The 110,077-nt window shown below is 64.3% G+C and carries 116 protein-coding genes (1 of these 116 cut by a window edge); 61 read left to right on the top strand and 55 right to left on the bottom strand.

Going from position 1 to position 110,077, the window contains the following annotated elements; translation table 11 throughout:
* The 7 genes from ACFVSJ_RS14285 to ACFVSJ_RS14255 form a co-directional block, all read right to left on the bottom strand.
* A protein-coding gene (locus ACFVSJ_RS14285; protein WP_387437491.1) for an ABC transporter permease crosses the window boundary here: on the bottom strand, positions 1–341 show its 5' end (the start). Its footprint begins 514 nt before the window's first position; the window shows 341 of its 855 coding nt (coding positions 1–341); it begins with the start codon at positions 339–341; its stop codon lies off the left edge, out of view.
* On the bottom strand, positions 338–1,291 hold the full coding sequence (locus tag ACFVSJ_RS14280; protein WP_387437490.1) for an ABC transporter permease: 954 nt from the start codon (positions 1,289–1,291) through the stop codon (positions 338–340). Before ACFVSJ_RS14280 ends, ACFVSJ_RS14285 begins: the two co-directional genes overlap by 4 nt.
* A complete protein-coding gene (locus ACFVSJ_RS14275; protein WP_387437489.1) occupies positions 1,288–2,940 on the bottom strand; it encodes an ABC transporter substrate-binding protein in 1,653 nt (550 codons plus the stop codon). Before ACFVSJ_RS14275 ends, ACFVSJ_RS14280 begins: the two co-directional genes overlap by 4 nt.
* Positions 2,941–2,991: 51 nt before the next feature.
* Entirely contained in the window at positions 2,992–4,389 is a 1,398-nt protein-coding gene (locus tag ACFVSJ_RS14270; RefSeq protein ID WP_387437488.1) for an FAD-binding oxidoreductase, read from the bottom strand.
* Positions 4,390–4,751: 362 nt separating this feature from the next.
* Positions 4,752–5,450, bottom strand: a complete 699-nt coding sequence (locus ACFVSJ_RS14265; protein WP_387437487.1) for a FadR/GntR family transcriptional regulator — start codon at positions 5,448–5,450, stop codon at positions 4,752–4,754.
* Between the two features lie 71 nt (positions 5,451–5,521).
* Positions 5,522–6,787 (bottom strand): choice-of-anchor P family protein, encoded by a 1,266-nt coding sequence (locus tag ACFVSJ_RS14260; RefSeq protein ID WP_387437486.1) that lies wholly within the window; start codon positions 6,785–6,787, stop codon positions 5,522–5,524.
* A 150-nt stretch (positions 6,788–6,937) separates the two neighbouring features.
* Positions 6,938–8,065, bottom strand: a complete 1,128-nt coding sequence (locus ACFVSJ_RS14255; protein ID WP_387437485.1) for a mandelate racemase/muconate lactonizing enzyme family protein — start codon at positions 8,063–8,065, stop codon at positions 6,938–6,940.
* 173 nt (positions 8,066–8,238) lie between these two features.
* Here ACFVSJ_RS14255 and ACFVSJ_RS14250 point away from each other — a divergent pair, with 173 nt between their 5' ends.
* The gene (locus ACFVSJ_RS14250; protein ID WP_387437484.1) at positions 8,239–8,691 is read left to right on the top strand and encodes a DUF1801 domain-containing protein; all 453 of its coding nucleotides are present in this window, start codon (positions 8,239–8,241) and stop codon (positions 8,689–8,691) included.
* Here ACFVSJ_RS14250 and ACFVSJ_RS14245 read toward each other — a convergent pair.
* From ACFVSJ_RS14245 to ACFVSJ_RS14230, 4 genes are all read right to left on the bottom strand, one after another.
* On the bottom strand, positions 8,688–9,590 hold the full coding sequence (locus ACFVSJ_RS14245; protein WP_387437482.1) for a DMT family transporter: 903 nt from the start codon (positions 9,588–9,590) through the stop codon (positions 8,688–8,690). The genes ACFVSJ_RS14250 and ACFVSJ_RS14245 overlap by 4 nt on opposite strands.
* Positions 9,583–10,188: a helix-turn-helix domain-containing protein gene (locus tag ACFVSJ_RS14240; protein WP_387437481.1), complete on the bottom strand. Its 606-nt coding sequence runs from the start codon at positions 10,186–10,188 to the stop codon at positions 9,583–9,585. The genes ACFVSJ_RS14245 and ACFVSJ_RS14240 overlap by 8 nt, the downstream gene beginning before the upstream one ends.
* A gap of 61 nt (positions 10,189–10,249) precedes the next feature.
* Positions 10,250–10,672, bottom strand: coding sequence for an NAD(+)--rifampin ADP-ribosyltransferase (arr, locus tag ACFVSJ_RS14235; RefSeq protein WP_387437480.1), 423 nt, complete (start codon positions 10,670–10,672; stop codon positions 10,250–10,252).
* Positions 10,673–10,690: 18 nt separating this feature from the next.
* Positions 10,691–11,419 carry a TetR/AcrR family transcriptional regulator gene (locus ACFVSJ_RS14230; protein WP_387437479.1) on the bottom strand — a complete coding sequence of 243 codons (729 nt, stop codon included), beginning with the start codon at positions 11,417–11,419 and terminating at the stop codon, positions 10,691–10,693.
* 107 nt (positions 11,420–11,526) lie between these two features.
* On the opposite strand from ACFVSJ_RS14230, the gene ACFVSJ_RS14225 reads away from it, so the two are divergent.
* From ACFVSJ_RS14225 to ACFVSJ_RS14215, 3 genes are all read left to right on the top strand, one after another.
* Positions 11,527–12,900, top strand: a complete 1,374-nt coding sequence (locus tag ACFVSJ_RS14225; RefSeq protein ID WP_387437478.1) for a flavin monoamine oxidase family protein — start codon at positions 11,527–11,529, stop codon at positions 12,898–12,900.
* A gap of 84 nt (positions 12,901–12,984) precedes the next feature.
* Positions 12,985–13,866, top strand: coding sequence for a universal stress protein (locus ACFVSJ_RS14220; RefSeq protein WP_387437477.1), 882 nt, complete (start codon positions 12,985–12,987; stop codon positions 13,864–13,866).
* A 25-nt stretch (positions 13,867–13,891) separates the two neighbouring features.
* A complete protein-coding gene (locus ACFVSJ_RS14215; protein ID WP_387437476.1) occupies positions 13,892–15,412 on the top strand; it encodes an APC family permease in 1,521 nt (506 codons plus the stop codon).
* A gap of 58 nt (positions 15,413–15,470) precedes the next feature.
* Here the strand turns inward: ACFVSJ_RS14215 and ACFVSJ_RS14210 are convergent, their stop codons facing one another.
* Positions 15,471–16,022 carry a hypothetical protein gene (locus tag ACFVSJ_RS14210; RefSeq protein WP_387437475.1) on the bottom strand — a complete coding sequence of 184 codons (552 nt, stop codon included), beginning with the start codon at positions 16,020–16,022 and terminating at the stop codon, positions 15,471–15,473.
* A gap of 321 nt (positions 16,023–16,343) precedes the next feature.
* On the opposite strand from ACFVSJ_RS14210, the gene ACFVSJ_RS14205 reads away from it, so the two are divergent.
* On the top strand, positions 16,344–16,724 hold the full coding sequence (locus tag ACFVSJ_RS14205; protein ID WP_387437474.1) for a VOC family protein: 381 nt from the start codon (positions 16,344–16,346) through the stop codon (positions 16,722–16,724).
* Between the two features lie 50 nt (positions 16,725–16,774).
* Here the strand turns inward: ACFVSJ_RS14205 and ACFVSJ_RS14200 are convergent, their stop codons facing one another.
* On the bottom strand, positions 16,775–17,221 hold the full coding sequence (locus tag ACFVSJ_RS14200; RefSeq protein WP_387437473.1) for a DUF5997 family protein: 447 nt from the start codon (positions 17,219–17,221) through the stop codon (positions 16,775–16,777).
* Between the two features lie 34 nt (positions 17,222–17,255).
* Here ACFVSJ_RS14200 and ACFVSJ_RS14195 point away from each other — a divergent pair, with 34 nt between their 5' ends.
* On the top strand, positions 17,256–17,972 hold the full coding sequence (locus ACFVSJ_RS14195; RefSeq protein WP_387437472.1) for a LysR substrate-binding domain-containing protein: 717 nt from the start codon (positions 17,256–17,258) through the stop codon (positions 17,970–17,972).
* A gap of 3 nt (positions 17,973–17,975) precedes the next feature.
* On the opposite strand, the gene ACFVSJ_RS14190 is transcribed toward ACFVSJ_RS14195, so the two are convergent.
* A complete protein-coding gene (locus tag ACFVSJ_RS14190; protein WP_387437470.1) occupies positions 17,976–18,674 on the bottom strand; it encodes a GntR family transcriptional regulator in 699 nt (232 codons plus the stop codon).
* Positions 18,675–18,783: 109 nt separating this feature from the next.
* Between ACFVSJ_RS14190 and ACFVSJ_RS14185 the strand changes: the two genes are divergently transcribed.
* Genes ACFVSJ_RS14185 through ACFVSJ_RS14170 form a run of 4 tightly spaced genes read left to right on the top strand, consistent with a single transcriptional unit; the run spans position 18,784 to position 24,360 of the window.
* Positions 18,784–19,542, top strand: coding sequence for a LamB/YcsF family protein (locus ACFVSJ_RS14185; protein WP_387437469.1), 759 nt, complete (start codon positions 18,784–18,786; stop codon positions 19,540–19,542).
* A 43-nt stretch (positions 19,543–19,585) separates the two neighbouring features.
* Positions 19,586–20,923 carry an MFS transporter gene (locus ACFVSJ_RS14180; protein WP_387437467.1) on the top strand — a complete coding sequence of 446 codons (1,338 nt, stop codon included), beginning with the start codon at positions 19,586–19,588 and terminating at the stop codon, positions 20,921–20,923.
* 19 nt (positions 20,924–20,942) lie between these two features.
* Positions 20,943–22,595 carry a 5-oxoprolinase/urea amidolyase family protein gene (locus ACFVSJ_RS14175; protein WP_387437465.1) on the top strand — a complete coding sequence of 551 codons (1,653 nt, stop codon included), beginning with the start codon at positions 20,943–20,945 and terminating at the stop codon, positions 22,593–22,595.
* Positions 22,596–22,602: 7 nt separating this feature from the next.
* Positions 22,603–24,360 carry an acetyl/propionyl/methylcrotonyl-CoA carboxylase subunit alpha gene (locus ACFVSJ_RS14170; RefSeq protein ID WP_387437463.1) on the top strand — a complete coding sequence of 586 codons (1,758 nt, stop codon included), beginning with the start codon at positions 22,603–22,605 and terminating at the stop codon, positions 24,358–24,360.
* Between the two features lie 52 nt (positions 24,361–24,412).
* On the opposite strand, the gene ACFVSJ_RS14165 is transcribed toward ACFVSJ_RS14170, so the two are convergent.
* Positions 24,413–25,669 (bottom strand): D-arabinono-1,4-lactone oxidase, encoded by a 1,257-nt coding sequence (locus ACFVSJ_RS14165; protein WP_387437462.1) that lies wholly within the window; start codon positions 25,667–25,669, stop codon positions 24,413–24,415.
* A 130-nt stretch (positions 25,670–25,799) separates the two neighbouring features.
* Here ACFVSJ_RS14165 and ACFVSJ_RS14160 point away from each other — a divergent pair, with 130 nt between their 5' ends.
* A complete protein-coding gene (locus tag ACFVSJ_RS14160) occupies positions 25,800–26,804 on the top strand; it encodes a LacI family DNA-binding transcriptional regulator (protein ID WP_387437461.1) in 1,005 nt (334 codons plus the stop codon).
* On the opposite strand, the gene ACFVSJ_RS14155 is transcribed toward ACFVSJ_RS14160, so the two are convergent.
* The 3 genes from ACFVSJ_RS14155 to ACFVSJ_RS14145 all read right to left on the bottom strand — a co-directional run bounded on the left by ACFVSJ_RS14155 (position 26,801) and on the right by ACFVSJ_RS14145 (position 30,539).
* Positions 26,801–27,787, bottom strand: coding sequence for a bile acid:sodium symporter family protein (locus ACFVSJ_RS14155; protein WP_387437460.1), 987 nt, complete (start codon positions 27,785–27,787; stop codon positions 26,801–26,803). The genes ACFVSJ_RS14160 and ACFVSJ_RS14155 overlap by 4 nt on opposite strands.
* Before the next feature lie 142 nt (positions 27,788–27,929).
* Positions 27,930–29,426: a SulP family inorganic anion transporter gene (locus tag ACFVSJ_RS14150; protein WP_387437459.1), complete on the bottom strand. Its 1,497-nt coding sequence runs from the start codon at positions 29,424–29,426 to the stop codon at positions 27,930–27,932.
* A gap of 6 nt (positions 29,427–29,432) precedes the next feature.
* A complete protein-coding gene (locus ACFVSJ_RS14145; protein ID WP_387437458.1) occupies positions 29,433–30,539 on the bottom strand; it encodes a GTP pyrophosphokinase family protein in 1,107 nt (368 codons plus the stop codon).
* A gap of 110 nt (positions 30,540–30,649) precedes the next feature.
* Between ACFVSJ_RS14145 and ACFVSJ_RS14140 the strand changes: the two genes are divergently transcribed.
* Positions 30,650–31,471, top strand: coding sequence for an alpha/beta hydrolase (locus ACFVSJ_RS14140; RefSeq protein ID WP_387437457.1), 822 nt, complete (start codon positions 30,650–30,652; stop codon positions 31,469–31,471).
* 39 nt (positions 31,472–31,510) lie between these two features.
* Positions 31,511–32,440, top strand: coding sequence for a carbohydrate kinase (locus tag ACFVSJ_RS14135; RefSeq protein WP_387437456.1), 930 nt, complete (start codon positions 31,511–31,513; stop codon positions 32,438–32,440).
* 4 nt (positions 32,441–32,444) lie between these two features.
* On the opposite strand, the gene ACFVSJ_RS14130 is transcribed toward ACFVSJ_RS14135, so the two are convergent.
* The gene (locus tag ACFVSJ_RS14130; protein ID WP_387437455.1) at positions 32,445–33,497 is read right to left on the bottom strand and encodes a glutathione S-transferase family protein; all 1,053 of its coding nucleotides are present in this window, start codon (positions 33,495–33,497) and stop codon (positions 32,445–32,447) included.
* An 84-nt stretch (positions 33,498–33,581) separates the two neighbouring features.
* On the opposite strand from ACFVSJ_RS14130, the gene ACFVSJ_RS14125 reads away from it, so the two are divergent.
* Complete coding sequence (locus ACFVSJ_RS14125; protein ID WP_387437454.1) at positions 33,582–34,391, top strand: HAD family hydrolase; 810 nt, start codon at positions 33,582–33,584, stop codon at positions 34,389–34,391.
* On the opposite strand, the gene ACFVSJ_RS14120 is transcribed toward ACFVSJ_RS14125, so the two are convergent.
* Positions 34,388–35,245, bottom strand: a complete 858-nt coding sequence (locus tag ACFVSJ_RS14120; RefSeq protein WP_387437642.1) for a methyltransferase family protein — start codon at positions 35,243–35,245, stop codon at positions 34,388–34,390. The two genes, ACFVSJ_RS14125 and ACFVSJ_RS14120, sit on opposite strands and share 4 nt — an antisense overlap.
* Positions 35,246–35,286: 41 nt before the next feature.
* Positions 35,287–36,138: an SDR family oxidoreductase gene (locus ACFVSJ_RS14115; RefSeq protein ID WP_387437453.1), complete on the bottom strand. Its 852-nt coding sequence runs from the start codon at positions 36,136–36,138 to the stop codon at positions 35,287–35,289.
* A 136-nt stretch (positions 36,139–36,274) separates the two neighbouring features.
* On the opposite strand from ACFVSJ_RS14115, the gene ACFVSJ_RS14110 reads away from it, so the two are divergent.
* Together ACFVSJ_RS14110 and ACFVSJ_RS14105 are read left to right on the top strand one after the other, a co-directional pair.
* Complete coding sequence (locus tag ACFVSJ_RS14110; protein WP_387437452.1) at positions 36,275–36,523, top strand: hypothetical protein; 249 nt, start codon at positions 36,275–36,277, stop codon at positions 36,521–36,523.
* A 35-nt stretch (positions 36,524–36,558) separates the two neighbouring features.
* On the top strand, positions 36,559–37,338 hold the full coding sequence (locus ACFVSJ_RS14105) for a glycerophosphodiester phosphodiesterase (RefSeq protein WP_387437451.1): 780 nt from the start codon (positions 36,559–36,561) through the stop codon (positions 37,336–37,338).
* Between the two features lie 67 nt (positions 37,339–37,405).
* Here the strand turns inward: ACFVSJ_RS14105 and ACFVSJ_RS14100 are convergent, their stop codons facing one another.
* The gene (locus ACFVSJ_RS14100) at positions 37,406–39,232 is read right to left on the bottom strand and encodes a glycoside hydrolase family 2 protein (RefSeq protein ID WP_387437449.1); all 1,827 of its coding nucleotides are present in this window, start codon (positions 39,230–39,232) and stop codon (positions 37,406–37,408) included.
* A gap of 138 nt (positions 39,233–39,370) precedes the next feature.
* On the opposite strand from ACFVSJ_RS14100, the gene ACFVSJ_RS14095 reads away from it, so the two are divergent.
* The 5 genes from ACFVSJ_RS14095 (at position 39,371) to ACFVSJ_RS14075 (ending at position 43,375) form a co-directional block, all read left to right on the top strand.
* Entirely contained in the window at positions 39,371–39,697 is a 327-nt protein-coding gene (locus tag ACFVSJ_RS14095; RefSeq protein ID WP_387437448.1) for an ArsR/SmtB family transcription factor, read from the top strand.
* Positions 39,694–40,488, top strand: a complete 795-nt coding sequence (locus tag ACFVSJ_RS14090; protein WP_387437447.1) for a cation transporter — start codon at positions 39,694–39,696, stop codon at positions 40,486–40,488. The genes ACFVSJ_RS14095 and ACFVSJ_RS14090 overlap by 4 nt, the downstream gene beginning before the upstream one ends.
* The gene (locus ACFVSJ_RS14085) at positions 40,485–41,147 is read left to right on the top strand and encodes a DsbA family protein (RefSeq protein WP_387437446.1); all 663 of its coding nucleotides are present in this window, start codon (positions 40,485–40,487) and stop codon (positions 41,145–41,147) included. The genes ACFVSJ_RS14090 and ACFVSJ_RS14085 overlap by 4 nt, the downstream gene beginning before the upstream one ends.
* A 51-nt stretch (positions 41,148–41,198) precedes the next feature.
* A complete protein-coding gene (locus tag ACFVSJ_RS14080; RefSeq protein ID WP_387437445.1) occupies positions 41,199–42,161 on the top strand; it encodes a D-2-hydroxyacid dehydrogenase family protein in 963 nt (320 codons plus the stop codon).
* Between the two features lie 71 nt (positions 42,162–42,232).
* The gene (locus ACFVSJ_RS14075) at positions 42,233–43,375 is read left to right on the top strand and encodes a glycerate kinase (RefSeq protein WP_387437444.1); all 1,143 of its coding nucleotides are present in this window, start codon (positions 42,233–42,235) and stop codon (positions 43,373–43,375) included.
* A 3-nt stretch (positions 43,376–43,378) separates the two neighbouring features.
* On the opposite strand, the gene ACFVSJ_RS14070 is transcribed toward ACFVSJ_RS14075, so the two are convergent.
* A complete protein-coding gene (locus ACFVSJ_RS14070; protein WP_387437443.1) occupies positions 43,379–43,609 on the bottom strand; it encodes a DUF2630 family protein in 231 nt (76 codons plus the stop codon).
* A gap of 82 nt (positions 43,610–43,691) precedes the next feature.
* Between ACFVSJ_RS14070 and ACFVSJ_RS14065 the strand changes: the two genes are divergently transcribed.
* Positions 43,692–44,135: a YdeI/OmpD-associated family protein gene (locus ACFVSJ_RS14065; protein ID WP_387437442.1), complete on the top strand. Its 444-nt coding sequence runs from the start codon at positions 43,692–43,694 to the stop codon at positions 44,133–44,135.
* 13 nt (positions 44,136–44,148) lie between these two features.
* Here ACFVSJ_RS14065 and ACFVSJ_RS14060 read toward each other — a convergent pair whose 3' ends face one another.
* From ACFVSJ_RS14060 to ACFVSJ_RS14000, 13 genes are all read right to left on the bottom strand, one after another.
* Positions 44,149–44,700 (bottom strand): dihydrofolate reductase family protein, encoded by a 552-nt coding sequence (locus ACFVSJ_RS14060; protein WP_387437440.1) that lies wholly within the window; start codon positions 44,698–44,700, stop codon positions 44,149–44,151.
* A gap of 11 nt (positions 44,701–44,711) precedes the next feature.
* A complete protein-coding gene (locus ACFVSJ_RS14055) occupies positions 44,712–45,029 on the bottom strand; it encodes a hypothetical protein (RefSeq protein ID WP_387437439.1) in 318 nt (105 codons plus the stop codon).
* A 187-nt stretch (positions 45,030–45,216) separates the two neighbouring features.
* Positions 45,217–45,783, bottom strand: coding sequence for a type 1 glutamine amidotransferase domain-containing protein (locus ACFVSJ_RS14050; protein WP_387437438.1), 567 nt, complete (start codon positions 45,781–45,783; stop codon positions 45,217–45,219).
* Positions 45,784–45,878: 95 nt separating this feature from the next.
* Complete coding sequence (locus ACFVSJ_RS14045; RefSeq protein WP_387437437.1) at positions 45,879–46,496, bottom strand: AAA family ATPase; 618 nt, start codon at positions 46,494–46,496, stop codon at positions 45,879–45,881.
* Between the two features lie 8 nt (positions 46,497–46,504).
* Positions 46,505–47,161 carry an HAD-IB family hydrolase gene (locus ACFVSJ_RS14040; protein WP_387437641.1) on the bottom strand — a complete coding sequence of 219 codons (657 nt, stop codon included), beginning with the start codon at positions 47,159–47,161 and terminating at the stop codon, positions 46,505–46,507.
* Positions 47,158–47,421, bottom strand: a complete 264-nt coding sequence (locus ACFVSJ_RS14035; RefSeq protein WP_387437436.1) for an acyl carrier protein — start codon at positions 47,419–47,421, stop codon at positions 47,158–47,160. The genes ACFVSJ_RS14040 and ACFVSJ_RS14035 overlap by 4 nt, the downstream gene beginning before the upstream one ends.
* On the bottom strand, positions 47,418–48,479 hold the full coding sequence (locus ACFVSJ_RS14030; RefSeq protein ID WP_387437435.1) for a beta-ketoacyl-ACP synthase III: 1,062 nt from the start codon (positions 48,477–48,479) through the stop codon (positions 47,418–47,420). Before ACFVSJ_RS14030 ends, ACFVSJ_RS14035 begins: the two co-directional genes overlap by 4 nt.
* A complete protein-coding gene (locus ACFVSJ_RS14025; RefSeq protein WP_387437434.1) occupies positions 48,463–49,167 on the bottom strand; it encodes an AAA family ATPase in 705 nt (234 codons plus the stop codon). The genes ACFVSJ_RS14030 and ACFVSJ_RS14025 overlap by 17 nt, the downstream gene beginning before the upstream one ends.
* Before the next feature lie 26 nt (positions 49,168–49,193).
* Entirely contained in the window at positions 49,194–50,186 is a 993-nt protein-coding gene (locus ACFVSJ_RS14020; RefSeq protein ID WP_387437432.1) for an AvrD family protein, read from the bottom strand.
* Between the two features lie 25 nt (positions 50,187–50,211).
* The gene (locus ACFVSJ_RS14015) at positions 50,212–51,672 is read right to left on the bottom strand and encodes an MFS transporter (RefSeq protein WP_387437431.1); all 1,461 of its coding nucleotides are present in this window, start codon (positions 51,670–51,672) and stop codon (positions 50,212–50,214) included.
* A 113-nt stretch (positions 51,673–51,785) separates the two neighbouring features.
* Positions 51,786–52,634, bottom strand: coding sequence for an MBL fold metallo-hydrolase (locus ACFVSJ_RS14010; protein ID WP_387437429.1), 849 nt, complete (start codon positions 52,632–52,634; stop codon positions 51,786–51,788).
* 35 nt (positions 52,635–52,669) lie between these two features.
* The gene (locus ACFVSJ_RS14005; protein ID WP_387437427.1) at positions 52,670–53,539 is read right to left on the bottom strand and encodes a helix-turn-helix transcriptional regulator; all 870 of its coding nucleotides are present in this window, start codon (positions 53,537–53,539) and stop codon (positions 52,670–52,672) included.
* Positions 53,540–53,574: 35 nt separating this feature from the next.
* Positions 53,575–54,246, bottom strand: coding sequence for a thioesterase II family protein (locus tag ACFVSJ_RS14000; protein WP_387437426.1), 672 nt, complete (start codon positions 54,244–54,246; stop codon positions 53,575–53,577).
* A 120-nt stretch (positions 54,247–54,366) separates the two neighbouring features.
* On the opposite strand from ACFVSJ_RS14000, the gene ACFVSJ_RS13995 reads away from it, so the two are divergent.
* Complete coding sequence (locus ACFVSJ_RS13995) at positions 54,367–55,314, top strand: NADP-dependent oxidoreductase (protein ID WP_387437425.1); 948 nt, start codon at positions 54,367–54,369, stop codon at positions 55,312–55,314.
* Between the two features lie 79 nt (positions 55,315–55,393).
* Here ACFVSJ_RS13995 and ACFVSJ_RS13990 read toward each other — a convergent pair whose 3' ends face one another.
* Positions 55,394–56,746, bottom strand: a complete 1,353-nt coding sequence (locus tag ACFVSJ_RS13990; protein ID WP_387437423.1) for a uracil-xanthine permease family protein — start codon at positions 56,744–56,746, stop codon at positions 55,394–55,396.
* 256 nt (positions 56,747–57,002) lie between these two features.
* Between ACFVSJ_RS13990 and ACFVSJ_RS13985 the strand changes: the two genes are divergently transcribed.
* Together ACFVSJ_RS13985 and ACFVSJ_RS13980 are read left to right on the top strand one after the other, a co-directional pair.
* On the top strand, positions 57,003–57,608 hold the full coding sequence (locus ACFVSJ_RS13985; RefSeq protein WP_387437422.1) for a malonic semialdehyde reductase: 606 nt from the start codon (positions 57,003–57,005) through the stop codon (positions 57,606–57,608).
* 195 nt (positions 57,609–57,803) lie between these two features.
* Positions 57,804–58,322 carry a hypothetical protein gene (locus tag ACFVSJ_RS13980; protein WP_387437421.1) on the top strand — a complete coding sequence of 173 codons (519 nt, stop codon included), beginning with the start codon at positions 57,804–57,806 and terminating at the stop codon, positions 58,320–58,322.
* On the opposite strand, the gene pgm is transcribed toward ACFVSJ_RS13980, so the two are convergent.
* Both pgm and ACFVSJ_RS13970 read right to left on the bottom strand, forming a co-directional pair.
* Positions 58,319–59,980 carry a phosphoglucomutase (alpha-D-glucose-1,6-bisphosphate-dependent) gene (gene pgm / locus ACFVSJ_RS13975; protein WP_387437419.1) on the bottom strand — a complete coding sequence of 554 codons (1,662 nt, stop codon included), beginning with the start codon at positions 59,978–59,980 and terminating at the stop codon, positions 58,319–58,321. The two genes, ACFVSJ_RS13980 and pgm, sit on opposite strands and share 4 nt — an antisense overlap.
* Positions 59,981–60,186: 206 nt before the next feature.
* Positions 60,187–60,942 carry an SDR family NAD(P)-dependent oxidoreductase gene (locus tag ACFVSJ_RS13970; protein ID WP_387437417.1) on the bottom strand — a complete coding sequence of 252 codons (756 nt, stop codon included), beginning with the start codon at positions 60,940–60,942 and terminating at the stop codon, positions 60,187–60,189.
* Positions 60,943–61,160: 218 nt separating this feature from the next.
* Here ACFVSJ_RS13970 and ACFVSJ_RS13965 point away from each other — a divergent pair, with 218 nt between their 5' ends.
* Positions 61,161–61,781 (top strand): DUF4190 domain-containing protein, encoded by a 621-nt coding sequence (locus tag ACFVSJ_RS13965; RefSeq protein ID WP_387437416.1) that lies wholly within the window; start codon positions 61,161–61,163, stop codon positions 61,779–61,781.
* 77 nt (positions 61,782–61,858) lie between these two features.
* On the opposite strand, the gene ACFVSJ_RS13960 is transcribed toward ACFVSJ_RS13965, so the two are convergent.
* From ACFVSJ_RS13960 to ACFVSJ_RS13950, 3 genes are read right to left on the bottom strand one after another with little or no spacing between them, the layout of a single operon-like run.
* Positions 61,859–63,358, bottom strand: a complete 1,500-nt coding sequence (locus ACFVSJ_RS13960; protein WP_387437640.1) for a peptide MFS transporter — start codon at positions 63,356–63,358, stop codon at positions 61,859–61,861.
* A 55-nt stretch (positions 63,359–63,413) separates the two neighbouring features.
* A complete protein-coding gene (locus ACFVSJ_RS13955; protein ID WP_387437414.1) occupies positions 63,414–64,862 on the bottom strand; it encodes an amidase in 1,449 nt (482 codons plus the stop codon).
* Positions 64,855–65,598: a Type 1 glutamine amidotransferase-like domain-containing protein gene (locus ACFVSJ_RS13950; protein ID WP_387437413.1), complete on the bottom strand. Its 744-nt coding sequence runs from the start codon at positions 65,596–65,598 to the stop codon at positions 64,855–64,857. Before ACFVSJ_RS13950 ends, ACFVSJ_RS13955 begins: the two co-directional genes overlap by 8 nt.
* Positions 65,599–65,749: 151 nt before the next feature.
* Between ACFVSJ_RS13950 and ACFVSJ_RS13945 the strand changes: the two genes are divergently transcribed.
* From ACFVSJ_RS13945 to ACFVSJ_RS13935, 3 genes are all read left to right on the top strand, one after another.
* Positions 65,750–66,076 (top strand): rhodanese-like domain-containing protein, encoded by a 327-nt coding sequence (locus tag ACFVSJ_RS13945; RefSeq protein ID WP_387437411.1) that lies wholly within the window; start codon positions 65,750–65,752, stop codon positions 66,074–66,076.
* Between the two features lie 21 nt (positions 66,077–66,097).
* Positions 66,098–67,030: a prephenate dehydratase gene (gene pheA, locus ACFVSJ_RS13940; RefSeq protein ID WP_387437410.1), complete on the top strand. Its 933-nt coding sequence runs from the start codon at positions 66,098–66,100 to the stop codon at positions 67,028–67,030.
* 131 nt (positions 67,031–67,161) lie between these two features.
* On the top strand, positions 67,162–67,392 hold the full coding sequence (locus tag ACFVSJ_RS13935) for a hypothetical protein (RefSeq protein WP_387437408.1): 231 nt from the start codon (positions 67,162–67,164) through the stop codon (positions 67,390–67,392).
* Here the strand turns inward: ACFVSJ_RS13935 and ACFVSJ_RS13930 are convergent.
* Positions 67,389–68,447 (bottom strand): diacylglycerol/lipid kinase family protein, encoded by a 1,059-nt coding sequence (locus ACFVSJ_RS13930; protein ID WP_387437407.1) that lies wholly within the window; start codon positions 68,445–68,447, stop codon positions 67,389–67,391. The two genes, ACFVSJ_RS13935 and ACFVSJ_RS13930, sit on opposite strands and share 4 nt — an antisense overlap.
* A gap of 100 nt (positions 68,448–68,547) precedes the next feature.
* Here ACFVSJ_RS13930 and serS point away from each other — a divergent pair, with 100 nt between their 5' ends.
* The 4 genes from serS (at position 68,548) to ACFVSJ_RS13910 (ending at position 72,135) form a co-directional block, all read left to right on the top strand.
* Complete coding sequence (gene serS, locus ACFVSJ_RS13925; protein WP_387437406.1) at positions 68,548–69,828, top strand: serine--tRNA ligase; 1,281 nt, start codon at positions 68,548–68,550, stop codon at positions 69,826–69,828.
* A 105-nt stretch (positions 69,829–69,933) separates the two neighbouring features.
* Entirely contained in the window at positions 69,934–70,779 is an 846-nt protein-coding gene (locus ACFVSJ_RS13920; protein WP_387437405.1) for an HAD family hydrolase, read from the top strand.
* A 45-nt stretch (positions 70,780–70,824) separates the two neighbouring features.
* Positions 70,825–71,658: a DUF6597 domain-containing transcriptional factor gene (locus ACFVSJ_RS13915; RefSeq protein WP_387437404.1), complete on the top strand. Its 834-nt coding sequence runs from the start codon at positions 70,825–70,827 to the stop codon at positions 71,656–71,658.
* A gap of 81 nt (positions 71,659–71,739) precedes the next feature.
* The gene (locus ACFVSJ_RS13910; RefSeq protein ID WP_387437403.1) at positions 71,740–72,135 is read left to right on the top strand and encodes a DUF1761 domain-containing protein; all 396 of its coding nucleotides are present in this window, start codon (positions 71,740–71,742) and stop codon (positions 72,133–72,135) included.
* A 3-nt stretch (positions 72,136–72,138) separates the two neighbouring features.
* On the opposite strand, the gene ACFVSJ_RS13905 is transcribed toward ACFVSJ_RS13910, so the two are convergent.
* On the bottom strand, positions 72,139–72,588 hold the full coding sequence (locus ACFVSJ_RS13905; RefSeq protein ID WP_387437402.1) for an SRPBCC family protein: 450 nt from the start codon (positions 72,586–72,588) through the stop codon (positions 72,139–72,141).
* A gap of 10 nt (positions 72,589–72,598) precedes the next feature.
* Positions 72,599–73,339 (bottom strand): ANTAR domain-containing protein, encoded by a 741-nt coding sequence (locus ACFVSJ_RS13900; protein ID WP_387437401.1) that lies wholly within the window; start codon positions 73,337–73,339, stop codon positions 72,599–72,601.
* Positions 73,340–73,591: 252 nt separating this feature from the next.
* Here ACFVSJ_RS13900 and ACFVSJ_RS13895 point away from each other — a divergent pair, with 252 nt between their 5' ends.
* A complete protein-coding gene (locus tag ACFVSJ_RS13895) occupies positions 73,592–74,278 on the top strand; it encodes a sigma-70 family RNA polymerase sigma factor (RefSeq protein ID WP_387437400.1) in 687 nt (228 codons plus the stop codon).
* Between the two features lie 6 nt (positions 74,279–74,284).
* On the opposite strand, the gene ACFVSJ_RS13890 is transcribed toward ACFVSJ_RS13895, so the two are convergent.
* On the bottom strand, positions 74,285–75,232 hold the full coding sequence (locus tag ACFVSJ_RS13890) for a glycosyltransferase family 9 protein (RefSeq protein WP_387437399.1): 948 nt from the start codon (positions 75,230–75,232) through the stop codon (positions 74,285–74,287).
* Positions 75,233–75,318: 86 nt separating this feature from the next.
* Here ACFVSJ_RS13890 and ACFVSJ_RS13885 point away from each other — a divergent pair, with 86 nt between their 5' ends.
* From ACFVSJ_RS13885 to ACFVSJ_RS13855, 7 genes are read left to right on the top strand one after another with little or no spacing between them, the layout of a single operon-like run.
* Positions 75,319–75,879, top strand: a complete 561-nt coding sequence (locus ACFVSJ_RS13885) for a D-glycero-alpha-D-manno-heptose-1,7-bisphosphate 7-phosphatase (protein ID WP_387437397.1) — start codon at positions 75,319–75,321, stop codon at positions 75,877–75,879.
* Entirely contained in the window at positions 75,876–76,958 is a 1,083-nt protein-coding gene (locus ACFVSJ_RS13880) for a glycosyltransferase family 9 protein (RefSeq protein ID WP_387437396.1), read from the top strand. Before ACFVSJ_RS13885 ends, ACFVSJ_RS13880 begins: the two co-directional genes overlap by 4 nt.
* Positions 76,955–78,010, top strand: a complete 1,056-nt coding sequence (locus tag ACFVSJ_RS13875) for a glycosyltransferase (RefSeq protein WP_387437395.1) — start codon at positions 76,955–76,957, stop codon at positions 78,008–78,010. The genes ACFVSJ_RS13880 and ACFVSJ_RS13875 overlap by 4 nt, the downstream gene beginning before the upstream one ends.
* Positions 78,007–79,275 carry a glycosyltransferase gene (locus ACFVSJ_RS13870; protein ID WP_387437393.1) on the top strand — a complete coding sequence of 423 codons (1,269 nt, stop codon included), beginning with the start codon at positions 78,007–78,009 and terminating at the stop codon, positions 79,273–79,275. Before ACFVSJ_RS13875 ends, ACFVSJ_RS13870 begins: the two co-directional genes overlap by 4 nt.
* A 23-nt stretch (positions 79,276–79,298) precedes the next feature.
* The gene (locus ACFVSJ_RS13865) at positions 79,299–79,937 is read left to right on the top strand and encodes an SIS domain-containing protein (protein WP_387437639.1); all 639 of its coding nucleotides are present in this window, start codon (positions 79,299–79,301) and stop codon (positions 79,935–79,937) included.
* Positions 79,934–81,337, top strand: coding sequence for a PfkB family carbohydrate kinase (locus ACFVSJ_RS13860; protein ID WP_387437392.1), 1,404 nt, complete (start codon positions 79,934–79,936; stop codon positions 81,335–81,337). The genes ACFVSJ_RS13865 and ACFVSJ_RS13860 overlap by 4 nt, the downstream gene beginning before the upstream one ends.
* 31 nt (positions 81,338–81,368) lie before the next feature.
* A complete protein-coding gene (locus ACFVSJ_RS13855; RefSeq protein WP_387437391.1) occupies positions 81,369–82,064 on the top strand; it encodes an SDR family oxidoreductase in 696 nt (231 codons plus the stop codon).
* Here the strand turns inward: ACFVSJ_RS13855 and ACFVSJ_RS13850 are convergent.
* Positions 82,030–83,172 (bottom strand): glycosyltransferase family 9 protein, encoded by a 1,143-nt coding sequence (locus tag ACFVSJ_RS13850; protein WP_387437389.1) that lies wholly within the window; start codon positions 83,170–83,172, stop codon positions 82,030–82,032. The two genes, ACFVSJ_RS13855 and ACFVSJ_RS13850, sit on opposite strands and share 35 nt — an antisense overlap.
* A 154-nt stretch (positions 83,173–83,326) precedes the next feature.
* Between ACFVSJ_RS13850 and rfaE2 the strand changes: the two genes are divergently transcribed.
* Both rfaE2 and ACFVSJ_RS13840 read left to right on the top strand, forming a co-directional pair.
* On the top strand, positions 83,327–84,865 hold the full coding sequence (gene rfaE2 / locus ACFVSJ_RS13845) for a D-glycero-beta-D-manno-heptose 1-phosphate adenylyltransferase (protein WP_387437388.1): 1,539 nt from the start codon (positions 83,327–83,329) through the stop codon (positions 84,863–84,865).
* A 14-nt stretch (positions 84,866–84,879) separates the two neighbouring features.
* A complete protein-coding gene (locus ACFVSJ_RS13840; RefSeq protein WP_387437386.1) occupies positions 84,880–85,914 on the top strand; it encodes an NAD-dependent epimerase/dehydratase family protein in 1,035 nt (344 codons plus the stop codon).
* Here ACFVSJ_RS13840 and ACFVSJ_RS13835 read toward each other — a convergent pair whose 3' ends face one another.
* Entirely contained in the window at positions 85,915–86,994 is a 1,080-nt protein-coding gene (locus tag ACFVSJ_RS13835) for an aromatic acid exporter family protein (RefSeq protein ID WP_387437385.1), read from the bottom strand.
* A 175-nt stretch (positions 86,995–87,169) separates the two neighbouring features.
* Between ACFVSJ_RS13835 and ACFVSJ_RS13830 the strand changes: the two genes are divergently transcribed.
* Genes ACFVSJ_RS13830 through ACFVSJ_RS13820 form a run of 3 tightly spaced genes read left to right on the top strand, consistent with a single transcriptional unit; the run spans position 87,170 to position 89,228 of the window.
* Entirely contained in the window at positions 87,170–88,228 is a 1,059-nt protein-coding gene (locus ACFVSJ_RS13830) for a hypothetical protein (RefSeq protein WP_387437384.1), read from the top strand.
* Complete coding sequence (locus tag ACFVSJ_RS13825; protein ID WP_387437383.1) at positions 88,225–88,656, top strand: phage holin family protein; 432 nt, start codon at positions 88,225–88,227, stop codon at positions 88,654–88,656. Before ACFVSJ_RS13830 ends, ACFVSJ_RS13825 begins: the two co-directional genes overlap by 4 nt.
* Positions 88,653–89,228, top strand: coding sequence for a DUF3618 domain-containing protein (locus ACFVSJ_RS13820; protein ID WP_387437382.1), 576 nt, complete (start codon positions 88,653–88,655; stop codon positions 89,226–89,228). The genes ACFVSJ_RS13825 and ACFVSJ_RS13820 overlap by 4 nt, the downstream gene beginning before the upstream one ends.
* Positions 89,229–89,297: 69 nt before the next feature.
* Here the strand turns inward: ACFVSJ_RS13820 and ACFVSJ_RS13815 are convergent, their stop codons facing one another.
* The 5 genes from ACFVSJ_RS13815 to ACFVSJ_RS13795 all read right to left on the bottom strand — a co-directional run bounded on the left by ACFVSJ_RS13815 (position 89,298) and on the right by ACFVSJ_RS13795 (position 93,055).
* The gene (locus tag ACFVSJ_RS13815; protein WP_387437381.1) at positions 89,298–89,897 is read right to left on the bottom strand and encodes a hypothetical protein; all 600 of its coding nucleotides are present in this window, start codon (positions 89,895–89,897) and stop codon (positions 89,298–89,300) included.
* A 73-nt stretch (positions 89,898–89,970) separates the two neighbouring features.
* Positions 89,971–90,528, bottom strand: a complete 558-nt coding sequence (locus ACFVSJ_RS13810) for a hypothetical protein (protein WP_387437380.1) — start codon at positions 90,526–90,528, stop codon at positions 89,971–89,973.
* Positions 90,529–90,570: 42 nt separating this feature from the next.
* Positions 90,571–91,347 (bottom strand): hypothetical protein, encoded by a 777-nt coding sequence (locus tag ACFVSJ_RS13805; RefSeq protein ID WP_387437379.1) that lies wholly within the window; start codon positions 91,345–91,347, stop codon positions 90,571–90,573.
* A complete protein-coding gene (locus ACFVSJ_RS13800; RefSeq protein ID WP_387437378.1) occupies positions 91,344–92,324 on the bottom strand; it encodes a hypothetical protein in 981 nt (326 codons plus the stop codon). The genes ACFVSJ_RS13805 and ACFVSJ_RS13800 overlap by 4 nt, the downstream gene beginning before the upstream one ends.
* Before the next feature lie 242 nt (positions 92,325–92,566).
* Positions 92,567–93,055, bottom strand: coding sequence for an inorganic diphosphatase (locus ACFVSJ_RS13795; RefSeq protein WP_144663396.1), 489 nt, complete (start codon positions 93,053–93,055; stop codon positions 92,567–92,569).
* Positions 93,056–93,269: 214 nt separating this feature from the next.
* Here ACFVSJ_RS13795 and dacB point away from each other — a divergent pair, with 214 nt between their 5' ends.
* The 4 genes from dacB (at position 93,270) to hpt (ending at position 97,670) form a co-directional block, all read left to right on the top strand.
* Positions 93,270–94,709, top strand: coding sequence for a D-alanyl-D-alanine carboxypeptidase/D-alanyl-D-alanine-endopeptidase (gene dacB, locus ACFVSJ_RS13790; RefSeq protein ID WP_387437377.1), 1,440 nt, complete (start codon positions 93,270–93,272; stop codon positions 94,707–94,709).
* Between the two features lie 60 nt (positions 94,710–94,769).
* On the top strand, positions 94,770–95,891 hold the full coding sequence (locus ACFVSJ_RS13785; RefSeq protein WP_387437375.1) for a zinc-dependent metalloprotease: 1,122 nt from the start codon (positions 94,770–94,772) through the stop codon (positions 95,889–95,891).
* A 149-nt stretch (positions 95,892–96,040) separates the two neighbouring features.
* Positions 96,041–97,087 carry a tRNA lysidine(34) synthetase TilS gene (tilS, locus tag ACFVSJ_RS13780; RefSeq protein ID WP_387437638.1) on the top strand — a complete coding sequence of 349 codons (1,047 nt, stop codon included), beginning with the start codon at positions 96,041–96,043 and terminating at the stop codon, positions 97,085–97,087.
* A 31-nt stretch (positions 97,088–97,118) separates the two neighbouring features.
* Positions 97,119–97,670: a hypoxanthine phosphoribosyltransferase gene (gene hpt, locus ACFVSJ_RS13775; RefSeq protein WP_216924216.1), complete on the top strand. Its 552-nt coding sequence runs from the start codon at positions 97,119–97,121 to the stop codon at positions 97,668–97,670.
* Between the two features lie 147 nt (positions 97,671–97,817).
* On the opposite strand, the gene ACFVSJ_RS13770 is transcribed toward hpt, so the two are convergent.
* Positions 97,818–98,798 (bottom strand): hypothetical protein, encoded by a 981-nt coding sequence (locus ACFVSJ_RS13770; protein WP_387437374.1) that lies wholly within the window; start codon positions 98,796–98,798, stop codon positions 97,818–97,820.
* A 388-nt stretch (positions 98,799–99,186) separates the two neighbouring features.
* On the opposite strand from ACFVSJ_RS13770, the gene ftsH reads away from it, so the two are divergent.
* From ftsH to ACFVSJ_RS13715, 11 genes are all read left to right on the top strand, one after another.
* Positions 99,187–101,256 (top strand): ATP-dependent zinc metalloprotease FtsH, encoded by a 2,070-nt coding sequence (ftsH, locus tag ACFVSJ_RS13765; RefSeq protein WP_387437373.1) that lies wholly within the window; start codon positions 99,187–99,189, stop codon positions 101,254–101,256.
* A 10-nt stretch (positions 101,257–101,266) separates the two neighbouring features.
* Positions 101,267–101,899 (top strand): GTP cyclohydrolase I FolE, encoded by a 633-nt coding sequence (gene folE / locus ACFVSJ_RS13760; protein ID WP_387437372.1) that lies wholly within the window; start codon positions 101,267–101,269, stop codon positions 101,897–101,899.
* Positions 101,900–101,906: 7 nt separating this feature from the next.
* Complete coding sequence (gene folP, locus ACFVSJ_RS13755; RefSeq protein ID WP_387437371.1) at positions 101,907–102,812, top strand: dihydropteroate synthase; 906 nt, start codon at positions 101,907–101,909, stop codon at positions 102,810–102,812.
* Positions 102,813–102,823: 11 nt separating this feature from the next.
* Positions 102,824–103,186, top strand: coding sequence for a dihydroneopterin aldolase (gene folB, locus ACFVSJ_RS13750; RefSeq protein ID WP_387437370.1), 363 nt, complete (start codon positions 102,824–102,826; stop codon positions 103,184–103,186).
* On the top strand, positions 103,183–103,722 hold the full coding sequence (gene folK, locus ACFVSJ_RS13745) for a 2-amino-4-hydroxy-6-hydroxymethyldihydropteridine diphosphokinase (RefSeq protein WP_387437369.1): 540 nt from the start codon (positions 103,183–103,185) through the stop codon (positions 103,720–103,722). Before folB ends, folK begins: the two co-directional genes overlap by 4 nt.
* Positions 103,723–103,725: 3 nt before the next feature.
* Positions 103,726–104,250 carry a DUF3180 domain-containing protein gene (locus ACFVSJ_RS13740; RefSeq protein WP_387437367.1) on the top strand — a complete coding sequence of 175 codons (525 nt, stop codon included), beginning with the start codon at positions 103,726–103,728 and terminating at the stop codon, positions 104,248–104,250.
* Positions 104,231–104,743 carry a PH domain-containing protein gene (locus ACFVSJ_RS13735; protein ID WP_387437366.1) on the top strand — a complete coding sequence of 171 codons (513 nt, stop codon included), beginning with the start codon at positions 104,231–104,233 and terminating at the stop codon, positions 104,741–104,743. The genes ACFVSJ_RS13740 and ACFVSJ_RS13735 overlap by 20 nt, the downstream gene beginning before the upstream one ends.
* The gene (locus tag ACFVSJ_RS13730) at positions 104,740–106,251 is read left to right on the top strand and encodes a PH domain-containing protein (protein ID WP_387437365.1); all 1,512 of its coding nucleotides are present in this window, start codon (positions 104,740–104,742) and stop codon (positions 106,249–106,251) included. Before ACFVSJ_RS13735 ends, ACFVSJ_RS13730 begins: the two co-directional genes overlap by 4 nt.
* Entirely contained in the window at positions 106,244–107,170 is a 927-nt protein-coding gene (locus ACFVSJ_RS13725) for a Rossmann-like and DUF2520 domain-containing protein (RefSeq protein ID WP_387437364.1), read from the top strand. Before ACFVSJ_RS13730 ends, ACFVSJ_RS13725 begins: the two co-directional genes overlap by 8 nt.
* A 5-nt stretch (positions 107,171–107,175) precedes the next feature.
* Complete coding sequence (gene panC / locus ACFVSJ_RS13720) at positions 107,176–108,078, top strand: pantoate--beta-alanine ligase (RefSeq protein ID WP_387437363.1); 903 nt, start codon at positions 107,176–107,178, stop codon at positions 108,076–108,078.
* A gap of 104 nt (positions 108,079–108,182) precedes the next feature.
* Entirely contained in the window at positions 108,183–109,676 is a 1,494-nt protein-coding gene (locus ACFVSJ_RS13715; RefSeq protein ID WP_387437362.1) for a DHA2 family efflux MFS transporter permease subunit, read from the top strand.
* Between the two features lie 169 nt (positions 109,677–109,845).
* Here ACFVSJ_RS13715 and ACFVSJ_RS13710 read toward each other — a convergent pair.
* The coding region (locus ACFVSJ_RS13710; RefSeq protein WP_387437361.1) for a hypothetical protein at positions 109,846–110,077 on the bottom strand (232 nt) is incomplete at its 5' end.

Raw genomic sequence — 110,077 nt, 5'->3', positions numbered from 1 at the left:
GCGGCGAGGCCGATGATGCTGCCCACCACCAAGCCGATGAGAACCGCTACCAGGGCACTTGTGACCGATGAAGCCGTGCCGTAAACCACGCGGGCGTACTGGTCGCGGCCGAGGTAGTCGGTGCCGAACCAGTGTGCGGCGCTGGGTGCGGCCAGCTTGCTCGCGGTGTCGCCGGTGACCGGGCTGTAGTGCGTGAACAGGCCCGGAGCCAGGGACCACAGGATGACAAGAAGTACGACGGCGAAAGACAGCAGTACCGTGACGGGCGGCAGTCCATCCGTCAGTTTTCGCTGGGTGGGCTCTGACCCTTTGAGCTGGGGATTGCTGAGCAGGGCGGTCATGCGCTTACCTTCTCCCGGAGTTTGACGCGCGGATCCAGCAGGGGTGAAGCAAGGTCAGCCAGGAGGTTGACGATGACGAACACCACGGCGGAGAGGGAGACCACGGCTTGGAGGACTGGCTGGTCCTCGCCCGTCACGGCCTTCTGGACCACAGTGCCGATGCCGTCGCGGCCAAAAATGGTCTCCGTGATGACAGAGCCGCCCAAGAGTTCGCCCACGATGAGTGCCACCATCGCCACGGATGGCAAGGCTGAGGGTTTGACCAGGTGCTTGGCGAAGAGCTTGGCCTCAGTCAGCCCGCGGGAGCGGGCCACGATTGCGTATTCCTGCCGGGATTCGTGATCCAGGCTGGCAATCAGCACTTCAGCAAGTGGCGCGGAGACGGGGATTGCCAAGGTGATGGCCGCGAAGAGAGTGGCCACGGCACTGTTCGGATCCGTGGTGGTGAACGAGTGGAGCCTGAAAGAGAACAACTCGATCAGGATGAGGCCGATGACGAAGTTCGGCACGGAAAGGAACAGTGACGGGATGGAGCGGACAACTGCCGCCCACTTCCCGGGAAGGTACTGGGCACCGTAAGCGATGGCAACTGCGAAAACCACGGCAATGACCAGCGCGCTTGATGCGAGTGTGAGCGTGGAAGGCAGGGCGTCTCCCACGATTTGGGTCACGGGCAGGTTGGACTGCAACGAGAACCCCAGCTCACCCGTCAGGAACCGGCCGAGTGAAAGCAGGAGTTGGACGATCACCGGCTGATCGAGTCCGTAGAAGGAAACGATCCGCTGGATGTCCTCCTCGCTGAGTCCGTGCTGCGGGTCGCGGAGCGTGTTGGTGATGGCGTCACCGGGGAGCACGCTGATCACCAGGAACGTCAGCACATAGGCCAGGAGGACCACGATGACCGCCTGGCCCACTCGGGTGAGGGCAAAGCGCCTGTATTCGCTGGTCACTGCGAAATCCATGCCGTGTAGAAGTTCGCGTAGGCCAGACCGTTGTACTGGACGTCCTTGATCTTCGGGTTGATGAGGTACAGGCGCTGGACCAGCTGGTTCAGCGGAACAAAGTAGCCCTGATCCAGCACGTACTTCTGCAGTTCGTCGGCAACCTTCTCGCGGGATGCCCGGTCCGAAGCCGTGGCGATCGCGGTGGAGAGATCGTTCAGCTTCTGGTCGCTGGTACCCAGGCTGAACCAGTCCTCGCCCTTGTTCTGGCTGGTCAGGACACCGGCCACCGTACCGACGTCGACGAAGCTGCGGGAGGTCTGGAACAGCGGCGGCTTGCTGGCCTGGATGGCCGCGTATCCGGCCACGTCCACAACCTTGAGGTTGACCTTGATGCCAACCTTCTTGAGCTGCTGGGCAATGAGCTCGTCCTCGGCCTTGGTGGACGGAACGTACGGGTTCGGGGTCAGGGTGAACTCGAGGGTCTTGCCGTCCTTGGTGCGGTAGCCATCCGAGCCCTTGGCCCAGCCGGCGTCGTCCAGGACCTTGTTGGCCTTGTCCGGATCGAACTTGAAGGAATCGCTGAACTCGCCCGCTTCGGGGACGTTGCCCTGGATGAAGGTGGTGGCGGCGTTCCAGTCGTCGGTGTAGACGGTTTTGCGGATCTCTTCGCGGTCGATGCCGTGCTGGATGGCCTGGCGGACCGCGAGTTCGTTGGTGGGGAACGCCGTGGTGTTGACCTGGAAGCCGTCCACGAAGCCGAGGTAGCGCGGGGTGCCCACCGTGAAGCCCTGGGCCTTGAGTGACTCGATTTCCTGCGGCTCCACGTTGAACGCCACGTCTGCTTGTCCGGAAACCACCGTGGAGGTCCGGACCGAGGTGTCCTTGATGACCTTGTACGTGATGGTGTCCAGGCGGGCCGGGCCGGTGTGGCCAAGCGCTGCCGGACCCCAGTTGTAATCCTTGCGCTTCTCCAGGACGTAGCTGTCGCCCTGCTTCCAGGACTTGACCACGAACGGGCCGCTGCCGATCTCCTGGCTCAGGTCGGCCTGGGCCTCAACGGGCAAGGCCAAGGTCTTCGGGGAGAGCAAAATGCAGCCGTGGTAGGCCAAGGTGGCGATGAAGCCGAGGGCCGGCGAAGAGAAGGAAACCTTGACGGTCTTGGGGTCGGCTGCCTCCGCCGAGACGAAGTTGGTGGACGGGAAAAGGCCTACCTTGCTGATACCCCGTGCGGAATCACCCTTTGCCCAAGCAGTAAGGTTGGCAACTACGGCCGCGGCGTCCAGCGGGGTTCCATCGGAGAAGGTCACGCCTTCCTTCAGGTGCAGGACAAAATCCTTGGCGCCGTTGAGCTCCTCCCACTTCTCGGCAACCCACGGGCTGAGCTCACCCTTCTCGTTGACGTACACCAGCTTGTCCGTGATCTGGCCCCAAAGGTTGCCCTCATAGCTGGAGATGGACGTCTTGCTGGAGACCCAGCCGGTGTCGTAGCCCTGGATCAGGAAGGTGATGTTGCCGCCTTCCACCGGGGTGCCTCCGTTTGTTCCGGTGCTGGCGGTAGGGCCGCCGCAGGCAGTAATCAATGCCGAGGTGGACAGGGCGCCGAGGCCGGCAAGGAAGGCGCGCCTGCGGAATTCAGGGGTGTTGAAAGTGGTCATGGGATTCTCCTGGATGCGTTGGGGGATTGCGTTGGGGGTTCCTGACAGGCCCTAGATGGCCTTGCCGGGATTAAGCAGCTGCCGGGGGTCGATCGCTGCCTTGATGGAGTGCTGCAGTTCGCGGCTCCGCTGGGACAGTTCAAGCGCCGCCCATTCCTTCTTGATGGTGCCCACGCCGTGCTCGCCGGTGACCGTCCCGCCGAGCGAGAGTGCTACCTTCACCAGCTCCGTGGCAGCTTCCTGAAGGGAGGCAGGCGGGTTGGGACCGTCGTCGGGCGTTTTGTCCAAGGTGATGAGTGGGTGGAGGTTCCCGTCGCCGGCGTGCGAAACGGCGGAAATATCGACGCCGAAGCGGGCCTCGAGCGCGGGGAAGGCGGCGTAGACCTTGGCCAGCTGCGACTTCGGCACGGCGATGTCCTCACCGATGTACCACTTGTCCTGCGGGAGGCCGCGACCACTGCGGCGCAGTTCCCAGAGCCGCACTCCGTCGTCGTCCGCCTCCACGGTGACCCGCCCGCCGACGGCGCTGAGCGCCGTGGCGAGGTCCGCGGCCTGGTCGCCGATGCCGTAGCCGTCCAGTTCGATCAGGATCAGTGCTGCACCGCGGTCCCTCAGGCTGGTGCCCGAGTGCGCATCGATGTTGGCAAGGCTCGGGGTGTCGAAGAACTCGACGGCGGCCGGGCGCACCGGTGAACGGGTGATGGCGGCGAGGCCGTCCGTGCCCTCTTCGGTGCTGTCGAAGAACGCGCTGACGGTCTTGCGCGCCACCGGGATGGGACGCAGACGGACGGTGGCCCGGGTGACGATGCCCAGGATGCCCTCCGAACCCACGAACAGGGATGTCAGGTCCAGCCCGGTAACGCCTTTGATGGAGCGGTGGCCCACCGTGATGAGGCTGCCATCGGCGAGAACGACGTCGAGCGACAGGATCGATTCGCGGGTCACCCCGTACTTGGCGCACCGCAGTCCGCCCGCATTGGTGGCGATGTTCCCGCCGATCGAGGAGATATCGAAGCTTGCGGGGTCCGGAGCATAGAAAAGGCCGTACGGCTCCAAATGCCTGTTCAGCTCCGCATTGATCACACCCGGTTCAACCACGGCGACCTCATCCAGATGGGAGACTTCGATAATCCGGTTGAGCTTTTCCGTGGAAATGACAATCTGGTTTTCGTTCGCCGTGGCGCCGCCGGAAAGGCCGCTGCCGGCGCCGCGGGGGACGATCGAGATGCCGAGTTCTGCTGCGAGCTTCACGGCATCCTGAACGTCGGCTGCTGTTGAGGGAAGTACGACGGCGGGGCCCGGCGGTGGGGTGGCGGCTGCGGTTTTCGCCGTGGCGGCGTCGTGGCCGTAGCGAGTGGTCCCAACGCCTGGCTCGAGTATCTCGATGTTGTTCGGCAGCCGGTGAAGGAAGGACTGGATGGCTGATGCTTCGGTTTGTTGGGTTGTCATGCGGGCGTTCTTTCTGTCCGGGTGCATGACAAGACAGGAATCCCTGCAACGAAGCACCCAAGGGTTTTTGATTGGACATCCCGGTCGGTGAAAAGACAGGGCGGTCCTCAAAAATTAGCGGGACTCGGAATTCGGATGCCAGTTTCGTGAAACGTCAATCAATAGTTCTCAACAGGGCGACGCGGCGATTCCTATTTCGTTAAATGGCGTCGCTGAATTGCGCAATGTTTCTTTGTGGGACCGGGTAAAACGTCATGTGACGCTCCCGCCCGCTCCGGACCCAACTGGGTCGCATTAGTGCGCGTTTTGAGGCCGCTAAACGTGCTTAACTGCGACCCAATTGGGTGAGGCGTGCGGGATCGTCAGCCGCGTGCGGAAGCCTTGAACCGGCGTCGGGAGTTGCTCAGGTGAAGGCGCATCGCTGCAGCGGCAGCGGCTGGGTCTGCCTCGGCGATGGCGGCGTAGATGGAGGCATGCTCGTGGACCACCTGGGCGAAGCGTTCCGGAGAGTCCGGCTCTTCGCTGGAGACGAGGCGCGGGCGCGGCATGGTGATCATGGTCTGGCCGAGGGCGGAGATGCAGTCCGTATAAAACGGGTTGCCGGAGGCGGCCGCTATTGCCCGATGGAAATCGAAATCGGCCTTCATTGCGTGTGCCGGGTGGCCGGAGCTTGCCGTGAACTGTTCAAGGGCTCCGTGGATTGCCTTAAGTTGGCGCTCTGTGTGGTTTCGCGCGGCCAACGCCGCCGCTTCAGTTTCCACACCGATACGGAATTCCAGCATTTGCAGGCGGTCTTCCAAGCTTGAGACTGGACGTGATCCCGGAGCAGCGGCCGGACCATCGGTGGGAGGGGTCAACGCGAAGCTGCCGCGGCCCCGTTCTGTTTCCACCAGCCCCTCGGCCTGCAACCGCGTGAGGGCGGAGCGCACAACGGTTCTGCTCACCCCGTATTCGCTGATGAGCGTATTTTCGCTGGGGAGCTTCTCACCTGGCTGGATGGCGCCGTCGACGATGCGGGTGCGGAGATCGGCGGCGAGGTCCGTGGTCAGGTTGCGGCTCATGCGCTTAAGGTTACGCGTCGCACGAAAAGTGCCCGCCGGCTGGTGGGCCGGCGGGCACTTGTCGGTGCTTGTTACGAATTGATGCTGGTGCTTGAATAGCCGATTTGGATTCTCGACCCCGTGGGCAAGGTACCCAGGGCCTGGTTCAGGACGACATCGACCATGACGACGATGATGGCCGTCGAGGACTTGCTGACCTTATGCAGTGTGACCGTTCCGAGCCCCGGTACTTGGACCACGGTGTTCGGTGCAACTGAGGCGTTGATGTTTGGCAGGCCAGTGATCTTGAGGTTTGTGAAGGTGGATGTGTCGGTGAGAGTGACCGCACCACCTGCCGCTGGCCTGCTGGCACTGGTTTCCGCCTTGATGGCGTCGGCCTGGATCAAACCGTTCAGGATCTTAAGTCCGGCGACGTTATTGGTCACCGTGCTCTTCGGGTTGGGAGTGAGGACGCCGGTAGCCGTGGTTGTGATGGCTCCCGTAGATGCCACGAGAGGAATATTGACCCCGGCCGCGTTCACTGTTGTGGTTCCGCCGCTGCACCCGACATAAGCCAGGGCCGTCGGGCTGGACCCGATAATGCCCGTAGCCAACGTGGCCCTGGTGCCAAATCCCGTGCCAGCCAAATAGCCGGATTGGGGTGCCGTGAGGTTGGCGGTGGTGACGCCAATCCGGATGTCGGTGCCCACGTTGAGGCCTGGCAGCCCGGCTTTGAGAATCTCCACACGCAGGGCGGTTGTCCACACTTGGTAGGTGCCGTTGACCAAACGCTTCACTTGGCCGTTCAGCGTCACCTTGCCCACGGAACCTACCAACGGTGCCTTGAGGTCAATCACCGTGTTGGGCCCCGGGTTGGCATTCACCGCGAGGCCCAGGACTTTCAGGTTTGCGATGTTTGTGGTGTTGGTGCCGGAGTAGGCTCCGGTGGTGCTTTTCTCGGCGATGCTTTCCGAGGTGATGGCCCCGGCGGTGACCAGGCCGCCGAGGAGGTTCGCACCGTTGATGGTCGAGCGCGACTCCAATCGTTTTCCGGTAGATGTGAGTACGGATTTCACGCTTGTGGACGCGTTGCCTACCGTACCGACAGCCGGGACGTTGATCCCATTGGCGGTGTTGGTGGACGTCTTGCCCGTGGCGTTGGTGCAGGCGACGCTGGCACTTGCCGTCGGCCCTGACGTGAGTGTTTTGTCGGTGTTGAAGATGTAGGAACCATAGGCGGTTCCCGAGAAGCCGGTGGAGACCTGGTCCGGCGTTATGGATGCTGCATGGGCCGTAGTGACAGATGCTGTCAGTGCGAGTGTCAGGGCCCCGGTTAATGCGAACAGAGAGCGTTTCATGTATTTCCCCCAGAAATAATTCCACGAACGGGCGTTCGGTGGACACACGGTAACCCAAGGGGACAGCGGCAAACAATAGTTCGATTACCAATTTGTACGTCTTCCATGGAAGTAGCCCCGGGTCACTTGGGATCCGGGGCCACCGAGGGGCTACGCTCCGAACTCCACGGACTCCGTGGTCCAGGCACGGGCCTGCTCGCTCAGGGTCACACCCAGGCCCGGCCGGTCCGGCACAATCATGCGACCGTTCTTGGTTTCCAGGCGCTCCTCGAAGAGGGGATCGAGCCAGTCGAAGTGCTCCACCCACGGCTCGGTGGGGTAGGCCGCGGCCAGGTGGAGGTGGATTTCCATGGCGAAGTGCGGGGCCAGGCCAAGGCCCCTTTCATCGGCCAAAGCGGCGAGCCGCAGGAACTGGGTGATGCCGCCTACGCGCGGGGCGTCCGGCTGAATGATGTCGCAGCCCCGGGCGTTGATGAGGCCCTTGTGTTCGGCGACCGACGCGAGCATCTCACCCGTGGCGATCGGGGTGTCCAAAGCCTGCGCCAGATGCGCGTGGCCCTCGAAGTCGTAAGCGTCCAAGGGTTCTTCGATCCAGATGAGATTGAATTCCTCGAGCTGGCGGCCCATGCGCAGGGCGGTGGCGCGGTCCCACTGCTGGTTCGCGTCGACCATGAGGGGCACGTCCGGGCCGATGTGCTCGCGGATCCCGGCCACGCGGCGGAGGTCTTCCTTGGAATCGGGCAGGCCAACCTTGATCTTGATGCCGCCGATGCCTTCCTCAATGGATTGCGTTGCCCGCGCTTTGACTTCGTCCAGGGTGGCGTTGAGGAAGCCGCCGGAGGTGTTGTACGTCTGGACGGAGTCACGGTAGGAGCCCAGGAGTTTGGCCACGGGGAGTCCGGCGCGCTTGGCCTTGAGGTCATAGAGCGCGATGTCGATGGCTGCCAACGCCTGCGTTGCAACACCCGATCGTCCAACCGAGGCACCCGCCCACAGGAGCTTGGTGTAGATCTTGCCGATGTCGTTGGGGTCCTCGCCGATGATGCCTGCTGCGACTTCCTTGGCGTGGGCGTACTGGGCCGGGCCACCGGCGCGCTTGGAGTAGCTGAACCCGATGCCGCTGTGGCCCTGTTCCGTGGTGATCTCCGCGAACAGGAACACCACCTCGGTCATCGGTTTCTGGCGGCCGGTGAAGACCTTGGCGTCGCTGATGGGTACGGTGAGGGGCAATCGGGCGGTGGACAATTTGACGTGCCGGATGAGGTCTACGGTGCTCAATGGGTCTCCTAAGTTGTTTTACTTAGGATACAAGTTAGCCACTTGTGCTACAAGAGAGTGGATGGGGTGACGCGAGGCGGCTGGAAGCCGGGTGCCGCCGTCGTACTTCGTGCTCGTCTCCCGACGCAAAAGGCTAGTGACCGGCGTCCCGGCTCAGGAGGATAATCCTCACCATGGCTCACAACGAAACCCCGAAAACCCAAACCTTCACCCTCCCAGAGTCCATGAACGGCAAGGCGAGCCCGGCGAAGGCGGCTGTCGGTGACAAGCCCGTTTTCGCCTACATCGCCAGCCTTCCCCAACCGCAGCGCGGAATTGCCGAGGCCATTGATGCCCTCGCGGCCCGGACCCTCCCCAATCTCGAACGCTCAGTGAAGTGGGGCATGGCGTACTACGGAGTGGGTGACGGCTGGTGCTTCAGCTCAGGTGGCTTCGTTGGCCACGTCAAGCTCATGTTCATCAATGGCGTGAATCTCCACCCGGTCCCTCCGGTGACGCCCGTCGGGATGGGCAAGGCAACCCGGGGTGTGGAGATCGGATCCCTGGACGACATCGACGAAGGCCAGTTGGTGGAGTGGATGAAGCAAGTGACGTCAGTGCCCGGCGTTGGCGGCAAGAGGCACTAGGAAGGCGTAGCGGGAACGTCGGTGGTAACTACCGGCTTCGCGGATCGGCGACCTCCTTGCTGCGCTGCGGTCCCGGCCACGACCACCAACGCGATCCCCACAATCTGAATGAGGGTGGGCGCTTGGGCCAGCACCAGCAAACCGATCAGCACACCGAACGCAGGCTCTATGGAAAGCAGCGTGCCAAAGGCGGTGTGGGTCATGCGCCGCAGGGCGAGCATCTCCAGTCCGAACGCGATCACGGGCGTTACCAAGGCAATTCCCGCCGTAACCGGCAGCACCCACCACTCGAGTGATCCGCCCAGGACCTGCGGCAAGCCAACGGGCAAGGTGGCCAGTGCCGCAACGGGAATGGTGAGCGACAGCCCGCTGATACCCGCGAAGCGGTCGCCCACATGCTGGGTGAGCACGTTGTAAAGGCCCCAGCAGGTGCCCGCGGCCAGGGCGAAGCCCACGCCAGCCAGGTCGATGGCGCCATGCCAAGGCTCTGTCAGCAGCACCACCCCGACGAGGGCGAGCAATGGCCAAACCAGCGCCTTTCGGCGCTTGCTCATCAGGCCAGCTACGGTGAGGGGGCCGAGGAATTCGATGGCGACGGCGGTGCCCAGCGGGATGCGCTCGACGGCGGCGAGGAAGAAAGCAGTCATGAAACCCGTGACAACGCCCAGGGCGAGCAGCGCCGGTACGTCACGGCGGCGTATGGAGCGGATGGCCGGGCGGCTGATCATCCACAGAAACACGACGCCAAAGCACATACGCAGCCAAGCGGTACCGGCCGGTCCCACCTGACCGATGACCGCAACAGACAGGGCATTCGAGAATTGGATAACCAACATCGCCGCCACAGCGATCGACCATGGTGGCATGCCGGCAAGTGTTCCGGACAGACGTTTACGCATTCGGCACGTCCGTCCGATGCGCGGCTCCGACGCCCGGTTCGAAGACCGTAAGGGTGAACCGGGCAGCCTCCTGGGCGGGGTTCGAGTAGGAATGGGCAACGTCGCTGAAGAACGTCAGGGCGTCGCCGGTGTTGAGCTCATAGGTGTCCGCCTCCACCTCAACGCGGATGGACCCCTCCTGAACTTGCAACAGTTCGCGCGTGCCGTCGGTGTGCGCTTCACTCTCGTGGCGCTCTCCCGGCGCCAGCGTCCAGTCCCAAAGTTCGACGACGTCAGGAGACTCAGTGCCTGCGACCAGCACGCCCCGGCCGCCGGAAGGTCCCGTCCACAGCACGGCACCCTCGCCTGCGCGGATGACCTTTGCTGCACGTGAAGCAGGCGGTTCAACCAGGGCCGGAAGCCCCACGCCCAAGGCATCGCTGAGCCGGAGCAAGGTTCCGATGCTCGGGTTTACCCCGCCCTGTTCGACGTTCACCAGCATTCGGCGGCTCACGCCGGCGAGTTCGGCCAGTTGGTCGAGCGTCCAGCCGCGGCCTTTGCGTTCCTGGTTCACCCGAATGCCGATGGCACGCGACAGCGATTCCGCACTCTGATCCATAAAGTGCAGCATAGTGCACTAACTTGGCATTAAGCATCCCGAGCGGAAGTGTGGGGGTGGGTTAGTTGATAATTTCCCCGCGCTCATCCGCCAAGAGTGCACCCAGCCGCTCACGCCACGTCTGCAGGGCCTCCGGCGTCAGCCGTGTCCAGTCGGTCACTTCTTCAACCACTTTGAGCGGAGAACTGCTGCGGTAAGAGCGCGTGGGGTTCCCGGGAAATTTCTTGTCCGTGACGTTGGGGTCGTTCTCGTACGGCCCGGTTGGCTCCACGAGGTAGACGTGCGGCGTCCCGTTGCCGGACGCGAGTTCGACGGCGAGCTCGGCCGCCAGCCCCGCTCCGTCGCGAAGCGCCGTGAAGTAGATGTGGTTCATGACGACGTCGGGCCGGTAGTTCGAGCGATAACCCGGTGAGAGGATCTCACCCGTCCGAACTTCGGCTTTCGTGCCGTGATAAAAGGGGCCTTCATCCAGCGGTTCAGTCATGGACCCAGCCTAGGCAACTTAGGCCCGCATCGCCCCGAATCCCGCGATCAGGGCCTCGAGCCCAAGGCTGAAGGCCGCATCCGTGGGACGTTCGTGTCCTGCCAAGGACAGGCGGTCCACGGCAGAGGTGAAGTTGGGGACGTCTTCGGCGAGGTTGCCGGCGTCGAAAATGTCCTCCGGGGCGGTGACGTCGTAAGCGGCGCCGAACACGAATGCTTCCAACGCGACGATCGCGGAGATGATGCGTTCCTCAGGGAAGCCCGCGTCGCGGAACCCGGCAGTTACGGCCTCGTACATGGCCAGGGTCTTGGGGGCGTTGGCAACGGGGAGCACGGCAATGATCGGAATCAGGGGAGTGTGCTCGGAGAAGACGTCCCTGTATGACCAGGCCCAACGCCGCACGGCGGCTTCCCACGGCTCCACGCCGAAGGCGGACACGTCCACCATGGCCGCGAGGTGGTCCTCCAGCAGCACCAGCACGTCGTCCTTGGACGAGACGTGGTTGTACAGCGCAGACGGTGCCACGCCGAGTGAGCGGGCAAGCGCCGCCATGGTGAGTCCGTCGTAACCCTTGCTGCTGATCAACTCGAGTGCCGCCGTCGTAATTCCGCCCTGGTCCAAGATCCGCGCAACCGGGCGACCGGCACGACGGCGCGACTTGCCGGGAACGGAGCCAACCGCCGCGGGGGCGGCGTCGGGTGTGGGTGCGGGCATCGGGAGCCTTTCTGCTGCCAGTGTCCCCTGCATTATTCCATCGGGTCTTCACAGCCGCCGACTCTCGGGCTACCATGGATATAAATGAATGGCATTCATTTATTGGTCAGCCACCAACGGACGGCCACGGAGAGGACATCATGCAGAATCTTGATCGCGACGTTGTGATCGTCGGTGCCGGACCGTCAGGGTTGACGGCGGCTCGCGAACTGAAGAAGGCCGGACTCAGCGTCGCAGTGCTCGAAGCACGCGACCGTGTGGGCGGCCGCACCTGGACCGACACCATCGACGGCGCCATGCTGGAAATCGGTGGCCAGTGGGTTTCCCCGGACCAGACGGCCCTCATGGAGCTCCTGGACGAACTCGGCCTGAAAATGTACTCGCGCTACCGCGAAGGTGAGTCCGTCTACATCGGCGCAGACGGCAAGGCCACCCGCTACACCGGTGAGACGTTCCCGGTCAACGAGACCACCAAGGCTGAGATGGACAAGCTCGTCGCCATCCTGGATGAGCTCGCTGCCGAATTCGGCCCCACCGAACCCTGGGCACACCCCAAGGCCCGCGAACTGGACACCATCTCCTTCCACCACTGGCTCCGCCAGAACTCCAACGACGAGGAAGCCTGCAACAACATCGGCCTCTTCATCGCTGGCGGCATGCTTACCAAGCCCGCCCACGCCTTCTCCGCCCTGCAGGCCATCCTCATGGCCGCCTCGGCCGGCTCCTTCACCCACCTGACGGATGAGGACTTCATCCTGGACAAGCGCGTGATCGGCGGCATGCAGCAGGTTTCGCTGCTGCAGGCAGCTGAGTTGGGTTCCGACGTCGTACTTAACAGCCCGGTGCGTAGCATCAACTGGGAAGACAACAACGTCACTGTAGTATCTGACGGTGCAACCGTGAACGCCCGTTACGTGATCATGGCCGTGCCGCCGAACCTGTACTCGCGCGTCTCCTTCAACCCACCGCTGCCGCGCCGCCAGCACCAGATGCACCAGCACCAGTCGCTTGGCCTCGTTATCAAGGTCCACGCTGTCTACGAGACGCCGTTCTGGCGTGAAGACGGACTGTCCGGCACGGGCTTCAGCGCAGGTGCACTGGTCCAGGAGGTCTACGACAACACCAACCACGGCGACACCCGCGGGACGCTGGTGGGCTTCGTCTCCGACGAAAAGGCCGACGCCGTGTTCGAGCTCAGCGCCGAAGACCGCAAGCAGGCCATCTTGGAATCCATCGCCGGCTTCCTCGGCGACAAGGCCCTGACTCCCGAGGTCTACTACGAGTCCGACTGGGGCTCCGAAGAGTGGACCCGCGGGGCTTACGCTTCCAGCTACGACCTCGGCGGCCTGCACCGCTACGGCAAGGACCAGCACGCGAACGTCGGACCGATCTACTGGTCCTCGTCCGACCTCGCAGCCGAGGGCTACCAGCACGTCGACGGCGCCGTCCGCATGGGCCAAGCGACCGCCGCACGGATTGTCGAAGCCAACAAGCTGGCTTCGGTAGCGGTCTAGCCGCAGAATCAAGCAACCGGCAGTCCGGGGGAAGTGCCGTCCCCGGACTGCCGGCAGCACTGTTTAAGAATCGAAAGGGCAACCATGCGCTACGTCGTCGGCTACACCGCCAACGCCAGGGGTCGCGACGCCGTCCACCTCGCCATTGCGCTGGCCCGCGGCCAGGAGGCGAGCCTGGATCTGGTCATGGTGGTCCCGGAGGATTCTCCGTATAACGCCGTGTACCCGCCCGAGCCTGGCTACGAGTCCATCCTCAATGAGCAGGCACTGCAGTGGTTGGACGAAGGCCTCGCTTTGGTTCCGGCCGACGTCACCGCCCGCGCGCACATCCGCCGCGGAGATTCGGAAGCGCAGGCGTTGATCGATGCGGCCGTTGAATTCGACGCCGTTGCCCTGGTCATCGGTGCCACGAACAGCGGCCTGTTCCGGCGCTTCACCATCGGTTCGGTGGCCAGTTCGCTGCTCCACTCATCGCCGGTCCCGGTGGCCTTGGCGCCCCATGGGTTTGATCGGATAGAGGGCATCACGCGGCTGAGTTGCGGTTTCGGCACGCGGCCCGGCGCGGACCAACTGCTCGACGTCGCGGTTGAGTCTGCGCGGGACAGGCACCTGCCGCTGCGGCTCGTCTCCCTGTTGGCGCTCGACGGCGGCAACTCGCCCGGGCTCGCCGACGCCGCCTGGGTGCATGCTGCGGACCGTCTCGCCGTCGTCGGGGGTTCCGGCTCCGGTTGCGGTTCCGAGGACGCTTCCGGGACCGAACCCGAAATCGTCGTCGCCCAAGGCCGCACCTTCGAGGAAGCCGTGGACCGGCTCGACTGGGAAGACGGCGAAATCCTCCTTATCGGCTCCAGCCGCCTGGCGCAGCACCGCGCCACCTTCCTGGGCACCACAGCGAACCGCATCCTGCGTGCCCTGCCAGTTCCCATGATCGTGGTTCCCCGCGACTACACGCGACAGCGTTCCTAGCACCGTCGCCTGAGAGGCAATACCCATGTCAACTGCACCAAAGACGGTCCAGTCGAAAGATTCGGCCCTGAGTGAGAAGGGCCTGAAAGCCGGATCGGTGGGCCTCATCGGCGCCGTCGTGATCGGCGTTTCCTGCATCGCCCCCGCGTACACACTCACCGCGGCCCTTGGCCCCACGGTGTCCGAAGTGGGCGTCCACCTTCCCGCGATCTTCCTGGTGGGCTTCGTTCCGATGCTGCTGGTGGCGCTCGGCTACCGCGAACTCAACAACGCCATGCCCGACGCCGGAACGTCCTTTACGTGGGCGACGCGCGCCTTTGGTCCGTGGATCGGTTGGATGGGTGGGTGGGGGCTCATCGCGGCGACGATCATCGTGCTGTCCAACCTGGCGGCTGTGGCTGTGGACTTCTTCTACCTCATGCTTGGGCAGGTCTTCAGCGACCCCTCTCTTGCCGATCTCAGCAAGATCCTGCCCTTGAACATCGCCACCACTCTCGTGTTCATTGCTGCGGCCTGCTGGATTTCGTACCGGGGAATGGAGACCACCAAGGGCGTGCAATATGTCTTGGTGGCCTTCCAGTTGCTGGTGCTGGGCTGGTTCGCCGTTTCCGCGTTTGCGCATGTTGCCAACGGCACGGCCTTCGATGCCACCGCCATCTCGCCCGACTGGTTCAACCCCTTCGCCGTGGACTCGTTCACCACATTCACCGCGGGCGTGTCACTTTCGATCTTCATTTACTGGGGCTGGGACGTCACCCTGACCATGAACGAGGAGACTCGCAACCCCGAAAAGACACCCGGCCGCGCCGCAACCGTGACCGTGCTGGTGATCGTGATCATCTACATGACCGTCGCGTTGGCAACGTTGTCCTTCGCCGGCGTGGGGGACACCGGGCTCGGCGTCGGAAATCCGGAGAACCAGTCCAGCATCTTCGCCGTGCTGGCCGGGCCGGTGATGGGTCCGTTCGCTATTCTGATGTCCCTGGCGATCCTGAGCAGTTCGGCGGCATCCCTGCAGTCCACGTTCGTTTCACCGGCACGGACCCTGCTGGCAATGGGACACTACCGCGCCATCTCGCCCCGTTTCGGGCGCATCAGCCCCACGTTCAAGTCGCCCAGCACCGCCACGATCGCGGCCGCGATTGCTGCCGCAGGCTTCTACGTGATCACCCGGACCGTTTCGGAGAATGCGCTCTGGGACACCATCACGGCCCTGGGCATGATGATCTGCTTCTACTACGGCATCACCGCGTTGGCCTGTGTTTGGTACTTCCGCGCGTCCGCTTTTGCCGGTGTCCGCTCGTTCTTCTTCAAGTTCCTGGCACCCTTGCTGGGCGGCGTGATCCTGCTGGTGATGTTCGTGAAGACCGCCGTCGATTCCCTGGACCCGGCCTACGGTTCGGGCTCCTCGGTGGGCGGTATTGGCTTGGTGTTCATCCTGGGAATGGGCGTGATCCTGCTCGGCGTCGTGGTGATGCTGGTGATGTACCGGGTGCGTCCGGAGTTCTTTAGGAACTTCTCCCGCACGGGTGCCTCCCAGTCCTAGCCTTCGCGCCGAGTTGGCATTTGATGACAATGCTGATCGCCGGGATTGGCATTAACTGTCATCTCGGCGCGGGCAGGGCAGGTGTTGGGACGCCCGCTGCCCGCTCGGCTGTTGCGAGGGCCTCAGCGAGATGCTCGACGGCGGCGCGGTAGTCGGTGCCGGCCGTCACCTTGCATCGTTCGGCCTCGCGAATGGCTCTGGTCAGGGCTGCGGTTTCCGTAGTCCTGACGTCCGTCATGGCCGGGTAGTCGATGGTCTGTGCAGGGTCCAATTCGTAGCGTCGCCACTCGATGAGGATCTCGTTGTGCCAGGCGGAGTCGTCGGCAAAACCTGCCCGCCGCCACGGGTCGGCAGCGTGCATGCGCTCAACTTTCCGGACGGCGGCCAAGGTTCCTGCCGCCGTCGTTCCTGTCAGTGCGACCATGGCGAGTCCCGCAGGGGGCCATTGCACGGACGGGACCACAATGGCAGGCGCAATGACGGTTAACCCCGCGAAAAGATCCCAAAAGATCGTGTCCGGCTCCGGACCTCTGCCGCGGGTGAGCTTGCGGTGCAGGACGAACGTCGTGGCCGCCGTCGCAAGGACCAGGGCCAACCCCCACATGAGCATCGGAGCACCTCCCGGACGCAAAAGGCTGTGTTTTCAGTATGCGTTCAGGCGCGCGGTTTGGGTACTGGTGCTTTTGTATCAACAGTTGGAAGCGGCGCACGGAACGGGTAGCAAACTATCGGTACACTCGTGTCAGCGGGCAAAAGCCTGCCGCTTTGTTAAGAACGAAGGACCCGACGGCAATCGGGTCCTGGTTCAGCGCGGAGCGCTCTTTGGTGCGATGTTCAGGGCATACTCCTGAAAACCCACACTTCAAGAGTATGCCCCTTGGCGCCCGCGGCGCACGTTCTTACTGTCAGACCCGCGGCGTAGCCTAGGGCCATGAGACTGAAAATGTGCAGCATCCATGTCAAGGATCCCGCCGCCGCCCACGCGTTCTACACGGAGACGCTCGGCTTCGACACCCTGATGGCCATGCCCGAGGCGAACCTCTTCATCATCAAGGACCCGGGTGCAGGAGAAAACTCGCCTGGGCTGCTCCTGGAGCCCAGCGACAACCCCATCGGGGCCAATTACATGAACGCCGTGTACGACGCCGGGATGCCGGCTGTTGTTCTCGGCGTCCCTGATGTCCGTGCCGAGTATGAGCGGTTGCTCGAAGCAGGCGTGACCTTCAAGGGTGAACCTGCAGAGGATCCGTCCGGTGTCACCGCAGTTTTCGACGACGGTTGCGGCAACTTCGTCATGCTGCACCAGGACTAGTTAAAGGCCGGTGGCCGGGACATTGAGGTCCCGGCCACCGGCTTCCTGAGCTATGAATTGCGCTTGGTCCCCTTGGGGGCTTCACGCTTTGCCGCGGCGTTCTCCCGGGCTTCCTTGGTGGCCGCCTTCTTGCGGGCCTCTTCCTTGACCCGCAGGGTCTCGGCCCGGACAGCAGCGTGCGTGGCGCGCTCAACTACCAGCCACTGCGGGGGAGCCTGCAGCAGTTCGGCGATTTCCGCCGTCGTGAGTGGTTCGGTGACTCCGCCGCGGGAGAGTCCGCCGATGGAGATGTTGAGCTTCTGCGCCACGACGGGGCGCGGGTGCGGGCCGTTACGGCGGAGTTCAGCCAGCCATTCCGGCGGGTTCGCCTGGAGTTCGGCGTATTCGTCGCGGGAGACGGGCGAGTCCTGGAACTCCTGCGGTGCAGCCGGCAAGTAGATGCCGAGTTTCTTGGCAGCTGTTGCCGGCTTCATGGTCTGGGAGTTCTTGGGAGTCATGCTTCAAGGGTATCCGGCCCGGTACTGTGAGTGTGTGCCGGCCGCTGAAGAAACCCCTGAAACAACCGAGCTTCGCTTCGCCTATGTGGCGGGAGTGACACCGGGCAAGTGGATCCGGCGGTGGGAAGAGCGGATGCCGGATGTGCCGTTGCAGTCGTTCATGTCCGACGACGACGCGCAGCTTTCCGTGCTGCGCGACGGTTCTGCTGACCTCAGTTTTGTTCGGTTGCCCGTGGACCCTGATGGCCTGCACGTCATCCCGTTGTACGAGGAACAGCAGGCGGTGGTAGCACCGAAAGGGCACGAAATATCCGTTTTCGAAGACGTGGCCTTCGAGGATTTGTCCGAAGAGAACTTCCTGGATGTCACCGAAATGGGCGGGCCCGATATGGCCCTTCAGGTGGTGGCTTCCGGCGCAGGCCTGGTGATCCTGCCGATGCCGGTAGCCCGGCACCTGAACAACAAGCAGACCGTGAGCCGGCGGCTGTCAGGTGTGCCCGGAACGCAGATCGGTCTCGCCTGGCTCGCAGGCAATGACAGTCCCGTGATCCAGGAATTCATTGGGATCGTGCGGGGCAGGACAGCGCAGAGTTCGCGGCAACCGTCGGCGCAGCAGGAGAAGCCGAAAAAGGCGCCGAAGCCCGATCGCCGCGGGTCTTCGGGTGCAAAAAAGCCTGCTGTTGCGCAGCGCTACGCTCCAAACCCGGACAAAGGCAGGGGCCGGGGTTCGCGCAAGAAAGGGAAGCGCTGACGGCTACTCGCCGTGGATCGCGGACTGTTGTTGCTCTGAACGGTTGAGGTAGGCCAGCAGGAGATCCCCGGCCTTCTCCAGTTCGCCGTTCTCCAGGGCAGAGCAGATCTGCTCGTTTTCGGAGAGCCAGTCGACGTAGAAGTGTGCGTTGACTGTGGCCTTGTGGAAGTAGAGGCGCATCTCAGCGAGCACCTGCCGCATGATCGTGTTGAGCCGGTTGCTTTCTGCGAGGGCCACAATCGCCCCGTGGAAATGCTGGTTTGCGCTGCCGAGGCCTTCGTTGTCGCTGGCGGCTGAGGCCCGTTTGCCCTCCTCGACGGCGGCCCTGACGGCGGCTATGCGTTCCGGCGTGCCTCCTGCCCGGATGGAACTGACCTCGATGGCGCGGCGGACCGTGTAGACATCGTGGATGTCCCCGGCTTCCAGTGTGGCCACGTAGACGCCGCGGTTCGGTTGGCGCACCAGCAGGCGTTCGCTTGCGAGCTCCGCGAAAGCTTCCCTAACGGTGTTGCGGGAGACGCCCAGGTCCTCGGCGATGGTGGCTTCGGTGAGCTTGGCGCCCGGGACCAGGAACCCCTCTGCCAGTTGGTACCGCAATTCTTCGGCCACGCGCTCCGCGACTGAAGGTACCCGCATCCGGACTCGTGCGCGGGCACTGTCGAAGCCAGCTTGCTCGCTTGTCTGCTGATCTGCACTGGCCATGAATCCAAAATTACACGATTGCCGAAAATTGGAATCGCTGGATTGTTGAACAATTCCACAACTTAGAGCATCCTTGATGTAACGCACATCACGAGGCAGGGATCACAGCATGGCAATCATCGACCTGAACAGCGACGTTGGAGAGTCTTTCGGACGCTGGACGCTTGGTGACGACGAGGCCATGTTCCAGTCCGTCTCCAGTGCCAACGTTGCGTGCGGATTCCACGCCGGCGACCCCAGCGTCATCCGCAGCACCTGCGAAAAGGCGGCGAAGGCCGGCGTCGTCATCGGCGCCCACGTCGGGTACCGCGATTTGGCAGGCTTCGGGCGCCGTTTCCTGGACATAGACCCCAAGGAACTCGCGGACGATGTGGTTTACCAGATTGGCGCTTTGCAGGCCCTGGCCGCGGTGTCCGGCGCACGCGTCCAGTACGTGAAACCGCACGGCGGCCTCTACAACGCAATCGTGAAGCACACGGCACAGGCCCGCGCCGTAGTGGAAGCCGTGAAGTCCGTTGACCCCAGCCTTCCGATCCTCGGCTTGCCGGGCTCGGAGGTCCTGCGCCTGGCCGATGAAGCAGGGCTTCGGGGCGTCTCCGAAGCTTTCGCGGACCGGGCTTACAACCCTGACGGCACCCTGGTTTCCCGTTCGCAGCCGGGTGCCGTCCTGCATGACCCCGCCGAAGTGGCGGAGCACGTTTTGCGGATGGCCACCGAACAGTCCGTGAGGACCATCGATGGTTCCATCCTGAAAATCCGCGCGGAAAGCATCTGCGTGCACGGAGATTCACCCGGTGCTGTCGCCATGGCCACCGAAGTGAAGTCCGCCCTCAGCGATGCCGGTGTCACCATCGGCTCGTTCCTCTAGCCAACAGGCCAAGCAGTACCCCTCATCCCCTCCGGAGGAAACCATGACCAGCACCAACAAGGCAGCCAAGGCCGTGACAAGGAAGCCACCGGCCGGCGCCCTCAAGGCGTACATCGCCAGCCTCACCGGCACCTCGCTTGAGTACTACGACTTCGCGATCTACTCCGTGGCGTCGGCAGCGATTTTCCCCAAGATCTTTTTCCCTGCGGGAGACGATTTTGTGGCGCTCATCCTCTCCTTTTCGACCTATGCAGTTGGGTACTTCGCTAGGCCGATCGGTGGTGTAATCTTTGGCCGCCTCGGCGACAAGATCGGTCGGAAGTACGTCCTGGTCTTCACCTTGGTCCTGATTGGTGTTGCTACCGTCCTGATCGGTGCTCTGCCCGACTATTCGGTCATCGGCGCCGCAGCACCGGCAATCTTGGTGCTCCTGCGTCTGGCCCAGGGCATTGGTGTAGGTGGCGAGTGGGGCGGAGCAGTGCTGCTGTCCAGCGAATTCGGCGATCCCAACAAGCGCGGCTTCTGGTCGTCCGCAGCCCAGATCGGCCCGCCCGCCGGTAACCTCATGGCCAACGGCGTTCTGGCCGTACTGGCAGCATCATTGAGTGAAGCAGCCCTCCTTTCGTGGGGCTGGCGGGTTGCCTTCCTGTCCTCTGCCCTCCTGGTGGTCTTCGGTCTCGTCATTCGTCTCAAATTGGAAGAGACTCCGGTGTTCAAGGCCATACGGGCCCACGGAGAACGTCCCAAGGCGCCCATCAAGGAAGTCTTCACTGAACAGCCCCGGGCACTGGTAGCCGCTGCGCTCTCCCGTGTCTGCCCGGACATCCTTTACGGGCTCTTCACTGTCTTCCTCTATGTATATGCAACCAAAGAACTCGGCATGTCCACGGGCAACGTCTTGGCCGCGATTCTCATTGGGTCCGCGTTCCAGCTGTTCCTTATTCCGCTGGCCGGCGCTCTGACCGACCGCGTCAACCGTCGCCTGGTTTACGGCGTGACTGCTGCGGCCACCGCTGTTTTCATTCCGGTCTTCTTCCTGATGATTCAAGGAAGGTCCGTGGCCGTCTTGACGATCGGCACAGTATTTGGCCTGGCCCTCCACGCGTTTATGTACGGTCCTCAGGCTGCCTTTATCACTGAGCAGTTCCCGGCACGTCTCCGCTACGCAGGCAGTTCCTTGGCCTACACCCTGGCAGGCGTGATCGGTGGCGGCTTCGCCCCCATTGTCTTCACCGCTCTTTACGGTGCAAATGGCGGAGGCTGGTACCTCATCGCCGGCTACCTCCTCCTGGCAGCGATTGTGACGATCGTGGGCATGCTCATGGGCCGCGACCCCAAGCCCGAAGAAGAAGCCCACCTCCTGGAGGGTTCGCACGCCTGAGCGGCCTGCGAAGTGAATGATGGAAACCGTGATGGAAACAGCAACCACCAAGAAGGTCCGTTCAGTACGGCCCGTGGGTACGCGCGCAGTATTGGCCGAGTTGGATGGACTTCCCGACGTCCTCTCGCTTCAGGCCATGCTGGACAAGTCGCCGTTGCCCGGACAGGTTGATGTGCTCGCAGCGGCGGAAACAGTCATGGTGGTGGGCGAATCAGCGTCCGCCACCCGGGCGATCGCTGCCCGCCTTCTTGAGCTGGAGCTCACCCCGCCGCAGGACACGGACTCCCGGCTGGTACTCATCGACACCGTTTACGACGGCGAAGATCTCGCCGACGTAGCCGGGCTCACCGGCCTCAGCGTGGAGGGCGTCATTGCCTCCCACACGGGACAAATCTGGACCGTGGCCTTTGCTGGCTTCGCCCCTGGCTTTGGCTACATGGTTGGTGAAAACCAGTCCCTGAACGTCCCCCGCCGTTCCTCGCCACGTACCGCCGTTCCTGCCGGATCCGTTGCGCTCGGCGGCCAGTATTCGGCTGTCTACCCGCGACGTTCCCCGGGCGGCTGGCAACTGATTGGCCGCACCGGTGCACGGATGTGGGACTTGGACCGGGCACAGCCTGCCTTGGTTCGTCCCGGGGACAGGGTCCAGTACCGGGCCGTCCGCGAAGTTGTGACCACATCCTCATCCCACCACTCTGACTCCGATGCCGAGCACCACACGGCTGCCGGCCTCAAGATCGTGAGCCCCGGGGCGCAGAGTTTGATCGAAGACCTCGGCCGCCGAGGATATGGCCCTCTTGGTGTCTCCGCCGCGGGTGCCCTGGACCGGGCGTCCCTCCGCCGTGCCAATCGGTTGGTGGGTAACGCTTCAACGTCAGCCGCCATCGAATCGGTCGGTGGCGGGTTGACGGTCGAGGCTGTGGGGGACCAGGTGATAGCCGTGACAGGTGCGCCGACCACGCTGACGGTCCAGTCGCCGTCGTGGGTTGGTGCGGAGGAGTACGACGGTGGCCCTGAAACGGGTGCCACGCGTTCCGTGCCGATGGCCGCGCCTTTCGCGCTGCTCGACGGCGAGGTACTCACGCTCGGCGCACCCGAGTCCGGATTCCGGAGCTACCTCGCAGTTCGAGGCGGTATCGATGCGCCGGCGGTTCTCGGCAGCCGATCGACGGACACTATGTCCGGGATCGGGCCTGCTCCGCTGGCACCTCAGCAGACGCTGGCCGTGGGCACCGAGACAGTGTCCACTGCTGTCGGCAGTCCCGAGCTGCAGCCAGGGTTTCCTGACCAAGGTGTGACCGTGTTGGACGTCGTTCCGGGTCCGCGCGCTGATTGGTTCGATCAGTCAGCCTTGGATTCGCTGGCCAGCCAGGACTGGGTGGTCACGCCGCAATCCAACCGCGTGGGAATGCGGCTTGATGGCACGCCCCTCGAGCGGAACCGCGAGGGCGAACTCCCCAGCGAGGGCACCATGGCCGGCGCCCTGCAGATTCCACCCGCCGGCCTTCCGGTCCTGTTCCTGGCCGACCACCCGATTACTGGAGGCTATCCCGTGATCGGCGTTGTGCGTGACGAGCATTTGGACCTCGCTGCACAGGTTCCCATTGGCGGACGGATCCGGTTCCGGTTCGTCCCCGAGTCCCCAGACTTCACCCCGACCCGAGAAAAGTGAGTATTTGATGCGCAAGGTCCTGATTGCGAACCGCGGCGAGATTGCCGTCCGCGTCGCCCGAGCCTGCGACGACGCCGGAATCTCCTCGGTGGCGGTTTACGCAGACGTCGACGCTGACGCCATGCATGTAGCAGTTGCCGACGAAGCCTACAGCTTGGACGGAAACAGCCCCGCCGACACCTACTTGAATATCGGCAAACTGCTCGACGCGGCCACCCGGTCCGGCGCGGACGCCGTCCACCCCGGGTACGGATTCCTTTCGGAGAATGCGGACTTCGCCCAGTCGGTGCTCGACGCCGGACTCGAGTGGATCGGTCCGTCGCCGGAGTCGATTCGCCAGTTGGGCAACAAGATCACGGCGCGTGAAATAGCTGTGCGGGCCGGTGCGCCGCTTGTGGCCGGGAGCGACGGGCCCGTTGAGTCCTCGGCGGAAGCCCGCGCGTTTGCCGAAGAACACGGGCTTCCCATCGCCATCAAAGCCGCATTCGGAGGCGGCGGACGGGGCCTCAAGGTGGTCCGCGAGCTGGCCGAGGTGGAGGAAGCTTTCGACTCCGCAGTCCGCGAGGCCGTGGTGGCCTTCGGGCGGGGTGAGTGCTTTGTTGAGCAGTACCTGGACCGTCCCCGTCACGTGGAAGCCCAGATTATTGCGGACAAACACGGCAACGTCATTGTGGCGGGCACCCGTGATTGCTCGCTGCAACGCCGGCACCAGAAGCTCGTGGAAGAGGCGCCTGCCCCGTTCCTTACCGATGCGCAGCGGCAGCAGATCTACGACGCCGCCAAGGCAATAGTCCGTGAGGCCGGGTACTACGGTGCCGGGACGGTCGAGTTCCTTGTCTCGGCCAACGGCGCGGTCGCCTTCCTCGAAGTGAACACCCGTCTGCAGGTGGAGCACCCCATCACCGAAGAAACGGCCGGCGTGGACCTCGTGCAGGAGCAATTCCGTATCGCTGCAGGGCTGCCGTTGAGCATCACCGAGGACCCTGTGGCTCGAGGGCACTCCTTCGAATTCCGCATCAACGCGGAGGATGTGGGCCGTGGATTCCTTCCCTCACCGGGCACAGTTGCTTCGCTTGAGGCACCGACGGGCCCGGGAATCCGCCTGGATTCAGGTGTCCGTGCAGGCTCCATCGTGGCCCCGCAATTCGACTCCCTGCTCGCCAAGTTGATCGTCACCGGCGCGGACCGGCAGCAAGCCCTTCGACGTGCGCGCAGGGCCCTCGCGGAAATGAACGTCGCCGGGCTGGCTACGGTCCTGCCGTTCCACCGTGCCGTCCTCGAATCCGAGGACTTCACGGCCGAAGAAGAGCTTCGCGTGCACACCCGATGGATCGAGACGGACTTCGCCGACCAGATCCCGGTGGACCCCGAGTACAACGTCACTGCGCCGGCTGGAGAGCGGCGGACCATCACGGTGGACGTCGATGGCAAGCGCTTGGCTGTCGGCCTGCCCGCGGATTTGCTCGACGGCTGGGCGCGGTCCGGGCAGGGATTGCCTCCCGCAGCCTCCGTGGATGGCGTGCCGTGGCCCGACGGGGAAGCATCGCCTGCCGAGTCCGCACTCGTGGCAGCCATGTCCGGCACCGTAGTCAAATGGCTCGTTGAACCCGGGGCGGACGTGTCCGCGGGGGATCCGCTGGTGGTGCTCGAGGCCATGAAGATGGAAACGCAAGTCCCTGCACACCGGACGGGCAAGCTCACGGAAGTGCTCTCAGCCGCCGGCGGCGTGGTGACCACGGGCGCGATCCTGGCGCACATCGAGTAGCAGCCAAGGGTTGGCCGCCAGCCGCGCGGGGCGACGCGACCGCCGTCGTGCCTTAACGGCCGTTGGCGGGCGTCGCCACGCCAAGCACGCTGTCCAGCAGCCCGTTGCGGAACTTGCCGCCGGGGTCGCGGGCGTTGACCAGAGCACGGAAGTCCTCGAACCGCGGATACAGCGCCGCGAAGTCATAGAGTCCCGGGGTGAAGAGCTTCCCCCAGTGGGGCCGGGCGTCAAAGGGCGCCAGCACGGCTTCAAGTTCGGGAAGGAAGGCTTCCACTTCGGCCTGGAGCGGCTTCCACGTGAAATGGAGTGCCACGCTCTGCTGCTGGTAGAACGGGCTGAGCCAAAATTCATCCGCAGCGATGGTACGGATTTCCGAGATGAAGAGCAGCGGCGCCAATTTGTCAGCGAGGGCACGGACGGCGTTCAACGCAGCGGGTGCGTCGCTGAGAGGAAGGATGAACTCGCTCTGCAGCTCCTCCCCGTTGCTGGGCGTGAATTCGTGGCGGAAGTGGGGAAGGCGGTCCAACCACTTACCCGGCTCATCCAACTGCAGCGTGCAGTTTTCCGCCGACATGCCCGGCAGGGGATGCAGAGCGACGCCAGCCGGAAAAGCGCCGAAGAGATCCGGCAAGGCGGCCTCGGTGTTCAAGGCTTTAAGCCAGACCTGGGGGATGGCTTCGCCCGCGAAGTCCGTAAAGAAGCTGACGCTGTACGCGGCGGACGCGATCTGCTCGAAATCCGGGAGGGCCCGGTTCCACGGAAGATCGGTGAGCACGCGTTGCCGCATGTCGTAGCTCGGCCGGACCGACAGTTCCAGGCCTGTCACGACGCCGAAGGCGCCAAGCCCCACCACGCTCGCGTTGAACTCGTCGTCGTCCTTGGTAAGGGTCACAAGCTCACCGGAGGGGCGTACCAGGTCGATGCTTACGACGGCGGCAGCCAGGGAAGGATTGTTGACTCCACTGCCGTGGGTGCCGGTTTGGATCGCGCCGGCCACCGAGATGTGGGGGAGCGAGGCGAGGTTGTGGATTGCATAGCCCTTTTCCTCAAGGGCCCGGCAGAGCGCCCCGTAGCTGATGCCACCGCTGACTTTGACGGTTGCCCTGTCTGCATCGAGGACGACGTCCTGCGGCAAGGCGTCCAGCAGGATGTGAGTACCGTCGGTGTCGGCTACCCGGTTGAACGAGTGCCGGGAACCGAGCGCCTTCACGCGTGAAGCGGCAGCCACAAGATGCTGGACTTCGCCCACAGTGGAAGGGTGGTGGATGGCTGCGGATGCGTACTCGAGATTTCCTGCCCAGTTTTTCATTGCGTGATCTTCCCATGCGGCGTTTGTGAGTCGTCTCCGATTGTTTGCGCTAACAATTAACCGCGTCAAGGCTTGTCCAAGCAGCGGCGGATAGAGTTCAAGAAACTCGTCCGTCTATCAGGAGCAGCACGTGAGCAAGGCATCCAAGCCCACCATCCGGGATGTGGCTACCGCCGCGAACGTTTCCCTGACCACTGTTTCGTACGTTCTCTCCGGCCGGCATGGCGGCACCACTCGGATCAGCCAGCCCACGCAGGATCGGGTTCTCGCCGCAGTCAAAGACTTGGGCTACGTGCCCAACCAGGCGGCCAGGGGAATGCGCCGAGGCAAGACGGATGTGGTGGCTGTTGCCATCGGAAACCTGGACTGGCCGTGGGACCGGGCACTTGCCACCGCCGCCGCAAGGATCCTCCCTGAGCATGGGTACCAACCCGTGATACTGCTCGGAGAGGATTGGCGGAAGTTCGTCATGGCGGGCGGTGCCGACGGCGTCATCATCGGCTTCTTTCCGGAATCGACACGGGAGGACCAAACCATCAGCGAGCTCGCCCGGCGAGGGGTGGCGCAGGTGGTGATTTCGGGAACGCTCGCGCCGGATGGTTTCGACGTCCTGGCGCCGGAGCAGGACGCCGGCTTGGACGAGTGCATGGACTTCCTCACGGCATCACACCGCAGGATTGCCTGCATCCGGAGGGCTGAACCCGCAGGCCGTACCAAGAGCCGCTTCGCCGCTTACGCCGCCGGTCTGGCAAGGGCAGGGATACCGATGGATGAGTCGCTGGTCCGGACATCGCTGCACCGGCCAGCCATCGCCTATCAGTCGGCGCTTGAGCTTCTCCAGTTACCGGACCGGCCAACGGCCATCCTCTGCACTGATGACATGGAAGCGCTGCAGGCTATTCGCGCGGCCTACCGCCTGGGGCTCAGGGTCCCTGCGGACATTCAGATTGTTGGGGTGGGCAATTCCACGGAAGGCCAGGATTACGATCCACCCCTGACCACGGTTGGCCCGGATCCGATCTTCGAACAGGTTGTGCGCATGCTGTTGGACCGGCTGGCCGGAAATGCCCCGGCGCAGGGTGTGCGTGTTCCAAGTCCGTGGAAGTTGCATCGCCGGGGCACCACGCTGGGTTAGCCCTTCAGCGGACGACGAGCCAGCCAAGCTGCCACGATCGCCCCGGAAATGTTGTGCCACAGCGAGAAGACAGCCGACGGCAGCGCGGCGAGTGGGCTGAAGTGAGCGGTGGCAAGGGTGGCGGCGAGGCCCGAGTTCTGCATGCCAACCTCGAACGCCAAGGCGCGTCGTGCCTTGTCATCGAGGCGGCCAAGCTTGCCCGCAAGGTAGCCGAGGCCCAGTCCGAAGCCGTTGTGCAGCACCACTGCGAGGAACACGATGCCACCGGCGGCAACAATCTTGCTGGCGCTGCCCGCCACGACGATCGCCACGATCAGTGAAATCACGACGGCGGATGCCCAGGGAAGTGCCGGGAGAACCTTCGCGACGAGCTTGGAAAGGAACAAACGCGCCAGGAGGCCGGCGATGACCGGAAGCAGAACGGTCTTGACGATGTCCAGAACCATGGCGCCGGCGTCGATATGCAGGAAGGAACCGGCCAGGAGCAGCGTCAGTGCGGGAGTCACCAGGGGTGCGATGAGCGTGGACACGGAAGCAACCGCGACGGACAACGCCACATCGCCCTTGGCCAGGAACGCCATGACGTTGGACGCGGTTCCGGATGGAGCGCATCCCACCAGGATCAGGCCGACTGCGAGCTCCGGTGGCAGCTGCAGGAGGATGGCGATGAGCCAACCCGCGCCGGGCATGATCACGTAATGCGCCACAATGCCCAGCGCTACGGCCCACGGACGGCGGGCAACGGAGGCGAAGTCCGGCGGAGTCAGCGTGAGCCCCATGCAGAACATGATGATTCCCAGAAGGTACGGAACACTCACACCCAGGGGCTTGAAGAGGTCCGGAAGCAGGAAACCGAAGACGCCGGCAACAACCACCAGGATCGGGAAAATGGTGACGGCGATGCGGGCAATCTTTGCCTCAGCGGCGAGGGCCGGATTGACGGGCTTAGCGGTCTCTGACTCGGTGTTTGTTGCCTCAAGCATTTATCCATGCTCACACTTCCGTGCGCGCGAGGCCGATTTCGTTACTTGCAGCGAGCCGTATATGTCAGACATCTGACCCAACTGGGTCGCATTTGTGCGCGTTTTGAGAGCTCTAAACGCGCACAAATGCGACCCAGTTGGGTCAGCCGTTGAGCTTCCCGGCCAACCGCTCGCGCATGCGCACGCTGGCCTCGTTGAGTCCGATGAGCTCCACCTCGCGCCCGTGATTCCGATACTTCTCAGTCACGGAATCCAGTACGGCAATGGTGGACGCATCCCACAAATGAGAGGCGTGCAAATCAATGACCACACGATGTATGCCTTCTGAGGAATCTTTTGCATAGTCGAACTGCGTATACAAGTCGTTCGAAGAGGCGAAGAAGAGCTCGCCGTCCACGGTATACGTCGCTACCGTCTCCCCGTTGACCTCCAGCTCGGTGCGCTCCACGGTGGCAAAGTGCGCCACCCGGCGTGCAAACAGCACGCTTGCGGTCAAAACTCCGACGCCGACACCCACCGCCAGGTTGTGCGTCGCCACCACCGCGGCAACAGTGAGCAGCATGACTGCCGTTTCGGACTTCGGCAGCCGCTTCAAGGTGGACAGTCGCACGGAGTGCCAGTCGAAGGTGATCAGTGAAACAAAGATCATCACGGCAACCAACGCCGCCATGGGAATCATGCCCACCACGTCGCCCAGCACCACGACCAGGATCAGCAGGAACACGCCGGCAAGGAACGTGGAGAGACGGCTCCGCGCTCCCGACCCTTTGACATTGATCATCGTCTGCCCGATCACCGCGCAGCCACCGAGGCCACCCAGGAAGCCGGTGATAATGTTGGCCACGCCTTGGCCCCAGGACACCCGGGTCTTGTTGGATCGGGTGTCGGTAATGTCGTCCACCAGTTTGGCGGTCATGAGGGACTCCAAGAGCCCCACGAGGGCCATTGACAAGGAGAACGGTGCAATGATCTGGAACGTCTCCAGGTTCAACGGCACATTGGGCAGGAAGAATCCGGGAAGGCTGTCCGGGAGCTCGCCCTTGTCACTGACTGTGGGAACGTCGATGTGTCCCAATGCGGTTACCAAAGTGATGAGCACAATTGCCACCAAGGGAGCCGGCACCGCCTTCGTCAACCGCGGCAAAAGAAAAACAATGGCCAGGCCCACGGCAACGATCGGATAGACCATCCATGGCACGTTGAACAGCTCCGGCATCTGGGACATGAACACCAAGATGGCCAAGGCGTTGACGAAGCCGATCATCACAGAGCGCGGAATGAAGCGCATGAGCCGCGTGACGCCGAGGACCGCCAGGATGATCTGGAACGCGCCGGCCAGGATGATCGTGGCAATCAGGTAGTCGAGGCCGTGTTCCTTCATGACTGGAGCAATGACCAGCGCCACGGCGCCCGTTGCCGCCGAGATCATCGCAGGGCGGCCACCAACCAGGGCAGTGACCACACCCATGGTGAAGGAAGCGAACAGCCCGATCCGGGGGTCCACACCGGCGATCACGGAGAACGCGATGGCCTCGGGAATGAGCGCCAAAGCAACCACAAGTCCCGCGAGGGATTCCGTCAGGAGGCGACGGGGCGAACGGAAGGTCACCCGCAGTGACATGAGTTGCTCGGGAGTCATGGGTCCTTAGAGGGCAGTCTGGCGGTATCGCTCAATCTGCTTAAGGCGCCGCTGGAGGCTGTCGCGCCGCGGGTGCGGAACGACGTCGGGCGCCTCAGCGGTGAGATCAATGTGTTCGGTTCCGTACTGCCACAGCAGGAGGTCGTCCAGGAGGCGGTCGGGGCCGGGAGAGTAGCGGTGGTCCAGGGCCTTGCGGACCTCGGTGATCCGGTTGGCACTGAGCAGTCCGGCAAGTTCCACGGTCTTGGTGAGTCCGTGGGCTGCGAGGAGTTCGGCCGCCCATCCCCAGTCGTCATCTACTTTACGGTCAACGTGCGGCAGGAGGGTACGCCAGACGTCACGGACGCGGTTGGGGGTCAGCGGCGAGGCGCCTTCGCCGTCGAGGTCCCAGTAGCTCCGGACTTCCTCATACCGTTCATGAAGATCCGCGAAGGCGCTCTCCACGGTCTCCAGCATGGCTGCCGTTGCGGTGAACTGGCGGTCGAAGTGCGGGGTCCATGCCCGGGGATCCTCGGCCTTGAAGCGGATGTCGTGCTCGATTTCGCTCCACGCATGCGCAAAGACCGTGCGGATCTGGCATTCGAAGAAGTAGCTGCCATTGGCCGGGAGCTCCGGGTTGAAGACCTGCTGGTACTCCTTCACGGCTTCGTTCTGGATGGTCCGGAGGATGAGGTGACGGCTGGAGTAGCCGTATGTTCCGGATTCGATCGAGCCGATGTCCTTCTCGCGGTCTCCGCGGCAGTCGAAGAGCTGGCGCTGCCGCTTGATGATGTTGGCCACCGCTGCGTTCTCGGCAGGCAGCTTGGTGATGACGCGGATGCCCACCATGTCATTCAGGGTCCGGAACGGGTCCGGGAACTTGAGGACACGTGGACCACCGGGCTCAAGGGGATCGTCGGTGCGGGAGATCTTTTCGCGGAAGGAATCCACGGTTTTGGTGCGCCCCGTGACGAACAACGGGGTCACCTCAGCGTCGTTCAGCATGTCCCGCAACGTCAGCAGAACATCGCGGGTAACCCGCTTGAGGGCAGGGCGAACCCGCTCGTAGAGGGCCACGTTCGCCTCTACCGCTTTGCGCTGTTCCGGATCCAGGCTGTCCCAGTTGCTTGCCATGCCCCCAGCTTACGGTGCGGGTCCGACACCGAAGCCGGACAACCGCCGTCGAAATGCATCTAGCCAAACCAGCGCAACCTCGCGATAGGCTCAGTACAAAGGAGGGCGCAATGTTGCGGCACAAGTACAGCTACGGCGAACACCCTAGTCAGTGGGGCGAACTCTTCATACCTGAACCAAGCAACGGAAACCATCGCGGCCCGTCGTCGATTTCGGGCGGCGTGGCTGTTGTGATCCACGGCGGTTACTGGCGCTCCCAGTACGGCGCCGAGTTGGGTGAACCGCTCGCGCGGGACCTGGCGGCGCACGGAATCACTGCCTGGAACCTTGAATACCGCAGGGCCGGCAACGGTGGTGGTTGGCCCCATACCTTCGAAGACATCCTGGCGGGAATTGACCATCTGGCCCGGATTGCGGGCGACCACAATCTCCAACTTGGCAAGGTTGTGGCATTGGGACACTCGGCTGGGGGCCACCTTGCCGTCTGGGCCGCGGGACGCGAGCGGCTCTCGTCCATCGGAAACCCCGACGCCGATCGCCAGCTGGTGCGCGGACCGGAAGATACCGCTGTGCACTTGACCGGCGTCGTAAGCCAGTCGGGGCTGCTGAACCTTGCGGCGGCTGAGCGGCTGAACCTCAGCAACGGCGCGGTCTGCAACCTGATGGGTGGCGATTCGGCCAGGTACCCCAAACGGCATAAATACGCCGACCCCATGACGTCATTGCCAATAGACGTTCCCGTATATGCCGTTCACGCCATGGAAGACGAGGACGTGCCGGCCAGCCAGTCCGAAGCCTACGTCGCAGCGAGCAATGCCTCCGGTGGCGCAGCCCAGTTGCTTCGCGTGCCGGGCGACCACTTCGACCTCATCGATCCCAAGGCCGTGGCGTACAAGAAGTGCCGCGAACTGGTTCAGCGGCTGCTCTCCTGACCGCTGGTCCCGGAGGGCCGCCTCTGGCAGAGTAATGCCATGCTGACTGTGATTGGCGAGGCCCTTGTTGACGTCGTCCAGCGCCCCACCGGGATTGAAGCGCACGTAGGCGGGAGTCCGCTCAACGTTGCCGTCGGCCTGGCGCGCTTGGACCACCCGGTGCAGTTCCTTGGAAGGTACGGGCAGGACGCCTACGGCGATTCCGTCGGAGCACACTTGCGGTCCAGTTCGGTCATGGTCCCGATTCCCCCGGACGACAAGCCAACCAGCGTGGCCACCGCCCTGATTGACGACGACGGCGCCGCCACCTACACCTTCGACCTCGCCTGGGAATTGCCCGGACTCAGTTCACGGTTGCCGCTCATGCTGCAGGGCGCCACCTTGCTGCACACGGGTTCGATCGCGACCGCCCTGGAGCCGGGCGCCGCAGAGGTGCTTGCCGCCGTCGAGCATGCCCACCCGAACAGCACCATCAGCTTCGATCCGAACTGCCGCCCCACCATCATTACCGATCGGGAATATGCGCGTAGGCAAGCCGAGCGCTTCGTGGCCCTGGCCGACGTGGTCAAGGCGTCGGATGAGGACCTGGAGTGGCTGTACCCGGGCGTCGATCCCCTGGAATCGGCCCGTCGGTGGCTGTCCCTGGGCGGGACTGAAGGGCCTGCACTGGTGGTGGTTACTCGTGGCGTCAAGGGCCCATGGGGCATAACCAAGGCCGGCGAGACGGAAGTTCCCGCGCCCAAGGTGGACGTGGTGGACACGGTCGGTGCCGGAGATTCGTTCATGGCCGGGCTCCTGTCGGCGATCGTGGACCGGGGCCTGGATGGCGCGCAGAACCGGGAAGAACTGCGGGCCATGCCGGCCGAAACCCTTGCCGCGATCATGGAACACGCAGCAAGGGCAGCGGCCGTCACTGTTTCACGCGCCGGCGCCAATCCGCCGTCGAGGGCTGAACTGAACCACGGCTAGCGCTTTATGCGGCTCCGTGCCCGGCAGCCACTTCTTCGCCCGCCTTGACCGGACCCGGGGGAGTGCCGTCGCCGAAGGGTCGTCCACCGAGCGACTCCCGGCCGTGCGGGGTCAGCCAGCCCGTAAGGTCCGGGCCTGCGGGGACGATCTGCGTCGGGTTGATGTCCTCGTGCACGATGTAATAGTGCTGCTTGATCTGCACAAAGTCGATGGTGTCCCCGAACCCGGGAGTTTGGAACAGGTCCCTGGCGTAGGCCCAGAGCGCCGGCATCTCGCTGAGCTTGTTGCGGTTGCACTTGAAGTGTCCGTGATAGACCGCGTCGAAACGGGCCAACGTGGTGAAGAGCCGGACGTCCGCCTCAGTGATGGTGTCCCCGACCAAGTATCGCTGACGGGTCAAGCGTTCTTCCAGCCAATCCAGCGCGGTCCAGAGACGGGCGTATGCGGCGTCGTAGGCCTCCTGGGAGCCTGCGAATCCGCAGCGGTACACGCCGTTGTTGACTTCGGTGAAGACGCGCTTGTTCACCTCATCAATCTCCTGGCGCAGGTGCTCCGGATACAGGTCTGGCGCCCCCGGTCGGTGAAACTCCGTCCACTCAGTAGAGAAGTCCAGTGTGATCTGCGGGAAGTTGTTGGTCACCACTCCGCCGGAGGGGACATCGACGATGGCCGGAACCGTGATGCCGCGCGGGTAGTCCGGGAAGCGCGTGAAGAAGGCCTGCTGCAAGCGTTCGATGCCCAGGACAGGATCTTTGCCGTCCGGGTCGAGGTCGAACGTCCAGGAACGGGCGTCGTGGATGGGGCCGGGCTGGCCGAGACTGATCACATCTTCCAGCCCCAGCAGCCTGCGGACAATAACCGTGCGGTTGGCCCAAGGACAGGCCCGTGCCGCTATGAGCCTGTAGCGTCCGGGCTCTACCGGCCACCCCGGCTCGCCGTTCGGTCCGGGTTCACCGGAGCGGGTGATGCGGTCTTCGATGTAGTTGGTATCACGGTTGAATTCGCCGCCGGTAACGTATGCGCCTTTTGTGCTGTGCTCTTCCCTTGTCTCCGTCATGAACCCACACTATGTTGCGCTTCCCGGGCAGGCGAGGGTACGCCGCCGGGCCGTTGAGCAGTAGGTCCAAAGTAGACTGACATAATGCGGCTCGTAGCAAGTGATATTGACGGCACCATCCTCGGTCATGACGGAAAAATCAGTTCCCGGACCATCCAGGCGTTCCGGGACTGCCGCGATGCCGGGGTGGAGCTCGTGTTCGTCACTGGCCGGCCGCCGCGCTGGTTGTACCCGCTCCAGGAGCAGCTCGGCCACAGCGGGATCGTGATTTGTTCCAATGGTGCCGTGGTGTGGGACCTTGCCACCGGGAAGCCGATCTCCTCCACCGCCCTTGATATAGCGTCAGTTTTCGAAGCCCGCCGCATCATCAAATCGATCCGGCCGGACGCCTTGTTCGGTGCAGAGACCCTCCTCGGATTCCACTTGGAACCGGGCTTCATCGAGAACGAAACCAGCGAGCTTCTCGCGGAATTCACCCCCGCGCCGCTGGACCAGACGCTCACGGCGGATGACGCCGTCGTGAAGTTCCTGGCCATCACCCGCAAGGGCACGCCGGACGAGTTCCTGGCCGAAGTGGCACCCGCCGTTTCCCATCTGGTGTCCACCACCCACTCTGCGCCGCGAACTGCCCTGCTGGAGATGTCCGTGCCAGGCATCAACAAGGCCGTCACGCTCGCCAAGTACGCGGAGTCGTTGGGGATCGAGGCTGCCGATGTGGTTGCTTTCGGTGATATGCCCAACGACATCGAGATGCTCCGCTGGGCAGGCCACGGCTACGCAATGGCCAGCGGGCACCCCGAAGCCATCCTCGCCGCGGGACAGCAGGCCCCGCACTTCGACGACGACGGCGTGGCCCAGATCCTCGAAGCGAAGCTGACGGAGCAGACGGTCTAAGTTCGGAAGCTGGGGATCCAGCATCGGACGTCCCGGCAATACGCGTCGAATTCGGCGCCAAACCGCATTCTCAGGTCGGCTTCCTCCAGCGGCCTTACCGCGTAGTTCCACACGAGGGATCCTGCCACCGCGTAGCCGACGACCATCCATGAGCCAAGAATGAGGCCCACGGCTGCACCCTGGACTATGCCTGCCGCAGCCATGGGGTTCCTGATCCAACGGTACGGCCCGGCAATGACGAGCCGGTTGGGCATAGCGGCCGGCAGGGGAGTTCCTTGCCCCTGGGTGGACATGGCGATTGCCGCGTAGACGCCCAAGGCGCTTGCCAACAGCAGCAACACGCCCCCGAGCACGCCGGAAGTCGGCGGGAAATCAATGTTGAGGGCCCAGCGTCTTTCCAGCACGTTGATCGCCAGCGGGATGGCTCCCAGGAAGAGGCCCCAGAAGATGATCAGTTGCACGAATGTCGTCACGACATGTGGTCTCGTGGTGGTGCGTTCGGCAGCAGGCCGGAAAGCGAAGGGTCCTCGGAGCACCCAATCGACGGGTATGCGTCCGAGCACGAGAAAACAGAGTGCGGCCACAGAACTCACGGACGCGGCAGTCATGGCGAGGACACCCCAGCCTGCTTCGGTAGTAATGGTGGCGAAAACAGCCAAGCCCAAGGTGACCAGTGCGGTCCAAACCGTTGCTACAACAGCCGCGGCACGGACACCTGCACAGGCCAGCGCGGAAGCGCCGACAAACAGTGGGATATCGAAAACGGCTGTCACCCACGGGTCCAGCTGCCCAAGTGTGGCTTCGCGAACAGGTGGTACCAAGAACACAGCCACCCACCAAACCACTCCGGCCAGCGCTTGCGCTCCAAAATATGCCCTCCCCCAAGGCCGGGCGTTCACGGGTGGCGCACGCCTTCGCCGGCCAGGATCGCCCGGTACCCCTCACGGAACGTCGGGTAGGTGAACTCGAAGCCCGTTGACCGGAGCCTCCTGTTCGAACAGCGTTTGTCGCCTGCACCGCCGTCGGACGCTGGCCCCACCAACGGTTCCGGAAGCCGCAGTTCCTGGGCGAGGAAACGCAAAACGTCGCCCAGCTCGGCGGACTCGTCGTCGACGCCAAGGTACAAGGGTTCGGGCTGAGCCTCCATGGTGGCGAGGTGCACGATCATGCCGGCCGCATCGTCCCTGTGGATCCGGTTGGTGTGCTTTGGCTGCCCGGGAATCACCGCTTGGCCCGAACGGACTTGGTCGATGAGCCGGGTTCGTCCGGGGCCATAGATACCGCCGAGCCGCAGGACCGCGGCAGAGGCTTCGCCAGCCCGGTCAAGCAACAGTTGCTCGGCCTCGAGGAGCACTTTTCCGCTGAACCTGGTGGGCTCCGTCGGAGTGTTCTCGTCCACTACCGCACCGCCTGCGTCCGGATAAACGGCAGTTGACGAGACAAAGAGGAGCCGCTGCGGCGGACGCGTTTGGCGGTCGACGGCGTCCAGCACGTTCCGCAGGCCGTCGACGTATGCGGCGCGGTAGGCATCCTCCGTGGAGGCATCGGCGGCCAGCGAAACCACCACGATCTCCGCATCGAACCGAAGGTCCGGGACCTCGTAGGAGAGGTCCGCCTTCACGCCGCGGATCTGAGGGGGCAGCTTCTCCGGAGACCGACGGATCCCGAACACCTCGTGACCCGCCGCAGCGAATCGCAGGCCGGCCTCGGTCCCCAAGTCGCCGCACCCGGCTATCAACACAGTCATTCCCTTAGTTTGCCAGCCGCGCAGCCGTCACCGAGTTCCCAGATTCCATACAACCGGCGTTCAACTTGCCGCCGTAGGCTTCCAGCCAAGGACCCGTTCGCATCGAGTCTTGTCAGTTGGATATTCAGGGGGAACCATGGCCAAGCGTCGGATCAACGACCCTTCTGCCGCTCCGCTTCGTCGAGTCGAGCCGGACCATCATTGGCGTGCACTCCGCCGCGGCGACCGGGTCAGCCTCACGCTGACCCCGGGTTTCGCCTCCCACGGCGTGGTGGACGACGTCACCGGCGACGCCACGGCGGTTTGGGTGAAGCTCGACGGCGGTGGCGGCCGCACGCTGGTGCACGTCAGCGACGGCGTGGCGATCGTTCCGCAGGAGCCCTGAGTCCCGGGACCGGGGCATTCGGCTACGCTACCGGTGTGACGCTGCCTTACTTCCTCCGCAGAGACGGTTCCACTGGGCCTTTGGCCTTTGCGCACCGGGGTTTTTCGATGGATGGGCTGGAGAACTCGATGGCTGCGTTCAGGGCTGCCATCGAACTGGGCACATTGCACCTGGAGACGGATGTGCACACGACGTCGGACGGTGTGCTCCTGGTTTTCCATGATGAGTCCTTGGAACGCGTGACAGATTCCGTGGGACGCATTGCCGATGTGACCGCCGTCGAGGTTTCAAAGGCCCGCATCGGCGGCCGCGAACCGGTGCCCACCTTTGATGAACTCGTGGCTGCCTTCCCCGACGCCCGCCTGAACTTGGATGTGAAGGACTGGAATTCCGTGGGCCCGCTGGCCGAAGCCATTGAACGCCACGGAATTCATGGGCGGGTGCTGGTGACCAGCTTCTCGGATCGCCGCCGCCGTGCGGTCCTTAAGCGGCTGAGCCATCGGGTGGCATCGTCGGCAGGAAGCAGCCTGACCGCGCTCTTCGTCGTCCTGGGCCCGGTCCTTCCGGCCCCGGTGGCACGCAAGGTGCTTGCCGGCGTCGACGTTTTCCAGGTACCGGCCCGCTACGGGAGGTTCCCGGTGGTGACTCGCGGGTTTGTCCGACGCGCACACAAGGTGGGCCGGCAGGTGCACGTCTGGACCATCAACGAGCCTGCAGAGATGGAGCGCCTTCTTGACCTGGGCGTGGACGGCATTGTGTCCGACCGGCTGGACCTGCTGAAGGAAGTTCTGGTGCGCCGGGGGCAGTGGGTTTAGCCCGAAAGTGAGAGAGCGTTGACCGGAAGGGGCGTTTTCGTGAGAGAGCGTCGGATGCTCTCTCGCGCTACTGCTCCTCGATGGCTGCCGGGCGTTGCTGGGTGGCCCGGATCCTGGCGAGGTCCAGTTTGGTGGAGCGATCGAAGGTGAAGATGCCGTTCTTCTCCTGGAACACGTCCGTCAGTTGCGTGTAGCAGTAACCGAACATGTCCGGGTTATCCAGCAACACACTGCAGAGCCCGTGGAACCGCTCGTAGAACTCTTCCTCGCTGGCCACCCGCTGGCCGTAGCCCCAGGAGCTTTCGACGTCGGTTCCGGCAGCTTCCGCAGCTTGGCGCGCCTCGGCTTCGTTCCACCAGATGCCGCCGAATTCGGAGACGAAGAACGGCTGGCCGCTGTACGGCACGGAGTAGTCCACGCCGTCGTGGGCCCGGTTGAGGAAAGGCTTCCCCTCGCCCAGGCCCTCCTGTTCGAGCCGGAATTTGTCCGGGTCCTGCTCGTAGGAGTGGGAATCGTAGATGTCGGTGTCACGCACCCTGTGCGAATATCCGGACGCATCGATGACCGGGCGGGTGGGGTCGGCCAGCTTGGTGGCCAGGAACATCGCCTGCGTGACGTCGTCGAGGACGGTGATCCGATCGTGCAGATGCTGGTGCGTTTCGTTGAGGGGGCACCAGCCGATGATGCTCGGATGGTTGTAGTCGCGCTGAAGGACTTCGAGCCACTGGGCCACGAAGCTGGCCGTGGGTTGCTGGTTATGGCCGATGGTGCCTCCGCCTGAGACACCCCAATCGCCGAACTCGCCCCACACCAGGTAGCCGAGCCGGTCTGCGTGGAACAGGAAACGCTCCTCAAAGACCTTTTGGTGCAAGCGTGCTCCATTGAAACCGGCGGACAGGGACAGCTCGATGTCCTTGACCAGCGAGGCGTCATCCGGCGAGGTCATGAGTGATTCCGGCCAGTAGCCCTGGTCCAGGACGAGCCGCTGGAAGACGGCCTTGCCATTGATGCGGACCACCTTGCCGTCCAAGGCCACGGATCGGATGGCGGCGTAGCTGCTGACTTCGTCAACCGTTCCGCCGTCGGGGTCCTTGACCGTGACCTGGAGGTCATAGAGAAACGGGTCCTCGGTGGACCACGGGCGCAGCTGGTCTTCCGGGATGTCGAACCTGAGCGACGGGGAAAGGTCGACGTCGGCCCGCACCGAGGCTTCGATCCGCACCTTGGATTGGGGGTTGGTGAGGACGGCGGCAATTGTGTGGCCCACACGGTTGCTGGAAATCGGTACTTCGACGGTCAGGCTTGAGTCGGCGAGGCTGGGGGTCATCCTCAGGCGTTTGATGTGAACCTCGGGCACGGCTTCCAACCACACCGTCTGCCAGATGCCCGTGGTGCGCGTGTACTGGCAGTGGGTGTTGTTGTACCAGGTAGCCTGCTTGCCGCGGGCTTGCATCGCGTGGCGGGAGTCGCGGGCACGGACCACCACAACGGCCTCAGCTCCCGGCTCGGCCACGCCATCAAGGTCTGCCGTGAACGGTGTAAATCCACCCCGGTGCCGCGCTACTTCGACTCCGTTTACCCAGACTGTGGCATCGTGGTCCACGGCTCCGAAATGCAGGAGGACCTTTTTCCCTGCCCACTTCTGCGGAATGGTCACCGTGCGCCGGTACCAGACGGCCTCCATGAAATCGACGTGTTCCACGCCCGAAAGTGCCGATTCCGGCGCGAAAGGGACCAGGATCTCCCCGGCGGGTTCACGCGTGAGGAGGCCGCGCTCCAGTCCTGAGTCTCCGGCGTCGATCTCAAAACTCCAGGTGCCGTTGAGGTTCAGCCAGGTGTCGCGAACCAATTGGGGCCGGGGATGTTCGGGCTTGGGAATGACGGGCTGGGTCAAGACATCTCCTTCGAAAGCGGAAAGATTCATCCTTTACAACGTTAGAATCTTTGGCTGCCCGATTCCAAGGGGGTTTGGGAGATTCCATCGTGTGAATACAGCTTGGCCTGAATACATCCAAGGATGTACTTTGAGGGCATGGAAACGCTCACGCAGGCCCCAGTGCTGGCCAGGTTCGGCTATGCAGTCTCGGATCCCACGCGTGCCCGGGTGCTCCTGGCGCTCTCCAACGGACCGTCGTATCCATCGGAACTGGCTGACGCCTTGGGCGTGTCGCGGCAGAGCATGTCCAATCACCTGACCTGCCTACGAGGTTGCGGGTTGGTGGTGGCTGTCCCGGATGGGCGGAGGAGCAGGTACGAACTCGCCGACGAACGCTTGGGCCACGCCATCAAGGACCTGCTCGGAGTGGTCCTTGCCGTTGACCCCTCCTGCTGCGCGCCGAATGGGGAGTGCTTCGCATGACCGCCACGCTTCCCGGTGTGGACCGGCGCGCCGTCCTGAGCCGGCGGATCAGGCTCTTTGCGGCCGCCACCATCACCTACAACGTCGTCGAGGCCGTCGTAGCCCTGTGGGCCGGCGGCGTCGCTGACTCCTCCGCGCTGATCGGCTTCGGCCTGGATTCCGTCATTGAAGTGACATCGGCGCTCGCCCTTTCCTGGCAGTTCTCCGCCAAGGACCCGGAACGCCGCGAGCACCTGACGCTGCGGATCATCTCGATCTCCTTCTTCGCCCTGGCCGCGTTCGTAGCCGTAGATGCCGGCCGGTCACTCCTGGGAGCGGGGGAAGCGCAGCACTCAACGCCGGGAATCGTGATCGCGGCACTGAGCTTGGCCGTCATGCCCGTGCTGTCCTGGGCGCAGCGCCGCGCCGGTCGCGAATTGGGTTCCCGGACCGCCGTCGCAGATTCCAAGCAGACGCTCCTTTGCACGTATCTGTCCGCTGTCCTGCTGCTTGGCCTGCTGCTGAACAGCGCCCTGGGCTGGTGGTGGGCGGACGCTTTGGCGGCTCTGGTTATTGCCGGGATCGCCGTGCGCGAGGGGACCAGCGCCTGGAAGGGCGACGTTTGCTGCGCCGTGCCCGGCGGGCAGGTGGATGGGCATGCGGATGGGCCCGCGGATGGGCATGCGGAAGCCAACTCCGAGCCGCGAGCTGAGACTGACACGCCCAACGGCAGCGACTGCTGCGACGACTGTTCCAAGGACAAGCCCGCCAGTGTCACCCTGGCCCTCGGCACCAAGCCGGCTGATCGATGAGCGCGGCCGTAACGGGCCGCGGCGTCCGCATCGCCATCTGGATTCTGTTGGCAGCGGTGCTGGGCGCCGGTGCAATCTATTTCGCCGTGCTGACGTCCTCCAAGCCAGCACCGTTGACAAGTACGGAGGCCCAGCTGGTCCGGGATGACAGCCATCGCGTCACCAGCCCGCCCGTCGAGAAGGCCCAGCTGGTGGAGTTCCTGGATTTCGAGTGCGAGTCATGCCGCGCAGCCGAGCTCCTCCTTGCTGAGCTGAAGGAGGAGTACGGAGACCGCATCACCTTCATCCACCGCTACTACCCGCTACCGGGCCATCGGAATTCCGGCACGGCCGCCGTTGCGGTGGAGGCAGCGGCCCAGCAGGGCAAGTACCAGGAGATGGCGGCCAAGCTGTTCGAGATGCAGCCGTATTGGGGTGAGGCGACCGCATCCCAGGCGGGGCTCTTCAGGACGTACGCCCAGGAGTTGGGGCTGGACATGACCCGCTACGACGCCGCTTTGTCCGACCAGGCGGTCAAGGACAGGATCAGTCGCGACGTCGCCGACGGCAGGGCACTTGGCGTCGCGGGCACGCCCACGTTCTTCCTGAGCGGCAAGAAGCTCGCCCTGGACACGGAGGAACAGTTCCGGCAGTTGCTGGACGAGGCCATCCAGGGGTAGCGCGTGAGAGGCTGGACCTACGCGTCCAGCCTGCGAGCCAAGGAGATTCACGTGACCCAGTACCGATTGGCCATCCTTGACGACTACCAGCAGGTCGCCAGCGACTACGCACCTTGGGAGTCATTGCTCGACGACGGCGTGAAGGTCACGGTTTTCAGCGCGCCTTTTATCTCGGAAGAGCAGGCCGTGGCTGCGTTGGCGCCTTTCGACATCATTGTGGCCATGCGCGAGCGTACCCGGTTCCCGCGTCGCGTCCTGGACGGGCTGGGCAACCTCAAGCTTTTGGTGACAACGGGCATGGCCAACGCCGCGATCGACCTGGAGGCAGCTTCCGAGCGCGGCATCGTAGTCTGCGGCACGGGCGGTTCGCCGGCAGCTGCGCCCGAGCTGACCTGGGCACTCCTGCTCGCCTTTGCCCGGAATCTGGTGGTGGAGGAGAACTCGCTGCGGGCAGGCGACTGGCAGTCCGCGGTCGGGTTTGAACTGGAAGGCAAGACGCTCGGTATCGTCGGCCTGGGGAAGATCGGCTCGCGTATGGCGCGCTACGCGCAGGCGTTCGGCATGGACGTGCTCGCGTGGAGCCAGAACCTTACGGCTGAGGCGGCTTCGGCTGCTGGAGCGCGGAAGGTCAGCAAAGAGGAGCTCTTCCGGGAGTCCGACGTCGTCACGCTCCACTTGCGGTTGTCGGACCGGACTCGGGGGATCGTCGGGGCCAACGAGCTGCGGCTCCTCGGCCCGGAAGGACTCCTGGTCAACACAGCCCGCGGCCCGTTGGTGGACGAAGCTGCCCTCATCCGCGCCTTGGAAGAAGGATGGATCCGGGGTGCCGCGCTGGATGTTTTCGATGAGGAACCCCTTCCGGCCGGACACTCCCTGCTGCATTCGCCGAGGACTGTGCTTTCACCGCACATCGGATATGTGACGCATGAGAGCTACCGGCAGTTCTACGGCGGAGCGTTCGAAGACGTGAAATCGTGGGTGGCGGGCACGCCCGTCCGGGTGCTCAACGCTTAGCGTGCCCGAATTAGTGCCCTTCATTACGCCTGGGCAAGCGCTTTCCCATCCAAGCTGGCATGATATATCTCATGCGTATCCTCATTGCCCCTGACAAGTTCAAGGGATCCCTGACCGCCGCCGAAGCCGCGTCAGCCATGGCCGAAGGCGCCCTCCGTGTTTACCCCGACGCGGTGACCACCCAATTCCCCGTCGCAGACGGCGGTGAAGGCACGCTCGATGCTGCCATCGCGGCAGGTTACGAGGAGCGGAACAACGCCGTTGTTGGTCCCATCCTCAAGCCCGTGGGTGCTTCGTGGGCCCTTCAGGCCAACCCCTCCGGCGGAGCTACGGCTGTTATTGAGACCGCCCAGGCGTCCGGCCTCGCCCACATGGAGCCCACCCCCGAGAATTCCCTGCGTGCCCATAGCTATGGCTGTGGCCAGCTCATCGCCGCAGCGCTCGAGGCTGGTGCCACCGAGATCGTGCTTGGCTTGGGCGGCTCTGCCATGTCCGACGCCGGCAGCGGGGCCCTGCGTGCCTTGGGGCTCAAGCCCCTCGATGCTGCAGGGAACGTCGTCCCGCTCGGGGGAGGGTCCTTGGCGGACGTCGTTGCCTTGGATGTCTCCGAGCTGGATCCGCGACTGTCCGGCGTGAAGTTCCGCATCGCCGTCGACGTTCAAAACCCGCTCTACGGCCCCGAGGGCGCCGCGCATGTCTTCGGTCCGCAGAAGGGCGCCGACCAGGATGCGGTGGAAAAGCTCGACGCCGGTCTCCGCAACTGGGCGTCGCTCCTTCGGGAAGCCACGGGCCGTGATGTCAACGTTCCGGGAGCTGGAGCGGCAGGCGGGTTCCCGGCGTCGTTCCTTGCTTTTACTGACTCCGCACTGGAAGGCGGCTTCGCGCTGGTCGCCGGGCTGACCGGTCTTGCCAAGCACTTGGGCGAGGCCGATCTGGTGATTACGGGCGAGGGCTCCATGGACGAGCAGTCTCTTACGGGGAAGGCCCCGATCGCCCTGGCCGACGCAGCGAGCGTCCACGGAATCCCCGTGGTGGCAGTCGCGGGTCGCATCACTGTGACGCCGGAGGATTTGGCGAAGCACGGGATTGTGGCTGCCGCGCAGTTGCTGGACGTCGCTCAGCGCAAGGACGGAGTCCCGGACATTGCCGACGCCGTAGCCAACGCCGGAAAGTACGTGGCCTGGGCAACCAGCCAGGTACTTGAAGGTGCCTAGGGCCTACTGGCGGTAGCCCTCCACTTCGCTGACGGGGCGGGCTTCGGCATCGTCCGGATTTTCCCCGGCGTCCCGCTTGGCGCGGCGCTGGCGGAGGAGGTCCCAACACTGATCAAGCTGGGCTTCCACCTGGGCCAGCCTGGCCTTTCCGTCTTCCGGTGTGGACGCATCGCGGAGCTGGTGCTCCTCGTCCACCAGTGACTGGATGCGTTCCAAGATGTCCTGATTGTCCACGAGTTGACTCCCTTGCTCGATGTGACGGTTATGTTCGAACGTAGTCCTGCTTAAGTCGTGCGTCTACCGGCATACTTGGCACATGAAATTCACTACCACCATTCAGGGTGAAGGCAACAAGGCCGGCATCGTGGTTCCCGAGGACATTGTTGAGGCGCTGGGTGCGGGTAAGCGGCCGCCAGTGGTGGTGACGATGAACGGCCAGAGCTACCGCAGCAGCATCGCCGTGATGGGCGGGAAGTACATGGTGGGCGTGAGCTCGGCGAACCGCGAGCTGACGGGCGTCTCTTCCGGCGACACCCTGGAAGTTGGCCTTGAAGTCGATACCCAGCCACGCGTCGTCGAGGTTCCCGATGACCTCGCTGCCGCACTGGAAGCCGAGCCCGACGCCAAGGCCTTTTACGCGACGCTCAATTACAGTGCCCAGCGGCGGTACGTGGAGCCGATCGGGGATGCCAAGACGGACGAGACCCGTGCACGGCGCGTGGCCAAGGTCGTGGCGGATTTGAAGGCGGGGAAGAAGTAGCCGCAGGCGAGCCCTAATCCTTCCGCAGGCTGTACGTCGTCACAACATTGCCTTTGCTGGTGGCGTACTGGTCTTCAAGGACGAGCCGGTTTACGGGGTCGCCGGCTTCGAAGATTCGCCGTCCACTGCCGGCAATCACGGGGTGCGTCATGAGTGTGAGCTCATCCAGGACGCCTGCGAAGAACAATTGACGGACCAGTGAGATGCTGCCGCAGACCGCGATTTCGCCGCCCTCGCCGTTCTTTAGAGCGGTGACGAACTGTTCGACGTCGCCCTCGATCAGATGCGAGTTCTGCCACTCGAGGGGCTCGCTGAGGGTGCGCGACGCGACGAACTTTTCCACCGGATTGATGAAGGCTGCGAAGTCCTCGTCCTGGGAGGCGTTCGGCCAGTATTGGGCCCATTCCTGATAGCTGACCCGGCCCAGCACTACCGTGTCCACGGTATTGATCATCTTGGTCAGGCCCTTGCCCAGGTCCTCGTCGAAGCTGTCGAACTGGAACTTGAACGGGTCCTGGACCACGCCGTCTACGGAGTGGAACAGTCCGGCGGTTACTTTGCGCATGGTTGCTCCTGTCAAGCGGCGACCGTTGCCAGGCGGCGGGTCGGCAGGGCGGTCACATTGTCGAGCTCAGGGAGCCGGATGGGCACTTCGTAGAGCTCCGAGTAGATCTGCAGCTCATCCACGGCTTCGGCATCGACGGTCGCCCCCGAAAGGTCCATTTCGACGTCGAGTCCACCGCCCAGGCTCTTGGTGCGCTGAACTACCGGGTAGAGCCCTTGGATGCTGGAGGTGGTCACATGCCCGGTTGCTGCGATCTGAATCTGTTCGCCGTCAACATCCACTCGAACAACTACGGAGAGCTTCTCGCTGGCCAATGTGTTGCCTTTCATCAGTGTGCTGCCACGCTGCAGCGTCCCCCAGCCTAGGCATCGAATGTGATCTGCGCAACATTACGGCGGTGTAATTCGCTGGGTCTCGTGTTTGGTTGATTAGGTGCGTGAGGCGAGTGCCGCCGTCGTACTTCTTGAAAAAGTACGACGGCGGCACTCGCGTTTTGGTGCTGGCGCGCGGCGACCGCTAGGCGGTCTGGCCAGCGTGCTGGCCCTCGGAGATTTCTTCGACGACCTTGCTGTTGAAGGCCGGGAGGTCGTCCGGGTTGCGGCTGGTGACAAGGCCTTGGTCGACCACTACTTCCTGGTCGCTCCAGTTGGCCCCGGCGTTCCGGAGATCGGTCTGGAGCGTGTGGTACGAGGTGACGTTGCGGCCCTTGATGACGCCGGCCTCGATCAGGATCCACGGTCCGTGGCAGATTGAGGCCACGGGCTTGTGCTGCTCGAAGAACGCGCGGGTAAAGTTCTGCGCGTCCTTGTCGACGCGGAGGTAGTCCGCGTTCACGACGCCGCCGGGGAGTACCAGCGCGTCGAAGTCCGAGGCGTTGGCGTCGGCCACCGCCAGTGTTGCGTCGAAGGTGTCACCCTTGTCCACGCCGTTGAAACCTTGGATCTTCCCCTTTTTGGGTGCAATAAGCGTTGGCTCGCCACCCGCATCCTCGACGGCCTGCCATGGGCTGGTCAGCTCCACCTGCTCCACGCCGTCCGTCAGCAGGAATGCGACCTTCTTGCCTGTGATGTTGTGTTCTGACACCGTTCCTCCTCCGTGGTGCGGCATGGTCCTTTTGGGCGCATCCCGCTGCTGTGAGAGTTGTTTGTCTGACCCGATCCAGCCTAGGGAAAGTGGAGTTAGTAAGCAAGCTGACTATTTCTTTGCGTGAATCCCTGAAGCCCCAGCACCCCGAGCACTGCCGACAAGCGTTCCTCCACCGAACCCGTGATCACATGGACCGGCTTGGACGTCAGGGAGAGCAGTTCGAACAACTGCTGCCCGGCCTCCAACTGGAACCGGTCGCTGATCGGGGCACCGTCCCGGGGTAGGGCGAACTCAACCCGGATGAAGAAGACGTGATCATAGGCCTGCTCGAAGTAGGCCAAGGCTTCCTCCGTGAAGTCCTCCACCAGGTTCAGCTGGGTCTGGACCACGGGGGAGGTGCTCGGCTCGGAATTGTGGTCCGGGTAAATTCCCAAAGCCAACCGGGTGGACGCGTAAACCCACTCGTGGAGGACTGAACCGTCGGAGATGACGTCACCGGCCAACTGTTCCTGGACGATCCGTTCGGTGTAACGGCGTTGGCTCAGGCGAAGCACTTCCTCATTGGAGCACTCCTGGAGCGACTTCACGGTTCCGGGAAGGGGATTGTGCATCGGAGTTGGCACCGGGGCCACCAAGGGCGTCCGGGCTTCGAGGGCTTTGGTCAACGTGGTTTTTCCAACGCCGTGGGCACCGACAATCGCGATTTTCATTGAGGTCCTTAAATTTCTGCCAAAAGGCGCCTGGACCATCCAGGCGCTGAGGTTGGAAGCTTCGGGTTGTTCACGATGACGCGGTTCCCGGTCAGTTCCAGGAACGGCACGTCCGAAATGTCGTCGCCGTACCCGTGGGACGCGGCGAGATCCAGGCTGTGCTGGGCTGCGTGCGCGGCGACGGCAACAGCCTTGCCCTCTCCGATCATTGGCTCAGTGATGTCACCGGTGTACCGGCCCCGCTCCACGAGTGCGGACGCCGTGAGGACATCGTCTGCCCGAAGGTAGTCGGCGAAGGGCTGCAAGGCCGGCGCAAACGAGCCGCTCACCAACACGATCCGGTGGTCCCGGTTCCGATGCCACTCAACGCGGCTGGCCATGTCGGGAAACACGAGGCCGGACCGGGGCACAGCGGAAAACCACTCCCGCCCAAGTTCTTCGACCTCAACCACGGAACGGCCGGCCCACCACCGGAAGTATGTCCGGTTGGTTTCCTCCCGCGGGGCCCCGGCGGCTTTCGCCAACCGGAGTCCCGACAGGAAGGCCCTCCCTTCGGCCAGCCGACCGGACGAACCTGCATCGAAAAGGAGCAGCTCAAACATGGTGGTCAGTGGTGTCAGGGTGCCGTCGACATCAAAATAGGCGGCCGCTGCCTGCTTCGTCAGGATGCCGCCTCAAGGACACGACGCTCGTTCACCAGCTGGGCCAGTGCAGCGAAGGAACCAGCCTCTGCGATCTCCCAGTCGTGCACTACTGGACCGTATTTTTGGCTGGTCAGGACGGCGATCTCAACCAAGGTCAGCGAGTCCACCTCCAGTTGGTCGAACGGCGTGTCAACTGCCGCATCACCAATGGCCTCGGGGGCTGCAGTGCGGACGAGCTGGTGGATTTCCTCAGCGGTAACAAGTGCTGCGGGGTGGGTCATGATGGTGTCCTTTCGTATTCGGCGGGCTGCGAATCAGCCTGCTGGGGATCAGCGACGGCGATGGGCGGCCAGGTGAGTGTCCCTGCGCCCCAGGTGGTGCCCCCGCCGAACGCGGTGAGCAGTAACTTGTCGCCTGCCTCGAATCGAGGTGCGTGATCGGCCAATGCCAGGGGAATCGAGGCGGCGGAGGTGTTGCCGACCCGGTCCAAATGAATGACTGCTTTCTGCGGATCGATGCCCAGGAGCCCGGCTACTTGGTTGAGGATCCGTTGATTGGCCTGGTGCGCAATGAGCCAGTCGACGTCTCCGGATTGCCAGCCGCTTTCGTGCAGGGCCTTGCGGGAGGATTCGGCCATGGCCGTGACAGCCTGGACGAAGACCTCCTTGCCCTGCATGGTGAAGTAGCGGTCGGCGTCGCTCGTTTCGGGGCCGACGGGCATGCGGGAACCGCCGGCGGCCACCTTGATGAGGTCGTGGCAACTGCCGTCCGAGTGCAGGTCGAACGCGGAGAGCTGTCCCGGCTGACCGTCGTCGCCAGCCCCCACAACAACCGCGCCGGCGCCATCCCCGAAGATGATGGCCGTGTTGCGGTCGCGCGGGTTCACGATCGCGCTGAAAGTATCCGCCCCGATGACCAGCACCCTCCGGTGCTGCCCGGACAAGACGGCGGCATTCGCTTGGGCCAGCGCATAGACGAACCCCGAACACACGGCCGCGAGGTCGAAAGCGGCCACGGGACCCAGGCCCAGCCGGGACGCAACCGCAGGTGCGGTGGCCGGGCAGGGGTGGTCCGGCGTCGTGGTTGCCAGAATCACCAGGTCAATGTCCGGGTTGCCGGCCGACGCCAAAGCACGCCGAGCGGCCTCAGTCGCCATGTCGCTGGTTGCCTCCCCGGGCGCCGCCAACCGGCGCGAGTGGATGCCCGTCCTCGAGCGGATCCAGGCATCCGAGGTTTCCAGCCGCCCCTCCAAGTCAAGGTTGGTGACCGTACCGGATGGTACGTAGCCGCCCAGGCCTTGGAGTACGACGGCGGCTGGCCGCCTAATGCGCGCCGGCAAGTTCGCGTTCCTTTTCGTTGCGGACATCCAGCGCATCGTAGTCCGCCTGGGCGCGGGCAATGGCCTCGTCGATGCTGATGACACGGGGGAGGTTGTAGTGTGCGGTGATGCCTTCGAGGCGCTCAGGGATGCTGCCGCCGATGGTGACGTTCGGGATACCCAGCTTGGCCACCTCGTCCTGGATCATCTGGTCGGCCAAGGACCGGAACTTCTCGTTGACGGGGCGGTGTCCATCGGCCACCAAGGGGAACTCGATGGGCAGGTGAACGAACGCGTCGTAGTTGGCCAGGGCGTGCTGCTTTGCAGGGACACCCAGGGCGCTGATGACCTCTTCGAAGAAGACCAGTTCCCCGGTCTTCTCCACGCTCTCCAGGTCCACGGAGTCGTTCGGGTTGATGCCTACCAGGACGCGGACGGTCCCGTAGATCCACTCGTGCAGGGACGAGCCATCGGAAATGAAGGTATCGCCGAGGTGCGACTCGTTCACGGCACGCTCAGTGTTCCGCCTGGTGATCAGCATGAGGATTTCCGCGGCCGTGCACTCCTCCAGGGTCTTGCCCGGGACGGAAATCGGGAGCAGTTCACGCATGGTCTTGGCCGCACTGCGTGGAAAGCCGGTCAGGTGGGAGAGCGCGATGGTGGTGAAAGTCTTGCCAGAGGAGTACGTGCCTGAGATTGCGAGTTTCATGGTGTTCTCTTTCGGTGTGTGTTTGTCTAGCGGGGAACTTCGTGGGCCACATCGCAGGTGATGCCGAGTTGGCTGCCGATGCGGCCTTCGATCTCGGCGCAGCGCCAGTTGCTGCCGTTGAGCGGCAGGATCCGGGAGCGCCGAAGTTTGACGTTGAGCGGAAGCCCGTTTTCGATGCTTGATGGTGGTTCGGTGGCAGTAATAACGGTGCGCCGCATCCAGAGGGTGTTGCTTTCGGCGCGGGTCAGGCCGTCAAGTTCGTAGAGCAGGACCTGCCCCAGCTGCAGCGTTGCGACGAATGCCTCCATGAGGGACAGGCCCGGCTGGTAGGCGCCTTCAAGCCCGACTGAGTCGTGTTGTTCGTCGAAGGGCTGTTCGATGGCGAGAGTTGCGCTGCCGCTCAGTTCGGTGTTTTCCAGCGTGATGTCCCGGATGTCGGTTTCCCGGGATTTATAGATATCCCCGTACACCCTCTTTGCCGCGTCACCCACCAAAGCATCCGGATTCTCCGTGCGGAGGTTTGCCTTGGACGCCACGCACAGCGGGTGGTGCAAAGCCAGGACGGCTTTCATGGAGGCCATCTCCACGTGGATCATCATGATTCCGTCATCGGATTGACCGTTGGTGGTGGCGGTGACGGGGAAGTTGTTCAAGATGTCCTCAATAGGGGTGGTTCCCGCGGTGAGGGTGAGCTGGCGGACGTAGACCGACGGCAGGATGGACGGTGAATACCGGCTGGCAAGCAGTGCCTCAGCTGCTTCCAGCGCCAGGACAATCGCATCCGTGGTGCCCAGGTGTGGCTGCTGCGCCGTTGAACCCTTGACTGACCAGTGGTCCCCGACCCGCACCGACCCGCGCGCCTCCATCAGCGTGGTTCCATCGGCCGTGTGGTGGATGGATAGTCCCCTCAGGGCCGGCGTGGTTTGGCGGTATCCGCTGCCGAAAAAGCGAGTGGATTTCGGGCCGAGATAGTCGTCGACATTGGCGAGGACGAGCGGGTCGGGGTAGGTCACGTTCATGGGACTGCGCTTTCTGTCGGTTCAGTCAGACGGATTCTGCGGGGACGAGCTCAGGTTCTGGTGAAACGGTCTTGCTGGAAGGCAGGAAAGCGAGGATTACTGCCGCGGTTCCGAGGATGATGACGGCGTTGATGAACAGCCCGAAGTGGACGCCGCCGAGGATGGCCTGTGCGGAGGCGGGATCCGCGAAGTTCGCCGTGGTGAAAGCCAAGGCAATGGCACTTACGATGGGCGTGCCGATGGTGAACGCTACTTGCTGGGTCTGACCGGCAAGACCGGAAGCAAGGCCCTGCTCCGAATCCGGAAGCCCGGACGTGACCGCAACCGTGTAAGCGACGATCACCAATACGTGGCCGAACCCGCCGATGGCCGTGGCAACCAGGATCTGCGTGAACCCAATCCCCGCATTCAGGCCCAGGAACAGGAAGCTGAGCGTGGACACTCCTTGAAGGGTGAGGCCCAGCACCAACGTGGCCTTCGCGCCGATCTTGTTGATGATGTTGGCAGCAACCAGTCCACCAGTGAATGCCCCCGCACCCAGGACACCAAAGGCAAGTCCCGTGGCCAGAGCCGTGGATTCCAGCACCCGTTGCAGGTAGATGGTCAGGAGGAACACCTTGCCGCTTTCCATGGAGAAGGTCACCAGCCCGCCCAGGTTGCCCAGGAAAACGGACGGGCGTTTCAGGATGGTGACGGCGGCAAGAGGATGGGAGGAGCGGGCTTCGATGTTCCAGAAGACGACGAATGCCACCACGGCCACGGCGAGCAGCACCAGCGTGGACGGGGAGGCCCAGCCTTCGCGTTCCACGGAGGTGACTCCGAGAACCAGGGCAAGGAGGCCGAGTGTCAGGGTGATGGCACCGGGAACATCCAGCTTCTGCTGCACTCGGGCGGAGAGGTCCTTGATCACAAAAGGTGCCAGGGCCAGGATGATGATTCCCACGGGAACATTGATGAAGAACGTGAAGCGCCAGCCGAACACATCGGTCAGCACGCCGCCCAGGACTGCCCCCACGGCAAAACCAAGGGAAAGCAGCGCTCCGTTGAGGCCCAATGCCTTGTTCCGCAGGGGACCCTCTTCAAACGAGGTGGTCAGCAGGGAGAGGGCGGCCGGCATCGTGATCGCCGTAGCGAGTCCTTGGCCGACGCGGGCCGCGAAAAGGACCGCCGGCTCGGTGGCAAGCCCACCCACGGCCGAAGCGACGGTCAGGATCACCATGCCGATAAGGAACAGCTTCTTCCGGCCGTAGTAGTCGCCGATCCTGCCCATCAGCAGTACAAGGCCGGCAGCAGAAAGAGCAAAGAGGGTGATGATCCACTGAAGGTCGCCGTCGGCAATTCCGAGCTCGCGGCCCATGGCCGGCAGTGCAACGGTGACGATCGAAAAGTCAAGGGCGAACATGAACTGAGCGCCCAGAAGCAGGGTCAGGACGAGCCGTTGGCGGCCCGTCAGCGATGGTGTTGGCAAAGAAGCTTTTGTAGACATGCTTCCAGCGTGCTGCCTGCCAACTACCCCATCCAGAGCTTGCTTATGGTGGTAGTTTCGCCACCTGCCTGGCCGCCACCCGGCTGCGTACTTCCACGCGCGGGGCCTGCTGTTTACGCGACCGGATCCCACTGCAGGCCGCCGTCTGAGTCCGGCGAAACGCGCCCGAAAACAACGTCCCCAAAGTGCATCCCCGCGCCGATGATGTCCGTGCCAGACAGAATTTCAAGCGTGCGCCTCCTCGATTCCACTGAGGCTGCCGGGTTGGCCTCGAAGCAGGAATTAAGCTGCGGCTGGGAAACCTGCACAGGGCTGTGCATGACGTCCCCGAAGCACAGCAGGCGCTCGCCGTTGGATTCGATGAGGTACGAGGTGTGGCCCAGCGTGTGACCGGGTGTTGCGACTGCCGTGATGCCCGGGACGATCTCTTCGCTGTCGCTCAGCGCGAGCCACTGGTCGTCGCCGTTCAGTCCGTGGTGGCGCAGTTCGAGTTCCGAGGCGCGGAGGGTTGCATCGCGCAATAGGTGACCGGGACCGTCGTCGTGGTTCAACCAGCCGGTGTGGTCATCGTGAAGGTGGGTGAAGACGGCGGCAGTGAGTTCTTGGGGGAGCTCGGCGTCCGCCAGGGCGCCACCGTGCATGTCGCCCAAGGAGGGATGCGACCGGACCGCCGGTAGACGCCGTGGTCCGAAGCCGGCGTCGATCATCACCGCCGCATCCGGTCCGGTGACAAGCAGTGAGCCGATTGAACCGGTCAGGTAGCCGTCTTGGCTGATGAGGTGGGGCATGCCAATGTAGTCGCCGCGGGGTCCGGACAGGGAGAACCACACGTCCGGGTGCAACTGGACGTACCCGTCCGGCAGGTACGTAACTGTGAAACTGCCGATGGTGATGCTTCGCTGGAGCGCAACGGCACTCCAGCGTTCACATTCGACGACGGCCGGGCGGGTTTGTGCTTCCAAGGAGACTCCTTCTGTGTGCGGCGCCCGGCAGCGGTTCAGCTGACGCGGGCCAGGGCTTCTGCGGTCCCGGAACCGGGCTTGGGCAGGTACAGGAAAACGCGGAGGTCGTCCCCACCAACGGGGTTCAAAACCACCGATTCAAAGGTGAGCCGGCCCAACTGGCTGTGGTCGAACACGATGTCCACATGTGGCTCCACACCCACAACGTAGCTTTCCCAGTAGTCCTTGAACTCGGGGGAAACGGAGGCGATCTTGTCCGCCAGCATCGCAAAGGTGGCGTCGCCTGGGTACATGGCTGCTTGCCGGTGGAACTGGGCAGCCATCATCCGGCCAGCCAGCTCCCGGTGTGGGTAATGGGCGGCGACATCCGGTTTGGTGAAGAACGCCTCAAGGCAGTTGGAGCCCACATGGATCCCGAACACATACTCCGAGATGGGATTGGTGGCCACCACGTTCCAGTACCGATCCACCACGTACGCGGGAAACTGGGTGAAACCGGCAAGGACGCGGCCCATGATCGCGCGGACCTCGGCTGCCGCGGACCGGCGGACCGGCTGCTGCTTGCCGGCGAGCTCGTACAGGTGCTCCAGCTCGCCACCTTCCATCCTGAGTGCCTGGGCTATCGCGTCCACAACATCGGAAGAGACGCCGATGTCCCGGCCCTGCTCCAGCCACGTGTACCAAGTGACGCCGACGTTGGCCAGGACGGCCACCTCTTCGCGCCTCAATCCGGGCGTACGTCGGCGGCTGCTGCTGGGCAGGCCCACATCCTGGGGCCGCAACTGCTGGCGCCGTGCACGCAGGAATCGTGCCAGGCCCTGACGCCGGGCCTCGGATTCATCCATGCCACGTTGGACGGCGAACCTGGGCGCCTCTGGACTGTCCGTCACGGTGGTGGGTGCCATGTCATGCCTGCGCTTTCTTGATTTCAAATCCTGTGTCAGGAGGCTGCTGCTGTTCCTGCGGGAAGTGCGTTGCAGGGAATCAGCTGCCTCAAAACAGTCATGAAATCGTCTTGCGCAGAACGGTGAAAAAGATGTCCCCCAACAACTTGATGGTAACGAGGTGCAGGGTCGCAGTAGTCCTCCCATTGCTGCATGCGACGAAAATTTACCAAGTTGTCTGTTGTTCCACAGATGACGTCAAGTTGCGTGGGAATCTTGTCACGCGGTGGAGAGTAGGCGCAGGCCCGCCGGACGCCGGCCTCCATTCGTTCGGTGATGTAGGCGGGAAGGAAGGCCGGAAGCGGCTCGGTTTCGTCGAGGATCCGCAGGGCTTCTTCACTGGCAGGGAGGGTGCCTGGCGGGGGTGAACCGCCCAGGATGACGGCGGCTGGAAGCTCCAGTCCCGCCGCTGAAAGCTGCCGGCACACCTCAAAGGCAACGAGTCCGCCCATGCTGTGCCCGTAGAAGGCCGCTGAAGCTATGTCTTCACCGGCAAGGAAATTCCGAGCCCTCGCAGCCATCTGTTCAATGGTTTGTGGTTCGCCCGTGCGGCACTCAAGGGGAACCCCGACCACCTTGATAGCAGGGCTCAAACGGGAGGACCACGAGCGGAATTGCCACTCCGAACCCCCGGCATGATGAAAGCAGAAGAGGGTTGTTCGGGCCATGAAGCGAGTATGTTGCCTGGCATTGTAGGCATCCAGTAGCTATTTATCCTGTTACAAATACTGCCCGGCTATTGGTCATTTTTCTGGAATTACTACAAATGTGACCGGGTTGGAACGGACATGAGAGCACTAGGCGTAATCAATTATGGCGGACCGAAAAACCTTGAATTGCTGGAAGTAGCAGAGCCTGTACCGGGGGAGGGTGAAGTGCGCGTCCGTATCCATGCCGCGGCCGTCAGTCCCACGGACTTGATGCTCCGCAATGGCCAGCACGCGGCAACCATTTCCGCGCAGAACCTCCAGCCGCCGTACATCCCGGGGATGGACCTGGCTGGCGTTGTTGATGCCCTCGGCCCGGGGCACGACGGCCGGCTGAAGGTAGGAGACCCGGTGGTGGGCATCGTGTTGCCGTTCCCCACCGGGGCGTATGCGGACAAGATCGTCCTCCCGGTGGAATCGGTGGTTGCAGCACCGGACGGTGTCGATTTCGTGGCGGCCTCCACTTTGCTCATGAATGCGGCGACGGCAAGGATCGCGTTGGACCAGCTGGCGCTGGCACCTGGTCAAACCCTGGCCATTACTGGGGCCTCCGGAGCGCTGGGCGTGTACGCCATCCAGTTGGCGAAGACCGACGGGCTTACGGTGATCGCGGACGCCGCGCCCGACGACGTAGAATCTCTTCGCTCGTTCGGCGCCGACTATTTAGTCCCTCGCCGTGGCGACTTCGTGGCGGATGTGCGCGCCTTGGTGCCCGACGGTGTGGACGGCGTCCTCGATGCCGCGGTCCTCAACGGCGCAACGTTCGGAGCCATCCGAGATCACGGGCAGCTGGCGGTGGTCCGGGCCTGGGATGGCATCGGCGAACGCGGTATCCAGGTCCATCGGGTGTACGTGGGTTCGGTTCTCAAGGAGACTGCCCTGCTTCAGGAACTCGTCCGCCAGGCCGAGGAAGGTGTTCTGACATTGCGGGTGGCTGACGTCTTCGCTCCCGAAGATGCCTGGAAGGCTCACGAACAGCTGGAAGCCGGCCGGGTCCGGGGACGGTTCGTGATCGACTTCAGTTCGTAGGGGCTCGGTGTAACGCACGACGCCGGTCCCCGCCGCGTGGGGGGACCGGCGCCGTCGCGCTGTGGTGAGCGCCTCAGCCTTACTTCTTCTTCCCCTGTCGCTTCGCCGCAGCATTCATCGCCGACTTCACCGCGGGTGGCAGCCCTGCCGTCTCCGTCTCGGGCTCAGCGACGGTGCCGCGCCAACGGGCCAGCCCCTTCATGCCGTGGTAGATCACCAATGCAGCGGCGGAACCAAGCGCGATGCCCGTGAACTTCAGCTCCCCAATGGTCCACGTGTAGTCCGCGATGCCAATGATCAGCGCAACGGCGGCGGTGGTGAGGTTGATCGGGTTGGAGAAGTTGACCTTGTTCTGCACCCAGATCTTCACGCCAAGCACGCCGATCATGCCGTACAGCATGGTCGCGGCACCGCCCAGCACACCGGCCGGGACGGTCGCGATCAGTTCGCCGAATTTCGGGGAGAAGCTCAGCAGGATGGCGAAGATACCGGCCACCCAGTAGGCCGCCGTCGAGTAGACCTTGGTGGCGGCCATGACGCCGATGTTTTCCGCGTACGTCGTGGTGCCGGAACCGCCGCCGAACCCGGCAAGTACCGTCGCGACGCCGTCGGCCATCAGCGCTCGTCCGGAGACGCCGTCGAGGTTTTGGCCCGTCATCGCGGCCACCGATTTCACGTGCCCTACGTTCTCAGCCACGAGCACCAGCACTACGGGGACGAACAGGCCCACCACGCCAAGGTGGAACTCGGGCGTCTGGAAGGTCGGCAGGCCCACCCAGGCTGCGGCGTCCATCTTTTCGTAGCTGACCTCGCCGCGCATCATCGCCACGAGATAGCCCACCACGACTCCTACCAGAATGCTGAGGCGTCCCAGGATCCCGCGGAACAGGACAGAAACGAGGATGATCGTGACCAGCGTGATCAGCGCGGTGACGGGTGCGGCGTCGAAGTTGTTCTTCGCTGCCGGCGCGAGGTTCAGGCCGATCAGCGCCACAATCGCACCGGTGACGATCGGGGGCATCAGCCGGTTGATCCATTCGGCGCCAAACTTCTGCACCACCGCGCCGATCAGCGCCAGTACGACGCCGGCAAGCACCACGCCGCCCAAGGCGCCGGCAACGCCGTACTGGTCTTGGGAGGCGAGGATCGGGGCGATGAACGCGAAGCTGGAACCCAGGTAGCTGGGCACGCGGCCTTTGGTGATCACGAGGAACAACAGGGTGCCGATGCCCGAGAAGAACAGCGTGGTGGCCGGGGGCATGCCCGTAATGATCGGGACGAGGAACGTTGCGCCGAACATCGCCACGACGTGCTGCATCCCGATGCCGATGGTCAGGGGCCAGGCGAGCCGCTCGTCGGGGGATACCACGTGGCCGGGCCGAATGGTCCTGCCGTTGCCGTGGAGCTTCCATTTGATGCCGAGCATGCTCATGGCGGGCCTTCCTCAGAAGAATGTTTGGGGTTCGGTGCAACATTACCGCCGTTGTGGGGCCTGCTCACGCGCCTCGCGCGCCGAATAGGGCGCAAATCGGGCCTCACAACGCAAGGAAACGACACGCGGAGTCACGCTGTGTGCCCAACGTCACGTGCCGTCATGGGAAGAGGACAGACGAAGTTGAAGTTGCAACCATGGAAAGCAGAAGAGCCCGGCCGCTCAGATAGGCGAGGGCACAGCGAAAGGTTTATCCATGACGATTGCCCACGAAGAAGCAGTCATTGACGCCGCAGCAGTCGACGCCATTTTTGCCGAAGCCCGCACGGCCAACAGCTTTTCCGGTGAAGTCACCGACGAGCAGGCCCGTGCCATCTACGAGCTGACCAAGTTCGGCCCCACTGCCTTCAACTCCCAGCCGCTCCGCGTGACCTACGTCCGCTCGGATGAGGCCCGCGCCAAGCTGGTTGACCACCTGTCCCGCGGTAACCAGGCCAAGACCGCCTCGGCTCCGCTCGTCGCCATCCTGTCCTACGACACCGACTGGCAGGGCCAGTGGGACAAGTTCCTCCCGGCCTACGGCGCACCCAAGGCCATGTACGACGACAATGCCGAGCTCGCCGCCAGCACAGGCAACAACAATGCCCACCTTCAGGCCGGCTACTTCATTCTTGCCGTCCGCTCCCTCGGTTTCGCCGCCGGCCCCATGACGGGCGCCGACTTCGCAGCAATCGACGCAGAGTTCTTCCCGAACGGCGACCAGAAGAGCTTCCTCATCGTCAACATCGGCCAGCCCGGCCCGGACGCTTGGGGCGAAGCCAAGCCGAAGTTCGCTTACGACGACGTGGTCCGCACGGTCTGATTCCCGCCCTTCCACGGCAACGCTCTCGCATTTCGATGCGAGAGCGTTGGCGTTTAAGGGCATTTACGTGAGAGATGGTTGGGGATTTTGGGCGGTTTGGTGAGAGAGCGTCCGGGAGGCTGGCGCTCTCTCACGAAACCGCACCGTCACGGGAATCCTCTCGCACTCCCAGCTCGCGGTGGCACACTATTGCCTATGCGGAACCTCATTTGGGTGGCGTTTACCGAGCCGGTGCATCCCGGCTTGGTTTTTCCGCGCAGCGACTGGCCGCTCCACATCACCTTGTTAAGGTTCGACGTCGGCCCTGACGGAAGTGCCGACGTCGCCGGTGTCCTGGCAGGCTTGGCCGAAGCACCGGTCAGCGGCGCGCTCGGAGCGGAACTGACGGTGGGGGAGGATGCCGGTTTCGGCCACCTCGGTTCCATTCCGGTGAGCCTGATCGAGCGCAACCCGCTTTTGCAGGGACTGCACGAGGAACTCGTTCAGGCGGCGGTGACCAACGGGGCCAGGATCGCCACGCCGAACTACATCCTGGACCACTACCGGCCACACATCTCCCACCACGACGGCAAGCGCCTGAGTCCGGGAGACGTCGTCGTGCTTGACCAGATAGCGCTGGTGGACATGGCGCCGGAAGGCAACCACACCGTCCGCCGCATCCTCAGGTTATGGACCCAGGATGGGGCGGAAGGCGAAGACAGCCAAAGCGCCTAGGCGATAACCCCGTCAACCAAGGCCTTGGCTTCCTCCTGCACCTGCTTCAGGTGGTCTGCGCCCTTGAAGGACTCGGCGTAGATCTTGTAGACGTCCTCGGTGCCGGACGGGCGGGCCGCGAACCACGCGTTCTCGGTGACCACCTTCAGGCCGCCGATCGAGGCGCCGTTGCCCGGAGCCTCCGTAAGCTTGGCGGTGATTTTTTCCCCGGCCAGGGTGGTGGCAGTGACGTCGGAGGCGGAGAGCTTGCCGAGCTTGGACTTCTGATCGCGCGTGGCGGCGGCATCGATGCGTGCGTAGACCGGGGCGCCGAACTGGTCGGTCAGGCCTTTGTAGAGCTGGGAGGGCGAGGAGCCCGTGACAGCTGTGATCTCGGAGGCGAGGAGGGCCAGCAGGATGCCGTCCTTGTCCGTGGTCCACACGCTGCCATCGCGCTTGTTGAAGGAAGCGCCGGCCGATTCCTCGCCACCGAAGGCTCCTTCGCCGGAGAGCAGGCCGGGCACGAACCACTTGAAGCCCACGGGAACCTCAACCAGCTTGCGGCCCAGTCCGCCTGCGACGCGGTCGATGATCGATGAGGAAACAAGCGTCTTGCCCACCACGGATGCGGGGTTCCAGCCGCTGCGGTTTCGGTACAGGTAGTCGATGGCGACGGCGAGGTAATGGTTCGGGTTCATCAGCCCACCGTCGGCGGTGACGATGCCGTGGCGGTCGGCGTCGGCGTCGTTGCCGGTGGCGACGTCGTACGCGGCCTTGCCGTCCGCCCCCACGGACATGCGCTGGATCAGGGAGGCCATGGCCGACGGCGACGAGCAGTCCATACGGATCTTCTCGTCCCAGTCGAGAGTCATGAAGGCCCACTGCGGGTCGACGGTCGGGTTCACCACAGTGAGGTTGAGCTGGTGGCGTTCACCGATCTCACCCCAATAGTCCACGGACGCGCCGCCCATGGGGTCGGCTCCGATACGGACGCCGGCATTCCGGATCGCGTCGAGGTCCAGGACGGAGGGGAGATCGTCAACGTAGCTGCTGAGGAAGTCGAACTTGCCCGTGGTTTCGGCGTTGAGGGCGTCATTCAAAGGGATGCGCTTGACGCCGCGCAGCCCGTTTTCCAGGAGCTGGTTGGCACGCTCGGCAATCCAGCCCGTGGCGTCCGTGTCTGCAGGACCGCCATGCGGAGGGTTGTACTTAAAGCCACCGTCGGCAGGCGGGTTGTGGCTCGGCGTGACCACGATGCCGTCGGCCTGGGGAGTCCCCGGCGCAGCTTCACGGTTGTACTTGAGGATTGCGTGGCTCAGGGCCGGAGTGGGGGTGTAGCCGTGGCGGGCATCCACCAGGACCGTAACGCCGTTGGCGGCCAGGACCTCCAAGGCGGAGTTCTGCGCAGGCTCACTCAGGGCGTGGGTGTCGCGGCCAATGAACAGGGGCCCCGTGATTCCCTGGCGCCCGCGGTACTCGACGATTGCCTGCGTGATGGCAAGAATGTGGGCTTCGTTGAAGGAAGCCTTCAGGCTGGAACCGCGGTGCCCCGACGTTCCAAACGCCACGCGCTGCGCGGGATCACCCAAATCCGGAGCCACGTCGAAATACGCGTCCAGCAGGGCTGTGATGTCAACAAGGTCCTGGGGAAGGGCAACTGTGCCCGCTCGGCTAGCCATGGGGTCCAGCATGCCAGACCCCCGCCCGCTCAGGTAGGAGATGTCCGTGATGCGGCCCCTATGACGCCGAATGGCGGACAGCTGGAACAAAGGGACTAAAGATTCATTCCGGTTTAAGGTTGCGGACAGCTTCCCGGGCCAAGCAAAAAGACCCTTCCGATCCAGTGAATCGGAAGGGTCCAATAACCCGGGAGGGAACAAACAGGCTAGACGGCCGTGTAGCCGCCGTCGGCCAGGACGTAGGAGCCGGTCATGAAGCTGGCCTTGTCCGAGAGCAGGAACGTGGTGACGTTCGCGATTTCTTCCGGTCGGCCCAGGCGGCCCAGTGAGTGCTTCGCTTCAAGGCCACTGATGACTTCCTTGGGAGCGTTGGCCAGCAGCGGGGTTTCGATGTAGCCAGGGCCAATCGCGTTGATACGCAGTCCCTGTGCCCCGTATTCGGCTGCGGCGTTCTTGGTCAGGCCCACCACGCCGTGCTTGGCCGCGGTGTACGCAGCGTTGCCCAAGGCGGCGACGGTGCCGTGGATCGAAGCCATGTTGACGATCGCGCCCTCGGAGGCGCCCGCAGAGAGGATGGCCGGGATCTGGTAGCGCATGCCGTACAGGACGCCGCTGAGGTTGATGGCGATGACGCGGTCCCAATCCTCAAGGTCCACGTCGCCCACCGGAGCGTTGGCGCCCCCGATGCCGGCGTTGTTAACTGCATAGTTCAGGGCACCATAGGTCTCAACAGCAAAGTCCACCGCCTTCTTGCTGTCTTCCGCTACCGCAGTGTTGGCCTTGAAAGGAACTGCCTTGCCGCCGGAAGCCTTGATTTCCTCGGCCACGCGGGTTGCTGCGTCGAGATTGACGTCCACCACAACCACGTTGACGCCGTTGTTCGCGAGGTCCTTGCTGATCGCTTCCCCGAGACCCGAACCGCCGCCGGTGACGAGTGCCGTTTTGCCTTGGAAGTTACCCATGATGTCCTCCTTCGCGGGACGGATCCCGCTGATGATCGTTGTAGCGCTGCTTACGTCGCTATTAGGGGCAACCCAGCCCCAGTCGGGCATATTCCATGCATATGCATGAATCTCATCACAGTAATGCACCTCCGCTGATCACTGCTACGCGCCCTACTTATGCGGGGCACTTGGCGGCGGTAGGGTTGGGATCAAAGACCATTCACAGGGGGATACCTATGTCAGAGCAACCAGCCAAGGGCAACGAAGACAAGCCCGCGGGATACGAACCGCCACAGTACGTTCCGCCCGCAGAATTCAGTGCGCCGAACCAGGGCGGCTCGGTTCCGCCACCGCCGTCGTATGAATCAACCACCCAGCCGCTGCCGCCGTATGAGCAGAATGCCTACACGCAGAACGCACAGGGCCAGAGCGACTTCTACACCCAGCCCACGCCGCCGTCCAGCTCGTACACGCCGGGAGACTACAGCCAGCAGCCGCCGTCGCCGTACACCCAGCCGACGTCTCCGTACAGCCAGCCGCCGAGCCCGTACCAGCAGCAGCCGTATGGCCAGCCGAATCCGTACGGCCAGCCGGCGTACTACGCCATGCCTTCGCAGCCCAAGGGCCTGAGCATCGCGAGCATGATCTGCGGCATTGCCACGCTTGTGGGCTTTGGATTCTTCATCCTCCCGCAGATCGCAGCCGTGGTCCTGGGCCACCTCGGCTTGAAGCGCGAACCTGCCGGCAAGGGCATGGCCATCGCCGGCCTCGTGATGGGTTACATCGGGGTTGCCTTGGCCCTCATCTGGATCATCTTCATAGTGGTCGTGGGCGCTTCAAGCCGCTACAACTACTAAACGCGAACGACGACGGCCGTCGCCTCGGATGGGATTCCCACAGAAGGCGAGGGCCGTCGTCATTTCTGTAAGCGGTATTACCGCACCCCCGCCATGAGCTTCTTGATCGCCGGAGTCGACGCAGCAAGTGCTACCGCCAGCGCCACGGCCACACCGCCGATGCCCAGGAAGTAGGGGAGCTCGTCGTCGGGGTTGTAGAGGCCCGCGAGAATGCCTGCAAGGGTGGTGCCCAGCGAGACCGACAAGAAGAACAGCGCCACCATCTGGGTGTGGAAGGCTTTCGGCGCGAGCTTGGTACTTACGGACAGCCCAATGGGGGAAAGGCAAAGTTCCGCCAGCGTAAAGAGGAACAAGATGCCAACCAAGGCCAGGAGTGGGGTCTTGCCGCCGCCGGCCAGCGGGATGAACGCCAGGAATGCCAGGCCCATGATGAACAGGCCCATGGAGAACTTGAACGGCGAACTCGGCTGCCTGGAGCCCAACTTGGTCCAAAGCGCGGCCATGACGCCGGCGAAGATGATGATGAACACCGGATTGATCGACTGGACCCACGCTGCCGGCATTTCCCAGCCGAACAGGTTCCGATCCAGCTTCTCCTCCGAGTACACGGCGATGAACGTGAACTGCTGCTGGAACAGGGCCCAGAAGGCAGCCGAAGCAACGTAGAGCGGGATGAACGCCAGGACGCGCTTGCGCTCAAGACCGGTGACCAGTGGGCTCCGGAAGATCAGGAACAGATAGATTACCGAGGCACCGATGGCAGCGTAGGCCATGCTGCGCGCGAGGTTGTCCGCATTGACGGTGCCCGTGCCGAGCAGTACGCCGATCACCACGAGGATGCCCAGGAAGATCAGGCCGTACTTGGTCCGATCAGCCGCGGGGAGGGGGTTCGGAACCCGGTGCGCTTCCTCGGGAAGACGTTTGCGTCCCAGGGAGTAGATCACCAGGCCGATCGCCATGCCCACTGCTGCCGCGCCGAAGCCCCAGTGGAAGCCGTTGCTTTCCTGCAGCCAACCCGTGACCAGCGGGCCAATGAGGCCACCGATGTTGATGCCCATGTAGAAGATGGAGAAGCCGGCGTCCCGGCGTTCGTCCTTCTCGCTGTACAGGGTGCCTACCAGTGCCGTGGCGTTGGCCTTCAAACCGCCTGAACCTACGCCCACCAACACCAGGCCCGCGATCAGGCCCGGAATTCCGGGGATAAGGGCCAAGGCGATGTGGCCCATCATGATCATGATGGCCGAGCCAAAGAGGACCTTCTCCGAACCGAACAAGCGGTCTGCGAGCCACGCACCAAGGATGGTGGACAGGTAGACGCCGCCACCGTATGCGCCCACCAAGCCTGCGGCGAGGCCCTTGTCGATGGACAGGCCGCCCTGGTCGGCCGTGAAGTACATGTAGTAAAGCAGGATGCCCTGCATGCCGTAGAAGGAGAATCGCTCCCACATCTCCACGGAGAAAAGGCTGGCCAACATTTTTGGGTGGCCGAAGAATGACGTATCGCCCGGGGTTTTGGCAGGCGGAGCCGTGGTTTGAGGTGTGCTCATTTCCTCAATGCTGGCACTGACTGCGGGCATTGTCACATCGACCAATGCCCCTGGCAACCGCATTCCATATGCTAGACGTCCGGTTTTACGCGGCCTCCAGCGTTGCCGCGACTTGGAGAAGCTGCAGCTCAGACCCCGTGCGGCCAATGAGTTGGATTCCCATCGGCAGGCCGTTCTCCGTGGTGTGGACCGGGATACTGATCGCCGGCAGCCCGCACACGTTCACCATGGAACTCCAGGGTGCGTACTCACACTGCCTCTTGTAATCCTCATCCGCGTCTCCGGCCCACTCGCTCGGCCAGGGTTCGCTGCTGTGCCCGCCGCCCGTGAACCAGCCGATCGGGCGCGGAGTCTGGGCCAACGTGGGCATGAGGATGACGTCCCACGGTGAATACTGCGCGATCGTGTCGTGGGCGAATTGCCGCAGGAACCCCAAGGCCTCGTTCACCTTCGCGGCGCTCCGCTGTTGCGCCCGACGCCGGAAGGTCCGGGTCAGCGGGGTCAGCAGCGCTTCACGCTGGGGTGCTATCCGAGCACTTCCGACGCCGGCAGTCCAGGCCGCGGTAAAGGCTTCGGAATAGCGGTTGTCATAGCGGATTTCCGCTTCTCCCACGCGGTGGCCAGCCTTCTCCAGCAGGTTCCGGCCACGATTGAGGGCGTCCAAGGCCTCCGGCTCGACGTCGAACGGGTAGAGCCCTGCCCAGGGGCTGTCGAGACTGACGCCGATCTTCAGGGATTTCGGCGCCCGCCCGATGTTGGCGAGGTAACCGCCGTCGGGCCTGTCTTCAAAGGGCACCAGCGCGTCCAGCAGCAGCGCGGCATCGGCTGCGTTCTTCGCGAGAGGTCCGGCGACCACCAACTTGGCCGCGTCACCAGCGCTCGTCCCGGAGGGCACCAGGCCCCGTCCCGGTTTCAGCCCCACCAGCCCGCAGGCGCCGGCCGGGATGCGGATGGAGCCGCCGCCGTCGGTCCCCGGCGCGAACGGGACCATGCCCGCCGCCACTGCGGCAGCGCTCCCACCGGACGAACCACCCGAGCTGCGGGCCAGCGAATGAGGATTGCGCGACGGCGGTGCCACGCGGTTCTCGCTGTACGCGGTGAGTCCGAATTCCGGAACCTGCGTCTTGCCCAGCGAGATGACCCCTTGAGCCTTCAAGGTGGCTGCGAGGGCGCCATCTTCGGGGGCGGGCTTGTGCTCCAAGGCGGCACTGCCGTGGGTGGTGGGGACGCCCGCAATATCCGTGAGGTCCTTGAAGGCGAGGGGCATTCCATGCAACAAGGGGAGTTCGCTGCGCTCGCTGTGTGCGTGGCGTTGGTCCGCTGCCTCGGCCTCGGACAGGGCCTGCCCGGCAGTCACGGTGATGAAGGCGCCGAGGTGCTTGTTGCGGGACTCGATGATGGAGAGGAAATGGAGGGTGGCCTCGCGGGCAGACAGTTCGCCGCCGGCCAGGACGTCCCGGAGTTCGACGGCCGTCAGTGCTCCGATGCCGGACTGGTCTGTGGGGGAAGAGGATTGAGGGGCGGACTCAGCCAAGAAAACGCGACTCCAACCGTTCCTCCACTGCTACTGCATCAACGCTCTCGCCGGCACCGGCCGTCACCCGGAAGGCGGCCTTGTTCTTCACCGAGGAAACCACCTCCACCAGTTCCGTGCCCCGGTAAACCAGCCCAACGCCGTCGTCGGTGCAGTGGGTTTCCCCGAGCGTGCCGTTGGCTACCAGCTTGTGGACCGTCGGGCGGCGACGGAGTTCGGAATCGAAGTGGACACCGTTGCTGTAGGGCAGGAAGCCGAGGGAGTTCGTGACCGGCTTGAGGTCGGGACCAAAGGAATCGGTGACGCCGCCTTTGAACCAACAGATGGATCCTGCTGATACGCCGGCCAGGACCACGCCGCTCTCCCAGACTTTCTTGAGGACGCGGTCCAATCCATGCGCACGCCACACTGCCAGCAGGTTAACCACCGAGCCGCCGTTGACCCAGACCACGTCCTGCTCCAGGAGATACGCCTCGGGATCCTCGACGTTGGGCATGGTGAAGAGGTTGAGGTGGCTCAGGTCGAAACCGGAGATGCGGGCAGCCTGGTCCATTTCAGCAGCCCACCAGCGCTGGTCGCCGCCGGCCGTCCCGATGTGGGCGATCCGCGGAGCCCGGCCTGTGACGCCGGAGAGTTCCACTGCGTAGCCCACCAGGGAGTCGAACTCGATCCGCGTACGGCTGCCCTGCTTGTACCCGCCGGACGTGGCAAGAATAGTGGGTTGGCCAGCAGCCATGGTCCTGCTCCTTAATGCCGTTGGGGGTTGGCTGGCTCCCAGTCTTCGCGCGAAATCCATGGCGTGCAAGCCATGACCAGAGTCCGGGCGCGGCACGGTTCGGCGGGTACTAGGCTTGATGCAGACTCCTGAACCGATGGAAGGGACTGCCATGAGCGACTTCGAAACAGTGCCGGTAGGCGATATTCCGGCCGACGCGAGCATCCTGGATGTCCGCGAGGACTACGAATGGGTTGCCGGCCATGCCGAGGGCGCACGCCACATCCCCATGGACCAGCTCCCCGCCCGCTTGGAGGAACTGGACCCGGACGACGATTTGTTTGTCATTTGCCGCACGGGAGGCCGTTCGTTCCGGGTAGTGCAGTGGCTCGTGGCCCAGGGATACTCCGCAGTGAATGTGGGCGGTGGCATGGACATGTGGTTCGAGGCAGGCAAGCCCATGGTTTCGGACAACGGCCTCAAGCCTGTAGTCCTTTAGTACCCAGCAAGGAATATATTGATGCAGGCAGTTCCCACGTACACATTCCTGGGCCCGGAAGGGACTTTCACCGAGGCTGCTCTCATGCAGGTGCCGGGGGCTGCGGATGCCACGCGTGTTCCTTGCACCAACGTAAACACCGCCTTGGAACGCGTCCGCGCCGGTGAAGCCGACGCGGCCATGGTTCCCATCGAGAACTCGGTGGAGGGCGGTGTGACGGCAACCCTCGACGCGATTGCCACAGGCCCGGAGCTTCGAATCATCCGCGAGGCCCTGGTTCCCATCACGTTCGTGCTCGTGGCGAGGCCCGGCGTCGAGCTTTCAGACATCAAACGGATCTCCACGCACGGTCACGCCTGGGCGCAGTGCCGCCTGTGGATGGATGAACATATTCCCGACGCAGACTATGTCCCGGGCTCATCCACAGCGGCGGCAGCGATGGGCCTGCTGGAGCCCGATGCGGCCTATGAAGCAGCCATCTGTGCGCCGTTGGTGGCTGCCGAACAGCCCGGACTGAACATCCTCGCGGATAACATTGGCGACAACCCTGACGCCGTGACTCGATTCATCCTGGTTGGCCGGCCGGGCGCCTTGCCTGAGCGGACGGGTGCGGACAAGACCACGGTGGTTGTGCCCCTGCCGGAGGACCACCCCGGTGCGTTGATGGAGATCCTGGACCAGTTCGCTTCCCGCGGTGTGAACCTGAGCCGCATCGAGTCCCGGCCCACAGGGCAGTACCTGGGCCACTACTTCTTCAGCATCGACGCCGACGGCCATGCCTCCGATTCCCGCGTGGCGGATGCCCTTGCCGGGCTCCACCGGATCAGTCCCGGGACGCGCTTTTTGGGCTCCTACGCCCGGGCCGACCAGCAGGCCGCAGTGGTGGCTCCGCACACCTCGGATGCCGCTTTTGCGTCCGCGCATGCCTGGGTGGAATCCATCCTGAAGGGCTGATCGTTTTGTTCGGCCAACGCCCGGTCCAGCGAAATCATTGACGCTTCAACCCCCTTTCGCGTGACTGTAACTGTGCGTATGCTTGCCTGATCCATAGACGATGGATGAATGCCCAAACGAAGGGAGACGTCATGTCAGTCCACCGCGATGACAAAGACGGCCAGGGCATGATCGTCAATCCCAAGCCCTCCGGTGACAACAAGGACGACTGGGACGGCGACGAAGCCGACCGTGCGGATCGACTCCGTTTTGAGGAAGAACAGGCCATGATCCGCGAGCAGGCCGAAACACGCGCAGCTGCCAAGGCGGCGGCCGAAGAAGCAGAGCGCAACGCTGCCGAACCCGACAAGGGAACTATCTAGAGGGCGCCCTTCGGTACCCGTACCAGCAGCGAACCGGGCTGCACCTGGACGGTGACCTCGGTCGCCTCACCTGACGGATCGCCGTCGAGCTGTGTTGCCATGGGTTCCTGGCTGCGGATGGTGACCTTCTGCGAGCGATAGAAGTTCATCACCGGCAGGTTCCTGTTGTGCTTGAACAGCACCTTCGCGTACATGGCGATCCAGCCGACCGCGCTGCGTGGACTCATCACCACGATGTCCAACATGCCGTCATCCACCATGGCCTGAGGAATGAAGTCGATGCCGCCGGGGATCAAACCACAGTTGGCAAAGAGTACGCTGCGGATTTTCCGGGCCTGTTCGGTTTCATCATCCATGGCGATGGTGACGCGTTTCCGGCGCCCCGGCAGATGCCGCACGCCAGCCTCGGTATAGGCGAGCCAGCCCACGGTCTTCTTGAGGTCTTCCTTGGTGTCGCCAACAACTTCCGCGTCGAGGCCCATGCCCGCGATCACCAGGAACGTGTGCGTGGACGATTCCCCGGTGATGCTGTTCTCGATGCCCATGGTGGCGGTGTCGATGTAGCGCTGGTGCCCGAACAAGGCCACCTGGATGCAGTCCGCGAGATCGTACACATCCAGTTCCACATTGCGGGCCAGCAGATTGCCTGTGCCCAAGGGAATCAGGCCCATCGCTACGCCGCTGTGCGCCAGTGACTCGGCCACCACCCGCACGGTACCGTCACCGCCGCAGGCAAGAACGACGTCGGCCCCAGACGCAAGTGCCTGGCGGGACTGGCCGTAACCCGGGTCCTCGGGCGTGGTTTCGAAGAAAACGGGAGGGTCCCAGCCGGCCAGCTCGCAGGCCTCGATGATCGCCTGGCGCGTTTCCGCGGACTTGTTCTTCACCGGGTTGAGGATTACGGCGACCCTTTGCTGGCCGGGGTTGGGCTTGTGCGCGTCCTCGGCAACAGCACTCCGGATATGGCGGGCCTTCAACCGGCGCACACCCCACCAACTGGAGACGGCAAACACCACGCCCCCAGCGAGAATCACCCACCAGATCCAGTCGCTCATTGTGCTCCAACACTATCCGTTCCGGCGGAGGCCCTTTGCGCCGGGCGGGAACTGTGCTTCACGGGACAGGGAATCGTGGCCGATTCGATACTCTTGTGTGGTGATCGACGTAAAAGACCTCAGCGAAAACCCGGACAAGTTCCGTGCCAGCCAGCGCGCCCGTGGCGCCGACGAGTCCGTTGTGGACGCGATCATCTCCGCAGACTCCGACCGCCGTGCTGCACTGATCCGCTACGAAACCCTCCGCGCCGAGCAGAACGCTTTCGGCAAGAAGGTCGCGCAGGCCAAGGGCGAGGAGAAGCAGGCCCTGCTGGCCGAGGTCAAGGAACTGGCAAACGCCGTCAAGGCCGCCTCGTCGGAGGCAGATGCCGCGCAGGCCAAGCAGGAGGAACTCCTCCGCGTCATCCCCAACCTCGTGGTGGACGGCGTGCCCGAGGGCGGCGAAGACGACTTCGTTGTGGTCAGGACCGTGGGCACACCCCGCGAGTTCCCCGACTTTGAGCCGAAGGACCACCTGGAGATCGGCGAACTGATCGGTGCCATCGACATGGAGCGCGGTGCCAAGGTTTCCGGTGCGCGCTTCTACTTCCTGCGCGGCGTTGGTGCCCGGTTGGAGATGGCACTCCTGCAGATGGCCATGGACCAGGCCATCGAGGCCGGCTTCATCCCCATGATCACCCCCACTTTGGTGCGTCCGGAGACCATGCAGGGCACCGGCTTCGATGTAAAGCACGACGCCGAGATCTACCGTCTCGCTGAAGACGACCTTTACCTTGTAGGAACCTCGGAGGTGGCCCTCGCCGGCTACCACGCGGACGAGATCCTGGACCTCTCCGCGGGCCCCATCCGCTACGCGGGCCAGAGCTCGTGCTACCGCCGCGAAGCCGGTTCGCACGGCAAGGACACCCGAGGCATCATCCGTGTGCACCAGTTCAACAAGGTGGAGATGTTCATCTACACCACCGTTGAGGAAGCCGCCGCCGAGCACGAGCGCTTGCTGGCGTGGGAAGAGGAAATGCTTGCCAAGTGCGAGCTTCCATACCGTGTGATCGACACTGCCGCAGGCGACCTGGGCATGTCTGCTGCCCGCAAGTTCGACTGCGAAGCCTGGGTCCCCACGCAGAACGCGTACCGCGAGCTCACGTCCACCTCCAACTGCACCACGTTCCAGGCCCGCCGCCTCAACATCCGCGAACGCGTGGTCAATGACGAGGGCGTTGCCAAGGGCACCCGCGCCGTGGCCACGTTGAACGGTACCCTTGCCACCACGCGTTGGATCGTGGCCCTGCTGGAGCACCACCAGAACCCGGACGGTTCCGTGAACGTACCGAAAGCGCTGCAGAAGTACTTGGGCGGTTTGGAAGTCCTCCCGGTCCTGTAGTTTTCGCGGGGCCGGGGTTCGCAGCAGGGAGTGTTCACCCACCGTTAAGCCCTTGCTGTGGCCCCGGTCCTATGCCGTGTCAGTGGTGTCTGTTCTACTGGAACCATGACTATTTTGACTGAAAATACAGTTGCTGGCATCGATGACCAGCCAAATAAAAACCAAAAGCTCATGATCGCGCTGGACGTGGACGGCACCTTGGTTGACCACGACGGCCACATGTCTCCGGCCGTCCGGGACACCGCCCAGGCCGTGGTTGCCAACGGCCACGACGTCATGATTGCCACCGGACGCTCGCTCAACGCAACCCTCCCCATCATCGAACAGATCGGCCTGGAACGCGGATACGCGGTGTGCTGCAACGGCGGCGTCACCCTGCGTCTGGATCCGGCCCTTGAATCCGGCTATGAGATCATCCACAAGGCCACGTTCGATCCCGCTCCTGCACTCAAGGCACTCCGGGAACGCCTGCCCAACGCGAAATATGCCCTGGAGGACGAGGAGGGAAACTTCCTCTCCACGGAACGTTTCCAGGACGCCAGCTTCGGCGTCGAGTCGATCGGTGTGGATTTCCAGACCATGCTGGACTCCGTTGCTGTGCGCGTTGTGGTCTTCAGCAGCGAGAACACGTCTGAGGAATTCAACGCGGCCATCCACCACATCGGCCTGTCCGGCGTGACCTACTCCGTGGGTTGGACGGCGTGGCTGGACATCGCAGCCGAGGGCGTCACCAAGGCAAGTGCCCTCGAGGCCCTGCGCCTGCAGCTCGGTACCGACCCGGACAATACCCTGGCAATCGGCGACGGCCGCAATGACATCGAGATGCTCACGTGGGCAGGCCGCGGCGTCGCGATGGGCCAGGCCCCGGAGGAAGTGCTCGCCGTCGCGGACCAGGTCACCGCGTCAGTATTCGACGACGGCGCCGCCTTGGTTCTGCGCGAACTGCTGTAAGTGCCACTCGCCTTGCGATGAGCGGCCGACTCCTAGACTGGGGCTGTGCTCTATGAAGAGATCCCGGCGCCGCCCGGGCTGCGGCCGTTCGTTGCCGGGATGTGGTTCATCCGGGCCGAGCCGAGGGCGAAGTACGAGAAAATCCTCCCGGGACCCTCGGCCCACCTGATCCTGAATTTGTCCGATCCTTACCGGCTCATCACGCCATCGGAGGACGGAAGCAGGACCACCGAAGTCTCCGCAGGGTTCTACGCCGGCCTCCAGCGCAGTTACTTGATCAGTGAGAATCCGGAACGGATGTTCAACGTAGGTGCGCGCCTGACTCCCTACGGCCTGGCAGCGTTCACCAGCCAGCCGCCGTCGAACATCCAATGCCGCGTGGTGGATGCCGAGTCAGTTTTTCCCGGGTTTACCGGACTCAGGACACGGTTGCGGCTCGCCGGTCCGGGGGAAGCGTTCGCTGCCTTGGGCGAGTTCCTGGCCAGCCGGCTCCGGGTGGGCTACAGATCGGATGCCAGGACCCGACACCTGGTGGAGACGCTCGAAGCGCGGGATGTGGAGGTAGCGGCGCTTGCCGCGGAAACCGGCATCAGTTCCTCCACGCTTGAGCGAATCATGATGCGGGATTGTGGAGTGAACGCCAAGACCTATTCGGACGTGTGCCGCTTCTACAGGTTCGTCAACGCTGCTGCGGCCATGCCGCGAGGGGCCGTCCCAGGCCGTGACCTCCTGGAGTTGGCCGACTACTACGACCAGCCACACCTCATCCGTGCCTTCAGGAAATTCAGTGGGTTCACGCCGACGGAGTACCTGCGGGTAGTGCAAAGCTACGGCGCGGAATACGCCACGTTCGTCCCGCTCGAAGACATTGCCTGGTGACCATGGGGATTTTTTACAAGACGGTGCGCCCACGCCGGCCGTACAGTCCACCCAGGATCTGAACAACCTGGGAGGACATCCATGGACATCCACATCAATTGGCTTGCCGTGCTGCTGGCAGCGCTGGCCACGTTCGTTGTTGGCGGACTTTGGTACTCGTTGCTCTTCGCGAAACCGTGGCAAAAAGCGGTCGGTGTCACTGACGAACAATTGAAATCCGGGACGGCACGGGTCTTCGCAGGCTCCTTCATTCTGGCGCTGGTCATGTCCGTTTTCCTTGCGGCCTTTATTGGCCGCGCAGGTTTCGCTTTCGGGACGTTGGCAGGTTTGGCCGCCGGGACGGGGTGGGTTGCCACGGCCCTCGGTGTGAACTACCTGTTTGAACGCCGCAGTCCAGTGTTGTTTGCCATCAACGGGAGCTACAACATGGTGACTTTCACGGCCATGGGAGCCATCATCGGGGCCATGCAGGGCTGAGCGTCAGCCCACCTGCCCCCGCCACGCACCCGTCTCCCGGCCCCGGTCCTCGATGGATTCCTTGAACTTTTCCAGGTCCGCGGCCACCTGCATTTCATCGGCTGAGAGTGCGGCCCCGGCCTTTTCGACGAAGCCTTGCGGTTCCCACTCCAGGGTCACGCTTACGCCGCAGTGGTCCGGTCCGAGGGTGTCGAACCGGACTGTGCCTGCGTTGCGGGGTGATTCGGTGCTCTCCCAGCTGATGACGGTGTCCGGAACCTGTTCGGTGATACGGGCGTCGTATTCCCTCTTGACGCCGCCTACTTTGGTGGCGAAGTGCAGCGTGCTGTCATCGATCTGCCGGACGCTCTCCACCCCGCTCATGAATTCGGGAAAGGTCTCGAATTGGGTCCACTGGTTGTAGGCCACGGTCACGGGTACCTCGACTTCAACTGCCTTGGTGATGGTTTGCATGGGAATTCCCTTACTTGAAGTGTGTTTCGATGGGTCCGCCGCCGGCGGTGTCAACGATTGCCTGTGCCACGTCCCGAAGTTTGACGTTCCTGTTGCTGGAAGCTCGCTTGATCAGGTCTACGGCGTCGGCTTGGCTGCAGCGGTTCTGGGCGATGATGATGCCCGTTGCAATATCTATGACCGTCCGTGATGCCATGGCCGCGCGGAGGTCCGCCGCGGTTTGGCTGTGTTGGGCCAGCATGACTGCCAGGCGCAATCCCTTGGCGGCCTGCTGCACGTAGTCCGTGGCGCGTTGCACGGCCGCTTGGTTGAATGCGGTGGTGCCCTCGGAATACAGGTTCAGTCCCGCCTTCGCTGAGTCGTCCGAGAGTGGGAAGGGCAGCGCCAGGATGGAGTGCACGCCCTGCTGAACGGCCACATCCGCGTAGTCGGGCCAAGTGGTGTCCGTTTGCAGGTTGGGTATGTGAACTTGGACGTCTTCGCGGGCGGCTGTAAGGCATGGCCCGTCAGCGAACTGGTATTGGAGTTCGTCAAGCATCAGGGCGCGGTCACTGCTGCTGGCAACTGTTGCCGCGGAACGGGGCCTCAGCAGGGTGACTCCGCAGAAAACCTCGGCGTCCGGGGCGCTGAACATGGCGGCTGAGTGTCGGGCCAATTCGCTGAGGAATGCCTCCACATCCGGGTTGTCCAGCAGCAGGTCCTGTATCTCCGCCGCGACGGGCTGGGTTTCAGTGGGTTCCTGTTCATTCACGGGTACCTCCGATCCTCGGGTTCGGAGCGACTCTTCGGTCCTGGTCCCGAACAGCCACTTACAAACAATCATAAGTACCCTTGGTTTAAGATAGTAAGTATGCTTGGCTTTTAAGGAGAGTCTTGCCGTAGGCTCACCCCGCCCGATCGGTCCAAGGATTTGAAGCCCATGCGACAGGCCCGACCATTTCATGCATCCACCCGTGCCAACTCGTCGGAAAGTACGCTTCGGCGGAGCTTTTGCGATGGCTTGGTGCTGGATCACCTCAACCTCGCAAAATCCATTGCGGCAAGATACTCCGCCCATACCCACGACCTGGACGACGTCCGCCAGGTCGCCTACATGGGCCTCATTAAAGCCGCCCGTGGCTATGACGAAGCCAAGGGGGTCAGTTTTCCGGCCTACGCTGCGCCAACCATTGCAGGCGAGGTCAAAAGATATCTCCGCGATCATTGCTGGGTTGTCCGTCCGCCCCGGCCCATCCAGGATTTGCGGCGGCAGGTCTTGGCACGCAGCGAAGAAATGACCCAGGTCCTGCAACGCACGCCGTCACCGGAGGAGGTGGCGGAGGACCTGCAGATGGAACCGTGCCAGGTACGCGAGGCCCTGATGGCAGGAACCAGCAAGCGTCCGGATTCGCTGGATGCTCCCGCCGGCGAAGGGCGGGACAGTCTTCAAGGGACCCTGTCGAGCGCCGGGTGCCCCACGGACAAGTTGGAAGATGTCCTCGCTTTAAGGAATGCCATCCGGACCTTGAGCCCAGAGGACCGGCACCTCCTCTACCGGAGGTATTACCGCGAGGAAACGCAGTCGACCATTGCCGAGGCACTAGGCATGTCCCAGATGCAGGTTTCGCGCAAGCTGTCCAAGATCCTGGTCGCCTTGCAGACACAGCTGCTGGAGACCGAAGAAGAGATGCAGGACGGCACAGCGCCGTAGGCCTGCTCAGCAACGGAGACGATCAACCGCCGCGAGGACATCACCCACGGTCACCGCCAGGAGCGCCGGGTCCGGATCGGCGGCAAAAACGTCGCCGCGGCGATGTTCGACGGCGGTGAGCACTTCATGCGGTCCGGGCGGCGGACCCCATTCTTCGACCGGCGCTGGGCCGAAGAGCACCACGGAAGGCCGCGCATACGCCGAGGCCAAGTGCGCGGCCCCTGTGTCCGCCGAAACCACAAGCCGTGCCTCCGCGATGGTTGCCGCGAACTCCGCGAGCCCCTGTCGCCCAGCCAGCACACCGCCGTCGTGCGTTCCGCCCAGGTTCGCCAGAGCCCATGTCTGCTGGGCCCTTTCCCGCTCGGAGGCGCCGCCGGTGAACACGATGTCGTGGCCAGCATGCGCAAGCCCGGTGGCCACCTCCGCGAAGCGTTCCACCGGCCACAACCTGCTGCCGTAGGCAGCGCCGACGTGGATCACAGTGGCTCCTGGCCGGCTCGAGCGGACGGCGGGCGGGTTGAGCCGGTAATCCAGGGGATCGGCGTCGATGCCATGCCAGTTGAGCAGGCGCGTCCAGCGCTCACGCTCGTGGAGGCCGGTGATCCACTCCGGTCCTTCCAGCCCTTGGGAGCGGTGGGCGAGGACGCGTCGGGCATGGAGTTCCTGGATTCGTTGGCGGCTTTCCGGACCGTTCCCGTGGAGGTTCACGGCCACGTCCACGGACCCCGGCGCGAGGGCCAAGGGCTGGTCCAGGCCTGGAGTGGCCAGGTGGTGGATACCCCCGATGAGATCCACGGCCTCGGCAACCCACGCCGGTGCGGCGTACAGGATCCGGTGATCCGGAAATGCCCGTTGCAACCCGCGGAGGGCGGGCACGGCAACCAACAGGTCACCGAGTTTCAGGGCACGCAAGGCAAGTAGAACGGGTTCTCCGTCGCTTTCAACGTTGTTCAAAGTGGCCTCCCGATAGGAGTCTAGCGGCAGGAAATCTCTCTCCGGCCAGCTGTTTAGGGGAAGGGGAACTGGGGAACCTTGCCGGTATGGGAGGAACCGGAACGTTGAAGGCGGTCCTGTTTGACCGCGATGGAACGCTGGTGGTCGATGTGCCATACAACGGCGACCCACGGCTGGTGCGGCCCATGGAGAGTGCCCGTTCGGCCGTTGCGAGGGTGCGCAGCGCCGGGCTGGCCACAGGTGTGGTGAGCAACCAGTCGGGAGTTGCCCGGGGGCTGTTGACGTTGCCCCAGGTGCACGCCGTGAATCAGCGTGTGGACGAACTCCTGGGGCCGTTCGACGTGTGGGAAGTGTGTCCGCACGGGCCAGGGGATGGCTGCGAATGCCGCAAGCCGGCACCTGGCATGATCCACAAGGCTTGCGAAGCCCTGCGTATCCGGCCTTCCGAAGCTGCCGTCATTGGAGACATCGGTGCCGACGTGCTGGCCGCCAAGGCAGCCGGAGCCCGGGCCGTCCTTGTTCCAACACCCGTGACCCGCGAGGAGGAGATCGAGGCCGCAGACGTTGTGGCCAATGATCTGTGGCAAGCGGTTGAGCTGCTGCTGGCAGCGGCGGGACCCGCCACGACGCCGGATGCGCCTGCATGAGCCGCGTCCTGGTGGCCAGGCTGGACAGCATGGGCGACGTCCTGGTTTCAGGCCCGGCAGTGCGCGCTGCAGCGAACGGACGCAGGCCGGACGGCAGCAGGCCCAACGATGTCGTGCTGTTGTGTGGTCCCGAGGGAACCGGCGCCGCGGAGATGCTCCCGGGCGTGACGGAAGTCCACACCTGGCCGTGTCCGTGGATCGTGAACCCTGCCCCGCCCGTGACCGAGGGGTTGACCAATGGCCTGATCGACTTCGTCCGCAACTCCCGGATCGAGGAAGCCGTGATCCTCACATCCTTCCATCAATCCCCACTGCCCCTGGCCATGATGCTTCGCCTGGCCGGGGTCCAACGGATCACGGGCGCCTCCACGGACTATGCCGGATCCCTGCTCGATGTACGGCTCAAACCGGGCGAGCACTTCCCGGAGGACCAGCCCGAACCCGTGCGCGCCCTCGGCATCGCCCAAGCCGCGGGCTTCGAACTTCCGCAGGGTGATGACGGGAAACTCCACGTCACTTCCAGCGCGGACGAACTGCCCAAGGAGCTGGCCGGGGAGGGCCAATACATCGTGGTCCATCCCGGTGCGGCTGCCCCCGCCAGGGCCTGGCCGGTACTCCATCATGCGGCCGCGGTGGAACTCCTCGAAGCCTATGGCCACAGGGTTGTGGTCACGGGTGGGCCGAACGAAACGTCGCTCACCGCGACCGTGGCCGGGCCGTCGGCCCTGGATCTCGGCGGCAAGACTCCTCTGCGCACGCTGGCGGCGGTACTGGAAGGTGCCGCCGTCGTGGTTACCGCCAATACGGGACCCGCGCACCTGGCCGCGGCAGTCGGCACGCCGGTGGTGTCCCTCTTCGCGCCCGTGGTTCCGGCCATCCGGTGGGCGCCGTATGGGGTGCCCATGGAACTCCTGGGCGACCAGGAAGCGGCCTGCAAGAACTCGCGGGCGCGCACCTGCCCTGTCCCCGGACATCCCTGCCTGAGTTCAGTAACGCCGGAGCAAGTGGTTGAAGCCGTGGAACGGCTGCTCGGCGGCGTCTCCTCCCTGGCCACTCGACGAAAGGTGTGGAAACCATGAGGATCCTGGTGTGGCACGTCCACGGCGGATGGATGGAAGCCTTCGTCCGCGGACAGCATGAATACCTCCTTCCAGTAGAGCCCGACGGCGGTCCCTGGGGTTTGGGGCGCGGCGGCCGCGACTGGCCGGCGACCGCCGTCGAAGTGGACCTCGCGACGCTGGACCCGGACAGCGTGGACGCAGTGGTCCTGCAGCGGCCAGACGAGATCGCAGCTGTGGCCCGCATGCTGGGACGCAGGCCAGGGCTGGACCTTCCCGCCGTCTATGTGGAGCACAACACCCCCAAGGGCGATGTGCCTTTCACCATCCATCCAATGGCCGACCAGCACACCATCCCGGTGGTCCACGTGACCCACTTCAACCGGCTGTTCTGGGACACGGGGTCCGCGGGCACCGTGGTGATCGAACACGGCATCCCGGACCCCGGACGCCTGTATGCCGGTGACCGGGAGGAGATGGGTGTCGTAGTGAACGAGCCGGTGCGGAGGGGTCGGGTCACGGGGACGGATCTTCTTCCGGGCTTCGCCGGCGTTGGCCCGCTGCGCGTGTTTGGGATGGGCACGGAATCCCTCCCGGAAGCGCTGAACCTCAAAGGCTTCGGCCTCAGCGATGAACGGCTCAGGATAGCGGGAGACCTCCCGGCCCCGGAGCTCCACGCGGAACTGGCCCGCTGCCGCCTCTACCTGCATCCGCTCCGCTGGACCTCCCTGGGCCTGGCACTCCTGGAGGCGATGCACTTGGGCATGCCCGTTCTGGCGCTGGGAACCACGGAGGCGTACCGGGCCGTCCCGAGGGGTGCCGGGCTGGTTTCCAACGACCTCGAGGAACTCCAACGCTTCGCCAGGCGCCTTCTGGAGGACCCGGAGCATGCGTACGCCGTGGGATTGGTGGCCCGCGAGGCTGCCCTGGAGCGGTACGGGCTGGCCCGGTTCCTGGGCGACTGGGATGAACTCCTCGCGGACCTGGGCACGCTGCCCGCAGGACGCAATCCGTACACCGGAACGGAGCGCGCCGAACCACTAAGCCATGATGCAGAGAGGACACACCCATGAAGATCTCCATGGTTTCCGAACACGCCAGCCCACTGGCTGCGCTGGGAGGAGTGGATGCCGGCGGCCAGAACGTGCACGTCGCGGCGCTTTCCTCAAGCCTTGCCCGACGCGGCCACAACGTGACCGTGTACACGCGCCGCGACGATCCCGGTCTTCCCCCGAGGGTGCAGGTTGCCCCGGGGCTGGTGGTGGTGAATGTGGACGCCGGACCCGCCAGGCACATCCCCAAGGATGAACTCCTGCCATACATGGGCGCGCTCGCTGACGGCATGTGCGCCGATTGGGCCGGAGAAGTTCCGGACGTCATTCATGCCCACTTCTGGATGTCCGGACTCGCGGCCATCCAGGCCGCCCGACGTGCGGGGACAACGGACCCCGCACCCGTCGTCCAGACCTTCCACGCACTCGGTTCGGTCAAGCGACGCCACCAAGGAGCCGCCGACACCAGCCCGGCGGCCAGGGCTTGGCTTGAACCCTGGGTAGGGCGTACGGCCGACTGGGTGATCGCCACGTGCCCCGATGAAGTCTTTGAACTCAAGGCCCTGGGCATCGACACCGCCAAAGTCTCCATTGCGCCCTGCGGAGTGGACCTTATGCTCTTCGACGGAACGGCCGGGCCGGAGCCCAAAACCCGTACCCACAGGATCCTCAGCGTAGGCCGCTTGGTCCCACGGAAGGGCGTGGACCTGGTGATCCAAGCACTTCCGCTGTTGGGGCAGGCAGGCTATGACGACGTCGAACTCCTCATTGTCGGTGGTTCCGGTGATGCCCTCTCCTTGGAAGAAGACCCTGAAGCGCAACGGCTCCGTGCCCTCACCAAGGAACTGGGCGTCGAGGACAAAGTGACCATGCGGGGACAGGTTCCCCGTGATGCCATGCCGGGGATCTTCCGCAGCGCAGACGCCGTGGTCTGCGCACCATGGTACGAACCCTTCGGCATCGTGCCGCTCGAAGCGATGGCGAGCGGGGTGCCCGTGGTGGCCGCCGCCGTCGGGGGTTTGCGGGAGACCGTCGTCCACCAGGAAACCGGGCTGCACGTCCCGCCCCGCGACCCGGAGGCGATCGCCGACGCCCTGTCGGAGCTGCTTGCCGATCCCGCGCTGCGAGCCGAAATGGCCCGGACAGGGATGCACCGTGCCCGTTCGCGCTATTCCTGGGACCGCATCGCTGCCGAAACCGAAAAAGCATATCGATCCGTCCTCGCCGCCGGGCTCTCCCGCCAGGCCGGGGAAGGCCTCGAACCCCTGGAAGGAACGGCACTGTGAAAAGCCCGCTCAAATCCAAGGCCATCCCGGACACCGTGCCCGCAGGATGGGCTGAGCCCCGCGGACCCGCCAGCGAAGTGACCGCGCACTTGGACAACGTGCTGCCGGCCCTCGAATCCTTGCGCTCGCAGTCCGGCCGCTTGTCCGCGTGGGGCACCGAACTGGCCAGCCGGCTCCTGTCCGGCCAGCGCCTCCTCGCCGCCGGCAATGGCGGCTCGGCGGCCGAGGCCCAGCATCTCACCGCAGAACTCGTGGGCCGTTTCGACGGCGAACGGGCACCCTTCTCGGCAATCTCGCTGCACGCTGAAACATCCGCGGTTACGGCCCTGGCAAACGACTACGGATTCGAGGAAGTCTTCGCCCGGCAGGTCAGGGCCCACGGACGCGCCGGCGATGTGCTGATCCTCCTGTCCACCAGCGGCCGCAGCCCCAACCTCCTCAAAGCCGTCCGGGCCGCCAACGAACGCGGCATCGCAACGTGGGCACTGACCGGCCCCGGCCCCAATCCGCTGTCCGAAGCCTGCGATCAGGCCATCACCGTGGACGCCATCGCCGCGAACGCACAGGAGGGCCACTTGATCGCCGTCCATGCCGTGTGCCGTGCGTTCGACGCGGAGGTGGCGCGCCGTACGGGAACCGGTGGCCGTGGAGCTACGCCGTGAGGGTCACGGTAGTGGGGGACCTCCTCCTGGACGTGGACATCAACGGCTCCGCCACCCGGCTCAGCCCGGACGCGCCGGTTCCGGTGGTCGACGTCGCCGAGGTACGGCGTCGGGCGGGCGGCGCAGGGCTCGTCGCCACGCTCCTGAAGCGCGACGGGCACGACGTCACTTTGGTCACCGCCGTAGCGGACGACGACGGCGCGCGCCACCTCAGGCGGGCGCTGTCCGGGGTGCGCGTGCTCGCCGGAGCCCCCATGGCTCCCACCCCTACCAAGACGAGGGTGCGGATCGGTTCGCATCCGGTGGTCCGCTTTGACGAAGGCTGCTCGCCGGCTCCATCGCCGGCCTGCACGGAGGGGATGCTCAGTGCCATGGGCTCCGCGGACGCCATTGTGGTGGCCGATTATGGCCGGGGAATCACGTTCAACGAGGACATCCGGGGTGCACTCACCACAGCAGCGCACCGGATCCCTGTGGTGTGGGATCCCCATCCTTCCGGTTCACAGCCCGTTCCCGGGGTGGCAGTAGTAACGCCCAACCTCGCCGAAGCGAAAGCCCTCGCCAAAGCGGCCGGGTTGGCACCCCTGGTTGATCCCGGCAGGGGAAACAGCGAAGCCTGGACACAGCTGCGGGAACGCTGGAACAGCCATGCCGTCCTGATTACCAAGGGCGAAGACGGTGCTGTCCTGGTGGAAGCGAACGGTTCGCCCACCCACATTCCGGCGCCCCGGACCAGCGTTGATGATCCGTGTGGAGCCGGGGACCGCCTGGCGGGGAGCCTTGCAGCCTACCTCGGCCGCGGAGTCGCATTGACCGAAGCTGCCACCCGGGCCGTCGCCGATGCCTCAGCGTTCCTGGCCGAGGGCGGGGCCGCGTCGCTCGCGATGGACGCCGACGTGCCCGAGCCGGCTGCCGTCGTCGAGCTTTTCGCCGGCGGGCCCCAACCGCACGACGGCGTCCAACTCGCCCAAGACGTGCGGGCCGCGGGTGGAACCGTCGTTGCCACCGGAGGATGCTTCGACCTCCTGCACGCAGGCCACGCGCGGACCCTGGCCGCCGCGCGGGGGATGGGAGACTGCCTCATCGTGTGCCTGAACTCGGACCAATCCGTCCACCGGCTCAAGGGTGGCCACCGGCCCATCGTCAGCCAGGAGGACCGGGCCGAGCTCCTCCTCGCGTTGTCCAGCGTTGACGCCGTGCTGCTCTTCGACGAAGACACGCCGGAAGAGTGCCTGGCGCTCATCCGCCCGGACATATGGGTCAAGGGCGGCGACTACCAACCCGATGAACTGCCGGAAGCCCGGCTCCTGGCCAGGTGGGGAGGCCAATGCGTCACCGTGCCCTTCCATCCGGCCCGATCCACCAGCGGCTTGGCGGATGCACTCGCCAAAGTCGGCTGACACCAGCAGAACCGTCAACGAAAGGAACCGCATGAACACGCAAACACCTGGCCGCGTCATCGTTACCGGAGGCGGCTCCGGCCTTGGCGCCGCGATCGTGCAAGCGATCAGCAACGCCGGCGGCACCCCCGTGGTCTTCGATCGCGATGTCAGTAACGTCTCCGGTGCCAAGGCACTGGAAGTGGATGTCTCCAACCGGGAAGCCGTGGAAGCAGCGGTGAAGGAAGCCGCCGAGAGCCTCGGCGGCTTGGACGGAGTGGTGACCGCAGCCGGCATCGACAGGTGCGGCAAGCTGGGCGACGTCCCGGCGGCGGAGTGGGAAAAGGTGATCGGAGTAAACCTCCTGGGCACCGTTTCGACGGTCCGCGCCGCCCTGCCGTACCTCAAGGAATCCCGCGGCCGGGCCATCACCATCGCCTCCACCCTGGGCCTCCGGGCAGTCCCGGATGCCACCGCGTATTGCGCCTCCAAGTTCGGGGTGATCGGCTTCAGCCGGGCGCTCGCGGCGGAAACCGGGGGAGTCATCGGGGTCACCACCATCATCCCCGGCGGCATGAAGACGCACTTTTTCGACGACCGGGACGAGCAATACAAGCCGCAGGACGACTCAAAGCTCAATGATCCCGCCAACGTGGCGCAGGCCGTGGTCTTCGCCCTTTCGCAGCCGTTTGGCAGCGAGGTCCGCGAACTCCTTATCTGCCCCGCAGAAGAAGGCTCGTGGCCGTAAGGTCCCGAACGTCCTGAACAACGTCGGCCACGGCGATGCCCTCGATGAGGGTGTCGTCGTGGCCGCAGTGCGGTGCGGTCCAGCCCACCTGGGTCACGTCGGCCCCACACCGCGGGCACTGCGTCACCCACGACATGTGGATCCGGTGCAGGCTCCGTCCGCGTGGCCCGGCGTTCAATACGTTGCCCACCCAGAAGACCCCCACCGTTGGCGTCCCCAAGGCCTGGGCCAGGTGCCGGGGACCGCTGTCGCTGGCGAGCATCACCGACGCCTCGTGCAGCAACGCGGCCAGCCCACCGAGGTCCAGTTCGCCGGCCACTGAGCGCACGGCTTCGCGGTCCGTGCCCGTGACTTTTCCGCGTGCCAGCTCCGCGACTTCCTGTGCCAGGGCCATCTCTGACTCGTCCCCGACCACCAGGACCTGTGCGCCGTCCGCCGCGAGGCTCGCCGCGGCGTCAGCAAAGTACGACGCCGGCCATCGCCTTCGGGGATCGGTGGCACCAGGGTGCAGGGCCACCAGGGAAGTCCGTCGAGGGTCCCTCAGGCCGGTTGCCTGCTTCCTTGGCCGTACCAAAGGCGGCATGACGGTGGGCGCTCCGGCCAGGCCGGCCACCTCCAGCCAACGGTCGGGTTCGTTTTGGTAGTACACGTAGGGAAGGTTGCGCTCCAGGGCGTGGGCATCCGCGGTCTGCGTACCCACGCTATGGCGTGCACCCAGTTCCAGCAGGAACGGATTCGAATACCTGCCGCCGCCATGCATCTGGATCGCAACGTCGAACCTCTTCGCCCGCATGCCAGCCGCGAACGCCTTGCGCGCTTCAGCATTTTCGTCGCCGTCCCGGATTCCCTTGGCGAACGGAAGGATTTCCACGTGGTCCACCGGGCTTTCAATTGCCTCCACGAATGTGGCGTGGATGGGTGTTCCCAAGAGGGTGATCTCCGCCGAGGGGTAGGCCCCCTTCAGGGCATGCAGCGCCGGATAGATGTAAAGAAGGTCGCCCAGTCCGCCGCCGCGCAGTACCGCGATCCGCTCGACGCCCGGGAACTTCTCCAGCACGGGACCCACCCCGGCCGCCAGGGAGCTGACCGGTTCCGGGGGAGTGCCCATGAATGCGTCCCTTCGTCGAGCAATAGCAGGCTTTGCTGAATCCAGCCGGGCAGCACAGGCCTGCCCGGAAAACTGTTGTCCGTGCGTGTGAAGCACCTGCGGCGGGGTACCTGAGGGGAAGCAGGAAGTTGCCGCCTCAACCGGAAGGTACCCCATGGCACGCCTCTCCAATCAAGAAGGCCTGGCCGAGTGGCTGCCGGGCCGTTTGGCAGACGAACACCCCACCATCACCGTTGTTGGCGATGCCATCCTTGATGGCTGGTGGGACGGGCTGATCGAGCGTTTTTGCCGCGAAGCCCCCGCACCCGTTGTCCAAGTCAAACGCCGCGACTTCGCCCCCGGCGGGGCCGCGAATACTGCCGTAAACCTTGCCGCGCTCGGCGCCCATGTGCGCTTCCTGTCCATCGTCGGCGAGGACAGTGCAGGACGGGAGTTGATGGACCGGCTCGCGGCGGCCGGAGTGGACGTCGGGTCCGTGGTGCGCCACCCTTCAATGGTCACCACCACCAAGTACAGGGTGAGCAGTGCCGGGCAAGTCATGCTCAGGCTCGACGACGAATCCCCCGAGGTTCCCGAGGATGGCCTGGAGCAACTCGCTGACGCCCTCCCTGCTGCGCTTGCGGATTCGGACGCCCTGATGATCTGCGACTACGGGGCAGGCGCCGTGGAAGGGCCGGTCCGTGCGTCGCTGCTGAAGCTGCTGGGCGCCACATCCGAGGGGCAAGCCGGCCCTGCGCGGTCCGGCACGTTCGTGGTGGTTGATGCCCACCACCCGGAGCGTTGGGCGGAGCTCACGCCGGATCTGGCCACGCCGAATGCCCAGGAAGCGGCCCTGCTGCTGGGCGTCGAACTCCCGGGCGGAGCCGCACGCTGCCCGTTCCTGGAAGCCCACGCGGACCAACTCCTTGCCGCCTCGGGTGCCGCCGCCGTCGTCGTGACGTTGGACCGTGACGGCACGCTGACGGTGCGCCGGGAAAGTCATGGGGACGTGGCCATCCACCGAACGTGGGCGCAGCCGGAAACCGAGAAGCAGGCGTCCGGCGCCGGTGACACCTTTGTTGCCGCCCTGACCCTGGCCCGTTCGGCGGGACTGCCGCTGACCACCAGCGTGGACCTGGCCCAGGCCGCGGCGGATGTGGTGGTGCACCGGCCCGGAACCTCCGTCTGCAGTACGGAGGAACTGTCCCGCCATTTGCGCGGGTTCGCAGATACGGCACTGAGCGCCGGCGAGCTTGCCAAACAGGTGGCCGAAGACCGCCAGGAAGGCCGCAGGATTGTCCTCACCAACGGATGTTTCGACGTCCTGCACAGGGGCCACACCCGCTACCTCAACCAAGCTAAGCAACTGGGGGATGTCCTGGTGGTGGCACTCAACAGCGATTCGTCCGTCCGCCAACTGAAGGGCCCGGACCGTCCCGTGAACCACGAGGCCGACCGTGCCGCCGTGATTGCCGCACTCAGTTGCGTGGACCATGTCACGGTATTCGACACGCCCACGCCCATACCGCTCATCGAAATCCTGCAGCCGGACGTCTACGCCAAGGGTGGGGACTACACGCCGGAGATGCTTGCCGAAACCGAGGCCGTGGAACGCTACGGCGGCACGGTGACCATCCTGGACTACGTGCCGGAGCACTCCACCTCGGCGGTGCTGCAGCGGATCCGCTCAACCGGCGAGTCCAGCAATCATTAGGGGAGGACAAATCCATGCGTATCGTGATTACCGGGGCCACGGGCAACGCCGGAACAGCGCTCCTGAGGCGTTTACAAGCGGCCCGCTCGGAAGAAGGCGAGGATCTTGACCTCGTGGGAATTTCCCGCAGGGAGCCGGACTTGAGTTCGGCCCCGTACAAAGGAGTGGAGTGGCACTGCCTGGACGTCGGCGACTACCGGGAGCGTGAGGCGTTGGAGGCGGCCTTCGCCGGAGCCGACGCCGTGGTGCACCTCGCGTGGCTGATCCAACCCAACCACAAGCGGAAGCTCCTCCGCCGGACCAACGTCGCCGGGACGGGACACGTTCTGGCTGCCGCCGCGAACGCCGGAGTGAAGCACGTTGTGTGTGCCTCGTCCGTGGGCGCTTACTCGCCGGCACCCAAAGACCAGCGAACCAAGGAAGCGTGGCCTGCGGCCGGCGTCAAAGGCTCGCACTACAGCGTGGACAAGGCTGCCCAGGAGCGCTTGCTGGACAACTTCGCCAAGGAACACCCGGAGATCGTAGTGGCCCGGCTGCGCCCCGGGCTCATCTTCACCGCGGAAGCCGGGAGCGAGGTGGGTCGGTACTTCCTGGGTCGCGTCCTCCCGAAGCTCCTCCCGCGCAGGCCGTGGCTGCCGCTCCTGCCGCTGCCCAGGGAGCTCGTCTTCCAGGCCGTCCATGCCGACGACGTTGCCGATGCCTACTGGCGCGTCCTGCAGCAACGCGCCGAAGGTGCCTTTAACGTCGCTGCCGAACCCGTGCTGGACCCCAATGCGCTGGCGTGGATCCTGAAGGCCAAGCGCCACTTGCCATTGCCGCTCGCGGTGCTGCGCGCCGTCGTCGATATCTCCTGGCGCCTGCGCGTGCAGGTGACCGACGCCGGTTGGGTGGACATGGCGGCCGGGGCACCGATCATGGACACCGGCCGCGCGCGGACCCTGCTCGGATGGATGCCGCACAAATCGTCGTTGGAGGCGCTCGCCGAGATCCTGGATGGACTCGGCGCCGGAGCCGGACGGAAGGCGTCGCCGCCGCTCACGCCCCGCTGATCATTCGGAGGACAACACGGTAATCATCCGCCGCAGGCTCATGGCCACCGAGGCTGCGGCGTTCACCGAAGCCTGGCCCGCAGCGGCCTCGTTGACGGCGTCTCCGAGCGCCGCTACGCGGTCCCGCGCCTTATCCAGCCTGTTCTGTAGGTCCCGGTCCTCGCCATTGCGCCACTGCTCGATCACGGCCGCCACGGACTCCAAGGCTTCCGAAAGGTTGCCCAGCACGCCGTCCGGAAGCACCGTGTCAGCGCCTTCTTCCCAGATCACGCTGGCCAGGACGTCGGTGATGTCCTGTACATGGAAGGTCAACCGTTCCATGGTCCGGAGGCCTGCAAGATCGTGCGGGAGGCGGCGCGCACGACGACGGGACCTGGGATTCGCCTTGGTGCTTAGTTCCGCTTCCAGCACCGCAGTCCGGACGGTTGACGCTGTTGTGGACAGTTCGCCGCTGCGGCTTGCCCACGCCTCGTGGTCCGGAGGCCAGGACTCCTCCATGGCACGCGCCATGTCCTTGAGTTGCCGGGAGAGTGCACCCCTGTGACCGGCCAGTGCGGGGTCGATCCCCTCCAAGTGGAGGGGCGGAAACACCAGCCAGTTCACCGCGAACCCAACGGCCACGCCCATGGCCATCTGCAGGACGTAGGCGAAGGAGAAGCTCTCGGCATTGGAATCGCCCAGGACCAGCACAAAGAGCGCGGCCATGGGGATCCACTCCGAGGCGGACCCAAGCCGGGGGAGGCCGCCAATCAGGACGCCGAGTCCAACCACGAGCGCCACTGAGAAGGCAGTGGGTGCCGCCACGGTGGTCACGGCGAAGGCCATGCCGATGCCCAGGGCCAGGCCCAGGAGGCTCTGCAGCCCGTGCTTGGCGCTTGCTGCCACTGTCGGATGCATGCTGACGAGCGCACCGAGCGGGGCGTAGTACGGGTAGGCGGCGGCCGGCCCGGGCATGAGAGGCGCCAGGTACCAGGCGAGTCCTGCGGCCAAGGCGGTCTTGGCGGCGAACAGCAATCGGTGGCGGGTAACGGATTGTCGAAGCGCGGACGTCAGCCGCTGCCGGATGGGCATGTGGCTCATGGTTCCAACGTAGGCAGGTGGGTTGTTGCGTGTCGAGAGGGCATCTCAGCTTCCAAATTCCGGCGAAATTGCTGCGATTGAATCCGCGGTGAGGGGGTACACACCAACTGATAGTAACGATACTTACTATCCCGGCTGCTGTCCGCAGCCTGCCAACTGTGGAAAGAGAGCGACAATGACCGAGAGCCAATCGCCGCAGGACGGAAGCTTCGCGGCGCCACGCAACGCGGTCCCTGCCGGGACCGATCCCTATTCCGGAAGTTACCTGGACGAGCCTGTTGACTACGACGCAGCTACCGGCGAGTCGACAACCACGGGGTACCAGACCGGTTCCACCACTCAAGCACGGCCTGATTCCGGCTCCGGCACCGTTGAAAGTGCCAAGCAGGAAGCGGCAGGCGTGGCCGATGTTGCCAAGGACGCCGCAGGCGGGGTGGTGGATACAGCCAAGGACGAGGCCGCCAATGTAGCCCAGGAGGTCAAGCTCAATGCCCGCCAACTCCTCACCCAGACCAAGGGCGAACTGACCGAACAAGCAGCCACCCAACAGCAGCGCGTCGCCGAGGGGCTTCGGTCCATCTCCGACGAACTGTCCACCATGGCCAACGCATCCCAGGATGGTGGCGTTGCTACCGACCTGGTGCAGCAGGCCGCCGACCGGTCCTCCTCGGTGGCCCACTGGCTGGAAAACCGCGATCCCGGTTCGCTGCTGGACGAGGTCAAGGGCTTCGCCCGCCGCAAGCCTGGCACGTTCCTGCTCCTCGCCGCGGGTGCTGGCGTGCTTGCAGGGCGCTTGGGCCGCGGGATGGCCGGAAACGCCAGTGATGGTTCAGGTTCTTCCGCACCTTCCGGTTCCGCCGCAACCGGGGCATCCCGCTCGGGGAACTACCCCGGCACGGCAGGAGCGGTACCGCCGCCCGCCGTCGACCTTCCCGGTCCGGAGGCAACGACGGCCAGTTACGGTACCGGCACGGGTGCCAACACCGGCTCGGCGTATGGCACCGCTGGCGGAGTCACGGCCGCTGGAGGCGCCGCAGGTGCCGCGGGCTACGGCGCGGGAACCATCGGCGAAAATGCGGGCACGGCGGGTTACGACGCCGGAACAACCGGCGGCTTGGACGGCTCAACGGCCGCGTATCCGCAGGGTGACCAGGAAGGGCTCAAGTCGCAGGGCGATCCGCTGGCAGATCCCCTGGACGACCCCGACAGCCCGGAATACGGAGGTCCCCGATGAGCAGTCCCGCCGACCTCCCTCCCACCCAAGCCCACATCAAAGCGGAAACCCAGCCGCTGGGAGAGCTCCTCAGCGACCTGACCAGCGATGTTTCCACCTTGATGCGGCAGGAAGTGGAGCTGGCCAAGGCTGAGCTCAAGGAGTCGGCCACCAAGGCAGGGAAAGGCGCCGGCATGCTCGGCGGCGCCGCCTGGGCCGGGCATTTGGCCGTGGTCTTCCTGTCCCTGGCGCTCTGGTGGGCGCTCGGCCAGCTGGTCGGCCTGGGCTGGTCCGCCGTGATCGTTGCCGTCCTTTGGGGCATCGTCGCGGCTGTGCTGGCCAGTCTTGGCCGGAAGGAACTGAAGACCATCAAGGGCATGCCGCGCACAGCCGAGACCGTCAAGGAAATCCCACCAACGCTCAAACCGAATACTGAGGAGACACGATGACGCAGAACCCCGACGCCCTGCGCGCCGACATCGAAGCCACCCGCCGGCGGCTCAGTACCAACGTTGACGCCGTAGCTGACAAGGTGACGCCGTCGCACATCGTCCATCGCAGGGTGGACCGCATCAAGACCGCTGTCTTCGGTGCGACGGACGACGTTCATGGCAGGGCAAACAACGCGGCCCACAGCGCCCACGACGCCGTCACCGATGTTGCCTCGAACATTGGTGACACCCCTGAGGTGATCACGCGGAAGACCCAGGGAAGCCCGGTGGCCGCGGGACTGATCGCTTTCGGTGCAGGCCTCTTGCTCTCGGCCCTCTTCCCGCCATCGGAGAAGGAACGCGAAGCGGCACAGGCGGTCAAGGAAGCAGCACAACCCTTGACCGATGAGTTGAGCCACGCCGCGAAGGAAGTGGCGGAGCACCTTAAGGAGCCGGCCACGGAGGCAGTCCAGAACGTCAAGGAAACCGCCACCGAGGCGGCTGCCAACGTCAAGGATGAGGGCCAGGCTGCGGCTGCCGATGTCCAGGACCGTGCCGCGACGGCTAAGGACAACCTGGGCAACCCATAACCCAACTGAGTCGCAGATCAGGCCGTTCTGAGCGCTGGGAACGGCCTGATCTGCTACCTGCATGGGTGCTTAACGGACGTCCAGGATCAGCTGCAGCAAGCGGGCAGCGGCCGGGCGTGCCGCGTGTTCTTCGCTCCACTGTGCGCGGGCCAAGGCTTTGCTGACGGCCTGCGTGGTGATGCCGAGTTCCTGCGCCACGGCTTTCTGCTGGCCGCGGACTCCCGGCGTGAGCAGGTCCAGGACACGCCATTCCGCCGCGCTCCTGTGTTGGACGATATGTCCTAACAGACGCAGCACTGCTTCCGCTTCAGCCGCTTGGGCCGGGAAGGGACCATCGACCGCCACCGGCACTCGTTCCTTGCTGTTCCGAAGCCGGTCGACGGCCCTCCGCGCATAGACCAGGCCGTGTCCGGAGGCATCCTTGACCAGGTTGGGCAGCGGCTCATTGATGGGGCCAACGCCGATCCCCACGTACCATTGGCCGCTGCGGAGTGCGATCAATGCCGAGTCGACGGCTTGGTGGCTGGAATCGACGATGCCCTGCACTTCGTCCTCAACCGAGCGGTCAAAGTCGAGCCGGGCCGGGATGTGGCGCAAGTCCTTGAGGAGCTTGGGCACCAGATCGCCGTCGCGGCGGCTGTCGCGTTGGTTGATGGTCAGCGTGAACATAATGGATCAAATGCTACCGGCAGGTAGCCGCTCTGCAAGGGCTTGATTTTGCGATCGTGAGCTTGCCAAGCAGTTAGGGCCGCGCATCCGGAACGGGCTGCTGGCCTTGTGCAAGACCCGAGCGACGGTCGATCGCCGCAAACTTGGGGTCCCACGTGTCGCCGGAACCACCGCTGACGGCAGAGGCAATCACCATGACCACGAAGAACGGGAAGAAGGACCAGCAGATGGCGCGCCATCCGCCCAGCCAGGCTCCCGCCGTCGTGCCGTCTTTGATCCGGACCGAGCGCATTCCGGCGGCGGCGTCCCCGACGCTTCCGGCGGTTCCCCAGATCATGCCGTACGCAAACAGTCCCACGAACCAGAGGATGACGTAGAGCGTCAGCCAGAAGCCGTCGTTGAAAGCCAGGAGCGAGCCGCTGTTCATCATGGCATTGCGGGCAACCGCAGCGATGACGGCAAGGACGCTATATCCCGCCAGGAACACCAAGGCATCCAGTACGCGACCCCAAAAGTGGGCACCTCCGGACGCCTTGACGTAGTACTGTCCTGTTTCCGTGTGGTGGCGGACGGGCCTGCCGTTGGCGGCGTCGACAAGTCCTGTAGCGGTTTCAAACTTTGACGTGCTCATGTGGGCTTTCAGTTCGACGACGGTTGGTCGGCTCGGGATGCGTCAGGACAGTCCGGCGAGGCTGCCCAGGATGCCGGCCAGCGTGGCTGCGGACGTTTCCTTCACTTCGAGCGAAACGGTTTCACCTTCCACGCGCGGCGTCAGGACCTGCACGCCGTTCGGACCGGTGTACACGGTGACCGTGGGGAACTCGTTGGTGTCGGTGTTGAAGGCCACCACGTTGCTGGCAGCTTCGGTGTCGGCCAGGGCAGTTGCAGCGTGTTCCTCGAACTGGGGCTCCGTGAAGAGCCGGGCTTCGGAATCGCGCTGGGCGGCACCCTTGGGATCCACGAACTCCGCGAGCCGGGGGACAAGCTGGTCCCGGGTGACGACCGTGAACCCGTGCAGCCCGCCGTCGTCCACTTCCTCCAGCAAAACGCCGTCGTCGTGCACATAGCCGTACAGCCAGCGCTTGCCCGTGGACACCGTGCGTTCCACGGAGACCACGCTGTTGCCGCTGCGGCGCAGGGTGAGGGCTCCAGTGATTTCCTCGGTGGCGTGCAGGCGCGTGGGTTCGCTTTCGCCCTCGAAGATCACCGGGTACACCAGTTCCTTGGCGAGCAGCCCGCGCAGGGCCACGGCGCACATGAGTTCCTTGCTGGCGTCCTGTGCAGACAGCCAGGGCAGCGCCACGATTTGCTCGTGCTGCACGCCGTCCAACGCCACAACTTCCTCGTCGGTCAGCGTGGGCAGGGCGGCGCCACCGGCACTCGCCGAACCAAGGACCTTGGCCGCGGACTCAATGTCCCGCGCAGTCCATTTCATGGTGTTGGTGGTCATCCGAATATCCCTCCGACAAAGTTTCCGACTGACTTGGCGGCATTACCGACCCCGTCTGCCACCTTACTGCCTACGTCCTTGGCGAAGTTGCCCACCTCCTTGGCCCCGTCCGCGATGTAGCTGCCGGGGTTGCGGGCAAAGTTGGTGATGGAGTCCCAGTTATCGGCCACGAGGTTGCCCAGCGCCCACGCGCCGGCGACGATGCCGGCTCCGATCACGATTGGAGCTCCAATGGGTCCCAACATGGCCGCACCGCCCGCGGTCATGAGCATGATGCTGCCCACGCCGCCCACCACGGAAAGGCCACCCGCCACGCGGTCGCCGGTGCCCCGCCAGCCGTCGTGTTCGGGGCTGACCATGTCGCTGATGCCGCCCACGATGTTTAGGGGCGCAGCCAGGGCCCCGGCCACGCGGAGGCCCTTGGAGAACTTGCTCGCATCCTGGAAAGCCTGGCTGTAGGGGATGTTGGCCTTGAGGTCCGTGATGACGTCGGTGATCTTCTCGCCATTCCGCAGCGCGGTGAGGGCATCCTTGACCACGGTTCCGCCGGCGCTCCAGTTGGTGAGGACCTCGCGCGTCTTGGCGAAGTCCTGCCAGCCGAGCTTGCCCAGCTTGTACGCCGCCCAGAGCTGGGAGCCGAGGTCCTTGACGCCCATGCCGGTCTCGTAGACATCCGTGAGCACGCCCACTGAGCTGCGGGAACCGTCATTATGGCTGGCGAATTCCTGCTGGTTGGCGTTCTTCTTCAGCAGGCCCGCGTTGTCGCGCAGCATGTTGGCTGCCTTGACCAGGCTCTGCCGGTGCTGGCTGTTCCAGTCGTTCTTGAACATGGTGGCGTCCCGGCCCTGCCAGGCGTTGGCCGAATTGATGGCGTTGGTCAGTTGTGCGCTTTGCATGGTGATCGCATCCGCGGCCTTGCCCATCACGCCGGCCAGACTGCGAAGCTGCGCGATGTCAGCGCCATAGAACCCAGCCATGTGTTACCCCTTTTTATGCATGAGTGGTGTGAGTCGAAGAGTCGCGTCCCAGCCTAAGTGCAGCTGGCACGGGGCGCGATGGGGAGCGGTGCCCATGTGGACCAAAGGCGCTTAAAGCACGACGGCGGGTGGTGCCGTCCCGTATGGAACCGCACCACCCGCCGTCGGAACCCAACTGGGTCGCATTAGTGCGCGTTTTGAGCCGTCAAAACGCGCTTAACTGCGACCCAGTTGGGGAAGGACTAGTGGCCTTCTGCCGAGAAACGCTTGATGGAAGCTTCCAGCTCGGCTTCGGCAGCGGCGCGGTCGCCCCAGCCCTCAGCCTTGACCCACTTGCCCGGCTCCAGGTCCTTGTAGCGGGTGAAGAAGTGCTCGATCTCCTTGATCAGGAATTCGCTGACATCGCTGACTTCCTGGATGTGGTCGAAGCGTGCGTCAACCGGGACGCAGAGGACCTTGGCATCTCCGCCGCCGTCGTCGGTCATGTTGAAAACGCCGATGGGGCGGGATTCAACGATGACGCCCGGGTGGAGGTCGAAGTCCTGCAGAAGCACCAGTGCGTCCAGCGGGTCGCCGTCTTCGCCCAGGGTGTTCTCGAAGAAGCCGTAGTGCGTGGGGTACTGCATGGAGGTGAACAGGACGCGGTCCAGGCGGACACGGCCGGTTTCGTGGTCGACTTCGTACTTGACGCGCGATCCCTTGGGGATCTCGATGGTCACGTCGTGCTTCATGGAATGCTCCTTGACGGGGTCTGGGTGGGGCTTGGCTCCGCCCTGAAACGGAAGCCGCCGCAACCGGCGGTCCTCCAGGCAGTCTGCTCAGCCCATGGCTGGCGGCAGGCGAAAGCACAGCCGACGCCGCCGACTACTATTGAGGATATAGCGAGACACCCGGGTTTCTTGAACCGGCGGGGACATTTCAGGACTGACAGGACCAAGCAACTGCATGACGGGCGTTAAAAACGGGGATACCCGCACGGGGTTGTCCGCGGCGTGGCGACGCCTGAAGTGGCCGGGTCTCTTGGCGGTTGTCCTGTTGTCCGCCTTGATGGTCGCGACTGTCCCGGGGCTCTGGAAAGCCCCCAAGCCCGCACCCTCGATTCCGGCGTGGCAAGAGCCGCCAAGCACCCTGTCCGGCTCCACTGCCGTCCTGCCCCTCGACGCGACCGCGCCTGTGCCCGTTCCGGCCGAGGTCTCCAAGCTCCTGGACGAGACGCTGAAACCAGCCGGCTCGGGTTCGATCACCGGAGTTGTCCTCGACGCCTCCACGGGCAAGGTACTTTTCGACCGGCAGGCGGGCACCAACCGCATCCCGGCGTCGAACATGAAGCTGCTGACCGCCGTCGCCGCCCTCAAGGCGCTGGGCCCCGAAACGCGTTTCACCACCCGGGTGCTCGGAACCGACGACCCCCACACCGTGGTCCTGACCGGGGGAGGTGACGTACTGCTTGGCGGCGGTGCCTCCGATCCTTCCGCCGTGATGGGCCGCGCAGGACTGGCTTCCTTGGCGGCCGACACTGCCTCCGCGCTCGCCGCCGCGGGTATTAAAGGACCATTGACCGTCAAGGTGGACGACTCCATGTTCGAGGGTCCTGCCTTGAACCCCGCGTGGAGCCTGGATGACGTCGCGGCGGGCGAGACCGCTCCGTTGTACCCGCTTGCGCTGAATTCCGGACGCTACTCGCCAACCACCACCACCGGAGCGCGGCCGCAGGATTCCGCGATGACCACCGCCCAGGCCTTCGCCGAGCAGTTGGCGGCTGCAGGCGCCGAGGTGGGTCCCGGCGTCGAACGCGGTACTGGCCTCACCGCCAAAGTCCTGGCAAGCGCAGAATCCGCCACGGTGAGCGAGCAGGTGGACCACATGCTCCAAACCTCGGACAACTTCCTTGCCGAAGCGCTGGGGCGCATGACCGCTGCCGCTTCGGGCCGGAAAGCGACGTACGACGGCGCCACTGCGGCCGTGCGGCAAAGGCTGGGGGAGCTGGGAATCGCCACGGATTCGATGGAGTTGGCCGACGTTTCCGGGCTGGCGCTGGAGAACCAAGTCAGCGCGAAGCAGTTCGCGGAGGTGGTCCGTGCCATCACCAGCGGACCCGACCCCTCTCTAAGGGCCGCCTTGGACGGTTTCCCCGTGGCCGGACTGACCGGGACGCTGGATGATCGGTACATCGATCCGAGCACGGCCCAGGGAGCGGGCCTGGTCCGGGCCAAGACCGGGACGTTGAACACAGTGATCGCCTTGAGCGGCTACGTGGTGGATGCCGATGGACGGCTCCTGGTGTTCTCCTTCATTGGCAACGGCTTGGAGCCCGGCGCAGCGGGAAACAAGGCAGCCATGGACCGTTCCGCGTCCGTGCTCGCGGCGTGCGGTTGCCGGGGCTGAGGCTCAGCGCGGAGCGAACTTAAGGGCACACTGTCAGTTACGTGTGATGTGATGGAGTGCATGGTGACATCCGCCCGAGATTCGTCAGCAGGGGCCTCGTCCCTGATCAATTGGGACCTTGCCGCAGCAACTGCTGCCCGGCTTGCTCCTCCCGGCCCTGCGCTCAGCGCTGCGGAGATCGGCAAAGCCGTGGAGAACCTGCGGTTCAACGCGGACATCTCCGTCCCGCACGTCCACGACATCACCGGACTCGAGGCCGCAAAAGACCTCCGCGATTCGCATGTCCTGGTGGTGGACCGCGCTTCGTGGTCCAAGGCGAATACCCAGAGCTTCTCCGTCATGCTGCAACCAGCGCTGCAGAAGCTGCTTGAGAGCCGCAGCGGAGTTTCCATGTCTCCCGCGGCAGCGAGTGCCAGCGGGGCCATCACGGGCAGCCAGCTGGGGGCCATCCTCGCTTTCCTGTCCAGCAAGGTCCTTGGCCAGTACGATCCTTTCGCTGCCCTGGCCCCGGGGTCCAACGTTCCGCCGGGAGGCCGGCTCCTGCTGGTTGCACCCAACATCATTTCCGTGGAACGCGAACTGAACGTCCACCCGGACGACTTCCGGCTCTGGGTCTGCCTGCACGAGCAAACGCACCGTGTGCAGTTTGCCGCCGCGCCTTGGTTGCGCCACCACATGCTGGATGAGATCGAAAAGCTCAGCGGCCACCTTCTGGGCAACATGGATTCCCTGGTTGAACGGGCCAGCGCCGTGGCCAGGTCCCTCAAGGACCGCGCCGCGTCCGGCAACGTTCCGGGCCGCGGAGCCATCCTCGACCTGCTGCAGGATCCCGAGGAAAAGGCCTCCCTGTCCCATATCACCGCCGTCATGAGCCTGCTCGAAGGCCACGCCAATGTGGTGATGGATGCCGTGGATTCCAGCATTGTTCCGTCCGTCAAGACCATCCGCCAGCGCTTCAACGATCGCGGCAAGGACCGCGGCATCATCGAGAAGTTCATTCGCAACATCCTTGGCCTCGACGCCAAGATGCGGCAGTACACCGACGGCGCCAAGTTTGTCCGCGGCGTGGTGGCTGTGGCCGGAATGGACGGCTTCAACAAGGTGTGGGACGGCGTCGAGAACCTGCCCACGGAAGAAGAGATCCACGATTCCAGGCTCTGGCTTGAGCGGATGGGACTTTGAGCGGTCCGCTCCCGAATGCCTCGAGTGCTGGCGGGTTAACGGGTCCCGGCGATGTTCAGGGCTCGGCTGTCCCGGCAGGACTCACCAAGGGGAAGGGTCGACGCCGGCCGGGGCGTTTGGCGCCCGTCGTCGGCAAGGCGCGGAAGCAGTTGCAGAACGCCTTGGCCGCAGCGGGTTACCCGTCACGTGTGTTGGTGGCCTGCAGCGGCGGGCCGGACTCCTTGGCCTTGGCGGCGATCGCGGCCTACTTCGCCCGGCGCGGCCACGTAGACGGCCACCCCATCTCCGTTGCCGGTGTGGTGGTGGACCATCAGTTGCAGCCGGGCTCGGCACTCGTGGCTGCGGAGGCGGCGGAGGCACTGCGTGAATTGGGTCTTTCCCCGGTCGAAGTACGGGCTGTGACCGTCGCTTCCACGGGCTTCGGTCCGGAAGCCGCCGCCCGCGACGCCCGGCACGCAGCCCTCGAATCCGCTGCCGATGACCTCGGCTGCGACGCGATCTTGCTCGGCCACACCCTGGACGACCAGGCAGAGCAGGTCCTGCTGGGCCTCGCCCGGGGTTCTGGAACACGGTCTTTGGCCGGCATGCGGCCTGCGCGGGACCGCCTGCTCCGTCCTTTCCTGGGCCTTCGCCGCTCCGAAACCGTGGAGATCTGCGCCGTCGAAGAGCTTTCGCCGTGGCACGATCCCACCAATTCCGATCCCTCCTTTGCGAGGTCCCGGACGCGCGTGGAAGTCATGCCGGTCCTGGAGGAGAAGCTTGGCCCCGGAGTAGCTGAGTCCTTGGCCCGGACCGCGGCGATCCTTCAGCAGGATGCGGATTTCCTTGAGGACCTGGCCCAGGAGACGTATCTCTCCCTCGTGACCCGAACGGCAGACGGCGCTTGGCTTCCCGAGGACGCCGTCCGCCACCTTGCCCCTGCGCTGAGGTTCCGGGTGATCGCCAAGGCGGCTGCCGACGTCGGCGGTCAACAACCCGGCTACGGCCGCCTCCAAGCCGCGGAGGCGCTGCTCCGGAGGCAAGGCTCAGCCGGCCCGGTCGAATTGCCCGGGCACGTCAGTGTCTACCGACTGTCGCTCGGTGATTTGGAGCAGGAACGGGCCGCCGATGCAAGCGGTGCTTCCGCCGACGGTCCCCGCGAAGCCGCACGCTGTGGGAAGCTAGTATTCCGGCATCAAAAATCGGCCCAACAGTAGCCGCCCCCGAGCATCAAAACAGGAGCCATTGGTGGATTCAAACGACGTCCAGGCAGACCTCAAGCACGTTCTTTACACCAAAGAGCAAATCCAGACGCGCATCGCCGAATTGGCCGCGCAGATCGACAAGGACTACGAGGGCCGCGAACTGCTGATCGTCGGTGTCCTCAAGGGTGCCGTGATGGTCATGGCTGACCTGGCACGCGCGCTGCACAGCCACGTCAGCATGGACTGGATGGCTGTTTCGTCCTATGGTTCGGGCACCCAGTCCTCGGGTGTAGTCCGTATCCTCAAGGACCTCGACACCGACCTCATGGGCAAGGACGTCCTGATTGTCGAGGACATCATCGACTCAGGACTGACCCTTTCCTGGCTCAAGTCCAACCTGGAATCCCGTGGCACCGCCAGCGTGGAGATCTGCACTGCCTTCCGCAAGCCAACCGCTGCCAAGGTGGAAATCGACGTCAAGTACGTCGGGTACGACATCCCCAACGAGTTCGTGGTTGGCTACGGCCTGGACTATGCCGAGAAGTACCGCAACCTGGACTTCGTGGGCACCCTGGCCCCGCACGTATACGAATAAACCGCGCTCTTTCACACGCCGCACCCCTTTCCGCCCCACGCCCCCGCTACACCGGGTGCGCCCGGCGCGAAGGGGTGCGGCGTTTGTGGTTAGCGGGTGCGCCGGGCGCGAAGGGGTGCGCGCGCCTACTGGGCGACCTGGCTTTGTTCAACGCCCGGCGCCAACAGGTTCCAGGCCTCCGTCGGTCAGGATCTTCGCGAATGCGCGTGGATTCATCATCTCGGCCCAATCCCAGCGAATGACGGTTAGCCCCAGTGCACGCAGGGCGTTCTCCCGCGCCTTTTCCTCCATGACTACCTGCTGAATGGTCTTACCGCCGCGAAGCCGGTTCCGCAGATACTTTCCCTGACCATCGAATTCACCAACAAGATCGAGTTCGGGCCACCAAAAATCGGTCCTGGCGGTCTTTCCACTCTTCAATGTGAAGGAGGCTTGAAGCTGAGGCAAAGGAAACCTCTGCAAGATCATGTTTGCCCGGCTCATGGATTCACCAACGGATTCCGCCTTCGCTGTTGAGAATTCGATGATCTTGGCGGCGCGGCGCTGCCGCGATGACGAGGCAAGATTGGATGCAGCGTCCCCCAGGGTTTTCTCCTCGATCGCGGGTCCCCACGGGGTCTCCTTGTCCCAATCAGTAGCTTTCGCTTCGGAACGTGAGGACTGTTCGCGGCGGCTGGAGTCAACCACGGCCAGTGCTTCGGCAAACTTCAAGACGCCGGCCAAATCGATGGTGGTTCGTATTTTGTCCGTAACCCGGAATCCGCCGAGTTCACAGACGCCCCGCTCAAGGGACCCGAGCGTTTTTTGGACTCCGTGCTTGGATCGTCCGCCTTGTGGATCACTTGTAGCCGCCTGCAATTGCTCCGGAACGCCGACCACACCCAAGCCCCACAACAAGGCTGCCGTTTTCATGGTGAAGACGGGTGTTTTCAAGCTGTTCTGGACCAAGGCCGCAGCCAGGAGGCCGTGCCGTTGGCGATCATTGAGGGCGGACCAGAGCTGCGCCGGAACGTAGGCTCCCCGGCGAACTCGGATGAGTTCACTGCGTTGTGCCCGCTTGGCAAGAAGGCGTGGGTCCTGCCCAATCCGTGTGGCGTCGGAGCTCAAGATCAATTTGGCGAAGGGCATGACGTCAACAATGTGGGGTTTGCCGTACATCGGACAGGCACTTTCAGCCGTATGTGGACAAAGACGGACGCCACGAGTCACCTAAAGGCCGCACCCGTTTCCGCCGGAGGCACCCTCGTGCAGGTTTATCGCACCCGTTTCCGCCGGAGGCACCCGCACTCCGGGGTGCGTGGGGCGGGAATGGGCGCGGGCAGGGGGTGTCGGGGTGCGTGGGGCGGGAACGGGCGCGGGCAGCCCCGCCCCCTGTACGCCCAGAGGGAACTTTTGCGCATTCCAGTGCGTGAATTACTGGGTACGGTGTATAGCTAGAAACTGAAGCAGCACCACTCGCGCGCAGAAGTTGCGCCTTGCAGCACTACCAGGAGGGACGGGGCGCAACCCCGATCAGATGAAAGCTAAGAATTTCTTCAAGGGCCCGGGCATCTGGATTGTTGTCGTCGTCGGCTTGCTCCTGGTGGCGTTTGCAACGTTGGCTCCCGGCGGCTCCACCAGGATCGACACCAAAGACGGCCTGGACCTCCTTTCCCAGAGCGGCAAGGTTGAGCAGGCAAAGATTTTCGATGCGGAGAACCGCGTTGACCTGGTGCTCAAGGACAACCTGAACATCGACGGCCAGGACAAGGGTAAGAACGTCCAGTTCTTCTACGTCACCGACCGCGGCCCGGACGTGGTCAAGGCCGTAACCAACGCCAACCCGGAGAAGGGCTTCACGGACCAGCCGGTTGAAAACAACTGGTTCTCCGGACTGTTCTCCCTCCTGATTCCGGTGCTGCTGCTCGGCGTGCTCTTCTGGTTCCTGCTCTCCCGCATGCAGGGTGGCGGTTCCAAGGTGATGCAGTTCGGCAAGTCCAAGGCCAAGCTGGTCAACAAGGACATGCCGCAGGTGACTTTTGCTGACGTCGCCGGCGCGGACGAGGCCGTGGAAGAACTGCAGGAGATCAAGGAGTTCCTGCAGGAACCGGCCAAGTTCCAGGCAGTCGGCGCCAAGATCCCCAAGGGCGTGCTGCTCTACGGCCCTCCAGGTACCGGCAAGACCCTCCTGGCCCGCGCCGTTGCGGGCGAAGCCGGTGTTCCCTTCTTCTCCATCTCCGGCTCGGACTTCGTTGAAATGTTCGTCGGTGTTGGGGCTTCCCGTGTCCGTGACTTGTTCGAGCAAGCCAAGGCCAGCTCTCCGGCCATCATCTTCGTGGATGAAATCGACGCCGTCGGCCGTCACCGCGGCGCCGGCATCGGTGGTGGCAACGATGAACGCGAGCAGACCCTGAACCAGCTCCTCGTTGAGATGGACGGCTTCGACGTCAAGACCAACGTCATCCTGATCGCCGCCACCAACCGTCCTGACGTGCTGGATCCCGCGCTTCTCCGCCCGGGCCGTTTCGACCGCCAAGTCACCGTGGAAGCTCCGGACCTTGTTGGGCGTGAGCAGATCCTCAACGTGCATGCCAAGGGCAAGCCGATGGCGCAGGGCATCGACCTCCGGGCCGTTGCCAAGAAGACCCCGGGTTACACGGGTGCAGACCTTGCCAACGTCCTCAACGAGGCCGCATTGCTGACCGCACGCTCCAACGCCAACCTGATTGATGACCGTGCGCTGGACGAGGCCATCGACCGCGTCATGGCCGGCCCGCAAAAGCGCAGCCGCGTCATGAAGGAACTCGAGCGCAAGATCACGGCCTATCACGAAGGCGGCCACGCTTTGGTAGCCGCTGCACTGAGGAATTCCGCCCCGGTCACCAAGATCACCATCCTCCCGCGCGGACGTGCCCTGGGGTACACCATGGTTGTCCCCGAGGACGACAAGTACTCGGTGACCCGCAACGAATTGCTGGACCAGATGGCTTACGCCATGGGTGGCCGCGTGGCCGAAGAGATCGTTTTCCATGATCCTTCCACCGGCGCCTCGAACGACATCGAGAAGGCCACCGGCACCGCCCGCAAGATGGTCACGCAGTACGGCATGAGCGAACGAGTTGGTGCAGTGAAGCTGGGCCAGGGTGGCGGCGAGCCGTTCCTGGGCCGTGACGCCGCCCAGGAGCGTAACTTCTCCGACCAGATCGCCTACGTGGTGGACGAGGAAGTGCGGCGGCTCATTGACCAGGCACATGACGAGGCCTACGCCATCCTCACCGAAAACCGCGACATCCTGGACCGCCTGGCCCTGGAACTGCTTGAGCGCGAAACCCTGAACCAGGCCGAGATCGCCGACATCTTCCGGGACGTCCGCAAGCGCGATTTCCGTGAGATCTGGCTGTCCAAGGAATCCCGCCCCGTGCAGACCATCCCGCCAGTGGAATCCCGGGCGGAGAAGGCCGAACGCGAAGCGCAGGAGGAAGCCAAGAAGGCCCGCCTGGACGAGCCGCTGGACACCGTCGCGCCGCACGCCCAGGGCGTCAGCAGCCAGGACAACTTCCAGGCGCCGGGGCCCGACGGCGGCAACGACTCGCCGCTTCACGGCTAAGCTTTCTGCTGTGACTCATTTCGACGACGAAGACCTCGCCGCCGCCCACGGCTCAGCCGGCGACTCCAAGGGAAGCCACAAAGTGGACCGCCCCCGCATTGAAGCAGCAGTACGTGAAATCCTGCTGGCCATTGGTGAAGATCCTGATCGCGGCGGCCTGCAGGACACGCCAAAGCGCGTGGCCAAGGCCTACGCCGAGGTCTTCGCGGGTCTCCACCAGAACCCCGTGGATGTCCTTTCCACCACGTTCGACCTCGACCATGAAGAGCTTGTCCTGGTGAAGGACATTCCCTTCTACTCGACGTGCGAACACCACCTGGTACCGTTCCACGGCGTCGCGCATGTTGGTTATATTCCGTCACATGACGGCAAGGTGACCGGCCTCAGCAAGCTCGCACGGCTCGTGGACATCTATGCGCGGCGCCCGCAGGTTCAGGAACGCCTCACAACGCAGATCGTTGAGGCGCTGGTGAAGTACCTCAACCCGCGCGGTGCGATTGCCGTCGTCGAATGCGAACACATGTGCATGTCCATGCGCGGCATCCGCAAACCAGGCGCCAAGACCGTCACCAGTGCGGTGCGCGGTCAGCTCCATGACCCGGCCACCCGCGCCGAGGCCATGAGCCTCATACTCGGAAGGTAAGCAATATATGGATTCCCTCGCTGCAGCACCCGGAACCGGCCCGGCCACAAGCCCCCTGCCGGTTCTCCGCAAGCCGCGACCCGCGGCCAGGTTCGAGGACCTGCCAACGGACCGGACCCTCGTCATGGGAATCCTCAATGTCACCCCGGATTCCTTTAGCGACGGCGGCACCCACCGCACGCCCGATTCCGCCATCGCGCTCGGCCTGCGTATGTTTTACGCCGGTGCGGACATCATCGACGTCGGCGGCGAGTCGACGCGCTCCGGCGCCGAGCCGGTGGATCCTGAAGAAGAGCAGCGCCGGGTCCTCCCGGTGATTGAAGCACTGGTCAAGGCCGGGGCCCTGGTCAGTATCGACACGATGCACACCTCCACGGCTGCCGCAGCTGTGGAGGCGGGCGCTGCGATCATCAACGATGTTTCCGGCCTCACCATCGAGGACGGCATGCCTGAGCTGGTTGCCCGCACCAAGGTTCCGTACATCCTCACCCACCGCCGCGGCGATGCCAAGACCATGGACAGCCTCGCTGACTATGAGGACGTCACAGAGGAAGTGGTGGCTGAGCTGAAGGGCGTCCGCGACAAGCTCTACGCCGCGGGTGTTGCCCCCGAGCAGATCATTGTTGACCCGGGCGTGGGCTTCTCCAAGAACGAGGACCAGAACTGGGAAATCCTCAAGAACCTGGACAGCTTGTTTGAGCTCGGCCACAAGGTGATGGTCGCCGCTTCCCGCAAGCGCTTCCTTGGCTCCCTCCTGACGGTTTCCGGCAAGGCCGCAGCCCCGCAGGAGCGGGACGCCGCGACGGCCGCCATCACAGCCTTGAGTGCCGCGAAGGGTGCCTGGGCTGTCCGCGTTCACGACGTCGGCCCGAGCCTTGACGCCGTCAAGGTCGCGGCCCGGATCGCCCGCTGATCGGAGGCGATGTGGACAAGATCACGCTGACCGGCATCACTGCCGTCGGCTATCACGGAGTGTTCGACTTCGAACGCCGTGACGGCCAGCCGTTCGTGGTGGATGCCGTGCTGCATACGGACTTCACCAAGGCCGCCGAAACGGATGATCTGCAGTACACGGCTCATTATGGCGAAGTCGCCGAACTGATCACCTCGTACATCAAGGGTGAGCCCTTGAACCTGATCGAAGCCCTGTCCGTCAGGATCGCCGAGGGCATCCTGGCCAACTACAGGACCCTGTCCGCCGTCGACGTCACCGTGCACAAGCCAAAGGCGCCCATCGAGGTTCCCTTTGGCGACGTGACGGTGAGCGTGCACCGGGAGCGGACATGAGCGCGGGCTACACCAAGGTGATCCTGGCCCTGGGCAGCAACCTGGGGGAGCGCAACGACACCCTGACCACCGCCGTTGCGGATTTGGTGGATCCGGCGGAAGTGCGCCTCCTGGGTGTCTCTCCCGTGGTGCAGACCAAAGCCGTGGGTGGTCCGGAGGGTCAGCCGGACTTCCTGAACATGGTCATGGCCATCGAAACCACGCTGGCGCCGTTGGAACTCCTGGCTCATTGCCACAGCGTGGAGCAAAAGCACCACCGGACCAGGGAGGTCCGCTGGGGTCCGCGGACCCTGGACGTGGACATCGTCGTCTATGGCAATGTCCAGAGCGACGATCCAATCCTCACCCTTCCTCATCCGCGGGCTGCCGAGCGGGCCTTCGTCCTCTATCCGTGGTCCCTCTTGGAACCGAACGCGCAACTGGGTGGCAAGAGCGTGGCCGAACTGGCAGCCGTCGCCGCCGACATGCCGGACATCCGCCGTTTCGATGGCTACGGCGACGTTGCCGGCGTGCCCGCCACGGGAGCTGTTGAGTAGCCCATGAAAGCCATGCGTCCGTGGGTCCTGGTGATCATCGCCGTCGTATCCGCCCTAATCGGTTGGCTGGCCACTACCGTCACCAACCGCGTCAGCATGCCCACTCCCGTGTTGCCCGTCTCGGCGCTGGCCACCATGGGCGTGATTGCGTTGCTGACCCTGGTGATGGGGATCCGCGTCCTTCGCTGGCGCAACGGTAAGAAGAAAACCATGCTGGACCCCATCATGGCGGCAAGGACGCTTGTCCTCGCCCAGGCCTGCGCCTACGCCGGTACCTTGCTCCTGGGCTGGCATGCAGGAATTTCCCTTGATCTTCTTCGGATTGGAACCCTGCGGAGCGGCGAAGGCATCCTCTGGAACGCCCTGTTGATGGGCGGGGGCGGAGTGGTCATGATCATCGTTGGGCTGGTGGTGGAGCGGTTCTGCCGCATCCCTCCTGAAGATTTCGAAGGTGGCACTGCCGGCGGCCAGGAGAAGCGGCGCGGGGAAACCAAGGGCGAAGGGGAGTATGCATACCGAGGCGATTGACCCTCCCGGCGTCCAGTGGCTGCGGGTCTCACCGAAGTACGTGACCGTCCGCCTGGTGGAATGGGCCGTGGGGAACCTGGTGATGGTAGCGATCCTGAGCCTTCCTTTGGTGTTCGTGCAGTTGGGTTGGTGGCGTTGGCCTCCGCTGTGGCTGGCGATCACTGTCCCTGCCTTCATGCTCCTTTTGGCCCTGTGGCGGCTGGTGCTCATCCCCCGACAGGTCCGGGCGATCGGCTACGCGGAACGCGACGACGACCTCCTGATCCGGCGCGGCATTTTCTTCCAACGCACCATGGTTGTTCCCTACGGCCGCATGCAGTACGTGGACGTTGCGGTGGGCCCTGTGGAACGAAGCCTTGGACTGTGCACCCTGAAACTCCACACCGCTTCCGCCGGAACCAACGCCCACCTGCCTGGACTGCCTGCCGCTGAGGGCGCACGCCTGCGCGAGCAGCTTTCCGCCCGTGGAGAAGCCAGGCTGGCCGGGCTGTGAGCCCGGAAGTGACCCTTCCCGGAAAAGCCGTCGACGGCGATTGGCGGCGCGTGCATCCTGCGTCGCCGTTCGTGCGGGGCTGGGTGGCGCTGGCTGCCGTGCTCTATTTTTTCGGACGCGATGCCTTCGAACGGATGCTGCAGGGCCGCGACTTCCTGGACCCCAACCTCAATGGACGCGTCCTGTGGCTCCTGGCGGGAGGTGGCGTCCTGCTGTTGCTGGCCGTCGGGGGCTTCATCCTGAGCTGGTACTTCACCAGATACCAGGTAGCCGAGGGCTACGTCCGGGTGAACACCGGCTGGCTTTTCAAGCAGCAACGGCAGGCACGGCTGGACCGTGTCCAGGCCATCGACATTGTGCAGCCACTCCTGGCGCGCATCTTCGGTCTTGCTGAACTCAAGTTCGAGGTGGCCGACGCCGGGGAATCGGCCGTGCGGTTGGCCTACCTTCCGCTGGCGCAGGCCAAGCAACTGCGGGCGGCGATCCTGGCGCGCGCCGCCGGAGTGGTCACGGGACAGGAAACCGTGGAGGAAATCCCCGAGGCGCCGGAGCAGCGGGTCCTGTCCGTTCCGCCGTCGCGGTTGATCGGATCCTTGCTCCTGAGTGAACAAACCGTCGGCATCCTGCTTGCTGCCGCGGCCTCGGTTGCCATTTCCGTCTACACCGAGAACAACGCGATTTTCCTGGCCCTCATCCCCGCGATCCTTGGTATCGGCGCGGCCTACTGGAGCTCGTTCAACAAGGGCTACAACTTCACCGCCGCGATCTCCCCGGACGGGATCCGTCTCCGTTACGGACTGCTGGATACGCAGGCACAAACTGTTCCTCCGGGTCGGATCCAGGCCCTGAAGATCACGCAGTCTCCCTTGTGGCGCCTGTTCGGTTGGTACCGCATGCACGTGAATGTCGCGGGGTACGGCGGAACGCCCGGCAACGAGAATGCTGCGCGGACCACGCTGCTGCCCGTTGGAATGAAGTCCGACGTGATGACCATGCTTTCGCTCGTCCTTCCGGATCCCGGCGTTGACGATCCCTACGGCGTTTTTACCGCCGGCTTGGAGGGCCTGGCCCCGCTCTCCGGAAGTCAGGATGGTTTCGTCACCACGCCGCGTCGGGCCCGGCTCCTGGCTCCTCTTGGCTGGCGCCGCAACGGATTCCTGGCCACGCGAACAGCTCTCCTGCTCCGTTCCGGGCGTTGGTGGCACTCGTTGGTGATGGTCCCGCACCAACGCACCCAGTCCATGGCCCTGCAACAGGGACCGTTGGCGCGCCGCTTCGGAGTGGCCGACCTCGTCCTGCACACCACGGCCGGACCTGTGGCGCCCCGCCTCTACCAGGCCGATGTGGCACAGGCCGTGGATCTTTTCGACCAGCAAGCTGCCCGTGCCCGCGAGGCCAGGAAGCGGCAGACCTCCGAGCAATGGTTGGCCCAAGTATCCTTCCAACCGTCCCAGCCAACCGCCGTTGAACCCAACACCACCAACCAGGAGGACCCCCACCATGGCTAGGCCAGGACGACTCGGAGTCGGCATCATCGGCGCAGGCAAGGTGGGTGCCGTCCTGGGTGCCGCTTTGCGCGCGGCCGAGCACGCCGTCGTCGGGGTTTCCGCCGTGTCCGAGGCGAGCCGGGAGCGGGCCGAAAGCCTGCTGCCTGGCGTTCCGGTCCTGGAGATCCAGGACATCGTGGAACGGTCTGAGTTGGTGCTGCTCGCGGTCCCGGACGACGCCCTCGGTGAACTCGTTGCAGGACTCGCGAAGCTCGGGGCCTGGCAACCCGGCCAACTGGTGGCGCACACGTCGGGCCGGTTCGGCGTCGGAATCCTGCAGCCTGTCCGCGCGGCGGGCGCGATTCCGTTGGCGATGCACCCGGCCATGACCTTCACCGGCATGAGCCTGGACCTGACGCGGCTCATGGATTGCACCTTTGGCGTCACTGCTGACGCGGCCATGCTGCCGATCGCGCAGGCCCTGGTGGTTGAGATGGGTGCGGAGCCAGTGGCCATCGCCGAGGCCGACCGCACGCTCTACCACGCTGCCCTCGCGCACAGTTCGAACCACATGGTCACCCTCGTGGCACAGGCCTCGCAGCTATTGCGGGAGATTGGCGTCGAGTCGCCGGAATCAATGCTCGGGCCGCTGCTGCGCGCGACGCTGGAGAACGCCTTGGCCTCCGGCGAATCGGCCCTGACCGGGCCGGTGGCCAGAGGTGATGTGGGTACCGTTTCGGCTCATGCCCAAGCGCTGAAGGAGTACGACGGCGGTGCGGGCGGCGATGTGCTCGCGGCGTACCAGGCCATGGCCAAGGCAACCGCGCGGCGGGCGGAAAACCGCGGATTGCTGCGGCCGGAACAATTGGATGAGATCAACGAGGCGTTGGAAAACGGGTCTGAACCGCACGACGGGCACTCGTCGACGGAAGGAAACTGAACAGCATGGCCATCAAACTCGTCACCACTGCGGCCGAACTCCGCGCCGAAAGCGCCCGGTTTCTCGCGGAAAAAGGCGGATCGTCGCAGGGCCTGGTACCCACCATGGGCGCGCTCCACTCCGGCCACGCAGCTTTGGCTCGTGCGGCCGTGGCCGAGAACGACGTCGTGGTGGCCACCATCTTCGTGAATCCCTTGCAGTTCGGCGACGCAGTGGACCTGGAGCGCTACCCGCGAACCTTGGAAGCCGACATGGCACTCCTTGACGCCGAAGGTGTGGACCTGGTGTTCGCCCCGACAGTCGAGGAGGTCTACCCCGGTGGCCAGCCCCTGGTCCGGATCACCTCCGGCCCCCTCGGAGACAAGTGGGAGGGCGCCTCCCGCCCCGGCCACTTCGATGGTGCACTGACGGTGGTGGCCAAATTGCTGCACTACGGACTCCCCGGGGGTGCTTCAGCAGACGGCACGACGGCGGCCTACCGCGCCTACTTCGGGCAGAAGGACGCGCAGCAGTTGGCATTGGTGAAGAGGATGGTCGCGGACCTTAACTTCCCCGTGGAGATTGTCCCCGTGCCGATCGTCCGGAGTTCGGATGGCTTGGCGCTCTCCAGCCGCAACCGCTTCCTCTCGGACGAGGAACGCGAGGCCGCGCTGGTCCTGTCACGGGCGTTGCGCCTCATCGAGTCCCGCGCCAACGCGCACCAGCCGCTGGACCTGGACTCCGCCGTCGAGCTTGTCCGGTCCCAGCCGCTCGTGGAACTGGACTATTTCGAGGTGGTGGACCCCACCACGCTTGAACCGCTCGCCGAAAACTGCAAGGAGACGCCGTTCCGTGGCGAAGGCCTGGCGATCATCGCGGCGAAGATCGGCGCGGTGCGGCTTATCGACAACGCTCCGTTGTTTTCCTAACGTTTGGAATTTTCCTGCTGACGGGAATTGGATGGGCGCTTAGACTGTTTTAGTCTTCACCGGCCCAGCTCGCCGGACACCAAATCCAAACCTGAGGAATCCTCATGTCTACCGACGTCACGTCCGACGCCTCCGGCGACTCCGTTTCCGGCGCCACCGGTGCTGTTTCCGGCGCTCCAGCTCCTGCGGAGACGCCAACCCCGCAGGTGTCAGGCAAGATGTCACGCGAGTCCGTCACGGTCATCGTGACCTTGCTGGTGGCCACTTTCGTGGTGATCCTCAACGAGACCATCATGAACGTCGCCCTGCAGCGGCTCATGACCGACCTCAGGGTTGATGCGCCGACGGTCCAGTGGCTGGCCACCGGCTTCATGTTGACCATGGCTGTGGTCATCCCGACCACCGGGTTCATCCTGCAGCGCCTGAGCACCCGGGCCTCGTTCATGCTGGCCATGGGCTTGTTCAGTGGCGGCACCTTGCTGGCCGCCCTGGCTCCCGGGTTTACCGTGCTGTTGCTGGCCCGCATTGTCCAGGCCGGTGGTACGGCCATCATGCTGCCGCTGCTCATGACCACCATCCTGACGCTCGTGCCCATGTCCCGCCGCGGGGCCGTAATGGGCAACGTCAGCATTGCCATCTCCGTGGCTCCCGCCATGGGCCCCACGATTTCCGGCATCATCCTGGACCACTTCTCGTGGCGCTTCATGTTCGTGTTTGTGCTGCCCGTAGCCCTGGCCGCTTTGGCAATCGGTGCCAAGTTCCTGACCAACGTGGGTGAGCGCGGCAAGACCACGTTGGACCTTGCTTCGGTGGTTCTGACTGTTCCTGCCTTCGGTGGTCTGGTCTATGGCTTGAGCCAGATCGGTGGGGCGAACGCAGGAATCGTGCCCGTCATCGCGTTGGTTGTGGGCGTTCTGTGCCTGGCGCTCTTCGTGTTCCGGCAGCTCAAGCTCCAGAAGTCGGATTCACCACTCCTGGATCTTCGCGCGTTCAACTTCCGGATGTTCACTGTGTCAACGCTGCTGATGGTCGTGGCGATGATGGCCCTCTTCGGCGGCGTGATCCTGCTGCCGCTGTACCTCCAGAACACCCTGCACCTTCAGCCCATGGAGACCGGCCTGGCGTTGCTGCCCGGTGGCTTGGCCATGGGTCTGTTGGGTCCGGTTATCGGCCGGATCTTCGACAAGGTTGGCCCGCTGCCGCTGACGGTTTCCGGATCCGTCCTCATGGTCCTGACCTTGTGGCAGTTCTCTCGGCTCGACGACCACAGCGCCCTTGGCTGGGTCATTGCGCTGCACGTCGTGTTGAGCCTCGGCTTGGCCCTGTTGTTCACTCCGGCGTTCACCACCGGCCTGAACCCGCTGCCGCCGAACCTTTACTCCCACGGCTCCGCGATCATGAGCACGGCCCAGCAGGTGTCCGGTGCTGCCGGTACCGCCCTGCTGGTTTCGATCTTCGCCGTGGTATCCGCCTCGTCCGGCCTTGTTGCCGGCATGCAGGCTGCGTTCTTCGCGGCGACCGTCATCGCCGTGGCGGCAGTAGTGCTCGGTGCCATGATGCGCAGGACCCAGGGTGCCGGCGGCCACGGAGGCCACTAACCCCCACCCCTTCTTCGGACGCTCTCTCACATAAACGCCCTTTGGGGCCGATCCTCGCTCATGTAATCCCCGATTTCGGGCAACGCTCTCTCACCTTTGGTGGGGGAGCGTTGTTGTTTTGGTGGGTGGTTGGTGTTCGACGGCGGGTTGTTGGGTGGTGTGATGGGGTTCACTGAGGGGCGTTGGGGTGTTTTTGGGTTGGTTTGGTGGGTTTGTGGGCTTGTTTTCCTTGTGTTTGTGGGGATTTTGGGTGGTGTTGAGGTGGATTTGTTTGGTGGGTTGGGGGCGTGTATTGTTTTCTGAGTCGCCGCCGCTGATGCGGAATGAATGGTGACAATCTCCCTTTCAAATGGCCGGTTTCCGGTGGTGCTTTGGTGTGCTGCTGGGTGTTGGTGGGGGTT

Source organism: Paenarthrobacter sp. NPDC058040 (assembly GCF_042885775.1).
Lineage (GTDB): Bacteria > Actinomycetota > Actinomycetes > Actinomycetales > Micrococcaceae > Arthrobacter.
The sequence above is the reverse complement of the archived record's forward strand: the minus strand, read 5'-3'. Positions and strand labels throughout refer to the sequence as shown.

Bases quoted from the DNA above. Each gene is read 5' to 3' on its own strand.
- ACFVSJ_RS14275 (WP_387437489.1), bottom strand. From the start codon at position 2,940: ATGACCACTTTCAACACCCCTGAATTCCGCAGGCGCGCCTTCCTTGCC.
- ACFVSJ_RS14270 (WP_387437488.1), bottom strand. From the start codon at position 4,389: ATGACAACCCAACAAACCGAAGCATCAGCCATCCAGTCCTTCCTTCAC.
- ACFVSJ_RS14265 (WP_387437487.1), bottom strand. From the start codon at position 5,450: ATGAGCCGCAACCTGACCACGGACCTCGCCGCCGATCTCCGCACCCGC.
- ACFVSJ_RS14260 (WP_387437486.1), bottom strand. From the start codon at position 6,787: ATGAAACGCTCTCTGTTCGCATTAACCGGGGCCCTGACACTCGCACTG.
- ACFVSJ_RS14250 (WP_387437484.1), top strand. From the start codon at position 8,239: ATGGCTCACAACGAAACCCCGAAAACCCAAACCTTCACCCTCCCAGAG.
- ACFVSJ_RS14245 (WP_387437482.1), bottom strand. From the start codon at position 9,590: ATGCGTAAACGTCTGTCCGGAACACTTGCCGGCATGCCACCATGGTCG.
- ACFVSJ_RS14240 (WP_387437481.1), bottom strand. From the start codon at position 10,188: ATGGATCAGAGTGCGGAATCGCTGTCGCGTGCCATCGGCATTCGGGTG.
- arr (WP_387437480.1), bottom strand. From the start codon at position 10,672: ATGACTGAACCGCTGGATGAAGGCCCCTTTTATCACGGCACGAAAGCC.
- ACFVSJ_RS14230 (WP_387437479.1), bottom strand. From the start codon at position 11,419: ATGCAGGGGACACTGGCAGCAGAAAGGCTCCCGATGCCCGCACCCACA.
- ACFVSJ_RS14225 (WP_387437478.1), top strand. From the start codon at position 11,527: ATGCAGAATCTTGATCGCGACGTTGTGATCGTCGGTGCCGGACCGTCA.
- ACFVSJ_RS14220 (WP_387437477.1), top strand. From the start codon at position 12,985: ATGCGCTACGTCGTCGGCTACACCGCCAACGCCAGGGGTCGCGACGCC.
- ACFVSJ_RS14215 (WP_387437476.1), top strand. From the start codon at position 13,892: ATGTCAACTGCACCAAAGACGGTCCAGTCGAAAGATTCGGCCCTGAGT.
- ACFVSJ_RS14210 (WP_387437475.1), bottom strand. From the start codon at position 16,022: ATGCTCATGTGGGGGTTGGCCCTGGTCCTTGCGACGGCGGCCACGACG.
- ACFVSJ_RS14205 (WP_387437474.1), top strand. From the start codon at position 16,344: ATGAGACTGAAAATGTGCAGCATCCATGTCAAGGATCCCGCCGCCGCC.
- ACFVSJ_RS14200 (WP_387437473.1), bottom strand. From the start codon at position 17,221: ATGACTCCCAAGAACTCCCAGACCATGAAGCCGGCAACAGCTGCCAAG.
- ACFVSJ_RS14190 (WP_387437470.1), bottom strand. From the start codon at position 18,674: ATGGCCAGTGCAGATCAGCAGACAAGCGAGCAAGCTGGCTTCGACAGT.
- ACFVSJ_RS14185 (WP_387437469.1), top strand. From the start codon at position 18,784: ATGGCAATCATCGACCTGAACAGCGACGTTGGAGAGTCTTTCGGACGC.
- ACFVSJ_RS14180 (WP_387437467.1), top strand. From the start codon at position 19,586: ATGACCAGCACCAACAAGGCAGCCAAGGCCGTGACAAGGAAGCCACCG.
- ACFVSJ_RS14175 (WP_387437465.1), top strand. From the start codon at position 20,943: ATGGAAACCGTGATGGAAACAGCAACCACCAAGAAGGTCCGTTCAGTA.
- ACFVSJ_RS14170 (WP_387437463.1), top strand. From the start codon at position 22,603: ATGCGCAAGGTCCTGATTGCGAACCGCGGCGAGATTGCCGTCCGCGTC.
- ACFVSJ_RS14165 (WP_387437462.1), bottom strand. From the start codon at position 25,669: ATGAAAAACTGGGCAGGAAATCTCGAGTACGCATCCGCAGCCATCCAC.
- ACFVSJ_RS14155 (WP_387437460.1), bottom strand. From the start codon at position 27,787: ATGCTTGAGGCAACAAACACCGAGTCAGAGACCGCTAAGCCCGTCAAT.
- ACFVSJ_RS14150 (WP_387437459.1), bottom strand. From the start codon at position 29,426: ATGACTCCCGAGCAACTCATGTCACTGCGGGTGACCTTCCGTTCGCCC.
- ACFVSJ_RS14145 (WP_387437458.1), bottom strand. From the start codon at position 30,539: ATGGCAAGCAACTGGGACAGCCTGGATCCGGAACAGCGCAAAGCGGTA.
- ACFVSJ_RS14140 (WP_387437457.1), top strand. From the start codon at position 30,650: ATGTTGCGGCACAAGTACAGCTACGGCGAACACCCTAGTCAGTGGGGC.
- ACFVSJ_RS14135 (WP_387437456.1), top strand. From the start codon at position 31,511: ATGCTGACTGTGATTGGCGAGGCCCTTGTTGACGTCGTCCAGCGCCCC.
- ACFVSJ_RS14130 (WP_387437455.1), bottom strand. From the start codon at position 33,497: ATGACGGAGACAAGGGAAGAGCACAGCACAAAAGGCGCATACGTTACC.
- ACFVSJ_RS14125 (WP_387437454.1), top strand. From the start codon at position 33,582: ATGCGGCTCGTAGCAAGTGATATTGACGGCACCATCCTCGGTCATGAC.
- ACFVSJ_RS14115 (WP_387437453.1), bottom strand. From the start codon at position 36,138: ATGACTGTGTTGATAGCCGGGTGCGGCGACTTGGGGACCGAGGCCGGC.
- ACFVSJ_RS14110 (WP_387437452.1), top strand. From the start codon at position 36,275: ATGGCCAAGCGTCGGATCAACGACCCTTCTGCCGCTCCGCTTCGTCGA.
- ACFVSJ_RS14095 (WP_387437448.1), top strand. From the start codon at position 39,371: ATGGAAACGCTCACGCAGGCCCCAGTGCTGGCCAGGTTCGGCTATGCA.
- ACFVSJ_RS14090 (WP_387437447.1), top strand. From the start codon at position 39,694: ATGACCGCCACGCTTCCCGGTGTGGACCGGCGCGCCGTCCTGAGCCGG.
- ACFVSJ_RS14085 (WP_387437446.1), top strand. From the start codon at position 40,485: ATGAGCGCGGCCGTAACGGGCCGCGGCGTCCGCATCGCCATCTGGATT.
- ACFVSJ_RS14075 (WP_387437444.1), top strand. From the start codon at position 42,233: ATGCGTATCCTCATTGCCCCTGACAAGTTCAAGGGATCCCTGACCGCC.
- ACFVSJ_RS14065 (WP_387437442.1), top strand. From the start codon at position 43,692: ATGAAATTCACTACCACCATTCAGGGTGAAGGCAACAAGGCCGGCATC.
- ACFVSJ_RS14060 (WP_387437440.1), bottom strand. From the start codon at position 44,700: ATGCGCAAAGTAACCGCCGGACTGTTCCACTCCGTAGACGGCGTGGTC.
- ACFVSJ_RS14055 (WP_387437439.1), bottom strand. From the start codon at position 45,029: ATGAAAGGCAACACATTGGCCAGCGAGAAGCTCTCCGTAGTTGTTCGA.
- ACFVSJ_RS14045 (WP_387437437.1), bottom strand. From the start codon at position 46,496: ATGAAAATCGCGATTGTCGGTGCCCACGGCGTTGGAAAAACCACGTTG.
- ACFVSJ_RS14035 (WP_387437436.1), bottom strand. From the start codon at position 47,421: ATGACCCACCCCGCAGCACTTGTTACCGCTGAGGAAATCCACCAGCTC.
- ACFVSJ_RS14025 (WP_387437434.1), bottom strand. From the start codon at position 49,167: ATGAAACTCGCAATCTCAGGCACGTACTCCTCTGGCAAGACTTTCACC.
- ACFVSJ_RS14020 (WP_387437432.1), bottom strand. From the start codon at position 50,186: ATGAACGTGACCTACCCCGACCCGCTCGTCCTCGCCAATGTCGACGAC.
- ACFVSJ_RS14015 (WP_387437431.1), bottom strand. From the start codon at position 51,672: ATGTCTACAAAAGCTTCTTTGCCAACACCATCGCTGACGGGCCGCCAA.
- ACFVSJ_RS14005 (WP_387437427.1), bottom strand. From the start codon at position 53,539: ATGGCACCCACCACCGTGACGGACAGTCCAGAGGCGCCCAGGTTCGCC.
- ACFVSJ_RS14000 (WP_387437426.1), bottom strand. From the start codon at position 54,246: ATGGCCCGAACAACCCTCTTCTGCTTTCATCATGCCGGGGGTTCGGAG.
- ACFVSJ_RS13995 (WP_387437425.1), top strand. From the start codon at position 54,367: ATGAGAGCACTAGGCGTAATCAATTATGGCGGACCGAAAAACCTTGAA.
- ACFVSJ_RS13990 (WP_387437423.1), bottom strand. From the start codon at position 56,746: ATGAGCATGCTCGGCATCAAATGGAAGCTCCACGGCAACGGCAGGACC.
- ACFVSJ_RS13985 (WP_387437422.1), top strand. From the start codon at position 57,003: ATGACGATTGCCCACGAAGAAGCAGTCATTGACGCCGCAGCAGTCGAC.
- ACFVSJ_RS13980 (WP_387437421.1), top strand. From the start codon at position 57,804: ATGCGGAACCTCATTTGGGTGGCGTTTACCGAGCCGGTGCATCCCGGC.
- pgm (WP_387437419.1), bottom strand. From the start codon at position 59,980: ATGGCTAGCCGAGCGGGCACAGTTGCCCTTCCCCAGGACCTTGTTGAC.
- ACFVSJ_RS13970 (WP_387437417.1), bottom strand. From the start codon at position 60,942: ATGGGTAACTTCCAAGGCAAAACGGCACTCGTCACCGGCGGCGGTTCG.
- ACFVSJ_RS13965 (WP_387437416.1), top strand. From the start codon at position 61,161: ATGTCAGAGCAACCAGCCAAGGGCAACGAAGACAAGCCCGCGGGATAC.
- ACFVSJ_RS13960 (WP_387437640.1), bottom strand. From the start codon at position 63,358: ATGCCCGCAGTCAGTGCCAGCATTGAGGAAATGAGCACACCTCAAACC.
- ACFVSJ_RS13950 (WP_387437413.1), bottom strand. From the start codon at position 65,598: ATGGCTGCTGGCCAACCCACTATTCTTGCCACGTCCGGCGGGTACAAG.
- ACFVSJ_RS13945 (WP_387437411.1), top strand. From the start codon at position 65,750: ATGAGCGACTTCGAAACAGTGCCGGTAGGCGATATTCCGGCCGACGCG.
- pheA (WP_387437410.1), top strand. From the start codon at position 66,098: ATGCAGGCAGTTCCCACGTACACATTCCTGGGCCCGGAAGGGACTTTC.
- ACFVSJ_RS13935 (WP_387437408.1), top strand. From the start codon at position 67,162: ATGTCAGTCCACCGCGATGACAAAGACGGCCAGGGCATGATCGTCAAT.
- ACFVSJ_RS13930 (WP_387437407.1), bottom strand. From the start codon at position 68,447: ATGAGCGACTGGATCTGGTGGGTGATTCTCGCTGGGGGCGTGGTGTTT.
- ACFVSJ_RS13920 (WP_387437405.1), top strand. From the start codon at position 69,934: ATGACTATTTTGACTGAAAATACAGTTGCTGGCATCGATGACCAGCCA.
- ACFVSJ_RS13910 (WP_387437403.1), top strand. From the start codon at position 71,740: ATGGACATCCACATCAATTGGCTTGCCGTGCTGCTGGCAGCGCTGGCC.
- ACFVSJ_RS13905 (WP_387437402.1), bottom strand. From the start codon at position 72,588: ATGCAAACCATCACCAAGGCAGTTGAAGTCGAGGTACCCGTGACCGTG.
- ACFVSJ_RS13885 (WP_387437397.1), top strand. From the start codon at position 75,319: ATGGGAGGAACCGGAACGTTGAAGGCGGTCCTGTTTGACCGCGATGGA.
- ACFVSJ_RS13880 (WP_387437396.1), top strand. From the start codon at position 75,876: ATGAGCCGCGTCCTGGTGGCCAGGCTGGACAGCATGGGCGACGTCCTG.
- ACFVSJ_RS13875 (WP_387437395.1), top strand. From the start codon at position 76,955: ATGAGGATCCTGGTGTGGCACGTCCACGGCGGATGGATGGAAGCCTTC.
- ACFVSJ_RS13870 (WP_387437393.1), top strand. From the start codon at position 78,007: ATGAAGATCTCCATGGTTTCCGAACACGCCAGCCCACTGGCTGCGCTG.
- ACFVSJ_RS13855 (WP_387437391.1), top strand. From the start codon at position 81,369: ATGAACACGCAAACACCTGGCCGCGTCATCGTTACCGGAGGCGGCTCC.
- ACFVSJ_RS13850 (WP_387437389.1), bottom strand. From the start codon at position 83,172: ATGGGCACTCCCCCGGAACCGGTCAGCTCCCTGGCGGCCGGGGTGGGT.
- rfaE2 (WP_387437388.1), top strand. From the start codon at position 83,327: ATGGCACGCCTCTCCAATCAAGAAGGCCTGGCCGAGTGGCTGCCGGGC.
- ACFVSJ_RS13840 (WP_387437386.1), top strand. From the start codon at position 84,880: ATGCGTATCGTGATTACCGGGGCCACGGGCAACGCCGGAACAGCGCTC.
- ACFVSJ_RS13835 (WP_387437385.1), bottom strand. From the start codon at position 86,994: ATGAGCCACATGCCCATCCGGCAGCGGCTGACGTCCGCGCTTCGACAA.
- ACFVSJ_RS13830 (WP_387437384.1), top strand. From the start codon at position 87,170: ATGACCGAGAGCCAATCGCCGCAGGACGGAAGCTTCGCGGCGCCACGC.
- ACFVSJ_RS13825 (WP_387437383.1), top strand. From the start codon at position 88,225: ATGAGCAGTCCCGCCGACCTCCCTCCCACCCAAGCCCACATCAAAGCG.
- ACFVSJ_RS13820 (WP_387437382.1), top strand. From the start codon at position 88,653: ATGACGCAGAACCCCGACGCCCTGCGCGCCGACATCGAAGCCACCCGC.
- ACFVSJ_RS13815 (WP_387437381.1), bottom strand. From the start codon at position 89,897: ATGTTCACGCTGACCATCAACCAACGCGACAGCCGCCGCGACGGCGAT.
- ACFVSJ_RS13810 (WP_387437380.1), bottom strand. From the start codon at position 90,528: ATGAGCACGTCAAAGTTTGAAACCGCTACAGGACTTGTCGACGCCGCC.
- ACFVSJ_RS13805 (WP_387437379.1), bottom strand. From the start codon at position 91,347: ATGACCACCAACACCATGAAATGGACTGCGCGGGACATTGAGTCCGCG.
- ACFVSJ_RS13800 (WP_387437378.1), bottom strand. From the start codon at position 92,324: ATGGCTGGGTTCTATGGCGCTGACATCGCGCAGCTTCGCAGTCTGGCC.
- ACFVSJ_RS13795 (WP_144663396.1), bottom strand. From the start codon at position 93,055: ATGAAGCACGACGTGACCATCGAGATCCCCAAGGGATCGCGCGTCAAG.
- dacB (WP_387437377.1), top strand. From the start codon at position 93,270: ATGACGGGCGTTAAAAACGGGGATACCCGCACGGGGTTGTCCGCGGCG.
- ACFVSJ_RS13785 (WP_387437375.1), top strand. From the start codon at position 94,770: ATGGTGACATCCGCCCGAGATTCGTCAGCAGGGGCCTCGTCCCTGATC.
- ACFVSJ_RS13770 (WP_387437374.1), bottom strand. From the start codon at position 98,798: ATGCCCTTCGCCAAATTGATCTTGAGCTCCGACGCCACACGGATTGGG.
- ftsH (WP_387437373.1), top strand. From the start codon at position 99,187: ATGAAAGCTAAGAATTTCTTCAAGGGCCCGGGCATCTGGATTGTTGTC.
- folP (WP_387437371.1), top strand. From the start codon at position 101,907: ATGGATTCCCTCGCTGCAGCACCCGGAACCGGCCCGGCCACAAGCCCC.
- folK (WP_387437369.1), top strand. From the start codon at position 103,183: ATGAGCGCGGGCTACACCAAGGTGATCCTGGCCCTGGGCAGCAACCTG.
- ACFVSJ_RS13740 (WP_387437367.1), top strand. From the start codon at position 103,726: ATGAAAGCCATGCGTCCGTGGGTCCTGGTGATCATCGCCGTCGTATCC.
- ACFVSJ_RS13735 (WP_387437366.1), top strand. From the start codon at position 104,231: ATGCATACCGAGGCGATTGACCCTCCCGGCGTCCAGTGGCTGCGGGTC.
- ACFVSJ_RS13725 (WP_387437364.1), top strand. From the start codon at position 106,244: ATGGCTAGGCCAGGACGACTCGGAGTCGGCATCATCGGCGCAGGCAAG.
- panC (WP_387437363.1), top strand. From the start codon at position 107,176: ATGGCCATCAAACTCGTCACCACTGCGGCCGAACTCCGCGCCGAAAGC.
- ACFVSJ_RS13715 (WP_387437362.1), top strand. From the start codon at position 108,183: ATGTCTACCGACGTCACGTCCGACGCCTCCGGCGACTCCGTTTCCGGC.